The following is a 103,760-nucleotide window of genomic DNA, read 5'->3' on the forward strand; positions in this document are numbered from 1 at the left end:
TTCTCCCCTCTTTTCCGCAAATGGGGATGCCGCCCCCCGCCTCGGCCGTTTGGCGTTCCAGTTTACACAGGATGATACTCTCATCCCGGTACTCACCAGCCGATAGGGTGAACGGTTCCGCTTAGCCAGTTCCTCCAGTTTTGGGCTTGTGATTAGAGCCGGAATCATGGTTTTAAGAAATTGAAGTGTCAGCAGATGATATTTAACGGCTTCGATCTGCGTGATTTGCTCGATATCCATCGACGTAATCTTGCGGGCATAGTCTCTTTTATTTTCTTCAAGTCCTGCCATTCGGTTGAAGAGCGGCCTGAACACAAAATCCGCCGACCATAATTCCGCGCACTCTACCGGGTCCAGAAACCAGTTGGCATCATGGGCGTCGATCCGGTAGTACGCTTTATTTTCAAGTAAACTAGTGCGAAGCAAGGAGATATACATATATTGGATGTCACCCTTCATCCCCGCGCGCTGCTGCAGCAATGCCTTTTCACACACGGCTTCGAATGCGCTCAGGAGGTCGGCCTCAATCTGTTCGTTATGCTCTTCCACATACTGCTCAATCAGCGAAAGATCGCCCAGCCAGCCTTCAAGCACATGCCTCTCCAGAAAATCCTGCAGCGCCGCATCCCGGTCCATCCTCTTCATTCGATGTTCACCTTGCCGCCTTTAAGCGTGACATTGTCCATGATCTGCAATGTAGCCCCGGCTTGGATCAGATCTACGCCTTCATCGCCTTCGATGAATACCTTGCTGCCCCGGATTTCGATATCCTCTTCGGCATGCAGCATGATTTTTTTGTCACTGTTGATTTCAATGCCGCCTTCATCGGTCAGACGCATGAGAAGCTGGCCGCTGCCGATAATTTCTACGGCTCCCGGTTTGAACACGATCTGTTTGCCATACTTGGTGCTGATGCTTTTCACGGAAGGGTCACTGCGCTTGACGGGGTCGGAGGAGGTGATATCGACGGAGCTTGCAGCGAAAGCATGGTGCTCCTGTTCGTCGGGGAAATACAAGCGTACCTCATCCCCCTCTTCCGGCATGACATACCAGCCGCTGCCATCCGGAGAAGAGTAGACGGTAGAGTAAGAGAACCACATGGAGCCGGATGAGGAGGAGCCCTGATCGATTTCCAGATGGAGCTGTACTTTATCTTTGGAGATCTTCGTTACCTTGCCAAAAAGGGACACTCCCGCCAGCTGCGTGGCATAAACCGTCCGGCATTCAAATCCCTGCTTATTACGAAGGTGATAACGGCTGACAACCAGACCGCCTTCAATCACCGTTTCCGCCCGGGCCACATACAGGGTTTGCCCCTGAAAGCTGACGGGACTGCCAAGCTCCAATACTTTAGGGCTGGTCACTTCATAGCTCAGGCTGCTCTGCTCGCTGGCCTCGGGAATTCCATTGCCGGCCTTTAGTTTGTATTCATGAAGGTCTTTTCGGATGGTGTAGTTAAACTCTTCAAGCGGCCGCGCCTCTCCCAAATCCGGTAAACCAACGACAAATTTCAAGCCCTGCTGCATGGAAAAAGGAATCACCACCGCATGCAGCCTGGAAGCCGCACGTTTGACAAATGCCCAGTCGGTCTCGTTGTATTGAACCAGCAATTCGCCAATGGACCGCCCGCCGGAAGCTTCATCAATTACCTCGGCATCCGCGTAATCTGCGGCAACCTGGGAGAACAGTTCGTTGTACGCTTGCCCTGTATTTTGAAAGGAGCGGCTTTGCCGGGTTAAATCCATAAGCAGCGTTAAGCTTGCGGCCTCAACGGTCATTTCACGCACATGATTTACGGCTCTCACGGTGATGTCCGACACGGTTCCCTGAAACAAAATGACCTGGCGCTCGTCATCCCGCAGAAAAACCTGAATGCTCTCCTCTTCATCCGCCTTCTCCACATACTGATCCAGCAACCCATCCGGCACGATGCCGGTAATGGAAAAAGACACGTGCTCATTAACCTGCTTAAGCAGCTTCAGACTGGTAATTCGCTCAAATTGATACGGCCAGACCACAACATTGGCTGCGGTAAAGAAAGCATCGCTCATAAGCTGGGTTCCTCCTCTTCCTGAACGGTCCGTATGGAACGAATCACTTGCACCACAATATCCCGCCAGTCCGCGTATTGTCTGTACGGACAGTTGAAACTGCCCATCACTGTCTCGCCCTCAAGTTCAAAATAGAACAAATTGTGATAGACCGGTTCATCCAGCGCAGGGCTTTTGAAATCAAAATAACCGATGCTTTTCCCGTTCACTTCTTCAAGCTGTTCGTCATAGAAAACGTTCGCCGGCTGCATTTTTTTCAGCATGGCTTTCATACCGGAGGTCAGCCTTTGAACCCATCCGTCCTGCAGCTTTTGGTCCACCCGGTTTAACGTAAGATTTACCGTCCCGGGCTCATTGCTCAAGACGATCTCGGGACGCTGTTCGTAAGGGTATTTTATTTTCTGCATCGCAACAGGCATTTCCTCGAAAGTGACGGGAAGGTACATCTTCAGCTTGTCTTCAAAAAAAGCGCGTTCCACAAACTCGTAGCTTTCGTCTCCGATGCGAACAGGACCCGATAAGATATCCCTGGGCATTTTAGCCTGTTCCACTTGATTAAGCAGCGCTTGTATTTGTTCATCCTGAAAGCTCACATTCATTCCTCCCTTATCCGTTGGTATACGGGTTAATCTACGATCATCCGCTGCGGGCCAAGGGCCGTTCTGCGTAAGGAATTCGCCCTTCCGGAATCCGATAAAATACGAGACAGCTCATTATGGATTTGCATATTGGAATACTCCCTGTATGCTGATCCGGACCGGATTGTCCGCTTGTTCTCTTAGTTCTAGTGCTGTTGATAATACGCCCAATCTGCTCTCTAATCGATTCATACTCCGCTTGTATCTGAGCAATTAGGCCTGCCGCCGTTTATGCTGTTTCTTTCACCTGTTTTATCGTTGTTTTCTTTCTCCTTTAATTTTGGGCATGCAAACCAGCTAATGTTTGTCAAGTGATCCGTCTTGGAGAATTTAAAAATTGCTGGTATAGTTATTCTTAAGCACAGCAAAGAACCCTCCATTGGCGTGGAGAGCTGCTGGGTTAATATGGAATTATGGTTGGTAAGGCTGGCCTTTGCGAAGGATAGCGTAAATGTGATGAAGCAGCTTGTTGGCGCAAGCAATCACCGCTACCTTGTAAGGTTTGCCTTCTTTCTTTTTTTTGTCATAATAAGGTCTGAGTTTGGAACAGTTGCCTCTTCGAAGACCGCAATGTACGGTTAAATATAACGCCCTTCGCAGGCGTTTGGAGCCTCGCTTGGTAATTCGGTTGCTGGAAGCTGTGAATTTTCCTGAGCTAAATACTCCAGGATCCAGTCCCGCATAAGCTACAAGCTGTTTGGGACTTTCAAACTGCCGAATGTCTCCGAGCTCCGCCACCAGCGTAGCCGCCAGTTTCTCTCCAATCCCGGGAATGGTTCGCAGCAGTTCCACTTCCGGCATCCCGCGTGAAAGTTCCTGCATCTGCTTCTCTAACCGCTTTAATTGCTCTTGAAAAGAACGAAGCAGTGAAAGCATCCCTTCCAGAATGCAGACCTGAGATGAACTCACGTTTGTCCGGTGCCATTCACGCAAGGCCTCTTCTACACGCCAAACTTTTTCTTCCACCCACGACTGGGCATGCGACCGGCCTGCTGTTTCCTCTATCGTCTTTCGTATGCGGTCTCCCTGCTCCTGCAAACAACACTCTAGCACTCGCTGCGCCGTTTCCGAATACAGGTCATGAAAAACTCCCTCAAACGTGGGAAATACTTGATCCAGCAAGGCCCGGGCATTCAGCTTCGCCAGTACATATAAAGCAGTCACAAACTCACGCTGCCTCGTCACTGCTGAAGTTCGGTATAGCTTTCTTCCTGAATCCGGTGAGGAAGGACCTCCCCCCGGTAATACATCTCGGCCAAGTGCCAGGCATCCGCCGCATCCGTCTTGACTTTCCGCAGTTTCGTTCCTTTCGCTCTTTGGACTGTAAGGGATTCACGATACAATGACTCATTCTCTGTTGCACTAGAAAGTCAAGCCCCCGGTGGTAATGTCCCGTCTTCCAAAATGATCACGGGTGCTTTGCCAGGCCTCTCCTGTAACTGCTCCGCGCATGCTTTCAACCGGCCAAATCCTTGCGCTCCATGACGAATGACTTCTGGTTTTCCCCACGCTTCATTCCGCTTAACAAAAACTTGAACTACACTGCTTCCCTTCGAGACATCCAATCCAATAACCGGTTCCATAACTTCCCCCACTCTTCCTGAATTCGCCGGTACTCCTACGATGGTTCCAAACCCATAGCTTCGCTTGTGATACGGGGTCCATTGCCCCTACCAGCTCAAACATGGGCATTGGAGGTAGTGGGAGAACGTTTGCATGACGGGGTATTCTCCCAAAAAAGCTCTCGTTCTCCCGGCTACCGCCATCTTAAACACCTAACAAAATAGGCCAACCAGAAGTTTCTGGCTGACCTAATAATACGAAAAAAAGCTCATTCCTACTCATGAATCAAGTTGGAATAAGCATTTGAAGGTTTATCAAGTTGTTTAGTGTTTGGTTTTTTTAGTCGTATTGTAACGATCCTTCTTCTAAAAAGTAAACAAAATCTTTACTGCCTTCTACTAGGTAAAGTAAGCGATGAGCTTTCCTTCCTCTGGATAATCGCTATCCTTATCCGTACGGAAGTCACCAACTTTATAAATCCCAAAATTTTCATTTTAACCATTTATTGAACAAATCCTTAAAGCACTACAACACTTTCAAAAAAATTGCTGTACGAGTCACCCTAATTTGGTTTCTTGACAGACCTTATCCCCTCATCATAAACATAGTCATTCGCAAGATTGTTTAAACATTTTATTCTTATTACTTTTTAAAAAGTCATTAATAAACCACAATTCGCTTCCTTTGCTTCCTTATAGAGCATTATGAGTTCGTCGTAAGCCTCTATTAATTCAGGAAAAGTTATATGGTATACCAAATCGTTTGATGATGGCAGGCTATTATTAATAAGAAGTTGTTTTAAATCGATAAGTTCATTATACATACTTGAAATGTCCTCGGCGTAAACGAATCCTAGTCCCATTCCGCCAGGATCAAGTTTAAACAATTCTGACTCTAAAGGACGACCGAGAATATAATAATCAGGATGAAATTTAGTAGACATCATATTTAATGCTTCTAATAATGCATCCCATGCATATGAAAGCCCCAATTCTTTTTCAGGTGAATAGTAACAAGTCATTGCAAAATCTGCGAGTTCCTGAACTTCGCCGTTTTCTAGTTCCTTTTCCCACTCTTTATTCAACAGCTCACCTGTGTATACGGACCGAACTGTACCAATTTTTTCCACAATAAACACCATCAATGAATCTACATCATTCGTAGCACCAGAAGTAATTATAATGTTGCTTAGTTCCTTATTAAAATTATCAGTATCAAATAAATAAGCTTTATGTTCCATTCCCATAATATTATTCCTCTTCCTTTTCTTTTTGACGCAGAATTAGGAGCGATCTTTCTAATTCTGTTCGAATATCTCCCTTTACTCGTCCATTCATAATAGGTTCTAACATTGAATAGGCATATTTGGGTGGAAGAGCTTTTGCAAAAATTGCGATAACTTCTTTTGCATAAGAATCAATTTTTATTTTCAAAATTTGCGACCCTATCTCAACTAATTTTTCATTAAACTCAGTATTTAACAAACTTAGTAAGGAACTTTCTTCAGAAGCGCTCCAAAGTGCCTCTAAACCTTTAATAATAACGTCTTCGTAATCGTTTTTTTTCATTTTCTGTATCCACGCTTCACTTTTATGGACATATGCTTCCAGTGCATTAATAATAAATCGCACATCCTCAAGTGTTAATACCATGTTACTAGAATAATTATATAATAAATTCAACTTAACACTAGGATGAATATCTCCCTTGAAAAAAGCCTCTTCAGCACCACTAGGACCATGTTCAAGACGAATAATTACAGATTGAAGAATCGCCTTTTCGCTTATTGAAGCATTAAAGTCATCTTCTGAAATCATCTTTTCCTTCTCCCGAAGTATAGAGACACTTTCAATATTATTTATACTTAAAAGGCTGTGCATGGCCTTAATTCTTATTCGTTGTGTTCGATGAAAAAGAGCTTCATATAGTCGTGGAATGAACATTTTATTGTGTGAAGCCCCCATAGCGATTACTATCTCAATAGGTAATTCTTCACCATGTTGTCGAAAAGCTTCATTTAGTTGTTCATCTGAAACAGTAACCCTAACATTATTTTCATTATAAGCATTGTACTCCATAGATACCTCCAACTCATCATGGGATCTTAAAATAATCAGGATCATAAACTTCCCGCCCTGCTGAGGTTCCTGTCTTTGGATCATATCTTTCTATTATAATCTGTTTTGGTGGTTCTCCATACTTTTGTTTATATGCATCGATAAATCTGCGGATTTCTTGCTTATCTTTTGAAATTGGTCTGCCAACAGGTTTATCATCAATGATATTACCTTTTGGAGGCCCTTGAACAGCATCTGGTATAGCTCTTTGATATTTCCTTGATGGTTCGCCATTTTTATCTATTCTCTTTGGCACTTCAATAATTTTTCCATCTTTATCCTTTAAGGGTTCGTTGACGGTATCGTACTCGCCACTTTCTCGACGTTCATCTGCCTTTTGCTTATGAACTTGCTTCCCTGCTTTAGTGCTGTTAGTTTCACCAGTAACGTTATTCTTTACATTACCTTTTCCCGTCCCCGCATTCCCTTTCTTACCATCTCCCGAATGAGACCCGCCACTGCCACCACCAGAAACAGCCCCTAAATGGCTGCCGTCTCCGCCGCCCCGGCCATGCCGCTTGCCCCCGGTGTTGTTGGTCAGGATGCCCAGCAGCGTGAGCACTTCTCGCGAGGCCCAGCCTTCCTCCTGCACCTTATCTACCGCTCTCTCTTGGGCTTCGCTCTTCATGTAGTTCCTTGCGGTTTGGCCGGCCATATTCAGGGCATAGTTTAGCTTCGGATTGTTCATTTCCAGGCGCTGCATCATTTTTTGCATTTTTTGCAGCACATCGGATTGGCTTAGGTTACTGCCCAGGTTTCGCGCTCCCGTGAACACTTTCCCCAGCGTACCCGTGCTGCTCATGGACTGCGCCACTTCCTTGGCTGCCTTCGCTACGCTGACCACTTTGTCCGTGGCCTTCGCCAGCATGCTCCCCGCCTTCATCGCGTCCCGCGCTATTTTGGCTCCCGCCGCCGCCCAGCCGGCAAACGGGATCGCCGAGGCAAGGGATAACGCTGCTCCCTTATAATCGCCCCGCGCCAGCGAGATCCCTGCATTCGCCACATCCGCGATCTCACCCACGCCCGGGATACAGCCCACCACATCCAGTACGACCTGCGTCACATCCAGAAATTTGCTCCAGAATCCCTTCTTCTTCGGCTTCTCTTCTTCCGGTGCCGCTTCCGTAACGAATGGCGCTTCCGGCTGCGGCTCCAGGTCCTCGACCGTCACCGGCGCTTTCGTCAGCCCCGCAAGCTCCACTTCGTCGCCCCGGATATCCGTGCTGCCGTCCATCACCACGCTGCTGTTGCCGCTCAACAGGTAGATCCCCTCTTGCGCCGTGATCTCTATCTTTTTCTCCGATGTCCACTCCAAATCCTTCTTGGCCGACAGCACGATGCCCGTATCGCTCTGGATCGTAATTCCGCTGCTGTCCTCCAGGGAGATGAACAGGCTGCCCGCGGTCGCCGTCAGGCTCAGATCGGACGCGCCGAATTTCAGCTCCTTGCCGTAATCCGTTCCCCAATATTTCGTGCCGGGGTCCTCCAGCTTCGGGGACGGCTGCCCGCCCTTGCGCACCGATCCCCGCGCCATCACTTCCTCTTCCCGTGCGCTGGGAAAATACACCTGCACCGCGTCCCCCGCCTTCGGCATGAGGTACAGCCCGCTGCTGCCCTCAGCGCTATATACGGATTCATACGGAATCCACATGGCCTCGCTTTTCTCCTGGCTGGCGTCGATGTCCAGGTGCACACGCACCCGGTCTTTTTGCAGATCAATGACTTTGCCGTCCAGCGAGACGCCGGTGATCTGCTCATTCAGGATGAAGGGCTGGTTTCGTTGCTATATCCCCCTGACAATATATCCATCGGGGTATCTAATCACAAAGTTACGTTTGTTTTGAAAGAACCGAAAGAAAATAAACATAACAAAAACAGGTCACTCATGGTAGTATCTGACCATAATCGACCTGTTCAACATAACGCTATTGCGTTAACAGGGTATACTTTTTTTCTATTACGTCCAATTAATACCAATTTCCTCAAACGAGGTAATACTTTCACTCAACCCTTCAGGACTATCTGATCCAATCTTTTCAATTTCGTTTTTTGTCAATGTGATACTTACATCAGGATTATTGATTTTTCTGTCATATATCGACCTTAATAGATCAACTTGTTCAGTCGTCATCTCATAATAATCTCGCCAAGATTCAATTGCAGAATCACTCTCCATAAACTGCCTCTCTAATAAATATCCACCACATTGCACTATTCTCACGATATTATCAATTGAAGCAATAGTATCATTATCACCCCAAAATGCAGTAGTGATAGATGGTGAGGTCGTGCCATCTTCATCCTCTTCAAGAAGATATTCTAAAGTTTCATTCTTAGCCAACTCAAAGACATCCTTTGGTGCACCCGTAAAAAAATCTATAGCTGTAGGGATATCGGTTCGAGTAAAGTTGTCATTTCGAAATGCCCCAACAAAATAATTACCTTTGAAAGTAATAGTTCCTCTTCCTCCCGAACCATCGACAACACTATAGTTATCACCATCCCATGAATGTTCGTATGATAATTCAGGATAGTGAGCAACCATTATTGCATGTGCTACCGATGCGAGTATACAACCGCTCCATAAATTGTTTTTATTTAATTGACTATTTAATATCACAGGCTTCATTTTTTTCTCCTTTTCGGTTTAGTTGGTGGTGTTTTCTTGCTTGGTTTATCAAGGTCCGAGGGTAACTTATTTGATTTTTCTCGATTTTCTTTTCGAGATAATACTTGAGCATTACTGTAACTGTTAGTACCACCTTTATCCCTAGGAATAATATGATCGATTTGCCATTCATTCGGATCGGGTGTAACACCTTTTTTACTTTTTTGAGGTTTAGTTAAAATTTGACCTTTTTCGTCAGACTTAACAACGCTACCATTTCGTTTCATATTTTCTTCAATTATCTTTTTCTTTTGAGCAGCTGTAAAGTCCTTTCCAGGACCAACGTGCTTGGAATCTTTAAGATGTGAATAAGGGCCATTGCCTGATTGTGGAGTACTCTTCTTCTCTGCATTATGTTTTTTCGGTTTTTGAGGTCTTTCCGTCCCCGCATTCCCTTTTCTTCCATCCCCCAAATGAGACCCGCCACCGCCACCACCAGAAATAGCCCCTAAATGGCTGCCGTCTCCACCGCCTCGGCCATGCCGCTTGCCCCCGGTGTTGGTCAGGATGCCCAGCAGCGTGAGCACTTCTCGCGAGGCCCAGCCTTCCTCCTGCACCTTATCTACCGCTCTCTCTTGGGCTTCGCTCTTCATGTAGTTCCTTGCGGTTTGGCCGGCCATATTCAGGGCATAGTTTAGCTTCGGACTGTTCATTTCCAGGCGCTGCATCATTTTTTGCATTTTTTGCAGCACATCGGATTGGCTTAGGTTACTGCCCAGGTTTCGCGCTCCCGTGAACACTTTCCCCAGCGTACCCGTGCTTCTCATGGACTGCGCCACTTCCTTGGCTGCCTTCGCTACGCTGACCACTTTGTCCGTGGCCTTCGCCAGCATGCTCCCCGCCTTCATCGCGTCCCGCGCTATTTTGGCTCCCGCCGCCGCCCAGCCGGCAAACGGGATCGCCGAGGCAAGGGATAACGCTGCTCCCTTATAATCGCCCCGCGCCAGCGAGATCCCTGCATTCGCCACATCCGCGATCTCACCCACGCCCGGGATACAGCCCACCACATCCAGTACGACCTGCGTCACATCCAGAAATTTGCTCCAGAATCCCTTCTTCTTCGGCTTCTCTTCTTCCGGTGCCGCTTCCGTAACGAATGGCGCTTCCGGCTGCGGCTCCAGGTCCTCGACCGTCACCGGCGCTTTCGTCAGCCCCGCAAGCTCCACCTCGTCGCCCCGGATATCCGTACTGCCGTCCATCATCACGCTGCTGTTGCCGCTCAGAAGGTAGATCGCCTCTTGCGCCGTAATCTCTATCTTTTTCTCCGACGTCCACTCCAAATCCTTCTTGGCCGACAGCACGATGCCCGTATCGCTCTGAATGGTAATTCCGCTGCTGTCCTCCAGGGAGATGAACAGGCTACCCGCGGTCGCCGTCAAGCTCAGATCGGACGAACCGAATTTCAGCTCCTTGCCGTAATCCGTTCCCCAATATTTCGTGCCGGGGTCCTCCAGCTTCGGGGACGGCTGCCCGCTTTTGCGCACTGATCCCCGCGCCATCACTTCCTCTTCCCGTGCGCTGGGAAAATACACCTGTACCGCATCCCCCGCCTTCGGCATGAGATATAGCCCGCTGCTGCCCTCGGCGCTATATACGGATTCATACGGAATCCACACGGCCTCACTTTTCTCCTGGCTGGCGTCGATGTCCAGGTGTACCCGTACCCGGTCTTTTTGCAGATCAATGACTTTGCCGTCCAGCGAGACGCCGGTGATCTGCTCATTCAGGATGAAGGGCTGCCGGATGCCCGCTTCTAGGCGTAAGGTATACGTATGGCGTAGTGCTCCGTCCGTCAGCTGCGAAACGGCGGCGGCCACCGCCAGCTCTTTCCCCCGAAACGTCACATTATCTCCAAGCTGCAGCCACTTGGCGCTCTCCACTTCATAATAGGTGAAATCCATCACATGGGCTTCCAGTCCGGCGGCCTGCACCCGGGCATACGCGGCCAGGTCCCGACCCACGGTAAACGATGTCTCGGACGGCAGTTCTTCCATCCCCCCGTCCGGTACCCCAATCCACAGCTTCGGCGCCTCTGCCGAGGACTCTGGGATCACCACGGCGCCGACACGCGACGCCAGGCGTTTAATGAATTCCCAGTCCGTCTCGCGGTATTGCAGCACCAGCGAATCCAGCTGATCCGCCCCGGTGGCGTTGTCGATCAGGTCCGCTCCGTCATAGGCCAGCACCACCCGTTCGATCAACTCGCCTGTGCTTTGATTCCCAAGCTGGAAGGAGCGGATTTCCACTTTCCGATCCAGCAAGGAAGAGTGCGAGACCGCTTGCAGCTTCAGCTCGTAGTTCCCCCGCACGGTCTCGATTTCCATCTGCTCGACCCGCCCGTGGAACAAGGTCCGCACCTTCTCCCCGTCCGCGTTCACTTCCTGGATTTCCACGGCTTCCTCTTCTACTTTCTGCTGCGCCGCCAGATCCCGCTGCTCCTCCGGCAGGATTGCGCTTAACGACAGGGTGGCATGCTCACCGACACTCCGCCGAATCTCAAGCTGCCTGAGGCGCTGGATTTCATAAGGGGCGATCAGCTTGATCTGCCCGTATCCTTTCCAGGTATGTAAGGTTGCCATTTTGTTTTCCTCCTCTCCCGGGACGATGGCCCAGCTTACGTACGAATGCCAGTTTCTTTACTTTTTCCAGCATGTGCAGTTGCCTACCGGATTGCCCCGCTCCCCGAGCTGCCGACAGATACGCCGCCCAGGTCCTGTCCGTCGTCTTCAATCCGGATCAGGCTGCCTTCATAGATGCAGGTATTGGTGCAATGGCTTAATAGCGCCGGTTGTTCCTCGATCAGCACATCGAATTTCCCGTTTACCCATGGACCGGTAATGACAGGAACGCAGGGTGCCTTCTGGACTCCCTCAGTATCGAACTTGCCGTTCTTTACCGCTGGGTTTAGTTGGTTGGTGCAGTTGCCAAAATGGATAATATTTACGCCCGGCTTGTAATCCTCTACATTCACCTGCGGCATTTCCTTGACATAGACACCGTGGCTGAACGGGATTTTGAGCCGGGTAAGCTGGGTCCCGCAGCTGCAGCTTAGAATCGCCCCGGCCACCACATACGATTTCTGCTCCTCACCGCCGCTTCCGCCTACGCTAAATGCACCTTCTACCTGCATAACTTGCGCCTCCTTATGGTTTCATTTCATTCCTCAGGATTGTTCTACCCGTGTTAGCCGAATTCCATTGAAGTCCCGCCGCAGCAGCCCTTCCGCCAGCGCCAGATTTATGAGCCATATCCGTTCTCTGGGGCCGTTTACCTGAAAAAAAGGTTGGCCTCCCGCACGCCCGGCATCCAGCACCAGTCTGCGTAATCTGCCGTCCGGGTGCCATTCACTTTCATCCGACAGGCAGTCCACCTGCGGCGCGGCAACCAGCCAGTAGACTTCCTGATGTCTGCGCGGCAAATCCGTAAACACGCCCGGCACAAATCGCACCATCGGCGCAAAGATCTCGATCGTCCGTTTCACCCGATTAGAGACAAAGGGAACCGGATACTCGATGAAATCCACGTAATCGACTTGGGCTGCCTCTGCCACGGCAAACTGAAGGCTTAATTCTTCAAGCGAGTTGCGCTGACCCGCGCTCTGTCCGGCCGCCTGCCCAGCAGCTTGTTCCGCGCTTCGCTGCTCCGCCAGTCCGGCATCCAGCATGTCCGGCCGGATTACGGCCGTCACTCCCTGAGGCTGAACCGCATTCGGAAACCGGTCATCCTGGCTTAATCTGAAATAGCTCACCGCTCCACCTCTCTCCGCTCGGTCTTCCACGGTCCGCCCGGCAACCTAGACCTGGTCAGATCTACCGCTTCCAGTACTGCTCCGTCTAGTACCGCTCCTTCCAGTACAGCCCCGCTCAAGTCGGCTCCGGTGAAATCGGCTCCCCGCAAATCCGCTCCCGTAAGGTCGGCTCCGCTTAAGTTGGCCCCGGTAAACACAGCCCCCCGCAGATCGGCGAAGCTGAGCTTGGCCCCGGTCAAATCCGCTCCCGCAAACCTCACCCCGGCAAATCCCGGCATCACCCATTCCGCCGCCTCTTCCAGCGGACGCCCTCCCCGGACGCTAAGAAACACGCTTCCTTGCAACCGGCAGCCGCTAAAATCGGCTCCGTGCAATAAACTGTGACTAAAATCAGCCCCTTCCAGCCGGCAATTTCTCCAGTGCGTCCCGATCAGCACACAAAGCGACATCCGGACAAACGACAGGTCGCAATCCCGAAAAGCCGTGTAGCGGAAATCCAGTCCGGAATACGCTCCGGAGGATAAGTTGGCCCCTTCAATAGCCGCATAAGCGTACTCTTCTTCACTCCGCTCGCCAAGCCATTCCCGGATCTCCATGCTGCTTAAACCGCGCTTATCTTCCTTGTACACCGTTATACTGTGATCCAGATATTCTCCTGCCCGCACTTCGAAGACCGCTTCTTTGGCCAGCGCCTGAAATTCCGGCAGCTCGGCCGCCTGCGGCATCGCATAACGGATCAGCTCGGCTACATAGCTGTGAAAATGCTCGGCTTCGGATAAACGCAGCTTTTCCAGCAAAGGGCGGGGCAGTTTACCCGCATACTTCCGCGCTGCCGGCCCCCACTCTTCCACGGCTCCCTTCAGCGGATCAAACGCCCAATGGGGGGCATAGCTCGCCTGCACGGGCGTGCGGTCAAAAAACCAGCTTGCGTCTAAACCTTCCGCCAAATACATTGCCTGCCCGTCTAGCAGTCCGGTGCGCAGCATCGAATACGTAATATAACCGAGGGATCTTTTGTCTCCGGCAAGCTGATGCTCCAGAATGCTGCGGCAGAAGTCCTGGAAATGAGCCAGAAACCCGGCGGCAAGCTCTTCCCTCCGGCGATGATATTCACGGTCGAGCGCCAGCAGCGCTTGCGTATGCCACGGCTTCAGTACCGTTTCCCGAAAATGGCTCAACGCCTTTTCATCGTACATCTCTTGCAACCCTCCCTTGGCGATTTTGGCCGCACGGTTTAACGAATTCGTATTCAGCTCCGTCCCGACAATTTTGGTGTTGCCGTTCATCAGCAGGCTGCTCTCCTTGCAGGTTAGACTGATTTCATCCTTGGCGGAAATGGCCACCTTTTGGCCCGCGTCTATCGTGATGTCTTCTTTGGCGATCAGCTTGATCATCTGGCTGCTGGATATTTCAATTCCGCCGCCTTCATTCAGCCGGATGAAAATTTCCCCGTCCTTTCCGGTGATGACGATCTCTTCCGGGCCCATCATCAGTTCCTTGCCTGCGGCGGTACGGAACACTTTCATATCGGGATTGCCCAGCTTGTTCGTCTCGCCTTCTTCGGAATTTTGGCGGACCGAGCTGCTGGCGACGCCTTCTTCTTCCTTGCTGCTGGGAAAATATACCCGCACATGGTCGCCCACCTCCGGCATACAGTACCAGCCGCTGCTGCCTTCGGCCGTGTACATCGAGGAATAAGGGAAAAAATGCGCCCCGGACTTGCTTTGGGTTTCATCGATATACAAGTGGATTTGCACCGTATCCTTTTGGACTCCGATCACCGTCCCTTGAATGGACGCGCCGATAATCCGCTCGTTGTACAGCTTTCGCTGCCGGAGCCCCTGCCGGGGACAGAGAATATAGCGGTGCTTCAGTAGACCATTCTTCATCTCCGAGCGGGCGCTGCGCACATAGAGCAGATGTCCCTGGAATTCAATCGCGTTACCGATATCCAGAATCCGGTCCGTCTCCACCTCGTAAAACATGAAATCATTTTCGCCCAGCATGTTGCCGTCGTTGGCGGCATGGTAGTGATAATCGGCCATTTTTTTGCCAACTATATAATGGTAGTTATCTAATTTGCCCTTGGAAGAACTGTCGAGTACGCCGAAATAAAACTTGGGGTAGCTAAAGGTGGAAGCAGGCATGAGTGATGTGTAGAAGCGCGAGGCCAGACGCTTGAGGAATTCCCAATCGGTCTCATCATATTGCATCGTAAAATTACCGATCGACGCCCCCCTGTGGCCTCATCCATGACATCGAATCCTGGATATTCGGCCGCAATCAGGTCCAGAAGCTGGTCGTAGGTCATATTGTGGTTTTGGAAGGAACGTTTTCTTTTTTTTACATCCAGCAAATAGGTGTGAGAGACCGCCTCCACTTCCAGATAATAAACACCTCGCACCGCCTTAATGCCCACATTCAGCACGATCCCGTGAAACAGCGGAACGGCGCTGCCGTGCTCGTCCACCTGGCTGACCTCGATGGCCGTGTCGGCTTCGGTCATTTCGACATAGTTTTCTTTCTTGTCTTCCGGCACGATCCCCGTCAAGGTCAGGCGGGCGTGATTCATCTCTTTGCTGATAGTAAGTTCTTGGAGGCTGACGAGTTCATACGGGGCGATCTGCAGGTTTCCGTAGGTTAGAGATACTAATTTATTAATTTGAGCATACAAAAAAAGCTCATTCCTACGTATCGTTTAAGTTGGAATAAGCTTTTGAAAATCTATCAAATTGTTTAAACAGTCGGTTTGTGTTTAAATTGTTGGTTGTATTGTACGATCTTGTTTCCGGAGGTATAACCTAAATGTAAATATCAATTTACACAAAAATCTTGACAAACCCTACTGGGCAGCCCTCACTTTCAACCTACGAAGCCTTTAATTTTACAATTGATTATCGTAAACTAACACCAACTCTCGTTTAAAATCATCGTACATTGAAAAAGCGTCTTTTAAAATCTCTTTTAGATCACCGTAATTACGAAAGACAGGTTTCTTAACTTTTTCGTCATCCCTGCCATCCAATAATTGTTTTAACATTCCCCACGGAAGTCCTGTTTGTAAATCATTATTCTTCCATACCGCCCATATAAATTCTACAAGTCCATATTTCAACGAAATATTAAATTGAAACTTGTAAGAGGCACTGGGTAGCCCCCACCAAAAAGAAACCTTGAAAGGCATGAAGCCAATCAAGGTCAACAACCTCTAATTTATCAGGAGATTCTTTATAAATACTTAGAAAAATTTTATATGGTTACAGTAGATAGCAAACCTTATAAAACTTTAAAGGGCAACATCTTGGTATCCTACCTTAGCGACTTCTTCATCTATTAGACGTATACCAACCCCATTTTCCACGTCCCATTTACAGTCAAACGTTAGTCCGATATATCTGCCTTCAAAGCGTCTCGCAGAAGGTACATAAATCCCTACTAGCCTGATATTTTTTAGAAGTTCGCCGATGGTATCAATTAAGGGGTAATTCTCATTGTATGAAACATCATATCCAAGCTCAAAACGTTTTTGTTTGTAATAATCTAAAATTGGTTGCAAAATACTTTGTTGAAGATGCCCCCAGTTTTCTATTAAAGAATGATACGAAGCATACTGTTTTTCACTAAATTCACCATCGTCATCACCGTCTACCATTAAAGCAATATCGGCTTCTTTTCCACAAAATTCAATGGTAGTATTCCTACTCCACACATAATCATATTCAAGTTCACCGAAAACCGCATCATTAATTTTCACTTTGATAAATCTCCTTTCTAATTGTTTGCAAATCCCCCCGGCTTAAACGCTCCTGCGTTTATCTCTCCTACGCCGCCTAGATGTCCGAATTTGCTATTAATTTCTGATGGTACAAGTTGCATCGTTTTCCCATCATTTAATTCGTGCCATGTTAACTTAAAATCTTCACGAATATCTGCAATGTCTCCTGCTTTAATTTTTCCCGGGGTCAACCCAAATTGACTTGCCAACTCAGGCGAGTTATTAAGCTGTTCAGCCAATTTTATATCTGCTTGTTTAAAATTAGTAGTTCTAGCTTTAGTTCCATTACTGCCAACTCCACCTACCATGTGGTCAATTTCCAATTGTGCTTTTGCTAAAGGCGAAAAATCAGGTACTGCATTCTTATAATTTATACCATCAATACCAGATTCGTCTAATATTTTCTTCAACACAGGGTCTGGTGGTGGTTTTAAGATACATTTAGATTCGCCCCTTTGTCCTTCGAAACTAACCGTTCGATTATCAGGGGATGGTGTTTGATTATATCTAGCTTCATATGAACTGGCAAATTCAGTTTGTCTGAAGGCAGGCGGAATATCATCTCCACCCGCCCCCTCAGCTTCCGGCGGTTTCTCTGGTGGTTCTTTTGGTTTCGGAGGTTTACCATTACCCGCTCCTCCAGCCCCTCTTCCGCCACTTCCCACCAAAGGCTCATCCCCAACCTTTGCAAAAAAAGTGGCGCCTTCCGGTGTGGCCAGGACCCGATAATTCTTCGGATTTAAATAACTGGAGCCGCGGCTTATCGTACCTGCCAGTTCGCTGCCCGCATTCTTCAGCTTTTGCACCGCTTTGCCGAACCCGTTCATCACGCTGGAAAATCCATCTTTGACCCACGTTGCGGCTTTTCTGCCAGCGTTCGCCAAGGCCGAGGCCCCGTCTTTGGCCCACTGAGGCGCTTTGCTGCCGATCTTGCCGATCCCTCTGCCCATCGCTCCCAGCACTTCCGCATCCAGCAGCCCTGCTGTGGCAAATCCTATTCCGCCCCCGAGAGCGACTTCTTTCCAGTTGATCTTCTCTCCCGACAGCAGCTGGCTGCCCACGCTGCTGAACGCGCCGTCCGCTGCGCCCGCTGCCATCCGAGATAGTAGCACGCCTCCCGTTCCGAACGGCCCGAAGATCGCTCCGCACACCGCTCCGATGCTTGCTTCCCGCAATCCCGTTGTGGCATAGTCGAGCATGCTGCTCACTTCGCCCCGCCGGATATCCGAGACCGCCTTGCTTCCCACAGCCAGGCTTCCCGCCACGGCCGCGCCGACTCCCACCATGACCATCGTCGCCGTGCCCAGTGTCGCCATCGACATTAAAACGAAGATAGCAATAAAACAGATCAATCATGTTGGTATCTGTCCGTAATCGACCTGTTCGATGTAACGCTATTATGTTATTTAGGTTATAAAATTAAAGCATTAATGTGCGTACAAACAAAATGGCGAAATCTCTATACGGGTGTTACATGGGTTAAGTCTGCTTGGGCCTAGCCGACCGATCCATTCCGTACTGGGTGGGGTCCAGCCGCGATAGGAAAAAAGACCACAATACGGGCGGTATCTCGTATTGTGGCTTTGTTGGTTATATGGTACGAGGGTCTGTAAAATAGAACGTGGAACCTTTGAAATCGAGAAAAGCTGGACATACGTAAACCCGACAATACAAAAAGGCGTTGTTGATTGTGTTGTTCTATCATTAATGTTGGAGTTATAAATGAGTATACTCAAAAATCTATAGCTTATTGCCACAACTAAACCTTTAGCTTTTAAAAAATTTGAGATATTTTGTATTCTTCGGACTCCCAAAACATCTACCTTCTGATTTTCTATTGGCAATGCTGAAAAATTCTTTTGCCGTCTCAAAATCACCTAATTCAAAAGCAACTTTTCCTGAAATAAATTCCTTATCACCCGAATCTATGCGATCAAATCCAGTTAAAAATATTTTATCTGCCCATACCTTTGCTTTCTTAAGATCATTGATTATTAAACAAGTGGCCACAACATCCTTCACTAAATGATAGCTTTCTTCACAATAAATACCTTTTGGGTCGGGTATTAAATTCCAAGCTTCTTCTAACAGTAAAATAGAATCTTCATGGTTACCATTATTAAATTGTTCATTACTTTTATTCACAAGACTTTCAAACTTTTCTTTGATAGGTGATTGCAAAGTAGCCATATCTATCCTCCTCAAATCATATCTTTAATCAATTCAAAATACTTATCATCTTCATTAAAAAAGATTTTATATCCTTCTAACATGTAAGTTCTTAACAGATAGTCCTTAGCTTTATCAAGCTCCCCACACTCGAACAAACTCTCTCCAAGTCTCAGTAAAATAAATGGATTTGAAATCCCACCTGGACAGTTTAAAGCATCATAAAAATTATTTTTTGCCATTTCATAGCTATTGTTATGAAAATAAGTGTCGCCTAATGCTGTATAAATCCATGTACTTGTTTCCCAGTTATTCTTCGGTAACGGAACCAGTTCCAGAGCGGCTGTATAGCTCTCGATAGCTTTAATAATTTGTCCTTTTTCAGTTAAAGCATTTCCCTCTTTACACAGTTGTAAAATTCGTTCATATAGTTGATCATCTAGTTCCAATATTCATTCCCTCCATTATTTATCTGGTGGCAAGTAGGTTTCATTTAACTTCGCACCTGCGGATCGGTTCAAACTATAATGATCTAACACATAATTATTGGAGTCAAGCATCCATTCCCTGACCTCTGGGGACTTTGTACCATAATATCTCCCCGTACTGTTCCACCACGAGACAGCGTCAGTTAGATGAGCCATATCTGCTTGATCTAGAGGATACCACTTTCCATCACTTGCCATAAACTCCATTTCACCATCACGTGTTGCCCGAATTTTTGGTGGAACTTCATTTTTCATTCGCTCTATTACTTCTTTACCTGTTCTAGAGTTTTTTCCAGGCGTATCACCCATATATTCTAAACGCTTTGTAAGGCCATTTGGTTCAGGTAAACCCACTTCTTTGTTACTTGCATAACCCCCGTCAGGACGGTGCCATCTTCCACTCGCATCTTGATAATAACCCTCAGGAACATTACCCGTCCCCCCAGCTTCCAGAGGTTTCTCTGGCGGTTTATTTGGTTTCGGAGGTGTACCGCCACCCGACCCTTTGGTCCCTCTTCCGGCACTTCCCACCAAAGGCTCATCCCCAACCTTTGCAAACCGGAAGCCTCCCGAGGGACCGCCTACGAATGCGAACTCCTGTAACTGATAATTCTTCGGATTTAAATAACTGGAGCCGCGGCTTATCGTACCTGCCAGTTCGCTGCCTGCATTTTTCAGCTTCTGCACCGCTTTGCCGAACCCGTTCATCACGCTGGAGAATCCATCTTTGACCCACGCAGATGCTTTTCCGCCGATCTTGCCGATCCCCGTGCCGATGGCTCCCAGCACCTCCGCATCCAGCAGCCCTGCCATGGCAAATCCTATTCCGCCCGCGAGGGCAACTTCTCCCCAGTTGACCTTCTCTCCCGACATCAGCTGGCTGACCGCGCTGCTGAATGCGCCGTCCGCTCCGCCCGCGGCCATCCGTGTTAGCAGCGTTCCTCCCGTTCCGAACGGCCCGAAGATCGCTCCGCACACCGCTCCGATGCTTGCTTCCCGCAATCCCGTTGTGGCATAGTCGAGCATGCTGCTCACTTCGCCCCGCCGGATATCCGAGACCGCCTTGCTGCCCACGGCCAAGCTTCCCGCCACGGCCGCGCCGACTCCCACCATGACCATCGTCGCCGTACCCAGGGTTGCCACCGACAGCACCGCCACCGCCGTTACGGCCGCTACTACAGCCAGTCCAATCGCCACATTTTTCAGCAGCTTCCCCCAATTGAACGGCTCCGGCGGAGGCGGAGGCGGCGGTTCGGCTGCCTTCGGCTCATCATCAAATGGCGGATAGCTGGTTTGGTCGCTTCCCTTCGCCTGCACCGTCGTTCCCAGCAGATGGTATTCATTCTCTACCGATAGTCCGGCTTTCGCTCCTTTTTGGTACGCCATAATCAGGCTGGTGCTGCGGATCGTTATTTTCTTTGGCGTGAACAACGTTAGTTCTTTCCCGGCCGTCAGCGTCAGCTTCTTTGGGCTTTTCAGCTCCACTCCCGTGGCATCGCTTAGGCTCAGCTGCAGCGTTCCGCCCGGATCGCCCATTATCTGGATCATGTCCGGCGCCAGCTTCAGCTCGCTCCCGTGCTCGGTTCCGAAATAACGGTTGTTCGGGTCCCCTGTCTTGGCGCAACCTTCCCCGTTCGTCCGCACCGCGCTCACGATCATCGCCCGCGACCCTTGCGCATTCGGAAAATACAGGCTCGCCTTGGTCCCGGGCTTTGGCATGCTGTACATCGCGCTTCCCGTCACCGGTGCGAACGGGTACCAGTACGGATCGGCTTTGCCGTCGTCCTTGTCAATGTCCAGCCGCAGCTTCACTTCTTCTCCCCGAACGTCCAGCACTTCGCCTTCTAGCGACAGGCCCGCCATCCGCGCATTTCCCAGCTCCAGACTGCGGACGCCCTCCGGGCGGGACAGCGTATAGGTGAACCGCAGTACTCCTTTATCCATCCGCGCCGCCACGCCGCTGACGATCATGTCCTTGTTCAGATATCGAACCTGATCCCCAATCGCGTAACGTTCTCCTGTCTCGACTTCATACTCAAAAAAGTCAGTATCATGCAGTCCGGCTTCGACTCCCCCAGCCCGCTTGTAGGCGGTTAAGTTTTTGCGAGCGGTATACGCTGTGCCTTCGGGCAGGGTACGGGCGGTTCCCTGAGGCATACCAAAGTAGATTTTCGGCCCTGCTGCTTCCAATATATCACATACGATAACCGCCTGTAAGCGGCTGGCCAGCCGCTTGAGCAGCTCCCAGTCCGTTTCATCGTACTGCAAGATGGCGTCGCCTACGGCCCCCTGTTCACCGGCGCTAGGTAAAGCATCGCTATTCGGATAATCCTGCATGACTTTGGACACGAGTTCCGGATAGGTTTGATTCGCCTCGGGAAAGGAACGCTTCTTTTTTTCAATATCCATCTGATAAGAACTGCTAACGCCTTCAATGACCACCTGATGGACGCCCTGGATATGGGATAGCGCAACATGGCTGACCGTTCCTTTAAACAAGGGGAGATCCTGCCCGTCTTCGCTATAGAACAGGTGAATCTCATCCTCGGCGGAAGCCCCCAGGACAGCAGACGTCTGACGCGCTTCCTCACTGATGGCGTGAAGGGTCATCCGGCCATGTTCCCCCGGCTTCCACTCCAGAGTCAGATCCGTAATACGCTGTATGTAAAAAGGGGAGACGACCTTGAGCTGATGATAATGGATCATCGTCTTTGCACCTCCTCCCGGCTATTCATCTTCCTGGCCCGTCTTTTCAAAATAAATGCAGCCCTCGGGCAAATGCTGGCAGATCAGGTAAGACGCGCTGGTCAGCGCCGGCTGATCCCCAACAAGCATATCCGCTTTCGTCTGATTCCAGCAGGCCGTAATCACCGGCAGGCAAGGTTTGCCTTGAATCGTCTCCCCTTGTTCCGACACCAAATAAATCGTCTCGCCGCTCGGGTTCGATGGACTGGCGCAAATGCCGAAATGAGGCACGTTCTCCGGCTTATAATCCCCTTGGTTCATCAAAGGCTTTCCTTTGTAATAGGCGCCGTGGCTGACCGGCAGGTTAATCTTCCGCGCATGCGTTCCGTACTGGCAGCGCATGGTCGCGCCGCGTACGATGTAAGCTTCCAGACTTGACATTTCTTCATCCTCCCCTCAGGTATCCAGTTCTGCTCTTTCCAGCCGGAGGCCGGTGAAATCCCGCCTCAAGATGCTTTCGGCCACATCAAGCCGGATCACCAGCAGCGGTGTGGCGACACCGGCGACTTTGAATATTTTTTTGCCCCGTATACGCTCTTCTTGAAGAACGGCAGATCTAAGCACACTCCGGTCCAGATTAAACTCACTGCGCGGCGACAACGCCTCGATTTCTTCCAAAAAAGGCAGATAGTAGTTCTTCTGCAGCTGGAGTTCCGGGTTGATCAGGGCCGCCGGTTTAAATCGGCACTCTGGAACATACACCTTCATCAGCTTCATCAGCCGGTCGGAAAGCAGCGGAAACGGGCTTTCCATAAAATCGACAAACTGGCTCTCCTTGCCCGCCTTGACATGGAACACAAGCACCCGCGGCAGCTCTTCAGGCGGCAGCTTATTCACTTTCCACAGGTCGATGCGTCCCATCCCTTTCTGCAGCACCGGTACATCGGTATACCGCTGATCCTGCTTTAAGTAGAAATAATCCATCGCTTCTCCCCTCTTTCCGCAAATGGGGATGCCGCCCCCGCCTCGGCCGTTTGGCGTTCCAGTTTACACAGGATGATACTCTCATCCCGGTACTCACCAGCCGATAGGGTGAACGGTTCCGCCTTAGCCAGTTCCTCCAGTTTTGGGCTTGTGATTAGAGCCGGAATCATGGTTTTAAGAAATTGAAGTGTCAGCAGATGATATTTAACGGCTTCGATCTGCGTGATTTGCTCGATATCCATCGACGTAATCTTGCGGGCATAGTCTCTTTTAACTTCTTCGAGTCCTGCCATTCGGTTGAAGAGCGGCCTGAACACAAAATCCGCCGACCATAATTCCGCGCACTCTACCGGGTCCAGAAACCAGTTGGCATCATGGGCGTCGATCCGGTAGTACGCTTTATTTTCAAGTAAACTAGTGCGAAGCAAGGAGATATACATATATTGGATGTCACCCTTCATCCCCGCGCGCTGCTGCAGCAATGCCTTTTCACACACGGCTTCGAATGCGCTCAGGAGGTCGGCCTCAATCTGTTCGTTATGCTCTTCCACATACTGCTCAATCAGCGAAAGATCGCCCAGCCAGCCTTCAAGCACATGCCTCTCCAGAAAATCCTGCAGCGCCGCATCCCGGTCCATCCTCTTCATTCGATGTTCACCTTGCCGCCTTTAAGCGTGACATTGTCCATGATCTGCAATGTAGCCCCGGCTTGGATCAGATCTACGCCTTCATCGCCTTCGATGAATACCTTGCTGCCCCGGATTTCGATATCCTCTTCGGCCTTTAGCAAGATTTTTTTGTCACTGTTGATTTCAATGCCGCCTTCATCGGTCAGACGCATGAGAAGCTGGCCGCTGCCGATAATTTCTACGGCTCCCGGTTTGAACACGATCTGTTTGCCATACTTGGTGCTGATGCTTTTCACGGAAGGGTCACTGCGCTTGACGGGGTCGGAGGAGGTGATATCGACGGAGCTTGCAGCGAAAGCATGGTGCTCCTGTTCGTCGGGGAAATACAAGCGTACCTCATCCCCCTCTTCCGGCATGACATACCAGCCGCTGCCATCCGGAGAAGAGTAGACGGTAGAGTAAGGGAACCACATGGAGCCGGATGAGGAGGAGCCCTGATCGATTTCCAGATGGAGCTGTACTTTATCTTTGGAGATCTTCGTTACCTTGCCAAAAAGGGACACTCCCGCCAGCTGCGTGGCATAAACCGTCCGGCATTCAAAGCCCTGCTTATTACGAAGGTGATAACGGCTGACAACCAGACCGCCTTCAATCACCGTTTCCGCCCGGGCCACATACAGGGTTTGCCCCTGAAAGCTGACGGGACTGCCAAGCATATTCTCATCATATTAATTACCTCTGAAATAAATAGACACCCTTGCTGCTGTTAACAGCACTATGCAGCTTAGGCAAAAACAAAAAAACTCTTACCAAAGTAAGAGTGTCTGTTCTACATGAATAGTTGCTTATGTAGTTATTTTAAAACTGGAGCGGGTGATGGGAATCGAACCCACGCTATCAGCTTGGAAGGCTGAAGTTCTACCATTGAACTACACCCGCAAAGGTGAAAATCGGGATGACACGATTCGAACATGCGACCCCTGGTCCCAAACCAGGTGCTCTACCAAGCTGAGCTACATCCCGTTAATATAATGGCGCGCCCTGAGAGATTCGAACTCCCGACCTTTTGATTCGTAGTCAAACGCTCTATCCAGCTGAGCTAAAGGGCGCAAAATATGGAGCGGACGACGGGAATCGAACCCGCGACCCTCGCCTTGGCAAGGCGATGCTCTACGCTGAGCCACGTCCGCATTTAAATGGTGCGCGTGGAGGGACTTGAACCCCCACGTCAAAGACGCTAGATCCTAAGTCTAGTGCGTCTGCCAATTCCGCCACACGCGCAAGTTACTTAAAAGTGAGCCATGAAGGACTCGAACCTTCGACACCCTGATTAAAAGTCAGGTGCTCTACCAACTGAGCTAATGGCTCGCGTAAGATGGGGTCCCCGAAATGTACTCGGAATCATCATCTAAGCTTCACTTCACTTTTTGAGGTGAAGTGGCTGGGGATATAGGATTCGAACCTATGCATGACGGAGTCAAAGTCCGTTGCCTTACCGCTTGGCTAATCCCCAATAATGGATACCTATATAATGCCCATATAATCCTCAAATATTAAGAAGGATATGGTGGAGGCTGAGGGGATCGAACCCCCGACCCTCTGCTTGTAAGGCAGATGCTCTCCCAGCTGAGCTAAGCCTCCATATGTGGCAATCCACTTGAGTTAATTAAACCTGCGGGGCTCTCAACCCCAAAAACTAATGATAATGGTGACCCGTAGGGGATTCGAACCCCTGTTACCTCCGTGAAAGGGAGGTGTCTTAACCCCTTGACCAACGGGCCGAGCAGATATGGAGCTCTCAACCGGGATCGAACCGGTGACCTCATCCTTACCATGGATGCACTCTACCTACTGAGCTATGAGAGCATGGCTCCCCGAACAGGACTCGAACCTGTGACAACTCGATTAACAGTCGAGTGCTCTACCAACTGAGCTATCAGGGAATGGTTGTCCGCTTGGCAGCGTCCTACTCTCCCAGGACCCTTCGGTCCAAGTACCATCGGCGCTGGAGGGCTTAACGGTCGTGTTCGGGATGGGTACGCGTGGAACCCCTCCGCCATCGCCACCAAACGGCAGGCCTCAATCGCCTGAAAACTGGATCGAAACGAAACATTGCGTCTTACCCCTTCAGTTCCCGGGGTCCCCGAAAAGTATTCGGCATACTCTTCGAAGCCTCCGCTTCACTTTTTGGGGTGTTTTTTGGATAAGCCCTCGACCGATTAGTATTGGTCAGCTCCACACGTTGCCGTGCTTCCACCTCCAACCTATCTACCTCGTCGTCTTCAAGGGGTCTTACTAACTGGGAAATCTCATCTTGAGGGGGGCTTCACGCTTAGATGCTTTCAGCGCTTATCCCGTCCGTACGTAGCTACCCAGCCATGCTCCTGGCGGAACAACTGGTGCACCAGCGGTACGTCCATCCCGGTCCTCTCGTACTAAGGACAGCTCCTCTCAAATTTCCTACGCCCACGACAGATAGGGACCGAACTGTCTCACGACGTTCTGAACCCAGCTCGCGTACCGCTTTAATGGGCGAACAGCCCAACCCTTGGGACCTACTTCAGCCCCAGGATGCGATGAGCCGACATCGAGGTGCCAAACCTCCCCGTCGATGTGGACTCTTGGGGGAGATAAGCCTGTTATCCCCAGGGTAGCTTTTATCCGTTGAGCGATGGCCCTTCCATGCGGTACCACCGGATCACTAAGCCCGACTTTCGTCCCTGCTCGACTTGTAGGTCTCGCAGTCAAGCTCCCTTCTGCCTTTGCACTCTTCGAATGATTTCCAACCATTCTGAGGGAACCTTGGGACGCCTCCGTTACGCTTTAGGAGGCGACCGCCCCAGTCAAACTGCCCGCCTGACACGGTCCCCGTACCCGCTTAGGGTACCAGGTTAGAACCTAGATACGATCAGGGTGGTATCCCAACGGCGCCTCCACCGAAGCTGGCGCTCCGGCTTCCAAGGCTCCCACCTATCCTGTACAGATCGTACCCAAGTTCAATATCAAGCTGCAGTAAAGCTCCATGGGGTCTTTCCGTCTTGTCGCGGGTAACCTGCATCTTCACAGGTATTAAAATTTCACCGGATCTCTCGTTGAGACAGCGCCCAAGTCGTTACGCCATTCGTGCGGGTCAGAATTTACCTGACAAGGAATTTCGCTACCTTAGGACCGTTATAGTTACGGCCGCCGTTTACTGGGGCTTCGGTTCACAGCTTCGGGTTACCCCTAACCGCTCCCCTTAACCTTCCAGCACCGGGCAGGCGTCAGCCCGTATACTTCGCCTTGCGGCTTCGCACAGACCTGTGTTTTTGCTAAACAGTCGCTTGGGCCTTTTCACTGCGGCCCCCTCGGGCTATTCACCCTACCGAGGCACCCCTTCTCCCGAAGTTACGGGGTCATTTTGCCGAGTTCCTTAACGAGAGTTCTTCCGCGCGCCTTAGAATTCTCTTCTCGCCTACCTGTGTCGGTTTGCGGTACGGGCACCTTCTCCTGGCTAGAGGCTTTTCTTGGCAGTGTGAGATCATGACCTTCGCTACTACAATTTTCGCTCCCCATCACAGCCTGGCCTTGCGATGCGCGGATTTGCCTACACATCAGCCTCACTGCTTGGACGGACATCCATCAGTCCGCGTCACTACCCTCCTGCGTCCCCCCATTGCTCGATAACGGATTACGGTGGTACAGGAATATCAACCTGTTGTCCTTCGACTACGCCTGTCGGCCTCGCCTTAGGTCCCGACTGACCCTGAGCGGACGAGCCTTCCTCAGGAAACCTTGGGCTTTCGGCGGATCAGATTCTCACTGATCTTTTCGTTACTCATACCGGCATTCTCACTTGTGTACGCTCCAGCTGTCCTTACAGTCAACCTTCAATGTATACACAACGCTCCCCTACCCCTGATGCAAGCATCAAGCCATAGCTTCGGTGGTGTGTTTAGCCCCGTTACATTTTCGGCGCAGAGTCACTCGACCAGTGAGCTATTACGCACTCTTTCAATGGTGGCTGCTTCTAAGCCAACATCCTGGTTGTCTGTGCAACTCCACATCCTTTCCCACTTAACACACACTTGGGGACCTTAGCTGATGGTCTGGGCTGTTTCCCTTTTGACAATGGATCTTAGCACTCACTGTCTGACTCCCGGCGACAAGTAGATGGCATTCGGAGTTTGACTGAGCTTGGTAACCCTTGCGGGCCCCGCACCCAATCAGTGCTCTACCTCCATTACTCTCATTCACCGAGGCTAGCCCTAAAGCTATTTCGGGGAGAACCAGCTATCTCCGAGTTCGATTGGAATTTCTCCGCTACCCCCACCTCATCCCCGAACTTTTCAACGTTCGTGGGTTCGGGCCTCCAGTGCGTGTTACCGCACCTTCACCCTGGACAGGGGTAGATCACCCGGTTTCGGGTCTACGCCCACGTACTTAAGCGCCCTATTCAGACTCGCTTTCGCTGCGGCTCCGGCTCCTCGCCTTAACCTTGCACGTTAAACGTAACTCGCCGGTTCATTCTACAAAAGGCACGCCATCACCCCTAAAATGGGCTCTGACTTCTTGTAAGCACACGGTTTCAGGCACTGTTTCACTCCCCTTCCGGGGTGCTTTTCACCTTTCCCTCACGGTACTGTTTCACTATCGGTCGCCAGGGAGTATTTAGCCTTGGCAGATGGTCCTGCCGGATTCATACGGGGTTTCACGTGCCCCGCACTACTCGGGATCCGTCTTGGAGGGAATCGAATTTCAATTACAGGGCTGTTACCTTCTCTGGCGGGCCTTTCCAGACCTCTTCGTTTACCCTATTCCTTTGTAACTCCATGTAAGACGTCCCACAACCCCGAAGAGCAAGCTCTTCGGTTTAGGCTGTTCCGCGTTCGCTCGCCGCTACTGACGGAATCACTCTTGTTTTCTCTTCCTCAGGGTACTTAGATGTTTCAGTTCCCCTGGTCTGCCTCTATCCATCCTATGTATTCAGATGGAAGTGACTGTGCATTACCACAGCCGGGTTTCCCCATTCGGACACCCCCGGATCAAAGCTTGCTTACAGCTCCCCGAGGCTTTTTCGTTGTTCGCCACGTCCTTCGTCGGCTCCTGGCGCCTAGGCATCCTCCGTGTGCTCTTAATAGCTTAACCAACTAAGCACTCTTACTTCACTTGATCAATCGCTTGACACAAGTTTCAGCTAAAAGATGTTCTAAAACGCAATTTTCGTTTCGGTATCCAGTTTTCAAGGATCAAGTTTCTTGCATGTTATGGTGGAGCCAAGGAGGATCGAACTCCTGACCTCCTGCTTGCAAGGCAGGCGCTCTCCCAGCTGAGCTATGGCCCCATAAAAGGGAATTCAATTATTAAGTGGTGGGCCTTAGTGGACTCGAACCACCGACCTCACCCTTATCAGGGGTGCGCTCTAACCAGCTGAGCTAAAGGCCCTTAGTCTTGCATATACTCTTACGGAAAACCCATAAGATTGCGCTTGGCAGCGTCCTACTCTCCCAGGACCCTTCGGTCCAAGTACCATCGGCGCTGGAGGGCTTAACGGTCGTGTTCGGGATGGGTACGCGTGGAACCCCTCCGCCATCGCCACCAAACGCTTGAAAGAGGTTTACTCTCTCAAAACTGAGCAACGAGTGAGCGTTGCCGGAAGTCAAGCTTCCGTATTTGAATGTTTCTGCTACGAGAAACGATTCTCCATAGAAAGGAGGTGATCCAGCCGCACCTTCCGATACGGCTACCTTGTTACGACTTCACCCCAATCATCTACCCCACCTTCGGCGGCTGGCTCCCTTACGGGTTACCCCACCGACTTCGGGTGTTGTAAACTCTCGTGGTGTGACGGGCGGTGTGTACAAGACCCGGGAACGTATTCACCGCGGCATGCTGATCCGCGATTACTAGCAATTCCGACTTCATGCAGGCGAGTTGCAGCCTGCAATCCGAACTGAGACCGGCTTTATAAGATTGGCTCCGCCTCGCGGCTTCGCTTCCCGTTGTACCGGCCATTGTAGTACGTGTGTAGCCCAGGTCATAAGGGGCATGATGATTTGACGTCATCCCCACCTTCCTCCGGTTTGTCACCGGCAGTCACTCTAGAGTGCCCAGCTCTACCTGCTGGCAACTAAAGTCAAGGGTTGCGCTCGTTGCGGGACTTAACCCAACATCTCACGACACGAGCTGACGACAACCATGCACCACCTGTCTCCTCTGTCCCGAAGGCCTACGCTATCTCTAACGTATTCAGAGGGATGTCAAGACCTGGTAAGGTTCTTCGCGTTGCTTCGAATTAAACCACATACTCCACTGCTTGTGCGGGTCCCCGTCAATTCCTTTGAGTTTCAGTCTTGCGACCGTACTCCCCAGGCGGAGTGCTTACTGTGTTAACTTCGGCACCAAGGGTATCGAAACCCCTAACACCTAGCACTCATCGTTTACGGCGTGGACTACCAGGGTATCTAATCCTGTTTGCTCCCCACGCTTTCGCGCCTCAGCGTCAGTTACAGCCCAGAAAGTCGCCTTCGCCACTGGTGTTCCTCCACATCTCTACGCATTTCACCGCTACACGTGGAATTCCACTTTCCTCTTCTGCACTCAAGCTGTCCAGTTTCCAGTGCGACCACAGGTTGAGCCCATGGTTTAAACACCAGACTTAAACAGCCGCCTGCGCGCGCTTTACGCCCAATAATTCCGGACAACGCTTGCCCCCTACGTATTACCGCGGCTGCTGGCACGTAGTTAGCCGGGGCTTTCTTCTCAGGTACCGTCACTCCTTAAGCAGTTACTCTTAAGGACGTTCTTCCCTGGCAACAGAGCTTTACGATCCGAAAACCTTCATCACTCACGCGGCGTTGCTCCGTCAGGCTTTCGCCCATTGCGGAAGATTCCCTACTGCTGCCTCCCGTAGGAGTCTGGGCCGTGTCTCAGTCCCAGTGTGGCCGTTCACCCTCTCAGGTCGGCTACGCATCGTCGCCTTGGTGAGCCGTTACCCCACCAACTAGCTAATGCGCCGCAGGCCCATCCCTTGGTGACAGATTGCTCCGCCTTTCAGCCTCCTAGCAGGAGCTAAGAGGAATTATCCGGTATTAGCTACCGTTTCCGGTAGTTATCCCAGTCCAAGGGGCAGGTTGCCTACGTGTTACTCACCCGTCCGCCGCTAAGTTGATTAGGAGCAAGCTCCATCACAACTCCGCTCGACTTGCATGTATTAGGCACGCCGCCAGCGTTCGTCCTGAGCCAGGATCAAACTCTCCAATAAAGATGTTGCAGAGCAACATCGACCGAATATGAAATCAGTCCAACTCAGCTGAGCGGATGATTTCATATTCAGATATCGAAAAGAGCGATTCGCTCATTTGAAACATCTGACGAGAATTTCTTCTCTTCATTTTGGAACTCGCCAAGCGAATTCCTACTCACTCGTTGTTCAGTTTTCAAAGATCAATATCTCTCTCAGTGCATCGTCGCGTCTCACGCGGCGACCTTTATAATATATCATACTGTCTATCTGTTTGGCAAGTACTTTTTCGAAAAAACTTTTTCTCAATTTTTCTTGCCTGCGCCTTCTAACATAACAAAAAGGAGCGCGAGATATAATGTATCACGGCGCTTCCTCTTTAGTCAACCCTTTTTTTATTAATGAAACATCCGCTATTTATTAATGCTTGATTTGGGAAGAGCGGCCGCCCCAAGCGTATTTGGAAAGTTCCTTTTGCGGCGCGAAACGAGCATACATGCGAAAAACAGTCTTGTATCTGTTGGCAATAGCATGTCTGATATTTTGATCCAATCGTTGATCGCTTAAGTCGAGCAGCATTTCATCCAATTCTTTACGCAAGACATAGTCCAGTTCTTTGCATTCTTTATCGTTGAACAACATACCCAACATATGCTTGGCCTCCTTTATTTATTCTGATTAAACCGGAGATTCTGCTTGAACTACCGCTTACACTAGATTAACCGAAGTGTCCAAATAATAACCATAATTATATTTATTTCCTATAAAAACTGATATTTTATTTATACTGTTCATTACCCCAAATTTACGTTCTTGCGTTTTAATGGTATGCGCAATTATTCGAAATTTTATGATAAGAGCGCAAAAGTTACTGTGCTCTCAATGACCGCTGCAATAAGCAGCAATATAACGATCCAAATGGACGCCGTCAGCGTCTGGCGCATAAAGGATGGCCAATCTCCCCCGCTTCGTGTTCTTCTCACCATGCTTGCCGCCACGTTGGCGCCAAACTGAAGGCCGAAAGCACAAGCTATAATGATGGCGGGGATTTCAATAATCCCATGCGGCAGCAGCCCCTTGACAATCAGTTCAAATACATCTTTTCCCTGAAGCACAAATGTGTGCACTAAAAAACCGATGACTGCCCCGTTAATCAAGAGAAAGATGGCCGGAAGAATGCCGAACAAGGCTCCCAGAAAAATAATTAGAATACCTTTAATGCTATTGTTCAAAAAGATAAATACAAAAAAGCTCAACTGCGGATTGGACGATTCCCGTAATTTTTCGCTAATGCTGCCCAGTCCCTGTAACTGCTGCATCAGAAGCCGCTCCAGACTGCCCGTTCCAATCCATCCGACTGCAATGCCGATTATGAATAACAGACTTGAGAGCATAAGCGCCTTGCGTATTGTGTAGAGATCACGGCCAAAAGTAAATATAGAGAACATGTCTTACCTCCTAGGAGTTTCGTTGTATACCAAGTCATAACCTTTCCGTACGAGCATACATTTAGAACAAACAAGCTTTCGTATGGGAGAGGAGTCTTGAGTGAATGAATTCCTTCTATGTATTCAGCGGCAAAAAAATAAAGCGTTTCTTCTACATTTGCGCCGCTGCTCTGCTTGCTGCCGGAGTCGTTTATGTAGAACGCGGCAATATTACCGTCTTTTCCGAATCGCCCCCTTCCGCCATTTACAGTGTACCTACGGAGAAAAAGCTGATCGCCCTGACCTTTGATATCAGTTGGGGGGAGAAACGTCCGGGGCCGATTCTTAAGGTGCTGGAGGACAAGAAAGTCGACAAAGCTACGTTCTTCCTGTCTTCCCCATGGAGCAAGACGCATCAGAACATTGTGGCGAATATAAAAAATGCAGGGTATGAGATTGGCAGCCACGGCCACAAGCATGTCAATTACAGCACGCTGAGCAGCGAGGAAATTAGAAATCAGATTACGACGGCAGGTACAATTCTGAATGAATTAACCGGGAAAGAACCGAAGCTGATCCGCATGCCCAACGGCGATTTTGACAAAAGAGTCCTACAGGTGGCAAACGACCTCGGCTATAAAGTCATCCAATGGGATACCGATTCGCTGGATTGGAAAAATATCGGTGTAGAAAATATAGTGAAGCGCGTGACCACCAAAGCTCATCCCGGTGATATCGTACTGCTCCATGCCAGCGACTCCTGCAAGCAAACCCATGAGGCGCTTCCGCATATTATCGATGCGCTTCGCAGTCAAGGCTATGAATTTGTGACTGTCTCCGAGCTAATCAGCCAAGGCAGCACCGAAGGTAAGGAAGTTAGGGACTCGGCGTGGCTTAATGATCGGCTGGAGGATGCCGCTGGTCTGTAATCTTTTATTGGGCAGGGACTTCCGGCCGATTAATGACGCGGGGAGATCAGTTCGGAAATATCCGGAGTCAGGGTGTTCAGCTTGGGATAAGAGAGCTTTAGCTTCTCCAATGTCTTAACTACGATATACAATGCCAAATAGTTACGGAACCAGCGGTGATTGGCCGGAATCCAGTACCATGGCGCATTACTTTTGGAAGTCTCTTTAAAAATATCTTCGTAAGCCTCCTGATAGTCGTCCCAATATTTCCGTTCTTCGAGATCGCTCGCATCGAACTTCCAATGCTTGGTCGGGTCCTGGAGCCGCTCCTGGATTTTCTCCAGCTGTTTGTCTTTCGAGATATGAAGAAACAGCTTAATGATAATCGTGTTCTCCTCCGTCAGCATCTCTTCAAAGTGCCGGATATGGCGAAAGCGCCGTTTGGTTTCAGCTTTGTCCTGGCCTCCATGAACGCGGGGTACGAGCACCTCTTCATAGTGTGAACGGTTAAAGGCCGATATATATCCTTTGGCCGGGGTCTGTTTATGCACTCTCCACAAAAAATCATGGGCCGACTCATCCAGGGTCGGCTTTTTGAAGCTGGTCACCGTAAAGCCCTGTGGATTGATTCCCGAAAAAACATGCTTTACCGTACCGTCCTTACCGCTCGAATCCATCCCTTGAAGAACAATCAGCAGCGCATGCTTCTTTTGAGCGAAAAAAATGTCCTGCAGTTCGGCAAGGCGTTCCTTGAGAGCGCCCATTTGGGCCTCGGCCTCTTCTTTATTTGTGAAGTCTCCCGTTTCGTCAGGGTTGAGCTTGGGCAGTATTTTGCCGTCTGTGTCTTTTATCATATAGCGGTCGATGTTCATATATTCCCCTCCCTCCGAAACTCAATCGTACCGTACGTAAATAACCCCGCTTCCTGATTCCTAAGGAACGGAGTTACGGAGTTCCTCCGGACGATCCGGCGGCTGGCCGCAAAATCCGGTGAAGTCTCAAAATCTGGAATGCATTACAGGCAATCAACGGAACCACTATAAATAAGGTTGCATTATCCACGCCAATCCGCAGCACGCCGATCATTTCCACAATTGTAATACCGGTCATGAAGAAGAACGTCGGAATCCAGGCCAAAGCGTTGGTATCCCGCACTTTGAAATAAGCAACAGCAATGGCAGCAAACAAAATGGAAAGACCAAGAGTCAAATCGGATATCAGGCTCCGCTCTCCCCCGACGAACGAACGCAGAAAAAACAAATCAAACAAGGCGATAACTGCTAGAGCGAGCTGTATGTACAGCCATATTTTTCGCGGAAACACGCCAAATCCGATATAGTTCAGAATCAGGTATGCAAAAAAGCCAAGCTGAGAGTAGACGCTTACAAGCATCCCGTAGCCAAATAAAATAAGCGCATAAAGAAAGGTGTCCGTTAAGCTTTTGAATGGAACGGCGCCGCTGATTCCCTGAAGCGCCAGCCCGGCTGCGACAGCTCCTGCGGAACCGACCAGCAGCGTTGTCCAGAACAGATGAAACCATTTCTTTATATTCAGGCTGCTCACCCCCGTGACAGATTTATTTTACCAAGGTTGCCGACAAAAAACCATGACCGCCGCAAACATAAATGTGTTTTCTCTACGGCATACTACATATCAGTATCCCCAAAAAAGGAGGACGGTACCAATGAGACGGGCGGTATTACGGAATAGCGGAATTGTGCTTAGCCTAATTTTGGTCTTGACGGCCTGCGGAAGCGAGCAGAGCAGCTCTTCTTCACAGCAGTTTAGCTATAAGGAAATGAAGACAATGGTCGTCGATATATTAAAAAGTGAAGAGGGTAAAAAGGCGGTTGAGGAAGCAATGTCCACACCCAGCGGGGGCGCTGGAGGAGGAGGCGGCGGTGGCACAATGAGCATGAAGATGCTGCCGCAGACTAATGAGCAGATTCGTCTGGCGGTAAAGGATACGATTACAGCTCCCGAGTATCAGAAGGAAATTGAGAAAATTATGAAGGACCCGCGGTTTGCCGGGGATTTTGCCAAAGCTATCAATTCCCAGAACAAGCAACTACACCTTCAACTGATCAAAGACCCGACTTATCAGAAATCGGTTGCCCAAATCATGAAATCTCCCGAAATGATGAAAATGTTCCTTGATCTTACCAAAACGCCAGATTACCGGAAGCAGACGATGACCGTCATGCAGGAAACGATGCAAAATCCTCTGTTCCGGATGGAAGTGCTCTCCCTGCTCAAAACGGTCGTTCATGAAGAGCTTCAGCCAAAAGCCGAGAAAAAGGGAGGCGGCCAGGGAAGTTCAGGCGGAGCTAGCGGGGGCAGCGGGGGCGGTGGAGATAGTGGCGGTGGCGGAGATAGCGGATCTGGCGGACAATAGCCATAAAAATGAACGAAGGTGAATCTTATGTAGACAGGATAACGGACTTGAGCTCACTAAGAAGCCAGGCGCTCCTAAATAGGGCCTGGCTTCTTGGCATTTATTCACATTTGATGATCAGCCGATCTGCAATTTCGTCGAACAACCGCGCTGTATCCGTTCCTGCTTTATAGACAGATGGTGAGAAATCGGGCTCGGAGATATGGTTGTCCGGCGCTCCAAGCGGAATTTGCCCGATCAGGTTCGTGTGCAGATTTTCGGCCAGTCTTGCTCCCCCGCCACGACCAAAGATATAATCTTTTTGGCCGCAGGCCGAGCATTGATAATAGGCCATATTTTCGATAACTCCTAGAATTTCATGATTGGTCTGCAGCGCCATAGAGCCCGCTCTCGCCGCCACAAATGCCGCTGTAGCATGAGGAGTGGTCACAATAACCTCTTTACTCTGCGGCAGCATCTGGTGGACGTCAAGCGCCACATCGCCCGTTCCCGGAGGCAAGTCCAGCAGCATATAGTCAAGCTCTCCCCAGGCGACATCGCTGAAAAATTGACGCAGCATTTTGCCCAGCATCGGACCGCGCCAAATTACCGGATTATTTTCACGGATAAAAAAGCCCATCGACATCACTTTCACACCGAAGCGCTCCACAGGAATAATCGTTCCGTCTTGGGCGACAGGCCCTTCCTCGATCCCCATCATGTCCGGAACGCTGAAGCCATAAATGTCGGCATCTATCAGACCGACCTTTTTGCCTGTTCGCGCGAGAGCAGCAGCCAGATTAACCGTAACCGTCGATTTGCCGACTCCGCCCTTGCCGCTCGCTATGGCAATGAAATGGACACCTGAGTTCTCATTCAGCAGCTCAAGCCCTTCCAAACCCGCCGCGTGACCTTTGAGCTTCTGTTCCCCTTCGGTTGTGTCTCCCTGGTTCAATAGAGACCGTTCATGCTCGGTTGCGTCTCGCAAGCGGATATGGACATTCTCGGCGCCGCCTTCCCGCAGACGATCCCTCACTTCCTGTTCAAGCTCCATCCGCTTCGTTTCATCCGTCTCCAGACATACCAGCGATAAAGAGATGCGGTCTTCCTTAATCATAATATCGCGAATCAACTGCAGCTCTACCAGGCTTTTTCCGGTTTCCGGGTCGGTAATCGGCAGCAGCAATTCTTGTATTTGTTCCCTGGACAGCATTGGAAAACACTCCTGTTCTGTAGCCGGCAGTTTATTGACCGGATCTCATTTCTGTCTATTATAGCATTACCGTTTAGGGAAAGAGTAGTCCTTGGCCTGTTCGCCTGCTTCATACCGCAGAATGCCTCTGTAAATGCTTGTCGCCACTTTTCGCTGATACAGGTCATCTCCTAGCAGCACCGATTCTTGCGGATGTGACAGAAATCCCACCTCTACTAAAATAGATGGCATTCGCAGCGCCTGCAGCAGATACACGGTATTTACCGTTTTCGCGATTCGGTTCGTATTCGCAAGAACTGTCCGGAGTTCTTCCTGTACAAGACTTGCCAGAGCTTCATTGCCCGAATGATTCGGATAGTAGAAGACTTGAGCGCCGCTCCAGCGGTTTGATGGTATGCTGTTCATGTGTATGCTAATGAAAAGATCGGCTCTCTTATCCTCAATCGTTCTGACACGCCGTTTAAGGTCTTCTGTCTTGCGCTTGGCATAGCCCCTTGTGCTCGATCCGGCAAGATCATAATCGCCTTCACGCGTCATGATGACGACGGCGCCTGCCTGCTGTAGATAATCGCGTAAATAGAGCGAGACGGCCAAATTGATGTCTTTTTCAATCAAGCCTTCCCGGCTGACTGCTCCTCCGTCGGGACCGCCATGTCCCGCATCAATTGCAATGACCTTGCCGGACAGCGGCAGGCTCCAGTAGTTCCACGTTCTCGCGGTAGGCATATCATACGAAATAATGCCCAGCAGCAGGGCCATAAGGACGATGCCCCAAATTCCCTTTTTCATGCCGCTCCAAGAGATCCAGACCGAGACCTTTTTACCTTTACGGCCGGACATAAAAAAACCCCCTCGTCCCGATAGATTCTACTCATCTATATGGGACAAGAGGGTCAAATAGTACCTTTAATCCATGATCATGAGGTTGTAACTTCCTTCATGCCTTCGATTAGAATTTGGGCAACCTCCGGCCGTGAGAATTCAGGCGGCGGGCACACTCCTTCACGCAGCATAGCGCGAACTTTGGTCCCGGACAAGGCTACATGATCTTCTTTGGTATGAGGGCATGTCTTACTCGAAGCCATGTTTCCGCATTTCTTGCAGAAGAAGCTGTGCTCGAAGAACAGCGGCGTAATATCCAGTTCATCGGCTGTGAAGTTGGAGAATATCTCCTGCGCTTCATATGTGCCGTAGTAATCGCCTACGCCCGCATGGTCGCGGCCTACGATAAAATGGGTACAGCCGTAATTTTTGCGCACCATGGCATGGAAAATCGCTTCACGCGGACCCGCATAACGCATGGCTGCCGGGAAGACGCCAAGAAACGTCCGTTTCTGCGGATAATAATTTTCGAGCAGGGCCAGGTAACTCTTCATGCGGACATTTGCCGGCACATCGTCCGACTTTGTCTCGCCCACCAGCGGGTTCAGGAACAATCCGTCTACAATCTCCATCGCAGACTTTTGAATGTATTCATGGGCGCGGTGAACGGGATTTCGGGTCTGGAAGCCGACAACTGTTCTCCAGCCCTTTTCCGTAAAAATTTCGCGGGTCTTGGCCGGATCAAAATAAAACTCTCCGAATTTCTCCGGCTGCGGACGGTTCAGTACGGTAATCGACCCGCCGACATAGGTTGCATTACGGGCCAGCAGCTTGCTTACGCCCGGGTGCTCCGGATCGGTTGTCTTAAATACATTCTGCGCTTCGACCTGCTGATCGACGCTGTAAATGCTCTCGACATCCAGAAGCCCGTATATTACTCCGTCCTCTTCGCCGACCAGGGATACTCGCTTGCCGATCGCCAAAGCGGCAGCTTCCTCATCGCCTAGAGACAGCGTAATCGGAATGCTCCATACCGTTCCGTTCGCAAGACGCATATTCTTGACTACGGAAAGATAGTCCTCCTCATTCAGAAAACCGGTTAACGGTGAAAATGCGCCGACACCGATCAAATCCAAATCAGAGATCGTCCAAGTATTAATGGCAATCTTCTTGAATCCTGCCGCTTCCTGAAGCAGCCGTTCTCTCTCCTTGCCCTCAGCTATCCGATTGATCAACGTTCCGCCATGCGGAAGGATTGCAGTCATCTATTTTCTTCCCTTCTCTGTTGTTGCGATTAATATGTCTTACTTGTGCAGTCCGCACTCCGTCTTATCGGAATCTGACCAGCGTCCCGCACGCGGATCTTCGCCAGGCATAACGGCGCGTGTGCAATGCTCGCAGCCGATGCTCGGGAAGTTGCGGTCATGCAGCGGGTTATAGATTACATCGTTGCTGCGGATATAATTCCATACATCTTCGCTCGTCCAGTCCGCAATCGGGTTGAATTTTACCAGACCAAACTTGTAATCATATTCGATCTTCTTCGCATTGGCGCGAGTTGGGGCCTGGTCGCGGCGAATACCGGTAATCCATGCATCGTATTGGGACAAGATACGCGTCAGAGGTTCTACCTTACGGATATTGCAGCATTGGTTCGGTTCTGATTTCCAGAGTTCCTCGCCATACTGCTGAGCTTGCTCCTCTGGAGTGATTTGCGGGGATACCCGTACAAATTCCAAGTTATATTTCGCTTCGATCTTGTCTCTAGTTTCATAGGTTTCCTGAAAGTGAAAATCCGTATCCAGGTAGAAAATATCGGTAGATGGACTTACCTTCTGCAGCATGTCAACCAGCACAACGTCTTCGGCTCCAAAGCTGCAGGCAAAAGTTATATTTGGAAAAGTTTCCACCGCCCAGCGAATAATCTCCTCTGGTGTGGCATGCTCTAATTCTTCAGCCTTCACTTTGATTAGCTCTTCTTTTTCAAGCAAATTCATTCCGTATTCCTCCATCCCAAAATAAAACTTCATTAGCTTAAATTCCAACTAAGTTAATATGAAATAAGTATATAACTTTCCCATGGGATGTCAATGATATTTCAGCATTAAAAGATTGCAAAATAACATTTCCCTATAAATGTTAAAGAAATTTGATTCAGTTATCGAGCTGTAGGAACTTAGTATGCTAACATAAAAACCCCTGGCTGTGAGGGGCCAGAGGCTGAAATTCGTTGATGCATAAAAAATATTAACGTTTCGAGAACTGAGGCGCACGACGTGCAGCCTTGAGGCCGTATTTTTTACGTTCCTTCATACGTGGGTCACGAGTCAGGAATCCGGCTTTCTTCAAGGAAGAACGGTATTCCGGATCTGCTTTCAGCAGAGCGCGGGAAATGCCGTGACGGATTGCACCAGCTTGGCCGGAAATTCCGCCGCCGTGAGCGATAACCAGAACATCGTAGCTGCCCAGTGTTTCAGTCAGAGTCAAAGGTTGTTTTACAATCAGTTTGAGTGTTTCCAAACCAAAATATTCGTTAATGTCGCGTTTGTTAATGACAATGCGTCCTTCACCCGGTACGAGGCGAACACGTGCTACCGAATGTTTACGACGACCTGTCCCATAGTATTGTACTTGTGCCATGAAACTGTCCTCCCTTATTCTTATCCGCGAAGTTCGTAAACTTCAGGTTTTTGTGCTGCGTGTGGATGCTCGGCGCCGGCATAAACTTTCAATCTCAGCTTCATCGCGTTGCCTTGACGGGTCTTCGGAATCATGCCGTGAACGGCGGATTCAATTACACGCTCAGGTTTGCTGTTCAGCAAAGTTTCAGCTGTGGTTACTTTCAGACCACCCGGATGCAGCGAGTGACGGTAGTATTTCTTGTTTTGCAGTTTCTTGCCAGTCAGATGAATCTTCTCTGCGTTGATGACAATAACGAAATCGCCAGTATCCACGTGAGGGGTAAATTGCGGTTTGTGTTTGCCGCGGATCAAAGCGGCGGCTTCACTTGCCAGACGGCCGAGTGTTTTGCCTTCGGCATCAATGATATGCCAGTTGCGTTCTACTTCGTTCGGCTTCGCCATGTAGGTGGTACGCATGAATAGTTCCTCCTTGTTCTCGTACGAAAATCTCGTATATCTGATTTCTCATCGAAATTACATTTTTGGTTGTTAGGTAAAGCATTTTCAGGGCTTTCTTGATCGGGGCTGTGGGATAGCCATCAAGAAAACACAACTTTTATTTTACAGGATAACCACACCGAGTGCAAGAGTTTTTCGATCATTAAATTGTCTTTTTTCAACAAAATCAATGTGAATCTCATTCTGCGTCCCGGTAGCTTACATTCCAAAGCGCCAATCCCTTAGCCACCGCCGTCGAGCCGGCGGCAGCCCGGTCGCATGCCGCCAGAATGTCCGCTATGGACTCCGGCCGGCGTTTACCCTCTCCCACTTGAATCAGCGTACCCATGATGATCCGTACCATATGCTGCAAAAACCCGCTGCCGGTAATATAAGTGTGAATGACTCCCTGATCGGACGATCCTGGTCTGCACATGCTTCGGTCAATCTCCATATACGCCTCGTAAATTGTACGGACATGCGAGGTCTTCGTCGATTTCCGCGATGCGAAGGAAGTGTAGTCGTAGGTGCCGATCAGAAGCTGCAGCCCCTGCTCCATTGCCTTCACATCAAGCGCTACGGGATGATGAAACTGAAATCGCCGCTGAAAAGGATCCGGAAACCGGTTGCCATTGATCGTATATCGATAGGTCTTCCGCTTGGCTGCCCGGCGGGAATGGAAAGAGAGCGGCACTTCGTACGCTTCCGTAACCACGATATCCTTCGGCAGACGCGCGTTCAGTGCCAAACACCAACGCTCCAGCGGAATTCGTGAGGCTGTCTCGAAATTAAAAGGCTGTCCATATGCGTGAACGCCAGCATCCGTACGTCCGGAAGCGGTAATCTTCAACACTTCACCTGTCAGATGGGTAATAGCCTGTTCCAGCTTATCCTGAACTGTATTGCCTCCGGGCTGAGTCTGAAAGCCGTCATAGTTTGTACCGTCATAGGTGACTTTCATGAATAGATTGCGCATTTCGGCTCTCCTCCCAAGAAGAAACGGCTGCGCCGTCCTCACAGGAGGGGGCACCCGTTTCTCGCAGAAATATAAGGCCAGGGATAAGTGCAGAGCTTATGAACTCTTATATTTCAAAAAAAAGAAGCCCCTTCGGGAGCTCCTTCCATTGAACAAGCGGATTTCCGCGGTTTACTGCACGACTGGCGGACACCTATGCAGATATCCGGTAGATCACGCCGTCGGTAGGAGCCGGGACATGACGCCGCCTCTCCGAAAGAAGAGCCGGGCCATATTCCACTGATACAATAACGCGGATCATCCCCCTACCCTTCTCCAAAAGAGATGGATAACAGGGGCAATCGGGAAATCAAGCTTGCTGCTATTAACTAGGCACGATCTACCAGTTCAAGGTAAACCATAGGTGCCGAGTCGCCGCGACGAGGTCCGAGCTTCAGGATACGAGTGTATCCGCCTGGACGTTCCGTATAGCGCGGTGCGATTTCAGCGAACAGTTTTTGAATTGCATCCTGCTCTCCGTCGGCAGTTTCGCGGCGTACGAATGCAGCTACTTGACGACGGGCATGCAGATCGCCCTTCTTCGCTTTGGTGATCAGTTTTTCGGCGATGGTACGAACTTCTTTCGCTTTCGCTTCCGTGGTTTGGATGCGCTCGTATAAGAACAGGTCCGTTACCAAGTCGCGGAACAATGCTTTACGCGCACTGGAATCACGGCCCAACTTTTGGTATGCCATGTTTTTCCCTCCTCTACTTCGTCAATCTTACGCTTATTCTTCGGTACGCAGACCCAAACCGAGCTCTTCCAGCTTTTCCTGAACTTCTTCCAAAGATTTGCGGCCCAGGTTGCGGACCTTCATCATATCTTCTTCCGTTTTCGTGGTAAGCTCCTGCACCGTATTGATGCCGGCGCGTTTGAGACAGTTGTAGGAACGGACCGAAAGATCCAGCTCTTCGATTGTCATCTCAAGCACTTTTTCTTTTTTGTCTTCTTCTTTTTCAACCATAATTTCGGCATCCTTCGCTTCATCCGTAAGACCTACGAACAAAACAAGATGCTCATTCAAAATTTTGGCTCCAAGGCTGACGGCTTCCTCCGGTCTGATGCTGCCATCTGTCCAGATTTCCATCGTCAACTTGTCGTAGTTGGTCACTTGACCGACACGGGTGTTGTCAATTGTGTAGTTCACACGGGAAATCGGAGTGTAGATGGAATCTACCGGAATGACGCCGATCGGCTGGTCTTCGCGCTTGTTACGGTCCGCTTGGACATAGCCGCGACCCCGGCCTGCAAAAATACGCATGTGAAGTCTCGCGCCAGGTCCCAGCGTTGCAATATGAAGGTCCGGGTTAAGGATCTCAACATCGCTGTCCGCACGGATGTCACCTGCGGTTACGACGCCTTCCCCTTCAGCATCAATCTCGAACACTTTCTCTTCGTCTGAATGAATCTTCAGGGAAAGAGCTTTGAGGTTCAAAATGATTTCGGTCACGTCTTCCATTACGCCGGGAACGGTGGAGAACTCATGCAGAACGCCGTCAATTTGGACCGAGGTCACTGCGGCTCCCGGAAGGGAGGACAGCAGGATCCGGCGAAGCGAGTTCCCCAGAGTCGTGCCATATCCACGTTCCAGCGGTTCTACTACGAATTTCCCATAGGTTCCTTCATCATTAGCTTCTACGGTCTCAATCTTCGGCTTTTCGATTTCTATCACGAGTGTAACCCTCCTTCAACGTCGCTCCTATATGAAACTGTCACCCCATCAGGTGTATCATGTAGTATGCCTAAACAACCATTATTAGCAAATGTTGCCGGATTTATACCACATTTACATCGCTGATTCACTATACGCGGCGACGTTTCGGCGGACGGCATCCATTATGCGGAACCGGAGTGACGTCTTTAATGAGGTTAACTTCAAGGCCAGCGGCTTGAAGGGAACGGATGGCTGCCTCGCGGCCCGCGCCCGGTCCTTTAACCATAACTTCAACATTTTTCATGCCGTGCTCCATAGCTGCCTTAGCTGCAACTTCTGCCGCCATTTGGGCTGCGAACGGAGTCGACTTACGGGAACCTTTAAATCCTTGGCCGCCGGAGCTTGCCCAGGAAATAGCGTTGCCGTGAGGATCCGTGATGGTAACGATGGTATTGTTGAACGTGGAACGGATATGTGCCACGCCGGATTCGATATTTTTACGGTCGCGACGTTTCGTACGTACGACTTTTTTCGGTTTAGCCATTGTCTCTTATCCCCCCTTATTATTTCTTCTTGTTTGCTACCGTACGACGCGGGCCTTTCCGGGTACGGGCATTTGTCTTGGTACGTTGACCGCGAACCGGCAAGCCGCGACGGTGACGAACACCGCGATAGCAGCCAATCTCGGTAAGACGTTTAATATTCAAGGAAATTTCACGACGCAGGTCGCCTTCCACTTTGACCGATTTGTCGATCGTTTCACGTAGTTTGCTGACTTCATCTTCCGTCAAATCACGGACACGTGTATTAACATCGATCCCTGTTTCTTTAAGAATTTTCTGGGAAGTCGTTCTACCGATTCCGAAAATATAAGTCAAGGCGATCTCAACGCGTTTGTCACGTGGCAAATCCACTCCAGCTATACGAGCCATTTTACGCTACACCCCCTTCTTTAACCTTGTTTTTGTTTGTGCTTCGGATTTTCACAAATTACCATTACAGTCCCTTTGCGGCGGATGACTTTGCATTTCTCGCAAATGGGCTTTACAGAAGGTCTTACCTTCATGCTTATTACCTCCTCAAAGTTTTACACAGTAAAACTGGGTTCGAAAACGCCCGCTCAGTTTTACAGATAGTAAAACTGGCTTCAAAAGCATACGTGCATGTTCTGCATAAAGCAGATCTATTTACGGTAAGTTATACGACCTTTAGTCAAATCATAAGGCGATAACTGTACGACCACTTTGTCACCGGTCAAAATACGGATAAAGTGCATCCGCAGCTTACCGGATACGTGGGCAAGAATCTGATGACCGTTCTCCAGTTCAACCTTAAACGTTGCATTCGGCAACGGTTCAATGACGGTGCCTTCCACCTCAATGACATCTTCTTTGGCCACAGCTACTCTCCTTTCTTCATAGCGCTTATTCCGGCGGAACGCACATAATTCATCACTGCATAGCGCAGCTTTCCATTCGTTACCCGTCCGGTTTCTTTCAGACTGTTCACAACCTCGCTGCTGACGATCGGAGTGAACTCCAGATGAAGGATGTTCTTCTTCTTCGGTCCGTCAAACTTGCGTTTGTCTCCGTCCGCAATATACACAAACCTGCTGTCCACAACAGCGATGACCACGGCAATCTCTCCAGCTTCCTTGCCTTTGAGTATTTTCACTAATTGACCGACTTGCGGGCTGCTCTCGGCATTCAACGAAGATCACCTACGCATTCAGTTTCGTGAAAATTTCCATGCCTTCCGGCGTAACCGCCACTGTATGCTCAAAGTGAGCGCACAGCGAACCGTCCACCGTCACGACCGTCCAGTTATCTTCCAGCGTTCGGACATAACGTTTGCCCGCATTGACCATCGGCTCGATAGCGAGCACCATGCCTGCCTTAAGCCGCGGACCGCGGTCTGCAATGCCGTAGTTCGGAATTTGCGGTTCTTCATGCAGTTCTGCCCCAACACCATGCCCAACATACTCGCGGACTACCGAGAATCCGGCATCTTCGATATATTTTTGAATAGCGTGGGAGATTGTAAACAGGCGCACATCCGGCTTAATCAGCTCAAGGCCTGCGTACAGGGAGCCCTCCGTCACATCCAAGAGCCGCTGGGCTTCTTCGGATATGCTGCCTACCCCATAGGTCCAGGCGGAATCGCCGTGATATCCCTTGTACTGCGCTCCAATGTCCAGCGATACGATATCGCCTTCCACCAGTTTGCGTTTGCCAGGAAATCCATGCACCAACTGATCGTTGACTGAAGCGCAAATGCTGGCAGGAAAACCATTGTAGCCTTTGAATGACGGCACAGCACCTTGACTGCGAATGTATTGATCGGCGATTCTATCGAGTTCTCCTGTCGTAATCCCAGGCTCGATGGCCTGTGCCATGAGACGGTGAGTCTCGGCAACAATTCGTCCCGCTTCTCTCATAAAGGCAAGTTCCTGTTCGGACTTACATATGATCATTACACTAACCTCGCAGTAAAGATACAATTTCGGCAGAAACGACGTCGATTTCGTTTTCCCCGTTTACCTGACGCAAAAGACCTTTATTCTCGTAAAAGTGAAGCAGCGGCGCCGTCTTGTTGTCATACTCATCCAATCGCTTGCCAACACTTTCTTCATTATCATCCGGACGCTGATACAACTCGCCGCCATCGATGTCGCAGATGCCTTCCTGTTTCGGCGGGTTGAAAATCAAGTGATACGATGCACCGCATACCTTGCAAATCCGTCGTCCGGTCAGACGGGCCAGAAGCAATCCGCGATCCACGTTCAAATTAATAACATGATCCAGAGAAGTATTCATGCGGGCAAGAAGCTCATCCAGCGCTTCCGCTTGCGAAAGAGTTCTTGGAAAGCCGTCCAATAAAAAACCTTTTTCGCAATCGGACTGCTGCAGCCGCTCTTCCACAATTCCAATCGTTACATCATCTGGTACAAGCAAGCCTTGGTCGATAAAGGATTTGGCTTTTAGACCGACTGGAGTTCCCTGCTTAATCGCGAGACGAAAAGCGTCTCCCGTTGAGATATGAGGGATATCCAGTTCCTTTACGATAACCGCAGCTTGAGTTCCCTTGCCTGCTCCAGGCGGGCCCATGAAAAGGATGTTCACCTTACGTCTCTCCCCTTTAGCACTCGATCGCCACCAGGCAAGAAACAGCACAATAGGCGCCGGGAAGTCTGTAAATGAGCCGCTTCACCGGAACCTATCGCCTATTTGTTAATGAAGCCTTTGTAATGGCGTTTAATCAATTGGCTCTCGATCTGCTTCATCGTATCCAGTGCGACGCCGATAACGATAAGCAGCGCGGTGCCGCCGATCTGCACCGACCGCGGCAAACCGGACAAAGAGCCGAAGAATACCGGAAGCACAGAGATGATGGCCAGGAACAATGCGCCCGACATCGTCAGACGGGACATTACCCGGGTCAAATATTTCTCCGTAGCTTTGCCTGGACGAATACCTGGAATGTATCCGCCATTCTTCTTCATATTGTCAGCCATCTGCTGCGGATTCATCTGAACAAACGTATAGAAGAACGTAAATCCGATGATCATGATCACGTAGAGGACCATGCCGAGCGGCTTGTCATGAGAAAGATTGTTGGAGATCCACTTCGCCCAATCATGGGTCGACCAAAAGTTGGCGATGACAATCGGGAATTGAAGCAGCGATACGGCAAAGATAACGGGAATTACGCCCGCCGCATTGATTTTAAGCGGAATGTGCGTATTTTGTCCACCATACATTTTGTTTCCGACCACGCGTTTGGCATATTGTACGGGAATCTTCCGAATTCCTTGCTGTACGAAGATAACACCCGTAATAATCGCCACAATCACGATTGCAACGACCACGACTTTAAGAATATTCAGGAAAGTCTGCCCCGGCTGGATAAAGCTCGATTGCGCCGTTGCCGTAAAATATCCCGGAATGCCTGCGATGATTCCCGCAAAAATCAGGATCGAGATCCCGTTTCCGATACCCCGCTCAGTGATTTGTTCACCAAGCCACATCAGAAATGAAGTACCTGCCGTCAAAATAATGGCAACGAGCAGATAATCTGCGATCGTTGCATTCGGCATCATTTGCGTACCATACATTCGGTTGAAACCGATAGAGGTTGCAAAACCCTGAATCAGAGCCAACACTACCGTACCGTAACGGGTAATTTGCGCCAGTTGCTTTTTCCCGTGTTCGCCTTGTTTGGCCCATTCGGCAAATTTCGGCACTACATCCATCGACAAAAGCTGCACGATGATAGATGCAGTAATGTACGGGTAAATGCTGATCGCAAAAATGGAGAAGTTTTTAAGCGCTCCACCCGAAAACGTGTTGAATAGGTTCATCAAGGAATTCCCAGCCTCGTTGCCGGCCGATTGAAACACCGTTTTGTCCACACCGGGAACCGGCACGAACGAACCAATGCGGTAGATGATAAATACAAACAGGGTAAACAGAATTCTTTTGCGCAAATCTTCAACATGCCATATATTCTTAAGCGTCTTAAACATTAGATCACCTCGGTTTTACCGCCGGCAGCCTCGATTTTCTCTACCGCAGATTGAGAGAACTTGTTCGCTTGAACTGTAAGTTTTACAGTGATTTCTCCATTGCCGAGAATTTTGATGCCGCTCTTCGCGTTCTTTACAACGCCTGTTTCGAGCAGCAATTGAGGCGTAACTTCCGTTCCTTCTGCAAAGCTGTTCAGTTCCTCCAGATTCACAATCGCATACTCTTTACGAGTAGGATTGACGAATCCACGCTTAGGCAGACGACGATAGAGTGGGTTTTGGCCGCCCTCGAAGCCCGGACGAACACCACCGCCGGAACGAGAGTTTTGACCTTTATGACCACGGCCGGATGTTTTACCGTTACCGCTGGAAGTACCGCGACCTACACGGTTGCGTTCTTTACGGGATCCTGGAGCCGGAGCGAGTTCATGTAACTTCATCGTTTGCACCTCCTTATGTCTATTAATGGGTAAAAGGCGACTTAGCCTTCAATTTCAGTTACGGATACGAGATGGCTCACTTGTTTGATCATTCCGCGAATCGCAGGATTATCATTATGAACCACGGACGAGTTGATTTTACGCAGGCCTAGCGTCTTAACGGTCACACGTTGTGTTTCCGGACGTCCGATCAAGCTGCGAACGAGGGTAATTTGCAATTTAGCCATTGACGTTCCCCTCCTTAACCGCGAAGCTCTTCGATAGATTTGCCGCGAAGCTTCGCGACCTCTTCAATGCGCTTCAGACGGGACAATCCCTCCAAAGTTGCATTGACCATATTCATGGAGTTCGAAGAACCTAAAGATTTTGTCAGAATATCGCCCACGCCAGCCAGTTCCAATACCGCACGAACAGGGCCGCCAGCGATAACGCCAGTACCTTCCGATGCCGGTTTCAGCAGTACACGTCCAGCGCCGAAATGTCCGTTAACCAGGTGAGGAATCGTCGTTCCTACGAGTGGAACGTGGATCAAATTTTTCTTGGCGTCTTCGATGCCTTTGCGGATCGCATCCGGAACTTCGCCGGCTTTACCGATACCCGCACCGACCCAGCCTTTGCCGTCGCCGACAACAACCAGTGCGCTGAAGCTGAAACGGCGTCCGCCTTTTACAACTTTAGCAACGCGGTTAATGTGAACAACTCTTTCTGTCAGCTCTAAAGTGTTTGGATCTACACGCAAGTCGTTAACCTCCTTTTAAGAATGTTTCTAGAATTCAAGACCAGCTTCGCGAGCTGCATCAGCAAGCGCTTGAATCCGTCCATGATACAGGTAACCTCCGCGGTCGAATACCACTACGGTATGTCCTTTTGCTTTGGCGCGCTCGGCAACCAGTTGGCCGACTTTGCTTGCAGCCTCTACGCTGCCGCCATTGCCTACAGAATCTTTCAATTCTTTATCGAGCGTCGATGCGGATGCGATCGTTACACCCTTAACATCATCGATCAGTTGAGCATAAATGTGTTTGGAAGAACGGAACACATTCAGGCGAGGGCGTTCAGTAGTACCTTCGATTTTCTTACGTACACGCAGGTGTCTTTTGACACGAGCTTTATTTTTGTCCTCTTTTGTAATCATGACTTCCTTTTCACTCCCTTCAGTTTGCCTTAAGGCAGCTTCACGTTAAGACGCCATAGGCATCTTAAGAACAAGGCCAGCCGGCTTATTTCTTCTTACCGGCTTTACCTTCTTTACGGATAATGCGTTCGCCCTCATATTTAATCCCTTTGCCTTTATATGGCTCAGGTTCGCGTACGGAACGAATCTTCGCGGCATAGGCGCCTACGCGTTCTTTGTCGATGCCTTTAACGATGATTTTCGTGTTGGCAGGAACTTCGAACTCGATGCCCGGTTCCGGAGTGATCTCAACCGGATGGGAGTAGCCGACGTTCAGAACGATTTTATCTCCGGATTTGTTTGCACGATATCCGACCCCAACCAGTTCCAGAGATTTGGAGAATCCTTCGGTCACGCCGCTTACCATGTTGTTGACAACGGAGCGGGTCGTGCCGTGAAGAGAGCGATGCAGTTTGTTGTCCGAAGGACGAACAACAAGAATTTCGTTATTTTCAACCGTAACCTTCATATCCTTATGAAGTTCACGAGTCAAAGTACCTTTAGGACCTTTAACGGTGATGACAGTGTTGTTAACCGTCACGTCTACACCGCTAGGCACTGTGATTGGTTTGCGACCAATACGAGACATGTGTGTTGCACCTCCTTATCTTGTGACGTGATTACCAAACGTAGGCGAGAACTTCGCCGCCGGATTTTGCTTGACGAGCTTCCTTATCGGTCATAACTCCCTTGGATGTGGAGATAATCGCGATGCCCAGTCCGCCGAGTACACGAGGAACCTCGTTGCTCTTTGTGTATACGCGCAGGCCTGGCTTACTGATTCTTTTCAGACCGGTAATAACACGTTCTTGTTGCGGGCCGTATTTCAGGAAAATACGGATAAGCCCTTGTTTGTTATCTTCAACAAATTCCGCATCACGGATGAAGCCTTCGCGCTTCAGGATATCGGCGATTTGTTTTTTCAATGTCGAAGCAGGCAGCTCTACCGTTTCGTGACGCACGATGTTGGCGTTACGAATGCGAGTAAGCATATCTGCGATAGGATCAGACATAGTCATTTGGTGTAAACCTCCTTCCCGTATATAAACTTCTTACCAGCTTGCTTTTTTCACGCCAGGAATCTGGCCTTTATAAGCTAATTCACGGAAACAAATTCTGCAAATTTTGAACTTTTGCAGTACCGAATGTGGACGACCGCAACGCTCGCAGCGTGTGTATGCACGCACTTTGAATTTCGGCGCACGTTGTTGTTTAACTTTCATCGAAGTTTTTGCCACTTTAGCCTGACACCTCCTAAACAGTTTCGGAGAATTGAACGACCGAACCTTACTTCGCGAAAGGCATTCCCAGCTGAGTCAGCAGCTCGCGGGATTCCTCATCCGTCTTTGCTGTCGTTACGATTACGATATCCATACCGCGGACTTTGTCCACCTTGTCATATTCGATCTCAGGGAAAATCAATTGTTCTTTCAGACCCAGTGTGTAGTTGCCGCGGCCGTCGAAAGCTTTGGTCGATACACCGTGGAAGTCACGAACGCGCGGAAGCGTTACGTTGAACAATTTGTCCAGGAAGTAGTACATGCGTTCACCGCGAAGGGTTACCTTAACGCCGATCGGCATGTTCTCGCGCAGTTTGAAGCCGGCGATAGACTTCTTGGCTTTGGTGATAACCGGTTTTTGACCGGCGATCAGCTGCATATCGTTCACAGCGGAATCAAGCACCTTCGAGTTTTGCACGGCGTCGCCTACGCCCATGTTGATAACAACCTTCTCGATTTTCGGCACTTGCATAACCGTTTTATAATTAAACTTCTGAATCAGAGCCGGCGTAATCTCGTTCAGAAAACGTTCTTTCATTCTTGCTGCCATGAAGAGTTAACCTCCTTTCTTAAGCGCTATATTAGTCGATGATCTCTCCGGATCTTTTCGCTACACGAACCTTCTTGCCGTTGTCCAGCACTTTATAACCGATACGGGTTACTTTGCCGCTCTTCGGATCGATGTGCATAACGTTGGATACGTGGATCGCAGCTTCCTGCTCGATGATGCCGCCTTGCGGATTTAACTGGTTAGGCTTCTGGTGCTTCTTCACCATGTTCACGCCTTCTACCAGTACGCGGTTTTTGCGCGGATACGCAGCGATGACGCGGCCCTTCTTGCCTTTATCTTTTCCGCTGATCACCATAACCACATCGTCTTTTTTCACGTGCAGTTTGTTGTTATGGGATTCCAGAACTTTTTTCACTCTAGGCATTTGTTACACCTCCTATGACTAGCCTTTGTAAGCATGATTATAAACGATCTCTATCGGGACCCCCGAAAAGTACCCGGTATCAGCTTCGGAGCTTCTCGTCACTTTTTGGGGAGTTTATTAGATAACTTCCGGTGCCAAGGAAACGATCTTCATGTAGTCCTTGTCGCGAAGTTCGCGGGCAACTGGTCCGAAAATACGTGTTCCGCGCGGGCTTCTGTCGTCTTTTACAACAACTGCTGCGTTTTCGTCAAATGCGATGTAAGATCCGTCCTTACGGCGTACAGAGCGCTTCGTGCGCACAACCACCGCTTTTACTACATCACCTTTTTTGACAACGCCGCCTGGTGTTGCTTGTTTTACCGAGCAAACGATCAGATCGCCGATAGCTGCCGTCCGACGTCCAGTACCGCCCAATACGCGGATACACATCAGTTCCTTCGCACCGGAGTTGTCAGCTACATGCAAGCGTGTAAATGGTTGAATCATTAATATTTCCTCCTTTCGGGAAAACTGCCATGTGACGCATTAGATGATAACCGCTTTTTCCACCACTTCAACCAGTCTCCAGCGTTTGTCCTTGGAGAGCGGACGAGTTTCCATGATTTTTACAGTATCGCCGATTTGGGCAGTATTGTTCTCATCATGCGCTTTAAATTTCTTGGTGTATTTGATGCGTTTGTGGTACAGATCATGTTTTTTGTAAGTTTCAACGGCAACCACGATCGTTTTGTCCATTTTGTCGCTGACAACTTTACCGATTTGCACTTTGCGCGCGTTGCGTTCTTCGCTCATAATTAGCCTCCTTCCTGATACGGATCATTCCATCCGTTTCACTTAGCTGATCCCAAGTACTCTCTCATGGATAACGGTTTTAGCACGAGCTATTTCTCTACGCACATCACGAATCCGAGTCGGGTTGTCCAGTTGGCCTGTTGCCAGTTGAAAACGCAGATTAAAGAGCTCTTCTTTGAAGCCAGCAATCTTTTGTTCAATCTCGGCAGTGGTCAAGTTGCGAAGTTCATTAGCTTTCATTTGCTTCACCACCCAATTCTTCACGTTTCACAAACTTAGTCTTAACTGGCAGCTTGTGAGAGGCAAGACGCATCGCTTCACGAGCGATTTCTTCAGACACGCCTCCGAGTTCGAACATAATCTTGCCCGGTTTAACAACGGCTACCCATTTCTCAACGTTACCTTTACCGCTACCCATCCGAACCTCGAGAGGCTTTTGAGTAATCGGCTTGTCAGGGAAAATCTTGATCCAAACTTTACCGCCCCGTTTGATGTAACGGGTCATCGCGATACGAGCCGCTTCGATTTGACGGTTAGTGATCCAAGATGGCTCCAGAGCTTGCAGACCGAATTCGCCGAAGTTCAGCTCGGTGCCGCCTTTTGCCAGACCCTTCATGTGACCGCGTTGTTGTTTGCGGTGCTTAACACGTTTTGGTACCAACATGATTAGTTGCCTCCTTCCTTAGCAGCTTGTTTCTTAGCCGTAGGAAGTACCTCTCCACGATAGATCCATACTTTTACGCCGATCCGGCCGTAAGTTGTATGAGCTTCAGCCGTTCCGTAGTCGATGTCGGCACGAAGCGTATGAAGTGGAACTGTTCCTTCGCTATAGCCTTCCGTACGAGCGATCTCGGCGCCGCCAAGACGTCCGCTGACAGAAGTTTTAATCCCTTTTGCACCAGAACGCATTGTTCTTTGGATAGCCTGCTTAAGCGCACGGCGGAACGACACACGACGCTCCAGTTGTTGTGCGATGCTCTCGGCAACGAGAATAGCGTCCAGCTCAGGGTGTTTGATTTCATTGATATTAATGTGTACTTTCTTGCCGCCTGCGATTTGAGTAACCGCGCTGCGAAGCACTTCGACTTCAGCGCCGCCCTTACCAATAACCATACCTGGTTTGGCAGTATGAATTGTAACGTTCACACGGCTAGCCGCTCTTTCAATTTCAATACGGGAAACAGCGGAATCTTTCAGCTTGCCTTTGAGGTATTCCCGAATTTTGACGTCTTCCAGAAGAAGTGTTCCGAAATCTTTGCCTGCATACCATTTGGATTCCCAGTCACGAATAATCCCGATCCGAAGTCCGACTGGATTTACCTTTTGACCCACACGTTATCCCTCCTTATTTCTCAGATACCACCAAAGTAATGTGGCTGGTGCGTTTGTTAATCCGGCTGGCGCGACCCATCGCGCGCGGACGGAACCGTTTCATCGTTGGACCTTGGTTAACGAAAACTTCGCTGATAAACAAGTTGTTTACGTCCATCGAATAGTTGTGCTCGGCATTGGCGATCGCCGAGTTCAGCAGCTTTTCAACTACAGGGGAAGCGGATTTCGGAGTGTGGCGAAGGATAGCAATTGCCTCTCCCACCTGCTTGCCGCGAATCAAGTCAACAACCAGTTTCGCTTTACGAGCGGAAATCCGCACCGATCTTGCATGCGCTTTTGCTTGCATTGTTTTCCCTCCTCTCTAAGCAGAGAATCTGTTATTATCTTCTCGTCTTCTTATCGTCACCCGCGTGGCCTTTGTAAGTACGCGTTGGCGCGAACTCGCCCAACTTGTGACCTACCATATCTTCCGTTACGTATACAGGCACGTGTTTACGGCCGTCATACACGCCAAACGTATGTCCGATAAATTGAGGGAAAATGGTTGAGCGGCGGGACCAAGTCTTGATGACAACTTTTTTGCCCGAAACGTTCAAGTCTTCAACTTTTTTCAGCAGGTAGCCGTCGATAAAAGGCCCCTTCTTCAAACTGCGACTCATGTATGAATCCTCCCTTCATCAAATGTTCAAGCCGCGATTCGACGCTTCGCGGGTTCAAGCTCACCTAGAAGCGTCTTATTTCGTGCGGCGACGAATAATATATTTATCAGAAGCTTTGTTTTTCTTACGCGTTTTGTATCCGAGAGTCGGTTTGCCCCAAGGAGACAACGGCGATTTACGTCCGATCGGAGCGCGTCCTTCACCACCACCGTGAGGGTGATCATTCGGGTTCATAACAACACCGCGAACTTCAGGACGTTGACCTAGCCAACGGCTGCGGCCGGCTTTACCGATCTTGATCAGTTCGTGGTCTTCGTTGCCAACCGAACCGATTGTAGCACGGCATACGCTCAGAATTCTGCGAACTTCACCGGAAGAGAGACGCACGGAAACGTACTTGTCTTCTTTACCGAGCAACTGCGCTTCCGTACCGGCTGCGCGAACCAATTGGCCGCCCTTGCCAGGCTTCAGCTCAATGTTGTGGATAACTGTACCTACCGGAATGTTGGACAGCGGAAGCGTGTTACCGATTTTGATGTCCGCTGCAGGACCGGATTCGATCTTATCCCCAACTTTCAGACCTTTAGGAGCGATGATGTAACGTTTCTCTCCGTCTGCGTAGTGAATCAGGGCAATATTGGATGTGCGGTTCGGATCATACTCAATCGTAGCAACGCTGCCTGGTATGCCGTCTTTCGTCCGCTTGAAGTCGATGATACGGTATTTACGCTTATGTCCGCCGCCGTGGTGACGAACCGTAATTTTACCTTGGTTGTTGCGGCCCGCTTTTTTGCTCAGCGGCGCCAGCAGCGATTTCTCAGGCTGGTTTGTTGTGATTTCTTCAAACGTAGACACGGACATTCCGCGTCTAGCCGGAGAAGTCGGTTTGTACTTTTTGATTGGCACTTTGTTTCCCTCCTTGCTTTACAGGATATTATTCTACCGCTTCAAAGAACTCGAGCGGCTTGCTGTCTGGGCTGAGCTTCACGATGGCTTTCTTCCATTCCGGGGTGTAGCCGGAGTAGCGTCCATAACGCTTCAGCTTTCCAGGCACGCGCAGTGTGTTCACAGCAACGACTTTTACTTTAAAAATGGCCTCTACAGCCTGTTTGATTTCGGTCTTGTTGGCACGAATGTCCACTTCAAAAGCATATTTCAAATCGCTCATGTATTCGGATGTGCGTTCCGTAATCACCGGACGTTTGATGATATCGCGAGGATCTTTCATTACGCGAACACCTCCTCTACCTTAGAAACTGCATCTTTGGTGATGATCAGTTTGTCGTACGTCAGCACGTCAAGAACGTTAATGCCATCAGCCGCCAAGAACTTCACCCCAGGGATGTTGCGGGCGGAGAGAGCTACATTGTCGTCATAGCTAGGAGCTACGATCAGAGCTTTTTGAGCTACCTTCAGGTTGTTCAGAATGGCTACGAATTCTTTCGTCTTCGGAGCATTCAGAGTCAGGCTATCCAGTACGATGATGTTGCTCTCGATAACTTTCGAGGACAACGCGGATTTGATCGCCAGACGCCGAACCTTTCTAGGCAGTTTCCAGGAATAGCTGCGAGGAGTCGGTCCGAAGACAACGCCGCCGCCTTTCCATTGAGGAGAACGAATCGAACCTTGACGAGCACGGCCTGTGCCTTTTTGTTTCCAAGGCTTGCGTCCGCCGCCACGAACTTCGGAACGTCCTTTAACTTTGTGTGTACCACGACGCAGGGAAGCTCTTTGCAGAAGAACCGCTTCATTCAGCACGTGAGTATTCGGCTCGATACCGAAAATCGCGTCGCTCAGTTCAACTTCACCAACTTCGTTACCACTGATATTGAAAAGTGTTACTTTTGGCATTTCATGTTCCTCCTTTCTTCAAAAGTTATTTCTTAACGGTTTCTTTAACCTTTACGAAGCTGTTCTTAGGTCCAGGAATGGAGCCTTTCACCAGCAAAACATTACGTTCTACGTCCACTTTGACGACTTCAAGCTTTTGAATCGTCACCGTTTCATGACCCATATGTCCTGGCAGGCGTTTGCCTTTAGGAACACGGTTGGCTTGGATGGAACCCATCGAACCCGGTCTTCTATGGTAACGGGAGCCGTGAGCCATTGGTCCGCGGCTTTGTCCCCAGCGTTTGATAACGCCTTGGAAGCCTTTGCCTTTGGAAATTCCGGTTACGTCAACAAATTCGCCTTCTGCGAAGACGTCAGCCTTCAGTTCTTGTCCAACCTCGAGTGCCCCGAGGTCAACACCGCGAATTTCGCGAACGTAGCGCTTAGGTGTTGCATTTGCCTTCTGGGCGTGACCTTGTTCAGGCTTGTTGGTGTTTTTCTTATCGGAAAAGCCCAACTGCACTGCTTCATACCCGTCGGTATTGAGGTCTTTCTTTTGCAGTACCACACAAGGACCCGCTTCGATAACCGTAACCGCGATTACGTTACCTTCAGGAGTAAACACTTGAGTCATACCGAGTTTTTTTCCTAAGATACCTTTCATGTTGACACCTCTTTTCTTTTCCTGTTTCTAATAGAAGAATTACAATTTAATTTCGATATCTACACCGGACGGCAGATCCAAGCGCATCAAGGCATCCACAGTTTGTGGCGTTGGATTCACAATGTCGATCAGACGCTTGTGAGTACGCATTTCGAACTGTTCACGGGAATCCTTGTACTTGTGCACCGCACGGAGAATAGTAATAACTTGTTTCTCAGTTGGCAGCGGAATCGGCCCCGATACACCTGCACCGGAACGTTTTGCCGTTTCAACGATCTTCTCAGCGGATTGATCAAGAATTCTGTGGTCGTATGCTTTCAAGCGGATACGAATTTTTTGCTTTGCCATTTTAGTCCCTCCTTCTATCGCCCAATTTATTATCGGACATACTCCGTGAAAATTTTCTGACCCCAGGCTTCATGGCAAAGGAGCCGGGTGTGTCAGTAACCTCTCACATCATCGCAACGTCGCAGAACAACATTTATTATTATATAGAATCTTTTCGCCTATTGCAAGCAAAAAAACAAAACAACGCATGATTTTTTCATGCGCCGTTATGTGCAGCTTTTTTACATTATAGATTAGCTGTTGCCAACTTGAAATACTCCGCCGATGCGGCTGTCTGTGCAGTTGTCGCCCCTATTCCTTCTATAGTATGGATCAGTGTCCGGATCTCTTCTTCTACCGTTACGATCTCCCGGGTGCTGCTCTGCATCGTATCCAAAATGTCGGAGAACAGTTGGCTGGTCTCATCCGATTGCTGCTTGCCGCTTTCCGTCAGTTCCTGCACTTTTCGGATTTCTTCCACCACCTGTGTGGTCAGAATACCGGATTTGGCCGTCAATTCTCCGATGTGTACAACCGTGCTTTTTGTATCTTCTGCCAACCGGTTGACCTCTTGGGCAACGACGCTGAAGCCTCTTCCGTGCTCACCCGCTCTTGCCGCTTCTATTGTTGCGTTAAGCGATAATATTTTGGTCTGATCCGCAATTTCCTGAACCGCGCCGACAATCGTCTGAATTTGTTTTGAAAATTGGCTAAGCTCTTTTACCGATTGTTCCATTTCATTCGTTCTTTCAAAAATATGTCCAATCTGCCCGTTCAGCCTGCTCAGCAGCTCACGTCCGTCTTTTGCCTTCTCTTGAGATTCAAGGGCTGAAAAAGCGGTGCGTTGGAATGAATTATTAACTTCATTACTGCTTGTAACCAATTGCTCGATCGCTGCATTTGTATCCATACTGAGATCGACCAATTCGCCGCTGAATTCGGCAATTTTCTGTTTCAACTCATTTTTCACAATTTCATATTGCTCTTCTTTTTCTCTGATATTCTCTTTTTCGTAGGCTTCCAGAACGAGCTGCTGTTCCAGATTTAAAAGTTTGGTCAGTGTTTGTACCATTTTAAGCCGTTCCGCATCATTAAATGCTTCTTTATAGATAACGCCAATAAATACATTTTGCAGATTTTGAAAAGCGGACAAATACCACTTCGGCTCTAATCCAACCTTCTTATGGATGTTAGCGATAACCAGCCGTTTCGTTATGTAACGATTGTCCACACTGCCGTCAAAAATTTCGACGATATGTTCTCGCAGAGTTTGCTTCAGCCTGTCGATGCTGCTGTGCTTGACGATGATCCGTTCCAGCTTATCCACATCAACTACTGAGCTATAAAAATGGTCGGTAATCTCGTCAATATTCCGTACTATCGCAGGCTTCATTCTGCGCAGCAGCTCCAGGTCATCATCAGTCAAGTCTATCATTCTCATCTGCTCATTCAATTCTTCCTGACCTTGTATCGAATGGTGAGATTCTGAACCCCGAGCTTGTTCGCTGGCAAGGAGGAAGGAATGAGGTTCATAGGGAGCCACTCTCTTCTTTTGAAAAGATAAACCATGTAAAAAAGCAAACGGACATTTCCCCATACAGATCACCCCATATAATCTAATATTTCTTGTTACGGTTGAAACAGAGTTGTATTTATATCTTCGGCATTTTATGTAGTTTGCTGAAGACACGAATTAAATTATTTTAAATTTTTATTATTAATTGTGTTTAGAAAATATAAATAAAAAAACAGGAACCCTTCATTATGAAGAGTCCCTGCTTGTAAGTCCTTATCTTCCTCTTAAAGAGTAAGAGTCCGAACTTATTTTTGGATTGTAGCTACAGTACCGGCTCCAACTGTACGGCCGCCTTCACGAATGGAGAACTTTGTTCCTTCTTCGATAGCGATCGGGGCGATCAGTTGAACAGTTACTGTAATGTTGTCGCCAGGCATTACCATTTCAGTACCTTCTGGCAGGTTGATGATACCCGTTACGTCAGTTGTACGGAAGTAGAACTGAGGACGGTATCCTGTGAAAAAGGGCTTGTGACGGCCACCCTCTTCTTTAGTCAGGACATAGATTTGAGCAGTGAACTCAGTGTGCGGCTTAACGGAATTCGGTTTGGCCAACACTTGTCCGCGCTCGATTTGGTTACGGTCAACACCACGGAGCAGAGCGCCAATGTTGTCACCGGCTTGAGCGGAGTCAAGAAGTTTACGGAACATTTCAACGCCGGTAACGACGGATTTCTTCGTTTCTTCTTGGATACCAACGATTTCAACTTCGTCGCCCACTTTAACTGTTCCGCGGTCTATGCGGCCAGTTGCCACGGTACCGCGGCCAGTGATGGAGAATACGTCCTCGACAGGCATAAGGAAAGGCTTGTCAGTGTCGCGCTCTGGCAGCGGAATGTACGTGTCGATCGTTTCGAACATTTCAACGATCTTTTGAGCCCATTCGCCGTCAGGGTTTTGCAGAGCTTCACGAGCGGAACCGCGAGTGATTGGAGTGTCGTCGCCCGGGAATTCGTATTCGTTCAGCAGGTCGCGAACTTCCATTTCAACCAGTTCCAGAAGCTCTTCGTCTTCAACCATGTCGCATTTGTTCAGGAATACGACGATGTAAGGAACGCCTACTTGGCGGGACAGCAGGATGTGTTCGCGAGTTTGCGGCATTGGGCCGTCAGCTGCGGATACAACCAAGATAGCGCCGTCCATTTGCGCTGCGCCGGTGATCATGTTTTTAACATAGTCGGCGTGTCCAGGGCAGTCTACGTGTGCGTAGTGACGGTTAGGAGTTTCATATTCAACGTGAGCTGTGGAGATGGTGATACCACGTTCGCGCTCTTCCGGAGCTTTGTCGATTTGATCGAATGCTACAGCGGCACCGCCGTATTTTTTGGACAATACAGTTGTGATTGCAGCAGTCAGAGTCGTTTTACCATGGTCGACGTGACCGATAGTACCGATGTTAACGTGCGGTTTAGTACGTTCAAACTTAGCCTTTGCCATTTGAACAGTTCCTCCTTAATATTGGTTCTTATTATTGGAGCCGTCCGATCTTTAGCTGACTCTATGATGACTGAAAGGAACCAATCGGACGGCAAGTAAAACATGGATTACTCTGCGCCTTTGTTCTTAGCCACGATCTCGTCCGCAATGGATTTAGGAACTTCTTCGTAGTGGGAGAGTTCCATCGAGAATACGCCGCGGCCTTGTGTACCGGAACGCAGGGTAGTGGAATAACCGAACATTTCGGAAAGAGGTACTTTCGCACGGATAATTTGGGCTCCGGCGCGGGAATCCATACCTTCGATCCGTCCACGGCGGGAGTTCAGCATACCCATAACGTCGCCCATGTATTCCTCAGGCACTGTTACTTCCACTTTCATGATTGGCTCAAGCAGGACAGGTTTACACTTGTCTTTGGCTGCTTTAAGCGCCATCGAACCGGCAATTTTGAACGCCATTTCGTTGGAGTCGACATCATGGTAGGAACCATCAACGATGGTTGCCTTGACATCAACGAGCGGGAAGCCGGCGATAACGCCGTTCTTCATTTGCTCTTCAATACCTGCAAGCGCAGGGGCGATGTATTCTCTCGGTACGGAACCGCCGACAACCTTACTTTCGAACTGGCTGCCAGTACCTGCCTCAAGAGGCTCGAATTCAACCCATACGTGGCCGTATTGACCGCGACCGCCGGACTGACGAACGAACTTACCTTCGACGCGAGCCGGAGCTCTGAACGTTTCACGATAAGCAACCTGTGGTTTACCAACGTTGGTCTCCACCTTGAATTCACGACGCATACGGTCAATGATGATATCCAAGTGAAGCTCACCCATACCGGCAAGAATCGTTTGTCCCGTTTCTTCATCGGTATGCGCGCGCAGCGTCGGGTCTTCCTCAGTAAGCTTGCCGAGAGCAACGCCCATTTTGTCTTGGTCGGCCTTCGTCTTAGGTTCAACTGCGATCTCGATAACCGGATCCGGGAAGTTCATCGATTCGAGAATAACCGGATGCTTCTCATCACACAGTGTATCACCTGTTCCAGTGTCTTTCAAACCTACAGCAGCTGCGATGTCTCCGGAATACACAATAGAGATTTCCTGGCGGCTGTTCGCGTGCATTTGCAGGATACGTCCGATACGCTCGCGTTTGCCTTTTGTGGCATTCAGAACGTAAGAACCGGACTCCAGAATACCGGAATATACGCGGAAGAAGGTCAGCTTACCAACATAAGGGTCAGTCATGATTTTAAATGCCAACGCGGAGAACGGCTCTTCGTCCGAAGAGTGACGCTCGGCTTCCGTACCATCTTCGAGATGACCCTTGATCGATGGAACATCAATCGGAGCCGGCAGGTAATCAATAACAGCGTCCAGCATCAGCTGAACCCCTTTGTTACGATAAGAAGATCCGCAGATCACCGGGAAAATCTTAACGTCCACTACGCCTTTGCGCAGTGCAGCCTTGATTTCGTCAATGGTAATCTCTTCGCCTTCCAGGTACTTCATGGTCAGATCTTCATCGAGTTCCGCAACTTTCTCAATGAGCTCGTTGCGCAGCTCTTCGACTTGATCCAGGAATTCGGACGGGATATCCGTCACTTCAATATCACGGCCAAGATCGTCTTTGTACATATGGGCTTTTTGCTCTACCAGGTCGATGATGCCGATGAAGTCGTTCTCGGCACCGATCGGCAGCTGAATGGCAACCGCATTTGCTTGCAGACGCTCACGCATATCCTTAACTACGTTAAGGTAATCCGCTCCGATGATATCCATTTTGTTAACATAGGCGATCCGGGGAACGCCATAACGGTCAGCCTGTCTCCAAACAGTTTCAGACTGAGGCTCAACGCCCTCTTTTGCACTGAAAACGCCTACTGCCCCGTCCAATACACGAAGGGAACGTTCAACTTCAACGGTGAAGTCAACGTGTCCCGGGGTATCAATGATGTTGACCCGGTGACCTTTCCACGCAGCAGTGGTAGCGGCGGAAGTAATCGTAATTCCGCGCTCCTGCTCTTGCTCCATCCAGTCCATCGTTGCTGCACCTTCGTGAACTTCACCGATTTTGTGCGTACGGCCTGTATAGAAGAGAATCCGTTCCGTGGTGGTTGTCTTACCAGCGTCAATATGCGCCATGATCCCGATATTACGTGTATTTTTCAAGGAGAACTCTCTTGCCATGAATGGGGTCTCCCTTCAAAAATGAAGTTATTTGATTGACCTTGATCCTACCAGCGGTAGTGAGCGAATGCTTTATTCGCTTCAGCCATTTTATGCGTGTCTTCACGTTTCTTAACGGAAGCGCCTGTGTTATTGGAAGCATCGATAATCTCAGCCGCCAAACGCTCTTCCATCGTCTTCTCACCGCGGTTGCGGGAGTAGTTCACGAGCCAACGTAATCCCAGGGAAGTACGTCTCTCCGGTTTAACTTCGATCGGCACTTGGTAGTTCGCGCCGCCGACACGGCGAGCTTTAACCTCGAGAACCGGCATAATGTTCTTGATGGCTGCTTCAAACACTTCCATTGGGTCTTTCCCCGTACGTTCTTCAATCAACTTGAACGCGTTGTACAGAATGCTTTGAGCGACACCTCTTTTACCATCCAGCATTACACGGTTAATCAAACGAGTAACCAGTTTGCTGTTATACACCGGATCCGGCAGTACGTCTCTTTTGGAAACTGGACCTTTGCGTGGCATGGATATCCCCCTTTCATTAGATTGTTCTTATTCGTTCATTTATTATTTCTTAGCTTTCGGACGTTTCGCGCCGTATTTGGAGCGGGATTGCATCCGGTTGTTCACGCCTGCTGTATCCAGCGCGCCGCGAACGATGTGGTAACGAACACCCGGAAGGTCTTTAACCCGGCCTCCGCGAATCAGCACCACGCTGTGCTCTTGCAGGTTATGTCCGATACCCGGAATGTAAGCCGTCACCTCTACACGGTTCGTCAAGCGAACACGGGCATATTTACGAAGTGCGGAGTTCGGTTTCTTCGGAGTCATTGTACCTACACGAGTGCACACACCGCGTTTTTGCGGAGCGCTCAAATCCGTAGCCTCACGCTTCAGGGCGTTAAATCCTTTTTGCAGTGCAGGCGATTTCGATTTTTCGATCTTGGCTTGACGGCCTTTACGAACCAATTGATTGATAGTTGGCATTGTTGTGCCACCCCCTTCCTCTAATAATGATCTCTTATAAACCTTCTCGCTAAGCCCACAGACCCAGGCGGTTCATAAAAGAACAAATGAAAAGTCTTTGCCACCGGAGTTACTCTCACGACACAAAAACAGTTCTTCACGCTATTATTTTAAGACGGCTGCCATTGCAGCGCCCACTTCGATTCCGCAGGCCTTGCCCAACTGCTGCATCGTATCGACATAAGTCAACTTGACGCCATGCTTATTGCAAAGACTAACGATTCTTGAAGTAAGCCTGGGATCTCCGTCTTCCGCCACATAGACTTCTGCGGCCTGGCCCATCTCCACCGCTTTGACGGTTTGCTTGGTGCCGATCTTGATCTGAGCGTCCCGTAGTCCTCTATCATCAGTCATTACAAAACCCTCCAATGAACAAAGATAACAAGGATACTCACGCACCTTTAACATATTATCACTGCCGTCTTACAGTGTCAAGAAAATTTCGAAAAAAATTTCTCTGCAGACTTCCGCGCCGGACTTAACGAAAGATCGCGCCGGCGCGGATGGACTAACAGAGAATTCATGCTTTATTCAGCCGGAACAGTTTCCAAAGCTTCCTCTTCGCTTTGCTCTTCTTCCGGATTGACCAATTTGACATTGCGGTAGCGGTTCATGCCCGTTCCGGCAGGAATCAGCTTACCGATAATAACGTTCTCCTTGAGGCCGAGCAGTTGGTCGACCTTGCCTTTGATGGCCGCGTCGGTCAGCACGCGCGTCGTCTCCTGGAACGATGCCGCGGAAAGGAAGGAGTCTGTTTCCAGCGATGCCTTCGTAATACCGAGCAGCACAGGCTTCGCAACAGCCGGTTCTTTACCGGACAGAATTACTTCCTTATTCGCTGCTTCATATTCATGGATATCCGCAAAGGAGCCAGGCAGCAGGTTAGTGTCACCGGCATCAATGATGCGGATTTTACGCAGCATTTGTCTAATCATGACCTCAACGTGCTTGTCGTTGATTTCTACGCCCTGGTTCCGGTATACGCGCTGAACTTCCTGAAGGATGTAGTTCTGCACGCCGCGGATACCCTTGATGCGCAGCATTTCTTTCGGATCGATGGAACCGTCGGTCAGCTCGTCGCCGGCCTCGACCTCATCTCCTTCGCTTACTCGCAGGCGTGATCCGTAGGTAATCGAGTAGACTTTTGATTCCGCTTCACCTTGAACCTCGATTTCGCGGCGGTCCTTCGCTTCGCGAATTTCCTTCACGACGCCGTCGATTTCACTGATGGTCGCTTGCCCTTTCGGGTTACGCGCTTCAAACAGCTCTTGGATACGCGGAAGACCTTGCGTGATATCGTCGCCCGCAACGCCCCCGGTATGGAACGTACGCATAGTAAGCTGTGTTCCCGGTTCACCGATAGACTGTGCGGCAATAATGCCGACGGCTTCGCCAATCTCGACGTGCTTACCGGTAGCCAGGTTGCGTCCGTAGCACTTCTTGCAGACGCCGTGACGGGCGCGGCAGCTCAGTACGGAGCGGATTTGCAGCTTGCCTACGCCGGCTTTAACGATCTCTTCCGCTTTGTCGGAATCAATCAGATCATTGCGATGCACAATGATTGCTCCTGTTTCCGGATGACGGACGGTCTCGAAGCAGTAGCGGCCTTCAATACGGTCGTACAGATCCTCGATAACCTCTTTGCCGTCCTGGATACGGCTAACGGTAAAGCCTTTGTCGGTGCCGCAATCATCCTCGCGGACGATTACGTCCTGGGCCACGTCTACGAGACGGCGTGTCAGGTAACCGGAGTCGGCGGTACGAAGCGCCGTATCCGCCAGACCTTTCCGCGCTCCGTGAGTAGAGATAAAGTACTCGAGGACGGTCAGGCCTTCGCGGAAGTTCGCTTTGATCGGAAGTTCGAAAATGCGTCCCGACGGCGTCGCCATCAGTCCGCGCATGCCGCCAAGCTGGGTAATCTGCGATTTGTTACCCCGCGCTTTGGAATCCACCATCAGCATGATGGAATTGAAACGGTCCATCGATTTCATAAGCACGTTGGTCAGATCATCTTTCGTCTTGGACCAGATCTCAATGACGCGGTCATACCGCTCTTCATTAGTAATGAGACCGCGGCGGTATTGCTTGGCAACAACGTCGACCTTCTCTTCGGATTCCTTCAGAATGGCTTTCTTCTCTTCAGGAACGATTACGTCCGATACAGCGATCGTTACACCCGCACGGGTAGAGTAGGTAAAGCCAAGCTGCTTGATTTTATCCAGAATAACCGATGTTTTGGTTGTATGGTAAATTTCGAAACAGCGGGCGATAATCGAGCCGAGATATTCTTTGCCGACAGCGCCAGCGATCGGAACCGCATCAATCAGTTCGCGGATATTGGCGCCTTTTTCGTAAATGAAATATTTCTCCGGCGTGCCTTGCAGCAGATTGTCGCGTGTCGCTTCGTTGATGTAAGGAAAGCTTGCCGGGAAAATTTCGTTGAAAATAATTTTGCCGACGGTTGTGATCAGCATAGCGGTCTGCTGCTTCTCGGTGAAGCTGGTCTTGTTAAGCGCCTTGACCGGAATGGCTACGCGCGCATGAAGACCGGCTGTGCCGCGCTGATATGCGGAAACCGCTTCGTTCACGGTACGGAGAATCATGCCGCTGCCCTGTTCTTCCTTGTTGTCCATGGTCAGATAGAAGGAACCAAGAACCATATCCTGGGAAGGGGTAACGACCGGCTTGCCGTCTTTCGGGTTCAAAATGTTGCCGGATGCCAGCATCAGAATGCGTGCTTCCGCCTGTGCTTCCGCGGAGAGCGGAACGTGCACGGCCATTTGGTCACCGTCAAAGTCAGCGTTGTACGCTGTACATACGAGCGGATGAAGACGAATGGCATGGCCTTCCACCAGAATCGGTTCAAACGCTTGAATACCGAGACGGTGAAGCGTGGGGGCACGGTTTAGCAGAACCGGATGCTCTTTGATGACCTCTTCAAGCACATCCCAAACTTCCGGGCTTACGCGCTCGACTTTGCGTTTCGCGCTCTTAATGTTATGGGCCAGTCCTTTGTTAACCAGTTCCTTCATGACGAACGGCTTGAACAGCTCCAGTGCCATTTTCTTAGGCAGACCACATTGGTACATTTTCAGGTAAGGGCCTACGACGATAACGGAACGGCCGGAATAGTCAACCCGTTTACCGAGCAGGTTCTGACGGAAACGGCCCTGCTTACCTTTCAGCATATGGCTGAGCGATTTCAGCGGACGGTTGCCTGGGCCCGTTACCGGGCGGCCGCGGCGGCCGTTGTCGATTAGAGCGTCGACGGCTTCCTGAAGCATCCGTTTCTCGTTCTGCACGATGATATCCGGAGCGCCAAGGTCAAGCAGTCTTTTCAGACGGTTGTTGCGGTTAATTACGCGGCGGTACAGGTCGTTCAGGTCAGACGTAGCGAAACGTCCGCCGTCCAGCTGTACCATCGGACGCAGTTCCGGCGGAATAACCGGGAGAACGTCCATGATCATCCAGTCGGGCTTATTGCCGGAGTTGCGGAAAGCTTCGATCACTTCAAGGCGCTTGATCGCACGGTTGCGGCGTTGGCCTTGAGCGGTGCGCAGTTCTTCCTTAAGGAATTCCAGCTCTTTTTCGATATCAAGATCCTGAAGCAGCTTCTTGACCGCTTCCGCGCCCATGCTCGCTTGGAAGCCGTAGCCGTACTTCTCGCGGTAGCTGCGGTATTCCTTCTCGGACAGCAGCTGTTTCTTCTCCAGAGGCGTATCGCCGGGATCGGTTACGACATAAGATGCGAAGTAAATAATCTCTTCCAGCGATCTCGGAGACATATCAAGCGCGAGACCCATGCGGCTCGGAATGCCTTTAAAATACCAGATATGCGAAACCGGAGCAGCGAGCTCGATATGGCCCATACGCTCGCGGCGCACTTTGGCGCGTGTGACTTCGACGCCGCAGCGGTCGCAGACTACGCCTTTATAACGGACGCGTTTGTATTTGCCGCAATGACACTCCCAGTCTTTTTGCGGTCCGAAGATCCGTTCGCAGAAAAGACCCTCTTTTTCCGGCTTGAGTGTGCGATAGTTGATGGTTTCCGGTTTCTTAACCTCTCCGCGGGACCAAGAACGAATCTTCTCCGGGGAAGCCAGCCCGATTTTCATGAATTCAAAATTGTTTACGTCCAACAAGGAGCAACCCTCCTTAACCTGATCCTGATTTGGTGCCGCCGTTCCTCTCCCTACTCCTTGCAGCGGGAGAAGCTGCGGTCATACAACGGAAGGCCACCCCGGGAAAGGATGGCGCAGCCGCTTTATTGTTATCCTCAGCAGTTCAGCGGCGCCGCAGAGCACTTAATCACTGGGAGCCGCTTCACTGTATGGGGAAAAATTATTCCACTCCGACTTCCGCACCTTCCAGATTGAGGCTCAGCTTGTCGCTTGAAGTCTCATCCTCGTCGTCCAGTTCTTTCATTTCGATCTCCTGCTCGTCACCGCTCAGGATTTTGACGTCCATACCGAGAGACTGAAGCTCTTTGATCAATACTTTGAAGGACTCAGGAACGCCCGGCTCCGGCACATTCTCGCCTTTGACAATGGATTCATATGTCTTCACACGTCCGACAACGTCATCGGATTTAACAGTCAGAATCTCTTGCAGCGTATAGGCGGCGCCGTAAGCTTCAAGCGCCCACACTTCCATCTCGCCGAAACGCTGTCCACCGAATTGGGCTTTACCGCCGAGCGGCTGCTGCGTAACGAGCGAGTATGGTCCAGTGGAACGGGCATGGATTTTATCGTCGACCATGTGCGCCAGCTTGATCATATGCATGACGCCGACCGTAACTTCACGCTCAAAACGTTCGCCCGTCCGTCCGTCGTACAGAATGGTCTTACCGTTACGCTGCATGCCGGCTTCTTCCATCGTGTCGAACACGTCATACTCACGCGCTCCATCGAATACCGGCGTTGCGACGTGGATACCCAGACGCATGGCGGCGAATCCGAGGTGAACCTCAAGCACCTGCCCGATGTTCATCCGCGAAGGAACGCCCAGCGGGTTCAGCACAACCTGTACCGGTGTTCCGTCCGGCAGGAATGGCATATCTTCTTCAGGCAGAATACGGGCTACGACACCCTTGTTGCCGTGACGTCCGGCCATTTTGTCGCCCTCGGAGATTTTACGCTTCTGAGCGATATAGACACGAACCAACTGGTTGACGCCAGGAGGCAGCTCGTCGCCGTTCTCGCGTGTAAATACCTTGACGTCGACGATAATGCCGTCGCTTCCGTGAGGCACGCGCAGGGAAGTATCGCGCACTTCGCGGGCTTTCTCACCAAAGATCGCGTGCAGCAGGCGTTCTTCCGCCGTCAGCTCCGTCACGCCTTTTGGCGTAACCTTGCCGACGAGAATATCGCCAGCGCTGATTTCCGCACCGATCCGGATAATGCCGCGCTCATCCAAATTGCGAAGGGCTTCTTCGCCTACATTCGGAATATCGCGCGTAATCTCTTCCGGTCCGAGCTTCGTATCCCGCGCTTCGGATTCGTACTCCTCGATATGGATCGAAGTATATACATCCTCTTTCACCAGCTTCTCGCTCAGCAAGATGGCATCCTCGTAGTTGTAGCCTTCCCAAGTCATAAACGCAACGACTACGTTGCGGCCAAGGGCCAATTCGCCCATCTCCGTGGAAGGACCGTCTGCCAGGATATCACCTTTCTTGACGATATCGCCTCTCTTGGCGAGAGGACGCTGGTTAATGCAAGTACCTTGGTTCGAACGCATAAATTTGTGTAATTTATATTTAACGATGTCGCCTTTAACTTCTTTGCCGTCTACAGTCTCAACACGCCGCAGCCAGATTTCGTTGGCAGAAGAGCGCTCGATGATACCGTCATATTTAGAGACGATACATACGCCCGAATCTTTTGCCGATTTATGCTCCATTCCCGTGCCGACAAGCGGCGCTTTCGGAATGAGCAGCGGAACGGCCTGACGCTGCATGTTGGAACCCATCAGCGCGCGGTTGGAGTCATCGTTCTCAAGGAACGGAATGAGCGCCGTCGCGACGGATACAACCTGTTTTGGCGAAACGTCCATGTAATCTACTCGGTTGCTCGGCATTGTCGTGATGTTGTCGGACAGCTTGTTGTAACGGACGATAACCATCTCATCCGCAAACGTGCCTTCCTCCGTCAAATCGGCATTCGCCTGAGCGACTACGTAATTATCTTCTTCGTCTGCCGTGAGGTAATCGATTTGTTCCGTGACCTGACCCGTCTTTGGATCGACCCAACGGTACGGCGCTTCAATAAAGCCGTATTCGTTAATGCGGGCAAAAGTGGACAAGGAGTTGATCAAACCGATGTTCGGACCTTCCGGGGTCTCGATCGGACACATCCGGCCGTAGTGACTGTGATGGACGTCGCGTACCTCAAAGCCCGCGCGTTCACGTGTCAGACCACCCGGACCGAGCGCGGACAGACGGCGTTTATGCGTCAGCTCCGCAAGTGGGTTCGTCTGGTCCATAAACCGTGACAGCTGGGAGCTTCCGAAGAACTCCTTGATCGACGCGATAACCGGACGGATGTTGATCAGCGCCTGCGGCGTGATCGCATTCGCATCCTGAATCGACATTCTCTCCCGCACCACGCGTTCCATCCGGGAAAGACCGATACGGAACTGGTTCTGCAGAAGCTCGCCCACGGAACGCAGACGGCGGTTGCCCAAGTGGTCGATATCGTCGGTGTTGCCGATACCGTGCAGAAGATTAATAAAGTAGCTGATCGAGGAAATAATATCAGCCTGAGTGATATGCTTGATCGATTTGTCGATATTGCCGTTAGCGATGAGCTTAATCACTCTCCCTTCTTCAATCGGGGAGAATACCTCCACCGTTTGGAGAGGAATGTCTTCACTATCCAGAACGCCACCGCTTACGCGGTAGGTCTTGGCAGCCATATTTTTTTCGAAATACGGCAGCAGTTCGTCCAGCAGACGGCGATCTACCATCTGGCCGGTCTCGGCCAGAATTTCCCCGGTCGATTCATCCACCAAAGGTTGAGCCAGCCGCTGGTTAAAGAGACGATTCTTGATGTGCAGCTTCTTGTTGATTTTGTAGCGGCCCACATTTGCCAGGTCATAACGCTTAGGGTCGAAGAAACGCGCTACGAGCAAGCTCTTGGCGTTATCAAGCGTCGGCGGCTCGCCCGGACGAAGACGTTCGTAAATTTCGATAAGCGCCTTCTCCGTAGAGTCCGTGTTGTCCTTGTCAAGGGTGTTCCGAATATATTCATCATTGCCAAGCAGTTCCAGAATTTCAGCGTCGCTGCCGAATCCGAGAGCACGCAGCAGCACAGTAACCGGAATTTTACGGGTACGATCGATCCGGACATACATGATATCCTTCGCGTCGGTCTCCAGCTCCAGCCATGCTCCGCGGTTTGGAATAACTGTGGCCGTGTAGGTTTTTTTGCCATTCTTATCCACTTTAGTGCTAAAGTAGACGCTAGGAGAGCGAACCAACTGGCTGACAATTACCCGTTCCGCACCGTTAATAATAAACGTACCGGTCTCCGTCATCAGTGGGAAATCCCCCATGAACACTTCCTGTTCCTTGACTTCGCCGGTCTCCTTGTTGATGAGCCGCACTTTCACCCGAAGAGGCGCCGCATACGTCACATCACGCTCTTTGGCGTCGTCCACCGTATATTTCGGTTCACCCAAGCTGTAATCAATGAACTCCAGCACCAAATTACCTGTGAAATCCTGGATCGGCGAGATGTCCTGGAACATTTCACGCAGTCCTTCCTCCAAAAACCAATCGTATGATTTTTGTTGGATTTCAATCAGGTTCGGGACCTCGAGTACCTCGTTAATTCTCGCATAGCTTCGCCGAGTGCGTCGACCATACTGAACAAGATGTCCTGCCAACTTTACTCACCCCTCATGTCTACTTACTTAAAAATTGATTGCGAACCCCTGTTTGTAACCGTATAATGGAACCAAGTAACAGAGATTCATGCCCCAAATAAAGAAAAGCCCTTATCGAAATCTTTCGAAAAAAGAGCGCATCTCTTCATGGGCGGTATTACTCCATAATCAGTAGATTTGCCCAAAACGTACGTATTATACGTTAACCAGCGTGTGTTTATGCGTTACGGCCCTCATCACCCCTCTCCCTCAAAGGAAAACGGCTGCTAATAGGCGTTTCCGCGCAAACTTGCCCTCGGCATGCGCCTGCCGTTGACAATGTTGACGCTTGACATTTCAGCAAACTAAAGACATGGAGCCTATCTTAATACTGACATTTTATAATAATACCACTACCAACATCCCGTGTCAATAATGTCAGCCTATTTATTTAGTGATTTTTTCAGCTTTTAAAATTCGGTATCCCTTGTCTTTCCCAATCTCCTGTACTTCTCCGAACAGACTCTCCAGCTTGGCCGCCGCCGAAGGCGCGCCCTGCTTCTTCTGGATAACGACCCAGAGTGCTCCGTTTTCATTCAAATGCTCATAAGCTTCCTCAAAAATACGATGGACCACCGATTTCCCCGCACGAATGGGAGGATTGGTTAGAATAACATCAAAGGTCTGTCCAGCCACTGCAGCCAGCACATCGCTTTCCATGATCTTCACATTTGAAATTCCATTCAGTTTCGCATTTTCGCGGGCCAGCTCAACTGCCCGGCTGTTAATATCAAGCATCGTCACGATTCCTCCGGGAGCCAGACGCGCTGCTGCAAGACCAATCGGCCCATATCCACAGCCCACATCAAGCACCGAAGATCCGTCTGGAATTTCCATGGCTTCAATCAGCGCCCGGCTGCCATAATCCACATCTCCTTTGGAGAACACGCCGGCATCGCTTGTAAATCGAAAAGTTGTGCCCCTAAGCACTGCGCTAATAACGCGTCTGTCATGACGGGCTTCCGGCTGCTGCGAGTAATAATGCTGGGACATACCCATTCCTCCCTCTTCTGGATTGCTCAGTAACCACCTTAGATCCTTGGCATACAGCAAACCCCTTGAACAAGTTCAAGGGGCTGCAATGGATGGGAGGAATCTCTTCGCTCCCAAGGATGTTGCTTACAATTACTTCACTTCTACAGCTGCGCCTGCTTCTTCCAGCTTTGCTTTGACAGCATCTGCGTCTTCTTTGCTTACTTTTTCTTTGATCGGCTTAGGAGCGTTGTCTACCAGATCCTTAGCTTCTTTCAGACCCAGGCCAGTGATTTCGCGAACAACTTTGATTACGTTGATCTTGGAACCGCCAGCGTTTGTCAGGATTACGTCGAATTCAGTTTGCTCTGCTTCAGCAGCTACTGCTGCGCCGCCAGCAACTGCTACAGGAGCTGCTGCAGTTACGCCGAATTCTTCTTCGATTGCTTTAACCAGTTCGTTCAGTTCCAGTACACTCATGCCTTTGATTTCTTCCAAGATTGCTTCTTTACTCATGATTAAACCTCCAATTATATTGAAATTTTTAGATTGAAATTCCGGTTTGTGTTACGCGCTTTGCTCTTCCTTGTCGGCGACAGCTTTGACTGCCAGCGCGAAGTTGCGCATTGGTGCTTGAAGAACGCTAAGCAGCATGGACAGCAGTCCTTCGCGGGAAGGAAGTTCTGCCAGTGCTTTGATTTGATCCGCGCCGATTACTTTACCTTCTACAACGCCGCCTTTCAGTTTCAAAGCGTCGTTCTTTTTGGCAAAATCGTTCAAAATTTTGGCCGGTGCCACTGCATCATTCGCACTGAAGGCGATAGCTGTAGGACCTGTCAGAACTTCATCCAGTTCGGTCAGCTCAGCCGCAGCGGTTGCGCGGCGAAGCAGCGTGTTCTTAAGAACTTGGAATTCAACGCCCGCTTCGCGAAGCTGCTTGCGAAGTTCGGTTACTTGGGAAACGTTCAATCCTCGGTAGTCCGCAACAACAGTAGTTATGCTGTTTTGCAGTTTGCCGGTAACGACATCAACCGCTTCCTGTTTAGCTTCAATTACTTTAGCATTTGCCAATGATTACACCTCCTGATAATTTATACGGCGCGCTATTAACGAAAAGCTCCGCCGTTCCTACGCAGGCATTAGAAAAGCCTCCGCAGATTCACGAAGGCTTGATAAAACGATAGGTATACGGAGCACCGTTTCCTTTGTTTCTATCATAACACCTCGGTAGGAAATTAAGCCTTGCGGCACCTACTGTCTACGGCAAGCATATTCAAAGTTAAGTAGAAGACCCTAACTCATCACAACTGTTATAGATTATCAAAGATTGTCCCGAGAGTCAATCCCGAATTATCTATAAGAAGCCGTGCTTACACGAGCGCTTGGTCCCATTGTCGAAGATACGGCGATGCCTTTAAGGTATACCCCTTTGGCTGCAGCCGGTTTCGCACGGTTCAACGCATCGATAAGTGCTTTAAGGTTCTCGTTCAGTTGAGCAGCATCAAAAGACACTTTGCCGATTGGCGCATGAATTTGACCCGCTTTGTCCAGACGGTACTCGATTTTACCGGCTTTAATTTCTTGAACAGCCTTGGCAACATCGAATGTAACGGTGCCGGCTTTAGGGTTAGGCATAAGGCCTTTACCACCGAGCAGACGGCCCAGTTTACCGACTTCACTCATCATATCAGGTGTAGCTACGCAGACGTCGAATTCGAACCAGCCTTGTTGGATTTTGTTGATCATATCTTGATCGCCAACAAAATCGGCGCCAGCCGCTTCCGCTTCCTTCGCTTTGTCACCTTTCGCAAATACAAGCACGCGCTGGGTTTTGCCTGTGCCATGAGGCAGGACAACAACGCCGCGGACGGCTTGGTCTTGTTTACGAGGGTCTACGCCCAGACGGACAGCCGCTTCAACGGTTTCGTCGAATTTGGCAGTTGCCGCCTTCTTCACAAGCTCAACGGCTTCTGCAGGCTCGTAAGTCGCTTCGCTGTCAATCAGCTTGACAGCTTCCAGGTATTTCTTACCATGTTTAGCCATGAAAATGTTCCTCCTTTGTGGTATTAGCGGAATATCCTCCCACATAATGCGGTCTCCAGGAGACCGGTCTGCACGAAGTCGAATTAGTCTTCGATCGTGATGCCCATGCTGCGGGCAGTTCCCTCAACCATACGCATAGCCGCTTCCACGGATGCAGCGTTCAGGTCGGGCATTTTTTGCTCAGCGATTTCACGCACTGCGGCGCGGTTCAGCTTGGCAACTTTTTTCTTGTTCGGTTCGCCGGAGCCTTTTTCTACTTTCGCAGCGATGCGGAGCAGAACAGCAGCCGGAGGAGTTTTGGTGATGAACGTAAAGGAACGATCCTCGAATACCGTGATTTCAACCGGGATAATCAGACCGGCTTGGTCGGCGGTACGGGCGTTGAATTCCTTACAGAATGCCATGATGTTGACACCTGCTTGACCAAGCGCCGGACCTACCGGAGGCGCAGGGTTCGCTTTCCCTGCAGGAATCTGCAGTTTCACCATTTTGATAACTTTTTTAGCCATGAGTGACACCTCCTTGACCTAAGTACTGGACTCGAACGGCAAGCCGTCCGTTCACAAGAAACCCTTGTGTTATATTTTCTCCACTTGAGTGAAATCCAACTCCAGCGGGGTTTCTCTTCCAAACATGTTGACATGAACCTTGATCTTGCTCTTGTCAGCCAAAATTTCTTCCACGGAGCCCACAAAATTCGCAAAAGGACCAACCATAATGCGTACGGATTCCTTTATTTCGAAATCGATCTTCGGTTTCGGCTCAACCATGCCCATATGCTTCAGAATTTGTTCAACCTCTTCCGGAAGCAATGCAGTTGGCTTGGAACCCGAACCCGTCGAACCTACGAATCCCGTAACGCCCGGCGTGTTGCGAACAACATACCAGGAATCATCCGTCTGAATCATTTCGACCAAAACATAACCGGGGTAAACTTTACGCATGACGGCCTTCTTCTTGCCATCCTTGTTTACCACTTCTTCTTCCATAGGAACAAGAACGCGGAATATTTTGTCTTCCATGCCCATGGACTCAACGCGCTTTTCCAAATTGGCTTTGACCTTGTTCTCATACCCGGAGTAGGTATGAACGACGTACCATCTTTTTTCCATATCAAGCCACCTGGGACCTCTCTAAATAATCGCTTCGATCACAGCGGAAATACCGATGTCCAGAACCCAGAAATAAAGCGCGACAACTACGATTGTACCTAGAACGATCAATGTATAGTTGGTTAGTTCTTTACGATTGGGCCATCGAACCTTCTTAAGTTCAGTCCAGCTCTCAGTGAAAAAGGAAAACAAAGACTTGAAACTGCGTTTCACGCCGACTACACCTCCAACAAACTATCTAGTTTCGCGATGAGGAGTTTGCGCATTGCAAAACTTGCAAAACTTCTTCAACTCCATGCGGTCGGGATGATTACGCTTGTTTTTGGTCGTCGCGTAGTTTCTTTGTTTGCAACTTGTACAAGCCAAAGTGATAATTACCCGCATGCTGTGCACCTCCCGAAACGTTCTCTCGATTCGCAGAACCGAAAGACGCAAAAATTGATCCCATGAAAAAAACGGCTGTCCGTTCTTTTCGTGGATGGCATCTCTTTTTCAAAATATAATCAAAGCTCCAGCCTAAAGCCTCAACTTTGTTTATATCCAAAAAAAGCCGCGAATTTGGGCCTACCTAAAACACTTTATCATAACGCCAAGCCCAATGTCAACGAATTTCTGAAACAACTTGTCCAAGCGTGTCCGCATTCCTTATTCTCCAGCTTTCACTTGCATCCGCCGGTCTGATATCTAGTATTATATATTTCCGCCATAGTTAAACCATCCGACAGTTCTCCAATTAAAAAAAGACTCGTATACGAGCCTTTCCGGTTCATATTATATCACTAATTGTCACGCACTTCCAGATATCTTTCAAGTTTCCGCTTTACCCGCTGCAGAGCGTTATCAATCGACTTCACATGCCGCTTCAGATCCTCGGCGATTTCCTGATAAGACCGTCCATCAAGATAGAGCATCAGCACTTTACGCTCCAAATCGCTGAGAATTTCAGCCATCTTGTCCTCAAGTCCGATGAATTCTTCCTGATTAATGATCAGTTCCTCGGGGTCGAGCACCTGCGAGCCGCAAATAACGTCCATCAGAGTGCGATCCGAATCCTCATCATAAATCGGCTTGTCCAAAGAAACGTAAGAATTCAGCGGAATATGCTTCTGGCGTGTGGCCGTCTTGATAGCTGTAATGATCTGCCGGGTAATGCACAGCTCGGCAAAAGCCTTGAAAGAGGACAACTTGTCACCCTTGAAATCACGAATCGCCTTGTACAGGCCGATCATGCCTTCCTGCACAATATCCTCGCGATCCGCTCCGATCAGAAAATAGGACCGGGCCTTAGCGCGCACAAAATTGCGGTATTTGTTGATCAGATGTTCCAACGCGCCACCGTCACCGCTTCGAAAAGCTTCGACGATGTCTTCGTCGCTTATGAATTCATACTCGGAAAGCATTAGTTCCTTGAGGTCGACACTCACCAAGAATCCCCCCGGCTGCAACGCAGGACGCATCGTTACTTCGTGAAATATACGAACAGTATATATTACGTTACCTTACACCGTCAATAACGTTTTAACCAAGTATCAATCATCAATAACATAAAATTACAGTTTTCTGGAACTTCCCTAACATGTCCGGATATTTATTGTCTTCGCCAATCTTCCAGCCGGCTGCGTACTTCGGGCGGGAGCTTATCCTCAAGGGTATGCCGGGAGGAACGGGTATTTCGCGGTTCGATTGTCTTTTTGACCTCCCGCTGCATCTCCTCCACCTCCAGCCGGAGCTCCCTGGCCGAAACTCGCAGCGCTCCCTGTGCAAAAATGACATGCTGCTCGGTTGAATCGCTGGTGGCCACATAAATCTGCCGGCGGCGGTGGCTGTACTCCCCGACGAGCCGCTCGATACACTCATCCGCCGTTTCTTTTTCCTTCGTGAAATAGACTTGAACCTTGCCCTGGATAAAAGAACGGCCGAGGCCCGGCACCCGATAGGCGTCAAACACGGCGATAACGCGCCGCCCCGAATAGGCCTGATAATCGGCGAGCAAATCGAGCAGCCGGTCACGCGCTTCCTGCATGCCGGTCTGGGAAAGCGCAGCGAGCTCCGGCCAGCCGCCGATCATATTATATCCGTCCACCAGCAACACATCGCGCAGGTCTTTCATCGCTATTCCGGTCTGCGACGGCGCCGCAGCACCTCGTACATAATAACGCCCGCGGCTACAGAAGCATTGAGTGAGTTGATTCTACCAACCATCGGAAGCTTCAGCAGCATATCGCATTTTTCGCGGATCAGCCTGCCCATGCCCTTGCTCTCGTTCCCGATCACTACCGCAACCGGACCGGTAAAGATATCGGAGCCGAACAAATCCTGATCTGTATCGACATCCGTTCCGACAACCCAGATTCCAAGCTCCTTCAGTCGGTCGATTGTCTGCCCCAGATTCGTTACCCGCGCAACAGGCACATATTCCACCGCACCGGCGGATGTCCTCGATACCGTGGCTGTTATTTGCGCAGAACGCCGTTTGGGCACAATTACACCATGAACCCCGGTGCAATCGGCGCTGCGGAGGATTGAACCCAGGTTATGCGGATCTTCTATTTCGTCCAGAAGCAGCAGGAACGGAGGCTCCCCCTTGGCTTCAGCGGCGGCCAACAGATCCTCGACTTCCGCGTAGGCGTAAGGAGCGGCCTGGGCAACCACTCCCTGATGCTGCAATCCGGGAGCAAGCTGATCCAGCTTGCGCTTATCTACATGCTGGATAATGACGCCCGCCTGACGGGCTTCGGCCACGATGGGAGCCGTCAGCGCTTTTTGCGCGTTCTCCGCGATCCATATTTTATTAAGTGTCCGGCCTGCGCGCAGCGCTTCAAGCACCGAATGCTTGCCGGCCAATATTTCTTCGGTCTTATCGTAATCTTCAACCATAATGGTATCCTCCCGGTTCTAACTTTCCATTTGCTGAATGCCCCTGTGTATCAATTCCTGCAACCTTGCCTGCTGCCCGGTGTAATACAGATAGCCGATCAGGCATTCGAAGGCCGTGGCGTAGCGATACTCCAGCACATCGGCATTTTTCGGTATGGTGCCCGACTTGGCGTTGCGTCCCTGCCGAATTATGTCCTTCTCCTCATCCGTAAGCTCCGGTTCCAGCAAGCTTAGAATCTTGCTCTGCGCTTTGGCCGACACGAACCCGGTCGCAGCGCGGTGAAGATGATTCGGGCGCAGGTTGGGACGCGAAATGAGATACTGCCGTATCGCCACCTCATAAATCGCGTCTCCAATGTACGCAAGCACTATAGGTGAAATCAGCTTAACCGGCTTGGAAGGCGAATAAGGAAACCAGCCTTCACTCATTTGCGCTTCCACCGCATTCCCTGCGGAGTATCTTCAAGCACAATACCCATGCCGTTCAAAATATCGCGAATTTCATCGGCCCGGCTCCAGTTCTTCGCTTTCCGCGCTTCCACGCGCTCCTCGATCAGGCGCTCTATTTCGTCGTCGGTGCCCTCTTCTTCCGTTTCGGGAACAAGCCGAAGCACGGCGTTCATCTCTTCAAAAGCCTTCAGCAGCGCAGCCAGATCAGCCGCCGGCAGATTATTGTCCGCCATCGCCGCATTGGCCGCGTTCACCCATTCAAACACAGCCGTAATTGCATCCGGCGTATTGAAATCGTCCTGCATTTTTTCATGGTACTGCTTCAAAATGGCCTCGAGCTTAGCCGCGAGCTCTGCACTCGGCTCCCCTGCGGCGTCGCCTTCTGCCAAATCCAGGCGGTACTTGACGTTTCCTGCGGCGCTTGCTATCCGTTCAACGCTTTTCTCTGCCGACTGCAGCGACTCTTCGCCGAAGTTCAGCGGGTTCCGGTAATGCGTCGAGAGCATGAAGTAGCGGATCGCCCCCGCTTTGTAGCGGCTGCGGAAGTCTTTGACGAGCAGACCGTTGCCGAGTGATTTCGACATTTTTTCGTCGCCGATATTGAGAAAGCCGTTATGCATCCAGTAATTTGCCAGCGGCTTGCCGGTCAGCGCCTCGCTCTGCGCGCATTCGCATTCATGATGCGGAAAGGTCAAATCCTGCCCGCCGCCGTGGATATCGATGGTGTCTCCCAGGAATTCGCGGGCCATGGCCGAGCACTCAATATGCCAACCGGGGCGTCCATTTCCCCATGGGCTGTGCCAGAAGATCTCGCCCGGCTTCGCCGCTTTCCACAGCACGAAGTCTTCAGGATTCTCCTTGCGCGAATCGACTTCGACGCGAATGCCGAACTGAAGCTCTTCCAGGTTCTGGCGGGACAGCTTGCCGTAGCTCTCGAATTTGGCGGTGCGGTAGAAGACATCCCCGCCGCTTTCGTAAGCATAGCCTTTATCCACCAATTCTTTGATGAATTCGATAATCAAATCCATACTCTGCGTCACGCGCGGATTACGGGTAGCCGGTCTAGCCCCAAGACCTTCAATATCCTCAAGGAACGCCGCAATGAACTTCTCGGCCACTTCGGGCACAGTCATGTTCATCTCTTCGGCCTTGCGGATCAGCTTGTCGTCCACATCCGTAAAGTTGACCACATAATCGACCTCGTTGCCGAGCTGCTCAAGATAGCTGCGAACGATATCGAACACAATGACCGGCCTTGCATTTCCGATATGGATGTATCCGTAAACGGTCGGACCGCATACATACATTTTAACTTTGCCCGGGACAAGTGGAATGAATTCCTCCTTGCTCCGTGATAACGTATTGTAAATACTGAGCGCCATACTGCTCAATCCTTTCTCGCTCGGCCTTGTCAGGGCCGTCGCCAGTTGCCTGGTTAAATTTCGTAATCTCCGAAATACTGCTCGCTTTCCAGCCTGCGCTGCTCCGCCTTTTGCCCGTCTTCCCCGCCGATCTGCTGGCGCAGTTCTTCGATCTCTTTTTGCAGAAAACGCAAGGAATCGATAACCGGATCGGGCAGCTTCGTATGATCCAATCTGTCTCTTACCCGCTCTCCGTTGCGCTTCACGATGCGGCCGGGATTACCCACAACCGTACTGTTGTCCGGCACTTCCCGCAGCACGACCGAGTTCGAGCCGACGTTGCAGTTATCTCCAATCCGGAATGAGCCGAGCACTTTGGCACCGGAGCCAATAACCACATTATTGCCAACGGTTGGATGGCGCTTCCCTTTCTCTTTACCTGTTCCTCCCAGTGTGACCCCCTGGTAGATGATAACATCGTCGCCAATTTCACAGGTTTCTCCAATAACCACGCCCATACCATGATCGATGAACAATCTTTTGCCTATACGCGCGCCGGGATGAATCTCGATTCCTGTCATAAACCTGCTGAATTGCGACACCATGCGCGCCACCGTAAACCATTCGCGTCTGTATAAGCGATGGGCAATCCGGTGAGCCCAGATCGAATGCAGACCGGCATAAGTAAAGAAGACCTCGAACCGGCTGCGGGCTGCAGGATCATTGTCAAGCACCACCTGAATGTCCGCTTTGATATGCTCAAACATCGCGGTTCCCCCTCCATGCTTCCTCGCCTCCTGTTGTCAGGCAGAGCGAAGAAGATAATCCGCTTTTTTCTTGATCTCTATAAGCGGCCGCTGCAGTCTCTATATTTCAACAAAAAACGCCCCTGCAGCATAAAGCTGCAGAGACGTCGTCGCGCGGTCCCACTCTGCTTGGACAATGACTCCCGCCTAAAAAACGGCAGGCTCTTTGTCCCCCTTGGCATCCGTAACGGTGATGTCTCCGGCGCGGCCTAACGGTGCCTAATACGAGCAACCGCTCAACCGCACAGCTCACAGGCGCATTTTCCACGGTGTGCCATGAATAACTTCCAGCCTGAAAAGGCAGACCTTTTCGCGGTTATTCTCTCTGTAAATGGCTGTTATACGCGTACTTCTCCTGATCGCAGCTTTTTCGATTATTTTCTACTCTTTATCTTAGCGAAAAGCGCAAGGACTGACAAGAGGATTTGCCTATTCCCCAAGACTTTTAGGCTCCTTTTATCTGGGCCTTGAGACGGTCGATGACACGGCTGCGCCCGATGAGGGCAATAGTCGCATTAAGGTCGCGCCCGTGCGTCTGCCCGGTTACAGCGACACGGATCGGCATAAACAGCGCTTTGCCCTTGTTCCCCGTCTCCTTCTGCACTTCCTTAATTAATGCCCCGATCGCCGCAGGTGTAAACTCTCCAGCCGCTTCAATCTTCGTCAAAAAGGCAGAGAGCACTACCGGAACTTGGCTTTCCGAAAGGATTGACGCCGCTTCCGCATCCAGTTCCAGATGGGTACGGAAGAAAATTCCCGACAGATCGACAATATCCGAAGCCGCCACCATCTGCTCCTGATAAAGAGCGACAAGGCTTTCCGCCCAAGCGCGCTGCTCATCGCTGAGCTCCGCAGGCAGTCTTCCGGCCTTTTGCAAATGAGGGATCGCCAGATCGGCAATCCGCTGCGGATCGGCATGCTTGATATAGTGGTTGTTCAAATGCGCCAGCTTGTTGGTGTCGAATACAGCCGGACTCTTGGACAGGCGGTCGGCATTAAAGATAGAGATCAGCTCTTCTTTGCTGAAAATCTCTTCCTCCCCTTCCGGCGACCAGCCCAGCAGCGCAATAAAGTTGAACAGCGCTTCCGGCAGGTACCCCAGATCCTCGTACTGCGAGATGAACTGGATAATCGATTCATTGCGCTTGCTAAGCTTCTTATGGTCTTCGCCGACAATCAGGGTCATATGGCCGAACAATGGCGCTTCCCATCCAAGGGCTTCATATATCATAAGCTGGCGGGGAGTGTTGGAGATATGGTCTTCCCCGCGCAGCACATGGGTAATCTTCATTAAATGGTCATCAACGGCCACTGCGAAGTTATACGTTGGAATTCCGTCTCTTTTCACAATGACAAAATCGCCCATTTCCGTTGTCTGGAAGGAGATTGGACCCTTGACGATGTCATTAAAGGAATAGGTCCGGTCTTCCGGAACACGGAACCGGATGCTTGCGACGCGGCCTTCCCGTTCATAAGCGGCGCGCTGCTCATCGGTCAGGTTGCGGTGCTTCCCGGAATAACGCGGTGTCTCTCCCCGGGCAAGCTGCTCCTCGCGCTCCGCTTCCAGTTCTTCCTCGGTGCAGTAGCAGCGGTAAGCGAGCCCGCGGTCAATAAGATCCTGCCAGTATACACGGTACAGATCAAGCCGCTCCGTCTGGCGGTATGGGCCGTATTCGCCGCCGACGTCTATGCTCTCGTCCCAATCCATTCCCAGCCATTTCAAATATTTCAGCTGGCTTTCTTCGCCACCGACGATGTTGCGCTTCACGTCCGTATCTTCGATCCGGATAATGAATTTGCCGCCTTGGTTCCGGGCGTACAAATAATTGAATAGAGCCGTTCTGGCATTGCCGATATGTAAATGTCCCGTAGGGCTTGGCGCGTACCGCACCCGGACTTGATCTCCCATTTTAGTTCCTCCGCTCTTTCATTTCGTTGATTCGCTCTACTTGCAGTCATCTCATGATGATAGCATATTTTGGAGCAGGCAGACAATAGATTGAGCCGCAATACCCTCGCCCCGTCCGGTGAAGCCAAGCTGCTCCGTTGTGGTCGCCTTTACGTTGACCTGAGACGGCTGCGCCTCCAGCGCCCGGGCGATAATCTCCGTCATTTGCGGAATATACGGCGCCATCTTCGGCTTCTGGGCGATAATGGTGGAATCGATATTTCCCAGACGGTAGCCGCGCTCCTTGGCCAGCTCCCAGACATGCTCCAGCAGTTTCAGGCTGTCCGCATCCTTGAAGGCGGGGTCCGTGTCGGGAAAATGCCGGCCGATGTCGCCGAGGCCCAAGGCGCCTAGAATGGCGTCGCTGATCGCATGCAGCAGCACATCGGCGTCCGAATGCCCCAGCAGCCCCTTCTCATACGGAATCGTTACTCCTCCTATGATGCACGGCCGTCCTTCGACCAGCTGATGCACGTCAAATCCTTGTCCTACAGCGATCATGCTTGTCCCTCTCTCCTCATAGTTACTGTAAATTCCGCATACTCCAAATCATCGGGCGTTGTAATTTTAATATTGCTGTAGCTTCCTTCCACTACGGCAACCGGTATCCCGGCCCGCTCGGCCAGGCTGGAATCATCGGTGCCGACAAAACCTTCCTTGTCCGCCGCTTCATAAGCCGCGCGAAGCTGTGACAGACGAAAAGTCTGCGGGGTCTGGATCGCCCACAGACTGCGCCGGTCCGGCGTGGAGAGCACTCTCCCCCGCTCGTCTACCTGCTTGATCGTATCCTTGACCGGAACGGCAAGGACGGACGCGCCGGTCCGCCCCGCTTCTTCATAGCAGGCGTCTATATCAGAGGGACGCACAAACGGCCGGACTCCGTCATGGACCATTACCCATTCCGTACTTAGCCGTTCCAGTCCCCGGTATACGGAATGCTGCCGCTCGGCACCGCCGGCTACGATGTCTTTTATTTTGCTCAGCCCGTACTCCTCGCTCCATTTCCGGCAGCGTTCCATATCCTCCGCTCCGGTAACGAGCACGATCTCCGAGATCCGTTCGTGCCGCTGGAACACTTCCAGCGTATGCACGACGATCGGCTTGCCCTGCAGCAGCAGATACTGCTTGCTTTCTTCCGTTCCCATTCGTGTTCCTCTGCCTGCCGCCACAACGACGACGCCGACACTGTTTGCCATTCTTGTAAGCTCCTGTCTTTATCCCGAATCCCCCGCATCGTGCATCCCCAATACATTATAGCGACAACACTTATCTGGCGGGTAATTTCACGTATACCCCCATCATAGCGTGTTTGTCCGGCTTTTCCAAGCCTGGCGGCGTTTACGGAAGGCTTTCTCCTATATAGAGAAAGACGGGACAAACGCCAGAAGAAGTATCGCTTCCCCAGTGGGTCCGTCCGAGGAAGGGGAAGCGTATGAAGAACAGTATGCAGCGCCTTACGAACAGAAAGAGGGCGCTTAAACGGTTCCCCGTTTAAGCGCCCTGGTGCTACTGTGCTTTTTCCAGAAGCTTCGGCTTCGCAAAAATCATCCGCCCCGCCGACGTCTGCAGCACGCTGGTCACAAGCACTTCCATCGTGCTGCCGATAAATTCGCGGCCGCCCTCCACGACAATCATGGTACCGTCATCCAGATAGGCGACCCCTTGTCCGTGCTCCTTGCCGTCCTTGATTACCTGAACGATGATCTCCTCGCCCGGCAGCACCACCGGCTTCACCGCATTGGCCAGGTCATTGATATTCAGCACAGAGACGCCTTGCAGCTCGCATACCTTGTTTAAATTGAAATCATTGGTTACGACTTTGCCATGCAGCACCTTCGCCAGCTTCACCAGCTTGCTGTCCACCTCGGAGATTTCCTCGAAATCCCCCTCGTATATCAGCACCTTAACGTCCAGCTCTTTTTGTATTTTATTGAGAATGTCCAGACCCCGGCGGCCCCTGTTGCGCTTGAGCAGATCGGATGAGTCGGCAATATGCTGCAGCTCCTCCAGCACAAATTCAGGGATGACAATGGTTCCCTCAATGAATCCCGTCTTGCAAATATCCGCAATCCGTCCGTCGATGATGACGCTGGTATCGAGAATTTTATGCTCCTCCGGACCTGGGGCTTCCGGCTCCGTAGCTTGGCCGAACCTTCCAGTTGCCCAGAGCGCCGCCAGCTCCCTCTTCTTCTCAAGACCTATTCGCAGCCCCAAATATCCCAAGCCAGCCGTAACAGGCACCTGAAGGAGCTCGCCTGCTTTGCCCAGCCATGTTATGCAAGGATAGAGCAGCAGCGCCAGCAGCAATCCCCCCAAAATTCCCGCCGTTCCGGCAGCCAATTCATCCATCGGCTTCTGAGAACAGTACCGTACCGCCTTCCGCAGTCTTTCCTCCGCCCAATCTGCGCATAACGCCACCGCGAACAAAAAAATAATGGCACCCAGCACCGCAAACAAAAGACTTCCTTCAATCGGCAGGGTGTTTCCCAGCCTGTTCATGCCTTCCGGAAAATCCCGCTCTGCGGCATGATACAGCGAGTAGCCCGAAAAGCCTCCGCATAGTGCGGCAAATAATAAAATCCATTTTTTCCACATCGTTTACGCACCTCCTTAATCTCACACCTATCCCCCAGTATGTTCCAATTTTCGGAAAGGTAATCGTGGAAGACCCATTTTTTTATGAAAAATGGACATAGAGCCGCTGCCCTCGATTTGTACCTTAGACCCGTTGAAAAAGAGCTTTTGCGTATCATATAATGAACTCAATTAAGAAACGGAGGGAATGGCTAATGAGCGCACCGAGTTTACAGGCTTTTCAAGACCAAGTCTCCGAGTTGCTGCTAAGACACCGTAGTCTTCTGGATGTGCTGTCCAAGAACGGTCAAAGCAGCGCATCAGTCAACCGCGCCGTCGTCAAGGCGATAACGGAGTGCGGCTGTATCGAGCTTCATGCCACCAAGCAAGTGTTTGAATCCGGTGTAAGTCTGGAAGAGGCGAAGGAAAACGCTGGCACTCATGTTAAGGGAGAGTTGTGCGAGAACTGTCGTGAGGTCATTGGCTCCGAGCTTGGCCGGGAGCTGTTCTACATGTCGGCGCTGTGTAATTTGCTTGGGATCAATATGGACGAGGTCGTCGTGAAGGAATCACAAAAATGCGCAACCCTTGGACTGTTCAATTTGTCGTAGATGCCGGATCTGCCATCCAATCTTCCGTATGGTATGCGATCCACCGTAACATAATAAATAAGAGCCGGTTACCACACCCTTCAAGCGTGGAACCGGCTCTTTAATTATTAGGATCGGAGACTTACCCGTTCTTGGAGTGATAAGCCTCGTCATCCGAACGTCTTCTGTTGCGGCGGCGGCGTCTGGCCGCCAGTCTGTCAATATTCTGCTTGAAGCCGTACAAGGCGTATAAGGCCAGCAGAACAAAGATCATTTTAGAAATCTGGTCCGGAAATACAACAGCAACTGCTACAGCAATGATAACGACGACCGGTGCGCCGATGACCGCTTTTCTGGGCAGCCCGACTTTTTTAAAATTCGGATACTTCACCGTGCTGACCATCAGGTAGGACAGAAGCAGCGCAGCGATAACCATGAAAACCGGGGGCACATCCTTATGGAACAGGGACAGCGTCGAAAGTACGCCTCCGGCTGCCGGGATCGGCAGGCCAATGAAATAACCGGGAATACCCGGGTGGACATTGAAGCGGGCCAAACGAAGCGCACCGAACATTGGAAAAATAGCGGTAACCGACCAAGCCAACGCATTATGCAAATCGTGCAGACTTGCCACGTACATTATAAGAGCGGGTGCGACACCAAAGGAAACAACATCCGACAGCGAGTCCAGCTCTTTGCCAAATTCGCTTTCCGCGCCAAGAGCCCGGGCTACACGGCCGTCCAGGCAATCGGCAAGCATCGCGATAATGACCATAATTGCCGCCATACCGATTTTACCGTTGAGCGCCATCATGATGCCGAACATTCCGAGCAATAAATTTCCCAGCGTGAACAGACTCGGAATTGATTTTTGTATCATTTCGTCACCCCCTATATTATTCGGTAGGTCTTAACGTTTCTAACAATACGTGTGATTGTATGTTATTTACATTTGCCTGTCAATAAGAACTTGTTTTTGCAGCCGTTTTAATCCGTCCTGAATTCCCCGCGCCCGCGCCTCTCCGATTCCATCTACCTCATCCAGTTCCGCTATGCTCGCCATCATGAGATTGGGCAGTATTTCGAAACGTTCCACCAGATTACGGATAATGACATTCGGCAGCCGGGGAATTTTGTTAAGCAGCCGGTAGCCACGCGGTGTGACCGACTCTTCGGAAGAGACAGAGGTAGACGAGAAGCCGAGAAGCCGGGCGATATGATTGTCGTCCATCAGCTCATCGTCGCTCGCTCGCTTCAGTCCGGCGATAATTTCGCGGATTTTGTCTTCTTCCTCTTCCCTTGCATAGTCTCTGTACAGAAGCCACGCCTCTTCCTCGGTATTTCCGACCAGTTCTTCCATCTGCATGCTGATCAGGCGTCCTTCGTTGCCCAGCTCGGTGATATAGCGCTTGATCTCCATCTTGATACGGAGCACCATCTCCACACGCTGAATGACACCAACTACTTCAGGCACGGTAACGATGCCTTCGTACTCGGAGGCCGAGAGGTTCGTCAGCGACTGGGTGAGGACGGCTTTATACTTCTCCAAGGTCTGAATCGCTTGGTTGGCTTTGGTCAGAATGACGCCGATATCTTTAAGCGCATACCGGATGGAGCCCTGATAGAGCGTGATGATGTTGCGCCGCTGGGAAATGGATACGACCAGCTTGCCTGTCTGTTTCGCAACCCGTTCAGCCGTCCGGTGGCGGATTCCCGTCTCGATCGAGGTAATCGAGGGGTCGGGAATCAATTGAGTGTTGGCATATAGTATGCGTTTTAGATCTTCACTCAGAATAATCGCGCCGTCCATCTTGGCCAGCTCATACAAATAATTGGGTGAAAAATCACAGTTGATGGAAAATCCCCCATCCACTACCTCCATCACCTCGGGACTGTAGCCGACGACAATCAGCGCGCCTGTCTTGGCCCGCAGCACATTTTCCAGCCCTTCCCGAAAGGATGTGCCCGGTGCGGCTAGCCTGAGCAGATCGTTCATATTTTCCAGTTGATAATCTTTCATTCCTCTGCCCCCTAATTTAATGCGACCGCTAATGCGTCTGCTACGGTACTTACCCCGATAATCTGTATATCCTGCGGATGCTTCCAGCCTTTCAGGCTCTTCTCGGGCATAATAACCCGGCGGAACCCCAGCTTGGCGGCTTCCTTGACGCGCGTCTCCGCGCGCGCGACGCCTCTGACTTCCCCCGTAAGCCCCACCTCGCCGAAGAATACGTCGTACGGCTGGGTCGGGATATCCCGGAAGCTCGAAGCAATACTGACCGCGACTGCCAGATCAATGGCCGGCTCATCCAGCTTAACCCCGCCCGCAACGTTAAGATAGGCATCCTGATTCTGCAGGAACATGCCCATCCGCTTCTCCAGCACAGCGATAATGAGCGCCATCCTTTGGTTATCCAGTCCGGTTGACATCCTCCTCGGCGAGGGGAAATGCGTGGCGGCGACAAGCGCCTGCAGTTCCACCAGCACCGGGCGCGTACCCTCCATGCTGGCTACAACTGTGGAACCCGCTACGCCAAGGGGCCGCTCGGAAAGGAACAGCTCAGACGGATTGCCAACCTCGGACAGGCCGATTTCGCCCATTTCAAAAATGCCGATTTCATTCGTCGAACCGAAACGGTTCTTGACGGCCCGCAGCAGCCGGTACGTATGATGGCGCTCGCCTTCGAAATACAGCACGCAGTCCACCATATGCTCCAGCATCCGGGGTCCCGCGATTGCGCCTTCCTTCGTAACATGCCCGACCAGTACGGTCGCAATGCCGCGAATCTTGGCGATCCGCATAAATCTTGTCGTACATTCGCGAACCTGCGACACGCTCCCCGGCGCGCTTGTCACTTCCGGCAGAAACACCGTCTGTATGGAGTCAATGACCAGAAAATTAGGCTGAATCGCCTCAATCGCTTCCTCAATCGCCTCCATATTGGTCTCACAGAGCACATACAGCTCGGATGACAGGGCTCCGAGCCGGTCCGCCCGCAGCCTCGTCTGACGAACCGATTCTTCTCCTGAAATGTACAGCACGCGCAATCCCTGCGTGGTCAGCGCATGTGAGGTCTGCAGCAGCAGCGTCGATTTCCCTATGCCCGGGTCGCCTCCCACAAGCACTAGAGATCCCGGCACAATCCCGCCCCCAAGCACCCGGTTTAGTTCTCCGATGCCGGTCAATATGCGCGGTTCCTGATCGCTTTCTATATTTATGATGGACTGCGGCTTTTCTTTACTATGAAAAACGGGAGTGCTCATTCCCTGAGTTTTGACTACGCTTTCCGTTTCCTCCACCATGCTATTCCAAGCCTGACATCCCGGGCATTTCCCGAGCCATTTCGGAGACTCGTACCCGCATTCAGTGCAGTAAAATTTTGTTTTTGTCTTTGCCATAATTTCTCCTTCGAACCGTTTAACCATGCCGCCGCTTCTTCAAATCGCGGATTTTTCCCTGTCAATCAAAGTTTACCATTTAAGGGCGGTGAACGAAAGAGCATTCGGGAAATGGGTACAGCATATATATCCATATATGCCAAAAAAGAGAGCCTGCTTCCGAACAAGGAAGCGGCTCTCCTTCTGTAATTATCCATGCCTATTCATTAGGCTTGTATCTTATTCTCCGTCCTTCTCCAGCGATACCGTCTCTTTCTTGCGCACTGTCAGTTCGCCGTTCTCTTCGTCAATCTTGAGCAAATCGCCCTTGGTAATATTGCCTTTCAGCATCTCTTCGGACAGACGGTCCTCGATATGCTTCTGGATTGCGCGGCGCAGCGGACGCGCTCCGAAGGCCGGATCAAATCCTTCTTTCGCCAGGAAAGCTTTCGCATTGTCCGTCAGTTCGAAATCGACGGCGTATTCACGCAGCCGCTTGCGCAGCTCTTCGGACATCAGCGTAACGATCTCGGCGATGTGCTTCTCTTCCAGCGAGTGGAATACGATGATTTCGTCGATCCGGTTCAGGAACTCCGGACGGAAGCTCTTCTTCAGCTCATCCATGACTTTGCCCTTCATGCTCGAGTACTCGGCGCCGGCATCCTGTACCGCCGTAAATCCGAGCGTGGAGTTGCGTTTGATCGCTTGAGCGCCAACGTTCGAGGTCAGAATGATCAGCGTATTGCGGAAATCGACAACGCGGCCTTTGGAATCGGTCAAGCGGCCGTCTTCCAGCACCTGCAGCAGAATGTTGAACACTTCAGGGTGCGCCTTCTCAATTTCATCGAGCAGAACTACCGAGTACGGCTTGCGGCGTACTTTCTCGGTAAGCTGTCCGCCTTCTTCGTAGCCTACATATCCCGGAGGCGCCCCTACAAGGCGGGAAGTGGAGTGTTTCTCCATGTACTCCGACATATCAATACGGATAACGGCATTCTCGTCTCCAAACATTGCTTCGGCAAGAGCACGCGCAAGTTCCGTCTTACCAACCCCAGTCGGGCCGAGGAAGATAAAGGAGCCCATCGGACGCTTCGGATCTTTCAGACCCGCGCGAGCCCGGCGGATGGCCCGGCTGACCGCTTTGACGGCTTCATCCTGGCCGATAACCCGATCATGCAGCAGGGCTTCCATATTAAGCAGGCGTTCCGTCTCTTCTTCTTTCAGCTTATTAACCGGAATTCCGGTCCAGCTGGCCACCACTTGAGCGATATCCTCAGGGGTAACCTCGGAATCGGTACGGCCTTGTTTTTCTTTCCATTGATTCTTCGTCGTATCAAGCTCTTCGCGGATTTTTTGCTCCGTATCACGAAGGGCAGCCGCTTTTTCGAACTCCTGGCTTTGCACAGCGGCGTCTTTCTCCTTGCGGATATCGTCCAGCCGGGTTTCCAGCTCTTTCAAATTCGGCGGAATCGTATAAGAGTTCAGCCTTACTTTGGAGCCCGCTTCATCAATAAGATCGATCGCCTTGTCCGGCAGGAAGCGGTCGGTGATATAGCGGTCGGACAGCTTCACGGCTTGAACGATCGCCTCATCCGTAATTTTTACGCGGTGATGCGCTTCATAGCGGTCACGCAGGCCGTAAAGGATTTGAACGGCTTCGTCCGGAGTAGGCTGATCTACCGTGATCGGTTGGAAGCGACGCTCCAGAGCCGCATCCTTCTCGATGTACTTGCGGTACTCATCCAGCGTTGTCGCGCCGATGCATTGCAGCTCGCCGCGGGCCAGCGCAGGTTTCAGAATGTTGGAGGCGTCAATGGCGCCCTCAGCCCCGCCTGCGCCGATCAGCGTATGCAATTCGTCGATGAAGAGCACAATGTTGCCCGCCTGACGAATTTCATCCATGATCTTTTTGAGACGATCTTCGAATTCACCGCGATATTTGGTGCCGGCAACGACCGAGCCCATATCCAGCGTCATTACACGCTTGTCACGCAGTGTTTCGGGAATCTCGTTATTGATAATCTTTTGTGCCAAGCCTTCGGCGATTGCCGTTTTACCTACCCCAGGCTCACCGATCAGCACCGGATTGTTCTTCGTCCGGCGGCTCAGCACCTGAATGACGCGTTCAATTTCTTTGCTTCGCCCGATAACCGGGTCAAGATGTCCATCTTTGGCATAAGCCGTCAGGTCGCGGGCCAATCCGTCAAGCGTCGGTGTGCTGACATTGGATGGGCCGCCGCTGTGGCTCGAAGTGGACTCGCTGCTACCCAGCAGCTGCAGAACCTGTTGACGGGCCTTGTTCAGGCTGATGCCCAGGTTGTTCAGTACGCGGGCAGCTACGCCTTCACCCTCGCGGATGAGTCCAAGGAGGATGTGCTCGGTGCCAACGTAGGTGTGGCCCAGCTTACGGGCTTCGTCCATCGACAGCTCGATGACCTTCTTGGCTCGCGGGGTGTACGCGATGTTCGTCGGCTGCTCTTGTCCTCTGCCGATCAGCGTCTCTACCTCGTCCTGAATTTTTTCCAGACCGAGACCAAGGGCAATCAAAGCTTTGGCGGCAATGCCGTCGCCTTCGCGAATAAGTCCGAGCAAAATATGTTCTGTGCCGATATTATTGTGTCCCAGCCGAACGGCCTCTTCCTGTGCCAACGCAAGTACTTTTTGCGCGCGTTCTGTAAATCTGCCAAACATCATAATCCTGCACCTCCAAATATAATCAAATATCTATAATTAATGTGTAATCCCCAACGTATCCCGGAGCAGCTTCGCCCGGTACATATCGCATTCCGCCGAGCTCAGCTCCTCGCCAAACATTTTCTGCAGAAACCCAGGCTGCGTCTTGACATTCAGCTCATTGAGCACCGAGATGGATGGAGCTTTCAGGATTCCCAAATCTACGCCAAGCCGCACATCCGACAGACGCTGGGAAGCTTCCTTCAATTCCATTACGGCCGCGTAGGACAAAATCCCGTACGACCTCATGATGCGGTCTGTAATCCGCAAAGCGGAATCATCCAGCAGCCGCTGGCGCGCATTGCGTTCATGCTCGATAATCTGGATAGCTACACCATGCAAGTTGTCTATAATCTCAGCTTCGGTCTGCCCCAGTGTAATCTGATTGGAAATCTGAAAGATATTCCCGGCAGCTTCACTGCCTTCCCCGTAAATCCCTCTTGCCGTAAGCCCCACCTGGTTGACAGCCGAGAGAATACGGCTGATCTGATGGGTCATGACAAGCGCCGGAAGATGCATCATAACCGAAGCGCGAAGTCCTGTGCCGACATTGGTCGGGCAACTGGTTAAATAGCCTCTTTTGACGTCAAAAGCGTAATCGACGGATTCCTCGAAGATATCATCTATCGCGGTTGCCCTCTCCCAGGCCTCGCGAACCTGAAAACCGGGAAACAGGCATTGAATACGAAGATGGTCTTCTTCATTTAACATGATGCTGACCGACTCGTCTTCATTCAGCAGCACCGCCCCGCTGCGGGAGTCATTCACAAGATTGGGACTGATCAGATGCTTCTCGACCAGTACCTTCTTATCCAACTCTTCCAGCTCGTCAAGCTTCACAAGCTCAAACGTGCCGTATCCCGCCTCCTGATTCTGGTCAACAACCGGAGCCAGTACATTCAAGATTTCATCAGCCTGATTCTTTGTAGCCAGAAGAGGAAAAGGGTGATGCTGTATATTGCGGGCGATCCGCACACGCGTGCTGATTACAATCTCGGAGTGGCTGCCGCCGCTGCGCATCCATTCACTTAGCGCTTGTTCGGTAAACCGGAGATCTGGCATCGTGCATTCCCCCTATATATCTTAAGACTTTACTCTTGTGCAATTTCTTTTTCAAGTTTTCGAATCTGATCCCTCAGTTCAGCGGCGCTTTCGAACTCTTCCTCCACTATTGCTTGCTGAAGCTGTTCCTTCAATTCATCAATTTGCCGCTTGAACTGGATTTGCGCACCGATGCGTTTGGGGATTTTCCCCACATGGCTCGTGCTGCCGTGCACTCTTTTGAAGAGCGGATCAAGACCCTTGTCAAAATACTTATAGCAGGAGCTGCAGCCAAAGCGTCCGAGCTTGCTGAACTGCCCGTAGGTCATGCCGCATTCCTCGCAGCGAACTTCGTGAGGCTTTGGTTCGGCAGTGGATTTCCCCTTGCTCGCCCCCTCCAAATCCAATAAACCCGAAAGCAGGCTGTGAATGGAGAAACCGCCCGACGTACCCGGTATTAATTCACCCTTTTCCCTAGCACAGTTCTCGCAAATATGAAATTCCGTCTTCTCTCCATTCACAATCTTTGTGAAATGAAGCGTTGCCGGTCTGACACCACACTCTTGGCAAAGCATATAACGAAATCCTCCCTTTAAGCGCCGAATTATTTGCTGAGCAGTGAGATCAGCATCGCCTTCATCATTTTGGAACGAATTTCGTCCCGATGGGGGAGCTTAACCGCAATGCATTCACGCGAAATGGCGGCGCGCATAAGGCAGGCTTCTCGTCTGGTCAAAAACCCGGCCTCCTCGAGCTGATAAATAAGCCCCTCAGCTGTACTCTGGTCGATGCCCGAGCCAATTTTCTGGTTAAGATGCGTATGCAGCGCCGAGTGCTGCGGAAGCTCAATGCGCTGAATGCGGATATATCCGCCTCCGCCGCGCTTGCTCTCCACCAAATAGCCCTTTTCAAGCGTAAAGCGTGTGCTGATTACATAATTGATCTGGGAGGGTACGCAGGAAAAAGAGTCCGCCAGATCGTTGCGTTGAATTTCCACTGTGCCTTCGGGACTTTCATGCAAAATATTCTTCAGATATTGTTCGATGATATCGGAGATATTACGCATCACTCATCCTCCAGATTCAGAGCTTGCAGATGCAGCCGATGGCACCGTTCCTCTCCGGCCTCAACCTTTAAAGGAACTTTAACCAAAGTGCAAAGAGCCGAATCCCGTATAAAGCCGGCTGACAAGCCCGGATTTAGATTCTGTTCAAGCCCTACTAGTGTGGCCTAAACTGTACACCGCATACTTGAAAAAGCGAACGGGAACGAATAAGTAATCACCTGCTGTTTGCTCTGTTGACTTTGACTTTCTTTGACTTTTTTTATTATTATAGCACATTCTTCCGAAATGCCAAGTCCTTGTTCAAAAAAAATCAAACAATGCCGTCCGGGCGTACGGAATACGTCCCTCACCCATTTCTCTATCGATACATTACCCATATGAAGTCGCTCTTGATACAGGTTCATCGGCTTTTTGTAACTGAGCAGCACCAGGTTGCCTGTGAATCATGATCAGCATAACAAGTCCGCAGCCTAAAGCATTTTTTATGAAAAAAACGGCTATCGTCCTCTTTTCAGGGCGGCAGCCGCTTTCTTCCGGTATATCTTTTCAAGCTGCTGCAAATTTGCTACGAGATATGGTTGCGCGCAAGATAGATCCTCGCTTCAAAGGGGCGCAGCCGCAGCGCTGTAAGCGGTTCTTCCGCAGCGGGATAATTGGCCAGCAGCAGGCTCGGCTGCGAGGTTGGTTCACCCAGATCAACCATCTGCTCCCGCTCGGAGAAGTTGGTAACGACAATCAGCGCCTCATCATTCAGCGTTCGCCTATATGCGAATACATCAGAATGCTCCTCAAGCAGTGGACTATAATCGCCGTAGACGATCACATCATACCGTTTGCGCAGCCGGATTAGCTCACGGTAGTAATGCAGAACGGAATCAGGATCGGCGAGAGCCTTCTCCACGTTTACTTCCTTATAGTTAGGATTCACATCAATCCACGGCTGCACGGTTCCAAACCCAGCGTACACGCTGTCATCCCACTGCATGGGGGTACGGGCATTGTCCCGGCTTTTCAGATAAATATCCCGCATCACCTCTTCATGAGAGCGCCCTTTGGTTTCGCATTCAATTCTGTAGTAGTTAAGGGTCTCCACATCCCGGTAATCCTTAATCCTGTCAAACCGGATATTGGTCATGCCGATCTCCTCGCCTTGATATATGTAAGGAGAGCCTTGGAGCATATGAATGCAGGTAGCGAACATTTTGGCGCTTTCTACGCGGTAGCGGGTGTCATTGCCCCAACGCGAAACAACGCGCGGCTGATCATGATTGTTCAGATAAAGTCCGATCCAACCCTTGCCCTGAAGCTTGAGCTGCCAGCGTGTAATAATTTGCTTAAAGGCCTGCAGAGAGAACGGAATGGTCTCCCAGCGACCGCCCGGGCCGTTATCAACATCCATATGCTCAAAATAGATTATGCTGTCCAGCTCTTTGCGGGCGGAATCCGTATAGAGCAGTCCCTCCTCCGCCGATACCCCGGCCATTTCCGCAACGGTAAACATGGGGTAGTTGGAGAAAACCTCATTGTTCATCTCCTGAAAAATATCGTGAATCCCTTCGCCATTGGCAATTAAATGCCCGCACGGGGCCAGGCAATGATCCGGTTCGGCCGGCTCCGCATCCTGCCATTCACCAGGCTTGACCAGAAGGTTAACCGCATCAAGGCGAAAAGCATCCACACCCTTGTCCAGCCAAAAACGCATCATGCTGTACATTTCCTTCCTTAGCGCAGCATGCGACCAGTTCAGATCCGGCTGCTTGGCGGAGAATAAATGAAGATAGTAGGCGCGGGCCTCCTCATCGTATTTCCAGGCCGACCCGCCAAAGAACGATTCCCAGTTGTTCGGCTCACGATCGCCATCACGCCAGTAGTAATAATCACGGTACGGATTGCTCCCCGGCGCTTTGGAAGCCTGAAACCACGCGTGTTCGTCGGAGGTGTGGTTAAGGATAATATCCATCATGATTTTCATGCCCCGGCGGTGAATTTCGCTGCTTAGGCTCGTCCAGTCATCCATACTCCCGAATTCATCCATAATCTCGTAATAATTGCTCACATCATAACCGTAATCATCATTCGGAGATTTATATACAGGTCCCAGCCAAATCACATCGACCCCAAGCTCTTTCAGATAATCCAACTTTTCTTCAATCCCTTTAAGATCGCCGATTCCATCGCCGTCGCTGTCTCTGAAGCTTCTCGGATATACCTGATAAATAACGGCTTCCTTCCACCATGTCCTTGTCACTGGCAGCCACTCCTTTTCGATACTAAAAAATGTAATACATGCTGCAAAGCAAGTACTTTTCTTTACATTTTTACATGAAAATAAGTCATGTCATTGAATCAATAATAGTTAGCAAAAGGAAGAGTGTCAACTAAAAAGACAGGGATCACAAGTCATTCTCGAATTAAGATCAGGATTTCCCGCCCTAATTCATCTCTATAATTAAAGTGAGTAGACTAATTATTAAATTTTTATTGAAAAAACAAATCACAAAAATGATTGACATATAAAAAGATCCTCTTGTATATTGAACATTGTAAGGAACGGCAACGTGACATGTCATAAAGCCTTACATATTCCAGTTGAAGATGGGGTCAGGTCTTAGCTTGGTAAATTTAGTCGCTTCTATCGTGTCTGTCTGCCTTAACATTTTATATTCAAGAGGAGAGGTATGTGTATGAAAAGACGAACCGGACTGATTTCCCTTCTGATGGTGGGTATGCTCGCCTTAACCGCTTGCGGCAGTTCTTCGCCTGCGGCTAGTCCCTCATCGCCTGCGGTAAGCGAATCCCCTCAGCCGAGCTCCGATACAGCGATGGACGAGCTGCAGCCGGAACCGGGGGCCGAGCTGGTCTACTGGGACAAGAAAGACGCTTTTTCCGAATATGCGGTGAAGGAATTTGAGAAAAAATACAATGTTAAAGTAAAGCTTGAAGAAGTGATGTTCTGGGAGACGGTCGGCCGTCTCATTACGGATGGTCCGGCGGGAACCGGCGCCGATGTGTTTGTCGCTGGTGCCGATCAGCTTGGTCCCAATGTGAATTCGGGCCTGTTCCTGCCGAATGATTATTTTGGTGAGGAAACAGCTAAAATTTCGGTTGAATCCGCCCTGGATGCGGTAACGGTCGATGGCATTCTTTACGGTTATCCGCGTAATATCGAGTCGTTCATGATGTATGTCAACAAGGACATCGTGAAGGATGCGAAGCTGGATACATGGGACGATCTGAAGGCCTTTGCCAAGAAGTATAATGATATCCCGAACAATAAATACGGCCTGTTCTACGAAACCAACAATTTGCTCTACAATTATTCGTTTATGGCAGGCTACGGCGCTTACATCTTTGGCAATCACGGGACCGACAAGAACGATATCGGCTTAAACAACGAGGGCGCGGTTAAAGGGATGGAATTCTACCGCTCGCTGAAGGAAATACTGCCGGTTCCGAGCTCCGATCTTACCGAAGATGTCAAAGTATCACTGTTCGAGCAAGGCAAGGTGGGCATCATTCTGGACGGAATCTGGAATCTTGGCCGATACAAGAGCCTGCCGTTCGAGGTTGGAATCATTGAAATGCCCAAAATGCCGGGCGGCATCGATCCTAAGCCTTACGCAAGTGTGCCTGCCTATTTCGTAAGCGCCTATTCGAAGTATCCGAATGCGTCCAAGCTGTTCGCCCACTTTATGACCACGAAGGAAATGCAGGTTAAGAACTATGAGATGAGAGGCGTGCTGCCTGCATATGCCGGCATTGAGAACGATGAGAAGCTGAAGTCGGATGACATCATTCAGGTCTTTGCCAAGCACGTAGCGAAAGCGGAGATGCTGCCGGTCATTCCGGAGGTGCAGTATTTCTTCCAAAATATAACGCCTGTGCTTGAACAAATTTGGAATGGAGCCGACATTAAATCCACACTGGACAAAGCTGTGGCGGATATGAAGGCAAATATTGCCGCAGCCAAATAGCGAGGCTGACTATAAACGGCCGTTCCGCCGCTAGCGGAGCGGCTTTTCTATAAGGAGTGAATAGCGCAGTGGAGAAACAATCCATAATAGAATTCCGAAGACCCTTTCTGTCCGGCCGCCGGACAAGCGCTGTCTTGTCAATTCTCGTTATGGGAGCAGGCCAGCTTAACAACCGTCAGTACGGTAAAGGAATCGTGCTGATGCTGCTGCATTTTGCGGGTTTGTATGCGGCGATTGCCAAGCTGCCCCATGCGGTATGGGCGCTGGTTACGCTTGGAGAGACACCGGCCCGTCTCGAAAAGGTCGGCAAGTTGTATCAGCAGGTCATGGGGGATCATTCCATCTATTTGCTGGTTGAGGGGCTGATTATGATTTTTCTAATGTTCCTTCTTCTGGCTGTTTATGTGCAAAATATCAGGGATGCTTATCACTGCGCCAGACTGCGGGAAGAGGGGGGGCCGCTGCATACATTCAGGCAGACACTGCATTTTTTGCTTGAGTACCGCTTTCCGCAGATTGCCATTGCCATTCCGGTGCTGGGTGTCGTGTTTTTTACGGTAATGCCGATTGTGTTCATGATTCTGCTCGCTTTCACTGATTTCACACGCAGCCATATGCCCCCCGCCCAATTGATTAATTGGCACGGCCTGGAGACGTTTCGCGATATTTTCCGGCTTCGCGTCTGGAGCAAGACCTTCTACGGAGTAACGCTGTGGACTCTGCTCTGGGCCGTGGCATCGACCCTCACCTGCTTTGCGGCCGGATTTATTATTGCGCTGGCGGTGCAGCAGAAAGATATTAAGTTCAAAAAGTTCTGGCGGACGATCTTTATTCTTCCTTACGCCATTCCATTGTTCGTCTCTACGCTCATCCTGCGCAACGTATTTAACGGCCAATTTGGACCGGTGAACGACTATCTAGAACTCATGGGGTTTGGGCGTGTTCCCTGGCTGTCGGACCCGGAATGGGCAAAGCTCACGCTTGTCCTTGTCAACATGCTCCTCGGCTTCCCTGTAATCATGCTGATGATTATCGGCGTACTGTCCACCATACCGGGGGACATGTACGAAGCGGCCGATATCGACGGGGCGGACGGACTGCAAAAGCTGCGGCTGATCACTTTTCCTACCGTGATGTACACCATGATGCCGATACTAATTATGCAATTCGTGGCCAATATCAACAATTTTAATGTGATTTATCTGCTGACCGGAGGCAATCCCGTCAATGGGAATTATCAATTCGCGGGGCATACGGATATCCTGATTACCTGGCTGTACAAGCTGTCCATGGAGCAGGGGCAGTATAATTTTGCTTCGGTTATCGGAATTTTCATTTTCGTACTCTTGTCGGGCTTTGCCATCTGGAGCATCCGCCGGACGAAGTCGTTTAAAGAGGAGAGGCTATAATGACGAATCGCTCCTTACGGAAAGCGGTGCGCCTAACGTCAAGTTACGTACTGCTGTCACTCGCTGCACTGTTTTGTATTTACCCCGCCCTCTGGGTATTGTTGTCCTCGTTCCGTCCGGGGGATATGCTCTTTAGCGAAACACTGCTTCCGACATCATTCACGCTCCTTCATTACAAGCAGTTGTTTGAGAACTATCCGTTCGCTGAGTGGTATGTAAATACGTTTAAAATCGCAATTATCAGCACCGTGATCTCCACTGTGCTAGTGATGATGACCGGTTATGTGTTCTCGATGTTCCGGTTCACCGGCCGAAAAAGCCTGATGAGCATGCTGCTTACGCTCGGTTTGTTTCCCGGCTTCATGAGCATGATCGCCGTCTATATTTTGCTGAACCAAATGAATCTGCTCAATACGCATGCGGCGGTTATTATCGTATCTGCTGCGGCAGCGCCGCTGTTCTTTCTGTTCTCCAAAAGCTATTTCGACACAATTCCGCGCAGTCTGGTCGAAGCGGCGCGAATCGACGGGGCCGGTCATCTGAACACCTTCTTCCGTATGATTCTGCCTTTGTCCAAGCCTCTGGTGGTGTATGTCGTGCTGATGAATTTTACCGGCCCGTTCACGGACTTCATCTTCGCCAGACTTGTGCTGAGGACTCCGGAGAAAAAGACGCTGGCCGTCGGGCTGTACGATATTGTTACGGACCGGACGAAGCTTCAATTTACGATGTTTGCTGCCGGCTGTGTGCTGATTGCCGTTCCGATTACAGCGCTGTTCCTTCTGCTGCAGCGCTATCTGGTAGCCGGATTAACTTCCGGCGCAGAGAAGGGCTAATGAACAACGCCAGCGTAGAGGAAGGCTGTCTGTTCGGACGGGGCTGTATCGGGTATAATCGAAATAAGAGTGTATAGTTCACTGCAACGTACGGTTCCGAGCGGTCCGATAGGTCGGCCTCCGGGAAAGAAAGAAACGGAGGGTTACAGTATTGGCGACAATTCAGGATATAGCAGATTATGTGGGGATCTCCATTGCAACCGTGTCCAGGGCGCTAAATAAGCCGGCGCTGGTTAATCCGGAAACACGCGAGCGCGTGATGCAGGCGGCAAAGAAGCTTAACTATTTCGACACGGCCAAGTTCAAGCAGACTAATGTGAAGAACGCAAAAATTTCCCTGGGCATTATTATTCCATATATTACATCGTTCTTCTTCGGCGAACTATTCAGTGGAATCAGCCGGGTCGCGCAGGAGAACAATATCGATCTGATTCTGTACGAGCTTAAGAGCGGCAAAATGAATGAGGAGGGGCTGAGCGAGGCGTTCTCCTTCGTGCAGCAGCATCTGGTTGACGGGATTATTCTGACAAGCTTTCACATGCCGGCCGAGTATGATAAGTTGATTGATACGCTGCAGATTCCCGTTGTCTTGCTGCTGGATTCTCACGAGAACTCCAAACTGCCGGCCTATAAGGTCGATGACATTCGCGCTTCGTTCGACGCCGTCGCTTATCTCGTGTCGCGCGGACACCGGCGAATCGGCATGATATCCGCGATGCTTACACAGCAGCATGACCGCGGCGAACAGCTCCGGCTCAAGGGCTACAAACAGGCGGTCGACTTCTATGGCCTGCCCTTTTCCGAGTCATTTGTCGCTTACGGGGACATGCGTTTTGACGACGGGTATAAGGCGATGAAGGAACTTCTAGCCGAGCGGGAGCAAACCGGGCTGACCGCCGTATTTGCAGCTTCCGACGAGATGGCGATCGGAGCGATGCGCTGCATCTACGATGCGGGGCTCAAAGTCCCAGAGGATATCTCGGTCATGGGCTTTGACAATTTGTCAGTAAGCGGAATCACGACGCCCAAACTGACAACGATTGAACAGCCCTTTGGCGAGATTGGCGCAGAGGGCGTCAAGCACATGATCAGGTACTTTGCCGAAGGAGGAAAGTTCCCCGAGAAAGGGCAATTCTACCTCGCCTACAAAATTATTGAACGAGAGTCCGTAGCCGCAATTTCGCTTGATTAACCGTATGTGAACAGGCCGTTACCTAAAAAGGGCGGCCTGTTCGCGGTTTCCGGAATCGCTCTCCTATCCTCTAGTTTAATATGTCGCGATATACAAAAAACCACTGCTGATACTTCAGCAGTGGTTCATGTGCTTGGCAACGTCCTACTCTCCCAGGACCCTTCGGTCCAAGTACCATCGGCGCTGGAGGGCTTAACGGTCGTGTTCGGGATGGGTACGCGTGGAACCCCTCCGCCATCGCCACCAAACAGGCAGGCTTGATCGCCTGAAAACTGGATCGAAACGAATCTTGCGTTAATTTGGATAAGCCCTCGACCGATTAGTATTGGTCAGCTCCACACGTTGCCGTGCTTCCACCTCCAACCTATCTACCTCGTCGTCTTCAAGGGGTCTTACATACTGGGAAATCTCATCTTGAGGGGGGCTTCACGCTTAGATGCTTTCAGCGCTTATCCCGTCCGTACGTAGCTACCCAGCCATGCTCCTGGCGGAACAACTGGTGCACCAGCGGTACGTCCATCCCGGTCCTCTCGTACTAAGGACAGCTCCTCTCAAATTTCCTACGCCCACGACAGATAGGGACCGAACTGTCTCACGACGTTCTGAACCCAGCTCGCGTACCGCTTTAATGGGCGAACAGCCCAACCCTTGGGACCTACTTCAGCCCCAGGATGCGATGAGCCGACATCGAGGTGCCAAACCTCCCCGTCGATGTGGACTCTTGGGGGAGATAAGCCTGTTATCCCCAGGGTAGCTTTTATCCGTTGAGCGATGGCCCTTCCATGCGGTACCACCGGATCACTAAGCCCGACTTTCGTCCCTGCTCGACTTGTAGGTCTCGCAGTCAAGCTCCCTTCTGCCTTTGCACTCTTCGAATGATTTCCAACCATTCTGAGGGAACCTTGGGACGCCTCCGTTACTCTTTAGGAGGCGACCGCCCCAGTCAAACTGCCCGCCTGACACGGTCCCCGTACCCGTTTAGGGTACCAGGTTAGAACCTAGATACGATCAGGGTGGTATCCCAACGGCGCCTCCACCGAAGCTGGCGCTCCGGCTTCCAAGGCTCCCACCTATCCTGTACAGATCGTACCCAAGTTCAATATCAAGCTGCAGTAAAGCTCCATGGGGTCTTTCCGTCTTGTCGCGGGTAACCTGCATCTTCACAGGTATTAAAATTTCACCGGATCTCTCGTTGAGACAGCGCCCAAGTCGTTACGCCATTCGTGCGGGTCAGAATTTACCTGACAAGGAATTTCGCTACCTTAGGACCGTTATAGTTACGGCCGCCGTTTACTGGGGCTTCGGTTCACAGCTTCGGGTTACCCCTAACCGCTCCCCTTAACCTTCCAGCACCGGGCAGGCGTCAGCCCGTATACTTCGCCTTGCGGCTTCGCACAGACCTGTGTTTTTGCTAAACAGTCGCTTGGGCCTTTTCACTGCGGCCCCCCTCGGGCTATTCACCCTACCGAGGCACCCCTTCTCCCGAAGTTACGGGGTCATTTTGCCGAGTTCCTTAACGAGAGTTCTTCCGCGCGCCTTAGAATTCTCTTCTCGCCTACCTGTGTCGGTTTGCGGTACGGGCACCTTCTCCTGGCTAGAGGCTTTTCTTGGCAGTGTGAGATCATGACCTTCGCTACTATAGTTTTCGCTCCCCATCACAGCCTGGCCTTACGATGCGCGGATTTGCCTACGCATCAGCCTCACTGCTTGGACGGACATCCATCAGTCCGCGTCACTACCCTCCTGCGTCCCCCCATTGCTCATAACGGATTATGGTGGTACAGGAATATCAACCTGTTGTCCTTCGACTACGCCTGTCGGCCTCGCCTTAGGTCCCGACTGACCCTGAGCGGACGAGCCTTCCTCAGGAAACCTTGGGCTTTCGGCGGATCAGATTCTCACTGATCTTTTCGTTACTCATACCGGCATTCTCACTTGTATGCAGTCCAGCTGTCCTTGCAGTCAACCTTCAACCCGCATACAACGCTCCCCTACCCCTGATGCAAGCATCAAGCCATAGCTTCGGT

At 50.5% G+C, this 103,760-nt stretch carries 103 protein-coding genes, 13 tRNA genes, 5 rRNA genes, 2 pseudogenes and 2 other annotated features; of the genes and pseudogenes, 7 read left to right on the top strand and 116 right to left on the bottom strand.

All coding sequences use genetic code 11. The features are described from left to right. Positions 1-641: 641 nt before the first annotated feature. The 41 genes and pseudogenes from VK70_RS25555 to VK70_RS25755 form a co-directional block, all read right to left on the bottom strand. Positions 642-2,051 (bottom strand): contractile injection system protein, VgrG/Pvc8 family, encoded by a 1,410-nt coding sequence (locus VK70_RS25555; protein WP_046723978.1) that lies wholly within the window; start codon positions 2,049-2,051, stop codon positions 642-644. After that, positions 2,048-2,644: a hypothetical protein gene (locus VK70_RS25560; protein WP_046723980.1), complete on the bottom strand. Its 597-nt coding sequence runs from the start codon at positions 2,642-2,644 to the stop codon at positions 2,048-2,050. Before VK70_RS25560 ends, VK70_RS25555 begins: the two co-directional genes overlap by 4 nt. 456 nt (positions 2,645-3,100) lie before the next feature. After that, positions 3,101-4,272: pseudogene (locus VK70_RS29660) on the bottom strand (IS110 family RNA-guided transposase). A 629-nt stretch (positions 4,273-4,901) separates the two neighbouring features. Continuing rightward, positions 4,902-5,498 (bottom strand): hypothetical protein, encoded by a 597-nt coding sequence (locus tag VK70_RS26845; RefSeq protein ID WP_025699913.1) that lies wholly within the window; start codon positions 5,496-5,498, stop codon positions 4,902-4,904. Positions 5,499-5,502: 4 nt separating this feature from the next. Then, positions 5,503-6,375 (bottom strand): hypothetical protein, encoded by an 873-nt coding sequence (locus VK70_RS25575; RefSeq protein WP_144415313.1) that lies wholly within the window; start codon positions 6,373-6,375, stop codon positions 5,503-5,505. Continuing rightward, entirely contained in the window at positions 6,347-8,134 is a 1,788-nt protein-coding gene (locus VK70_RS26850; RefSeq protein ID WP_411431714.1) for a phage baseplate assembly protein V, read from the bottom strand. Before VK70_RS26850 ends, VK70_RS25575 begins: the two co-directional genes overlap by 29 nt. Positions 8,135-8,326: 192 nt before the next feature. Then, a complete protein-coding gene (locus VK70_RS25585) occupies positions 8,327-8,998 on the bottom strand; it encodes a hypothetical protein (protein WP_036642176.1) in 672 nt (223 codons plus the stop codon). Next, complete coding sequence (locus tag VK70_RS25590; RefSeq protein WP_052756046.1) at positions 8,995-11,616, bottom strand: contractile injection system protein, VgrG/Pvc8 family; 2,622 nt, start codon at positions 11,614-11,616, stop codon at positions 8,995-8,997. The genes VK70_RS25585 and VK70_RS25590 overlap by 4 nt, the downstream gene beginning before the upstream one ends. 83 nt (positions 11,617-11,699) lie before the next feature. Then, positions 11,700-12,167 (bottom strand): DUF4280 domain-containing protein, encoded by a 468-nt coding sequence (locus VK70_RS25595; RefSeq protein WP_025694112.1) that lies wholly within the window; start codon positions 12,165-12,167, stop codon positions 11,700-11,702. Positions 12,168-12,200: 33 nt separating this feature from the next. Next, a complete protein-coding gene (locus tag VK70_RS25600) occupies positions 12,201-12,785 on the bottom strand; it encodes a hypothetical protein (protein ID WP_025694111.1) in 585 nt (194 codons plus the stop codon). Beyond that, positions 12,782-13,981, bottom strand: coding sequence for a pentapeptide repeat-containing protein (locus VK70_RS29395; protein ID WP_046724583.1), 1,200 nt, complete (start codon positions 13,979-13,981; stop codon positions 12,782-12,784). The genes VK70_RS25600 and VK70_RS29395 overlap by 4 nt, the downstream gene beginning before the upstream one ends. 45 nt (positions 13,982-14,026) lie before the next feature. Then, positions 14,027-15,447, bottom strand: a pseudogene (locus VK70_RS25610) (contractile injection system protein, VgrG/Pvc8 family); the annotation flags it as partial. Positions 15,448-15,669: 222 nt separating this feature from the next. Further along, a complete protein-coding gene (locus tag VK70_RS25615) occupies positions 15,670-15,981 on the bottom strand; it encodes a hypothetical protein (RefSeq protein WP_025694110.1) in 312 nt (103 codons plus the stop codon). Positions 15,982-16,071: 90 nt separating this feature from the next. Then, on the bottom strand, positions 16,072-16,539 hold the full coding sequence (locus tag VK70_RS25620; protein WP_025694109.1) for a DUF6985 domain-containing protein: 468 nt from the start codon (positions 16,537-16,539) through the stop codon (positions 16,072-16,074). A 17-nt stretch (positions 16,540-16,556) separates the two neighbouring features. Further along, the gene (locus VK70_RS25625; protein WP_046724586.1) at positions 16,557-17,117 is read right to left on the bottom strand and encodes an HNH endonuclease; all 561 of its coding nucleotides are present in this window, start codon (positions 17,115-17,117) and stop codon (positions 16,557-16,559) included. 1,210 nt (positions 17,118-18,327) lie between these two features. After that, complete coding sequence (locus tag VK70_RS25630; RefSeq protein ID WP_025695803.1) at positions 18,328-18,750, bottom strand: hypothetical protein; 423 nt, start codon at positions 18,748-18,750, stop codon at positions 18,328-18,330. A gap of 11 nt (positions 18,751-18,761) precedes the next feature. Further along, positions 18,762-19,178 (bottom strand): hypothetical protein, encoded by a 417-nt coding sequence (locus VK70_RS25635; RefSeq protein ID WP_025695802.1) that lies wholly within the window; start codon positions 19,176-19,178, stop codon positions 18,762-18,764. Between the two features lie 15 nt (positions 19,179-19,193). Beyond that, positions 19,194-21,923, bottom strand: coding sequence for a GH-E family nuclease (locus VK70_RS29185; protein WP_052756047.1), 2,730 nt, complete (start codon positions 21,921-21,923; stop codon positions 19,194-19,196). A 21-nt stretch (positions 21,924-21,944) separates the two neighbouring features. Beyond that, positions 21,945-22,343 carry a DUF4280 domain-containing protein gene (locus VK70_RS25645; protein WP_046723982.1) on the bottom strand — a complete coding sequence of 133 codons (399 nt, stop codon included), beginning with the start codon at positions 22,341-22,343 and terminating at the stop codon, positions 21,945-21,947. Between the two features lie 15 nt (positions 22,344-22,358). Beyond that, entirely contained in the window at positions 22,359-22,886 is a 528-nt protein-coding gene (locus VK70_RS25650) for a hypothetical protein (RefSeq protein ID WP_046723984.1), read from the bottom strand. Beyond that, positions 22,868-23,533 carry a hypothetical protein gene (locus tag VK70_RS25655; protein WP_025700209.1) on the bottom strand — a complete coding sequence of 222 codons (666 nt, stop codon included), beginning with the start codon at positions 23,531-23,533 and terminating at the stop codon, positions 22,868-22,870. Before VK70_RS25655 ends, VK70_RS25650 begins: the two co-directional genes overlap by 19 nt. Beyond that, positions 23,530-24,231, bottom strand: a complete 702-nt coding sequence (locus tag VK70_RS25660) for a hypothetical protein (RefSeq protein WP_324607972.1) — start codon at positions 24,229-24,231, stop codon at positions 23,530-23,532. Before VK70_RS25660 ends, VK70_RS25655 begins: the two co-directional genes overlap by 4 nt. Positions 24,232-24,380: 149 nt before the next feature. Further along, positions 24,381-24,454, bottom strand: a tRNA-Gly gene (locus tag VK70_RS25665). Positions 24,455-24,465: 11 nt separating this feature from the next. Beyond that, positions 24,466-24,538: transfer RNA gene (locus VK70_RS25670), tRNA-Pro, on the bottom strand. Between the two features lie 9 nt (positions 24,539-24,547). Beyond that, positions 24,548-24,625 (bottom strand) — tRNA-Arg (locus tag VK70_RS25675). Positions 24,626-24,631: 6 nt separating this feature from the next. Further along, a tRNA-Gly gene (locus VK70_RS25680) sits at positions 24,632-24,705 on the bottom strand. Between the two features lie 7 nt (positions 24,706-24,712). After that, a tRNA-Leu gene (locus tag VK70_RS25685) sits at positions 24,713-24,796 on the bottom strand. Between the two features lie 14 nt (positions 24,797-24,810). After that, positions 24,811-24,883 (bottom strand) — tRNA-Lys (locus tag VK70_RS25690). A gap of 70 nt (positions 24,884-24,953) precedes the next feature. Next, a tRNA-Gln gene (locus VK70_RS25695) sits at positions 24,954-25,028 on the bottom strand. Between the two features lie 52 nt (positions 25,029-25,080). Then, positions 25,081-25,156: transfer RNA gene (locus VK70_RS25700), tRNA-Val, on the bottom strand. Between the two features lie 65 nt (positions 25,157-25,221). Then, positions 25,222-25,296 (bottom strand) — tRNA-Glu (locus VK70_RS25705). A gap of 9 nt (positions 25,297-25,305) precedes the next feature. Next, positions 25,306-25,381 (bottom strand) — tRNA-Thr (locus tag VK70_RS25710). A gap of 1 nt (position 25,382) precedes the next feature. Beyond that, positions 25,383-25,458: transfer RNA gene (locus VK70_RS25715), tRNA-Asn, on the bottom strand. Between the two features lie 10 nt (positions 25,459-25,468). Then, positions 25,469-25,585 (bottom strand): 5S ribosomal RNA (gene rrf, locus VK70_RS25720). A gap of 129 nt (positions 25,586-25,714) precedes the next feature. After that, a 23S ribosomal RNA gene (locus VK70_RS25725) occupies positions 25,715-28,642 on the bottom strand. Positions 28,643-28,762: 120 nt separating this feature from the next. After that, positions 28,763-28,838: transfer RNA gene (locus VK70_RS25730), tRNA-Ala, on the bottom strand. 24 nt (positions 28,839-28,862) lie between these two features. Beyond that, positions 28,863-28,939, bottom strand: a tRNA-Ile gene (locus VK70_RS25735). Between the two features lie 41 nt (positions 28,940-28,980). Continuing rightward, a 5S ribosomal RNA gene (gene rrf, locus VK70_RS25740) occupies positions 28,981-29,097 on the bottom strand. A 106-nt stretch (positions 29,098-29,203) separates the two neighbouring features. Beyond that, positions 29,204-30,758 (bottom strand): 16S ribosomal RNA (locus VK70_RS25745). Together the 16S, 23S and 5S rRNA genes with 13 tRNA genes alongside form the textbook arrangement of a ribosomal RNA operon. Positions 30,759-31,157: 399 nt before the next feature. After that, a complete protein-coding gene (locus tag VK70_RS25750; RefSeq protein WP_025700254.1) occupies positions 31,158-31,388 on the bottom strand; it encodes a hypothetical protein in 231 nt (76 codons plus the stop codon). A gap of 197 nt (positions 31,389-31,585) precedes the next feature. Beyond that, positions 31,586-32,185, bottom strand: a complete 600-nt coding sequence (locus VK70_RS25755) for a stage II sporulation protein M (protein ID WP_025700256.1) — start codon at positions 32,183-32,185, stop codon at positions 31,586-31,588. Positions 32,186-32,289: 104 nt separating this feature from the next. Between VK70_RS25755 and pdaB the strand changes: the two genes are divergently transcribed. Beyond that, on the top strand, positions 32,290-33,093 hold the full coding sequence (gene pdaB / locus VK70_RS25760) for a polysaccharide deacetylase family sporulation protein PdaB (protein WP_025700258.1): 804 nt from the start codon (positions 32,290-32,292) through the stop codon (positions 33,091-33,093). Positions 33,094-33,122: 29 nt separating this feature from the next. Here pdaB and VK70_RS25765 read toward each other — a convergent pair whose 3' ends face one another. Continuing rightward, positions 33,123-33,944, bottom strand: coding sequence for a PPK2 family polyphosphate kinase (locus tag VK70_RS25765; protein ID WP_025700259.1), 822 nt, complete (start codon positions 33,942-33,944; stop codon positions 33,123-33,125). Between the two features lie 73 nt (positions 33,945-34,017). Beyond that, complete coding sequence (locus VK70_RS25770) at positions 34,018-34,635, bottom strand: KinB-signaling pathway activation protein (protein ID WP_324607973.1); 618 nt, start codon at positions 34,633-34,635, stop codon at positions 34,018-34,020. A 121-nt stretch (positions 34,636-34,756) separates the two neighbouring features. Between VK70_RS25770 and gerD the strand changes: the two genes are divergently transcribed. Continuing rightward, complete coding sequence (gene gerD, locus VK70_RS25775) at positions 34,757-35,467, top strand: spore germination lipoprotein GerD (RefSeq protein ID WP_025700263.1); 711 nt, start codon at positions 34,757-34,759, stop codon at positions 35,465-35,467. 100 nt (positions 35,468-35,567) lie between these two features. Here the strand turns inward: gerD and VK70_RS25780 are convergent, their stop codons facing one another. From VK70_RS25780 to VK70_RS26085, 64 genes are all read right to left on the bottom strand, one after another. Further along, positions 35,568-36,659, bottom strand: coding sequence for an Mrp/NBP35 family ATP-binding protein (locus VK70_RS25780; protein WP_025700265.1), 1,092 nt, complete (start codon positions 36,657-36,659; stop codon positions 35,568-35,570). Positions 36,660-36,725: 66 nt separating this feature from the next. Continuing rightward, on the bottom strand, positions 36,726-37,499 hold the full coding sequence (cwlD, locus tag VK70_RS25785) for an N-acetylmuramoyl-L-alanine amidase CwlD (protein WP_025700267.1): 774 nt from the start codon (positions 37,497-37,499) through the stop codon (positions 36,726-36,728). Positions 37,500-37,576: 77 nt separating this feature from the next. Beyond that, the gene (sat, locus tag VK70_RS25790) at positions 37,577-38,746 is read right to left on the bottom strand and encodes a sulfate adenylyltransferase (protein ID WP_025700269.1); all 1,170 of its coding nucleotides are present in this window, start codon (positions 38,744-38,746) and stop codon (positions 37,577-37,579) included. A 39-nt stretch (positions 38,747-38,785) separates the two neighbouring features. Beyond that, on the bottom strand, positions 38,786-39,478 hold the full coding sequence (locus VK70_RS25795; protein WP_025700271.1) for a phosphoadenylyl-sulfate reductase: 693 nt from the start codon (positions 39,476-39,478) through the stop codon (positions 38,786-38,788). 250 nt (positions 39,479-39,728) lie between these two features. Then, the gene (gene rpsI / locus VK70_RS25800; RefSeq protein WP_025693047.1) at positions 39,729-40,121 is read right to left on the bottom strand and encodes a 30S ribosomal protein S9; all 393 of its coding nucleotides are present in this window, start codon (positions 40,119-40,121) and stop codon (positions 39,729-39,731) included. Positions 40,122-40,141: 20 nt separating this feature from the next. Continuing rightward, positions 40,142-40,579, bottom strand: a complete 438-nt coding sequence (gene rplM / locus VK70_RS25805) for a 50S ribosomal protein L13 (protein ID WP_025693046.1) — start codon at positions 40,577-40,579, stop codon at positions 40,142-40,144. Between the two features lie 220 nt (positions 40,580-40,799). Continuing rightward, positions 40,800-41,576, bottom strand: a complete 777-nt coding sequence (gene truA, locus VK70_RS25810) for a tRNA pseudouridine(38-40) synthase TruA (protein ID WP_025700273.1) — start codon at positions 41,574-41,576, stop codon at positions 40,800-40,802. 368 nt (positions 41,577-41,944) lie between these two features. After that, complete coding sequence (rplQ, locus tag VK70_RS25815) at positions 41,945-42,310, bottom strand: 50S ribosomal protein L17 (RefSeq protein WP_025693044.1); 366 nt, start codon at positions 42,308-42,310, stop codon at positions 41,945-41,947. Positions 42,311-42,343: 33 nt separating this feature from the next. Beyond that, a complete protein-coding gene (locus VK70_RS25820; RefSeq protein WP_025693043.1) occupies positions 42,344-43,288 on the bottom strand; it encodes a DNA-directed RNA polymerase subunit alpha in 945 nt (314 codons plus the stop codon). 130 nt (positions 43,289-43,418) lie between these two features. After that, positions 43,419-43,814: a 30S ribosomal protein S11 gene (gene rpsK, locus VK70_RS25825; protein ID WP_025693042.1), complete on the bottom strand. Its 396-nt coding sequence runs from the start codon at positions 43,812-43,814 to the stop codon at positions 43,419-43,421. Between the two features lie 19 nt (positions 43,815-43,833). Beyond that, positions 43,834-44,202, bottom strand: a complete 369-nt coding sequence (rpsM, locus tag VK70_RS25830; protein ID WP_025693041.1) for a 30S ribosomal protein S13 — start codon at positions 44,200-44,202, stop codon at positions 43,834-43,836. Positions 44,203-44,222: 20 nt separating this feature from the next. Then, entirely contained in the window at positions 44,223-44,336 is a 114-nt protein-coding gene (gene rpmJ, locus VK70_RS25835) for a 50S ribosomal protein L36 (RefSeq protein ID WP_003322638.1), read from the bottom strand. Positions 44,337-44,453: 117 nt separating this feature from the next. Beyond that, positions 44,454-44,669 carry a translation initiation factor IF-1 gene (infA, locus tag VK70_RS25840; protein ID WP_006212898.1) on the bottom strand — a complete coding sequence of 72 codons (216 nt, stop codon included), beginning with the start codon at positions 44,667-44,669 and terminating at the stop codon, positions 44,454-44,456. Positions 44,670-44,671: 2 nt separating this feature from the next. Then, positions 44,672-44,980 carry a KOW domain-containing RNA-binding protein gene (locus VK70_RS25845; protein ID WP_025700275.1) on the bottom strand — a complete coding sequence of 103 codons (309 nt, stop codon included), beginning with the start codon at positions 44,978-44,980 and terminating at the stop codon, positions 44,672-44,674. A 10-nt stretch (positions 44,981-44,990) separates the two neighbouring features. Continuing rightward, a complete protein-coding gene (map, locus tag VK70_RS25850; RefSeq protein ID WP_025700276.1) occupies positions 44,991-45,743 on the bottom strand; it encodes a type I methionyl aminopeptidase in 753 nt (250 codons plus the stop codon). 4 nt (positions 45,744-45,747) lie between these two features. Further along, positions 45,748-46,392 (bottom strand): adenylate kinase, encoded by a 645-nt coding sequence (locus tag VK70_RS25855; RefSeq protein WP_025700278.1) that lies wholly within the window; start codon positions 46,390-46,392, stop codon positions 45,748-45,750. A gap of 101 nt (positions 46,393-46,493) precedes the next feature. Further along, positions 46,494-47,795, bottom strand: coding sequence for a preprotein translocase subunit SecY (gene secY / locus VK70_RS25860; RefSeq protein WP_025700280.1), 1,302 nt, complete (start codon positions 47,793-47,795; stop codon positions 46,494-46,496). Further along, entirely contained in the window at positions 47,795-48,235 is a 441-nt protein-coding gene (rplO, locus tag VK70_RS25865) for a 50S ribosomal protein L15 (RefSeq protein WP_025693036.1), read from the bottom strand. The genes secY and rplO overlap by 1 nt, the downstream gene beginning before the upstream one ends. Positions 48,236-48,276: 41 nt before the next feature. Beyond that, positions 48,277-48,462 carry a 50S ribosomal protein L30 gene (rpmD, locus tag VK70_RS25870; RefSeq protein WP_025693035.1) on the bottom strand — a complete coding sequence of 62 codons (186 nt, stop codon included), beginning with the start codon at positions 48,460-48,462 and terminating at the stop codon, positions 48,277-48,279. A gap of 14 nt (positions 48,463-48,476) precedes the next feature. Continuing rightward, a complete protein-coding gene (gene rpsE, locus VK70_RS25875) occupies positions 48,477-48,974 on the bottom strand; it encodes a 30S ribosomal protein S5 (protein WP_025694123.1) in 498 nt (165 codons plus the stop codon). A 27-nt stretch (positions 48,975-49,001) separates the two neighbouring features. Next, positions 49,002-49,370, bottom strand: a complete 369-nt coding sequence (gene rplR / locus VK70_RS25880; RefSeq protein ID WP_025694124.1) for a 50S ribosomal protein L18 — start codon at positions 49,368-49,370, stop codon at positions 49,002-49,004. 85 nt (positions 49,371-49,455) lie between these two features. After that, positions 49,456-49,998 (bottom strand): 50S ribosomal protein L6, encoded by a 543-nt coding sequence (gene rplF / locus VK70_RS25885; RefSeq protein ID WP_025336662.1) that lies wholly within the window; start codon positions 49,996-49,998, stop codon positions 49,456-49,458. A 31-nt stretch (positions 49,999-50,029) separates the two neighbouring features. Beyond that, entirely contained in the window at positions 50,030-50,428 is a 399-nt protein-coding gene (gene rpsH / locus VK70_RS25890) for a 30S ribosomal protein S8 (RefSeq protein WP_025694125.1), read from the bottom strand. Positions 50,429-50,461: 33 nt separating this feature from the next. Further along, positions 50,462-50,647, bottom strand: coding sequence for a type Z 30S ribosomal protein S14 (locus tag VK70_RS27610; RefSeq protein WP_010348808.1), 186 nt, complete (start codon positions 50,645-50,647; stop codon positions 50,462-50,464). A 49-nt stretch (positions 50,648-50,696) separates the two neighbouring features. Continuing rightward, entirely contained in the window at positions 50,697-51,239 is a 543-nt protein-coding gene (gene rplE / locus VK70_RS25895) for a 50S ribosomal protein L5 (RefSeq protein ID WP_025694126.1), read from the bottom strand. A gap of 31 nt (positions 51,240-51,270) precedes the next feature. Beyond that, positions 51,271-51,624 carry a 50S ribosomal protein L24 gene (gene rplX, locus VK70_RS25900; protein WP_081754722.1) on the bottom strand — a complete coding sequence of 118 codons (354 nt, stop codon included), beginning with the start codon at positions 51,622-51,624 and terminating at the stop codon, positions 51,271-51,273. Between the two features lie 117 nt (positions 51,625-51,741). Then, positions 51,742-52,110, bottom strand: coding sequence for a 50S ribosomal protein L14 (gene rplN, locus VK70_RS25905; protein WP_019908234.1), 369 nt, complete (start codon positions 52,108-52,110; stop codon positions 51,742-51,744). A gap of 39 nt (positions 52,111-52,149) precedes the next feature. Continuing rightward, complete coding sequence (gene rpsQ, locus VK70_RS25910) at positions 52,150-52,416, bottom strand: 30S ribosomal protein S17 (RefSeq protein ID WP_025336666.1); 267 nt, start codon at positions 52,414-52,416, stop codon at positions 52,150-52,152. 42 nt (positions 52,417-52,458) lie between these two features. Further along, complete coding sequence (gene rpmC, locus VK70_RS25915; protein WP_025693031.1) at positions 52,459-52,656, bottom strand: 50S ribosomal protein L29; 198 nt, start codon at positions 52,654-52,656, stop codon at positions 52,459-52,461. Next, positions 52,646-53,080, bottom strand: a complete 435-nt coding sequence (rplP, locus tag VK70_RS25920; RefSeq protein ID WP_025693030.1) for a 50S ribosomal protein L16 — start codon at positions 53,078-53,080, stop codon at positions 52,646-52,648. Before rplP ends, rpmC begins: the two co-directional genes overlap by 11 nt. A 2-nt stretch (positions 53,081-53,082) precedes the next feature. After that, entirely contained in the window at positions 53,083-53,748 is a 666-nt protein-coding gene (gene rpsC, locus VK70_RS25925) for a 30S ribosomal protein S3 (protein WP_025694127.1), read from the bottom strand. Positions 53,749-53,761: 13 nt separating this feature from the next. Continuing rightward, complete coding sequence (rplV, locus tag VK70_RS25930) at positions 53,762-54,094, bottom strand: 50S ribosomal protein L22 (RefSeq protein ID WP_025693028.1); 333 nt, start codon at positions 54,092-54,094, stop codon at positions 53,762-53,764. A 34-nt stretch (positions 54,095-54,128) separates the two neighbouring features. Then, on the bottom strand, positions 54,129-54,407 hold the full coding sequence (rpsS, locus tag VK70_RS25935; protein WP_025336671.1) for a 30S ribosomal protein S19: 279 nt from the start codon (positions 54,405-54,407) through the stop codon (positions 54,129-54,131). A gap of 75 nt (positions 54,408-54,482) precedes the next feature. Beyond that, on the bottom strand, positions 54,483-55,313 hold the full coding sequence (gene rplB / locus VK70_RS25940; RefSeq protein WP_025693027.1) for a 50S ribosomal protein L2: 831 nt from the start codon (positions 55,311-55,313) through the stop codon (positions 54,483-54,485). A gap of 28 nt (positions 55,314-55,341) precedes the next feature. Further along, on the bottom strand, positions 55,342-55,635 hold the full coding sequence (gene rplW, locus VK70_RS25945) for a 50S ribosomal protein L23 (RefSeq protein ID WP_025694128.1): 294 nt from the start codon (positions 55,633-55,635) through the stop codon (positions 55,342-55,344). Further along, positions 55,635-56,258, bottom strand: coding sequence for a 50S ribosomal protein L4 (gene rplD, locus VK70_RS25950; protein ID WP_025694129.1), 624 nt, complete (start codon positions 56,256-56,258; stop codon positions 55,635-55,637). The genes rplW and rplD overlap by 1 nt, the downstream gene beginning before the upstream one ends. A 25-nt stretch (positions 56,259-56,283) precedes the next feature. Beyond that, positions 56,284-56,901, bottom strand: coding sequence for a 50S ribosomal protein L3 (rplC, locus tag VK70_RS25955; RefSeq protein WP_025693025.1), 618 nt, complete (start codon positions 56,899-56,901; stop codon positions 56,284-56,286). A gap of 39 nt (positions 56,902-56,940) precedes the next feature. Then, positions 56,941-57,249 (bottom strand): 30S ribosomal protein S10, encoded by a 309-nt coding sequence (rpsJ, locus tag VK70_RS25960; RefSeq protein ID WP_006676490.1) that lies wholly within the window; start codon positions 57,247-57,249, stop codon positions 56,941-56,943. Positions 57,250-57,475: 226 nt separating this feature from the next. Then, entirely contained in the window at positions 57,476-58,825 is a 1,350-nt protein-coding gene (locus tag VK70_RS28135) for a globin-coupled sensor protein (RefSeq protein ID WP_025694130.1), read from the bottom strand. Between the two features lie 224 nt (positions 58,826-59,049). Continuing rightward, positions 59,050-60,240, bottom strand: a complete 1,191-nt coding sequence (tuf, locus tag VK70_RS25970; RefSeq protein ID WP_025694131.1) for an elongation factor Tu — start codon at positions 60,238-60,240, stop codon at positions 59,050-59,052. A gap of 107 nt (positions 60,241-60,347) precedes the next feature. Further along, entirely contained in the window at positions 60,348-62,426 is a 2,079-nt protein-coding gene (gene fusA / locus VK70_RS25975; protein WP_046723994.1) for an elongation factor G, read from the bottom strand. A gap of 47 nt (positions 62,427-62,473) precedes the next feature. Next, a complete protein-coding gene (gene rpsG, locus VK70_RS25980; RefSeq protein WP_025336679.1) occupies positions 62,474-62,944 on the bottom strand; it encodes a 30S ribosomal protein S7 in 471 nt (156 codons plus the stop codon). Between the two features lie 42 nt (positions 62,945-62,986). Continuing rightward, a complete protein-coding gene (gene rpsL, locus VK70_RS25985; RefSeq protein WP_025693021.1) occupies positions 62,987-63,406 on the bottom strand; it encodes a 30S ribosomal protein S12 in 420 nt (139 codons plus the stop codon). A gap of 144 nt (positions 63,407-63,550) precedes the next feature. Beyond that, positions 63,551-63,799, bottom strand: coding sequence for a ribosomal L7Ae/L30e/S12e/Gadd45 family protein (locus VK70_RS25990; RefSeq protein WP_025697592.1), 249 nt, complete (start codon positions 63,797-63,799; stop codon positions 63,551-63,553). Between the two features lie 173 nt (positions 63,800-63,972). Continuing rightward, on the bottom strand, positions 63,973-67,587 hold the full coding sequence (gene rpoC, locus VK70_RS25995; RefSeq protein WP_025699873.1) for a DNA-directed RNA polymerase subunit beta': 3,615 nt from the start codon (positions 67,585-67,587) through the stop codon (positions 63,973-63,975). 199 nt (positions 67,588-67,786) lie between these two features. After that, a complete protein-coding gene (gene rpoB, locus VK70_RS26000; protein WP_046723996.1) occupies positions 67,787-71,332 on the bottom strand; it encodes a DNA-directed RNA polymerase subunit beta in 3,546 nt (1,181 codons plus the stop codon). Between the two features lie 426 nt (positions 71,333-71,758). Further along, complete coding sequence (locus VK70_RS26005) at positions 71,759-72,364, bottom strand: class I SAM-dependent methyltransferase (protein ID WP_025699372.1); 606 nt, start codon at positions 72,362-72,364, stop codon at positions 71,759-71,761. A 132-nt stretch (positions 72,365-72,496) separates the two neighbouring features. Further along, a complete protein-coding gene (rplL, locus tag VK70_RS26010) occupies positions 72,497-72,859 on the bottom strand; it encodes a 50S ribosomal protein L7/L12 (protein WP_025699370.1) in 363 nt (120 codons plus the stop codon). A gap of 51 nt (positions 72,860-72,910) precedes the next feature. Further along, positions 72,911-73,414, bottom strand: coding sequence for a 50S ribosomal protein L10 (gene rplJ / locus VK70_RS26015; RefSeq protein ID WP_025691671.1), 504 nt, complete (start codon positions 73,412-73,414; stop codon positions 72,911-72,913). A gap of 61 nt (positions 73,415-73,475) precedes the next feature. Then, positions 73,476-73,625 (bottom strand) — a sequence feature (ribosomal protein L10 leader region). A 68-nt stretch (positions 73,626-73,693) separates the two neighbouring features. Continuing rightward, positions 73,694-74,386: a 50S ribosomal protein L1 gene (rplA, locus tag VK70_RS26020; RefSeq protein WP_025699367.1), complete on the bottom strand. Its 693-nt coding sequence runs from the start codon at positions 74,384-74,386 to the stop codon at positions 73,694-73,696. 83 nt (positions 74,387-74,469) lie between these two features. Next, the gene (rplK, locus tag VK70_RS26025) at positions 74,470-74,895 is read right to left on the bottom strand and encodes a 50S ribosomal protein L11 (RefSeq protein WP_025691673.1); all 426 of its coding nucleotides are present in this window, start codon (positions 74,893-74,895) and stop codon (positions 74,470-74,472) included. Positions 74,896-74,964: 69 nt separating this feature from the next. Next, positions 74,965-75,498 carry a transcription termination/antitermination protein NusG gene (gene nusG, locus VK70_RS26030; protein WP_025336689.1) on the bottom strand — a complete coding sequence of 178 codons (534 nt, stop codon included), beginning with the start codon at positions 75,496-75,498 and terminating at the stop codon, positions 74,965-74,967. 21 nt (positions 75,499-75,519) lie between these two features. Continuing rightward, positions 75,520-75,711, bottom strand: coding sequence for a preprotein translocase subunit SecE (gene secE / locus VK70_RS26035; protein WP_025699365.1), 192 nt, complete (start codon positions 75,709-75,711; stop codon positions 75,520-75,522). A gap of 21 nt (positions 75,712-75,732) precedes the next feature. Continuing rightward, positions 75,733-75,882 (bottom strand): 50S ribosomal protein L33, encoded by a 150-nt coding sequence (gene rpmG, locus VK70_RS27615; protein ID WP_081755001.1) that lies wholly within the window; start codon positions 75,880-75,882, stop codon positions 75,733-75,735. A 395-nt stretch (positions 75,883-76,277) separates the two neighbouring features. Continuing rightward, positions 76,278-76,922: an RNA polymerase sporulation sigma factor SigH gene (sigH, locus tag VK70_RS26040; RefSeq protein ID WP_025699363.1), complete on the bottom strand. Its 645-nt coding sequence runs from the start codon at positions 76,920-76,922 to the stop codon at positions 76,278-76,280. 164 nt (positions 76,923-77,086) lie between these two features. Next, positions 77,087-77,608, bottom strand: coding sequence for an NYN domain-containing protein (locus VK70_RS26045; protein WP_046723997.1), 522 nt, complete (start codon positions 77,606-77,608; stop codon positions 77,087-77,089). A gap of 2 nt (positions 77,609-77,610) precedes the next feature. After that, complete coding sequence (rlmB, locus tag VK70_RS26050; RefSeq protein ID WP_025691677.1) at positions 77,611-78,375, bottom strand: 23S rRNA (guanosine(2251)-2'-O)-methyltransferase RlmB; 765 nt, start codon at positions 78,373-78,375, stop codon at positions 77,611-77,613. 18 nt (positions 78,376-78,393) lie between these two features. Then, on the bottom strand, positions 78,394-78,804 hold the full coding sequence (locus VK70_RS26055) for a Mini-ribonuclease 3 (RefSeq protein WP_025691678.1): 411 nt from the start codon (positions 78,802-78,804) through the stop codon (positions 78,394-78,396). After that, on the bottom strand, positions 78,801-80,207 hold the full coding sequence (cysS, locus tag VK70_RS26060; protein WP_025695491.1) for a cysteine--tRNA ligase: 1,407 nt from the start codon (positions 80,205-80,207) through the stop codon (positions 78,801-78,803). Before cysS ends, VK70_RS26055 begins: the two co-directional genes overlap by 4 nt. A 53-nt stretch (positions 80,208-80,260) precedes the next feature. Next, the gene (gene cysE, locus VK70_RS26065) at positions 80,261-80,953 is read right to left on the bottom strand and encodes a serine O-acetyltransferase (protein ID WP_025695490.1); all 693 of its coding nucleotides are present in this window, start codon (positions 80,951-80,953) and stop codon (positions 80,261-80,263) included. Between the two features lie 484 nt (positions 80,954-81,437). Beyond that, complete coding sequence (gene gltX / locus VK70_RS26070) at positions 81,438-82,901, bottom strand: glutamate--tRNA ligase (RefSeq protein WP_025695489.1); 1,464 nt, start codon at positions 82,899-82,901, stop codon at positions 81,438-81,440. Between the two features lie 51 nt (positions 82,902-82,952). Continuing rightward, positions 82,953-83,441: a 2-C-methyl-D-erythritol 2,4-cyclodiphosphate synthase gene (ispF, locus tag VK70_RS26075; protein WP_025695488.1), complete on the bottom strand. Its 489-nt coding sequence runs from the start codon at positions 83,439-83,441 to the stop codon at positions 82,953-82,955. Then, positions 83,438-84,136 (bottom strand): 2-C-methyl-D-erythritol 4-phosphate cytidylyltransferase, encoded by a 699-nt coding sequence (ispD, locus tag VK70_RS26080; RefSeq protein WP_025695487.1) that lies wholly within the window; start codon positions 84,134-84,136, stop codon positions 83,438-83,440. The genes ispF and ispD overlap by 4 nt, the downstream gene beginning before the upstream one ends. Positions 84,137-84,446: 310 nt before the next feature. Beyond that, positions 84,447-85,535: a PIN/TRAM domain-containing protein gene (locus VK70_RS26085; protein WP_025695486.1), complete on the bottom strand. Its 1,089-nt coding sequence runs from the start codon at positions 85,533-85,535 to the stop codon at positions 84,447-84,449. 194 nt (positions 85,536-85,729) lie between these two features. Between VK70_RS26085 and VK70_RS26090 the strand changes: the two genes are divergently transcribed. Next, positions 85,730-86,125: a nucleoside triphosphate pyrophosphohydrolase family protein gene (locus VK70_RS26090; protein ID WP_025695485.1), complete on the top strand. Its 396-nt coding sequence runs from the start codon at positions 85,730-85,732 to the stop codon at positions 86,123-86,125. Positions 86,126-86,246: 121 nt separating this feature from the next. Here the strand turns inward: VK70_RS26090 and pssA are convergent, their stop codons facing one another. The 8 genes from pssA to VK70_RS26130 form a co-directional block, all read right to left on the bottom strand. Further along, the gene (pssA, locus tag VK70_RS26095) at positions 86,247-86,984 is read right to left on the bottom strand and encodes a CDP-diacylglycerol--serine O-phosphatidyltransferase (RefSeq protein ID WP_046723998.1); all 738 of its coding nucleotides are present in this window, start codon (positions 86,982-86,984) and stop codon (positions 86,247-86,249) included. A gap of 66 nt (positions 86,985-87,050) precedes the next feature. Further along, positions 87,051-88,124, bottom strand: a complete 1,074-nt coding sequence (disA, locus tag VK70_RS26100; protein ID WP_025693615.1) for a DNA integrity scanning diadenylate cyclase DisA — start codon at positions 88,122-88,124, stop codon at positions 87,051-87,053. Positions 88,125-88,135: 11 nt separating this feature from the next. Continuing rightward, entirely contained in the window at positions 88,136-89,503 is a 1,368-nt protein-coding gene (radA, locus tag VK70_RS26105; protein ID WP_025693614.1) for a DNA repair protein RadA, read from the bottom strand. A gap of 219 nt (positions 89,504-89,722) precedes the next feature. Beyond that, positions 89,723-92,176, bottom strand: coding sequence for an ATP-dependent protease ATP-binding subunit ClpC (gene clpC, locus VK70_RS26110; protein WP_046724000.1), 2,454 nt, complete (start codon positions 92,174-92,176; stop codon positions 89,723-89,725). 36 nt (positions 92,177-92,212) lie between these two features. Further along, positions 92,213-93,277: a protein-arginine kinase McsB gene (locus VK70_RS26115; RefSeq protein WP_025695864.1), complete on the bottom strand. Its 1,065-nt coding sequence runs from the start codon at positions 93,275-93,277 to the stop codon at positions 92,213-92,215. A 29-nt stretch (positions 93,278-93,306) separates the two neighbouring features. After that, positions 93,307-93,831 carry a protein-arginine kinase activator protein McsA gene (locus VK70_RS26120; protein ID WP_025695865.1) on the bottom strand — a complete coding sequence of 175 codons (525 nt, stop codon included), beginning with the start codon at positions 93,829-93,831 and terminating at the stop codon, positions 93,307-93,309. 29 nt (positions 93,832-93,860) lie between these two features. Then, complete coding sequence (locus tag VK70_RS26125) at positions 93,861-94,322, bottom strand: CtsR family transcriptional regulator (protein ID WP_025695866.1); 462 nt, start codon at positions 94,320-94,322, stop codon at positions 93,861-93,863. A gap of 565 nt (positions 94,323-94,887) precedes the next feature. Beyond that, positions 94,888-96,570 carry an alpha-glucosidase gene (locus VK70_RS26130; RefSeq protein WP_025695867.1) on the bottom strand — a complete coding sequence of 561 codons (1,683 nt, stop codon included), beginning with the start codon at positions 96,568-96,570 and terminating at the stop codon, positions 94,888-94,890. Positions 96,571-97,006: 436 nt separating this feature from the next. On the opposite strand from VK70_RS26130, the gene VK70_RS26135 reads away from it, so the two are divergent. The 4 genes from VK70_RS26135 to VK70_RS26150 all read left to right on the top strand — a co-directional run bounded on the left by VK70_RS26135 (position 97,007) and on the right by VK70_RS26150 (position 101,733). Continuing rightward, the gene (locus tag VK70_RS26135) at positions 97,007-98,296 is read left to right on the top strand and encodes a sugar ABC transporter substrate-binding protein (RefSeq protein ID WP_051505085.1); all 1,290 of its coding nucleotides are present in this window, start codon (positions 97,007-97,009) and stop codon (positions 98,294-98,296) included. 68 nt (positions 98,297-98,364) lie between these two features. Then, positions 98,365-99,705, top strand: coding sequence for a carbohydrate ABC transporter permease (locus VK70_RS26140; protein WP_233277742.1), 1,341 nt, complete (start codon positions 98,365-98,367; stop codon positions 99,703-99,705). After that, the gene (locus tag VK70_RS26145; protein ID WP_025695870.1) at positions 99,705-100,541 is read left to right on the top strand and encodes a sugar ABC transporter permease; all 837 of its coding nucleotides are present in this window, start codon (positions 99,705-99,707) and stop codon (positions 100,539-100,541) included. Before VK70_RS26140 ends, VK70_RS26145 begins: the two co-directional genes overlap by 1 nt. A 151-nt stretch (positions 100,542-100,692) precedes the next feature. Continuing rightward, the gene (locus tag VK70_RS26150; RefSeq protein ID WP_025695871.1) at positions 100,693-101,733 is read left to right on the top strand and encodes a LacI family DNA-binding transcriptional regulator; all 1,041 of its coding nucleotides are present in this window, start codon (positions 100,693-100,695) and stop codon (positions 101,731-101,733) included. A gap of 131 nt (positions 101,734-101,864) precedes the next feature. Here the strand turns inward: VK70_RS26150 and rrf (VK70_RS26155) are convergent. Next, positions 101,865-101,981, bottom strand: a 5S ribosomal RNA gene (gene rrf, locus VK70_RS26155). Positions 101,982-102,032: 51 nt separating this feature from the next. Next, positions 102,033-103,760 (bottom strand) — a sequence feature (23S ribosomal RNA rRNA prediction is too short).

The organism is Paenibacillus durus ATCC 35681 (genome assembly GCF_000993825.1).
Taxonomy (GTDB): domain Bacteria; phylum Bacillota; class Bacilli; order Paenibacillales; family Paenibacillaceae; genus Paenibacillus_AQ; species Paenibacillus_AQ durus_B.

Coding starts and splice junctions, on each gene's coding strand:
- rpsG (WP_025336679.1), bottom strand. CDS start 62,944: ATGCCACGCAAAGGTCCAGTTTCCAAAAGAGACGTACTGCCGGATCCG.
- VK70_RS25780 (WP_025700265.1), bottom strand. CDS start 36,659: ATGCTGTCCAGGGAACAAATACAAGAATTGCTGCTGCCGATTACCGAC.
- gltX (WP_025695489.1), bottom strand. CDS start 82,901: ATGGGAGATCAAGTCCGGGTGCGGTACGCGCCAAGCCCTACGGGACAT.
- VK70_RS25660 (WP_324607972.1), bottom strand. CDS start 24,231: ATGCTTGGCAGTCCCGTCAGCTTTCAGGGGCAAACCCTGTATGTGGCC.
- VK70_RS26005 (WP_025699372.1), bottom strand. CDS start 72,364: ATGTCCCAGCATTATTACTCGCAGCAGCCGGAAGCCCGTCATGACAGA.
- cysS (WP_025695491.1), bottom strand. CDS start 80,207: ATGGCGCTCAGTATTTACAATACGTTATCACGGAGCAAGGAGGAATTC.
- rplK (WP_025691673.1), bottom strand. CDS start 74,895: ATGGCTAAAAAAGTTATCAAAATGGTGAAACTGCAGATTCCTGCAGGG.
- VK70_RS26090 (WP_025695485.1), top strand. CDS start 85,730: ATGAGCGCACCGAGTTTACAGGCTTTTCAAGACCAAGTCTCCGAGTTG.
- VK70_RS25655 (WP_025700209.1), bottom strand. CDS start 23,533: ATGAAGAGGATGGACCGGGATGCGGCGCTGCAGGATTTTCTGGAGAGG.
- VK70_RS25595 (WP_025694112.1), bottom strand. CDS start 12,167: ATGCAGGTAGAAGGTGCATTTAGCGTAGGCGGAAGCGGCGGTGAGGAG.
- ispF (WP_025695488.1), bottom strand. CDS start 83,441: ATGATCGCTGTAGGACAAGGATTTGACGTGCATCAGCTGGTCGAAGGA.
- VK70_RS25590 (WP_052756046.1), bottom strand. CDS start 11,616: ATGGCAACCTTACATACCTGGAAAGGATACGGGCAGATCAAGCTGATC.
- VK70_RS25555 (WP_046723978.1), bottom strand. CDS start 2,051: ATGAGCGATGCTTTCTTTACCGCAGCCAATGTTGTGGTCTGGCCGTAT.
- rplO (WP_025693036.1), bottom strand. CDS start 48,235: ATGAAGTTACATGAACTCGCTCCGGCTCCAGGATCCCGTAAAGAACGC.
- rplX (WP_081754722.1), bottom strand. CDS start 51,624: ATGCCTAGAGTGAAAAAAGTTCTGGAATCCCATAACAACAAACTGCAC.
- cwlD (WP_025700267.1), bottom strand. CDS start 37,499: ATGTCCGGCCGTAAAGGTAAAAAGGTCTCGGTCTGGATCTCTTGGAGC.
- VK70_RS26135 (WP_051505085.1), top strand. CDS start 97,007: ATGAAAAGACGAACCGGACTGATTTCCCTTCTGATGGTGGGTATGCTC.
- rplP (WP_025693030.1), bottom strand. CDS start 53,080: ATGTTGGTACCAAAACGTGTTAAGCACCGCAAACAACAACGCGGTCAC.
- VK70_RS28135 (WP_025694130.1), bottom strand. CDS start 58,825: ATGGGGAAATGTCCGTTTGCTTTTTTACATGGTTTATCTTTTCAAAAG.
- rpsK (WP_025693042.1), bottom strand. CDS start 43,814: ATGGCTAAACCGAAAAAAGTCGTACGTACGAAACGTCGCGACCGTAAA.
- VK70_RS25755 (WP_025700256.1), bottom strand. CDS start 32,185: ATGTTCTCTATATTTACTTTTGGCCGTGATCTCTACACAATACGCAAG.
- rplN (WP_019908234.1), bottom strand. CDS start 52,110: ATGATTCAACCATTTACACGCTTGCATGTAGCTGACAACTCCGGTGCG.
- rplW (WP_025694128.1), bottom strand. CDS start 55,635: ATGAAAGATCCTCGCGATATCATCAAACGTCCGGTGATTACGGAACGC.
- rplF (WP_025336662.1), bottom strand. CDS start 49,998: ATGTCTCGTATTGGTCGCAAACCAATCACAGTGCCTAGCGGTGTAGAC.
- rplL (WP_025699370.1), bottom strand. CDS start 72,859: ATGAGTAAAGAAGCAATCTTGGAAGAAATCAAAGGCATGAGTGTACTG.
- VK70_RS25575 (WP_144415313.1), bottom strand. CDS start 6,375: ATGATCCTGATTATTTTAAGATCCCATGATGAGTTGGAGGTATCTATG.
- rpsM (WP_025693041.1), bottom strand. CDS start 44,202: ATGGCTCGTATAGCTGGAGTGGATTTGCCACGTGACAAACGCGTTGAG.
- rpsI (WP_025693047.1), bottom strand. CDS start 40,121: ATGGCACAAGTACAATACTATGGGACAGGTCGTCGTAAACATTCGGTA.
- rpsS (WP_025336671.1), bottom strand. CDS start 54,407: ATGAGTCGCAGTTTGAAGAAGGGGCCTTTTATCGACGGCTACCTGCTG.
- rpsH (WP_025694125.1), bottom strand. CDS start 50,428: ATGACTATGTCTGATCCTATCGCAGATATGCTTACTCGCATTCGTAAC.
- rpmC (WP_025693031.1), bottom strand. CDS start 52,656: ATGAAAGCTAATGAACTTCGCAACTTGACCACTGCCGAGATTGAACAA.
- truA (WP_025700273.1), bottom strand. CDS start 41,576: ATGCGCAATCTATTCATGAAAGTCACCTATGACGGTACAAACTATGAC.
- clpC (WP_046724000.1), bottom strand. CDS start 92,176: ATGATGTTTGGCAGATTTACAGAACGCGCGCAAAAAGTACTTGCGTTG.
- rplD (WP_025694129.1), bottom strand. CDS start 56,258: ATGCCAAAAGTAACACTTTTCAATATCAGTGGTAACGAAGTTGGTGAA.
- VK70_RS26055 (WP_025691678.1), bottom strand. CDS start 78,804: ATGAGTGAAGGCTGGTTTCCTTATTCGCCTTCCAAGCCGGTTAAGCTG.
- rpmG (WP_081755001.1), bottom strand. CDS start 75,882: ATGCGGGTAATTATCACTTTGGCTTGTACAAGTTGCAAACAAAGAAAC.
- gerD (WP_025700263.1), top strand. CDS start 34,757: ATGAGACGGGCGGTATTACGGAATAGCGGAATTGTGCTTAGCCTAATT.
- VK70_RS26125 (WP_025695866.1), bottom strand. CDS start 94,322: ATGCGTAATATCTCCGATATCATCGAACAATATCTGAAGAATATTTTG.
- VK70_RS26045 (WP_046723997.1), bottom strand. CDS start 77,608: ATGAAAGACCTGCGCGATGTGTTGCTGGTGGACGGATATAATATGATC.
- sat (WP_025700269.1), bottom strand. CDS start 38,746: ATGACTGCAATCCTTCCGCATGGCGGAACGTTGATCAATCGGATAGCT.
- VK70_RS26845 (WP_025699913.1), bottom strand. CDS start 5,498: ATGGGAATGGAACATAAAGCTTATTTATTTGATACTGATAATTTTAAT.
- rplQ (WP_025693044.1), bottom strand. CDS start 42,310: ATGGCATACCAAAAGTTGGGCCGTGATTCCAGTGCGCGTAAAGCATTG.
- VK70_RS25750 (WP_025700254.1), bottom strand. CDS start 31,388: ATGTTGGGTATGTTGTTCAACGATAAAGAATGCAAAGAACTGGACTAT.
- fusA (WP_046723994.1), bottom strand. CDS start 62,426: ATGGCAAGAGAGTTCTCCTTGAAAAATACACGTAATATCGGGATCATG.
- rplV (WP_025693028.1), bottom strand. CDS start 54,094: ATGCAAGCAAAAGCGCATGCAAGATCGGTGCGGATTTCCGCTCGTAAA.
- pdaB (WP_025700258.1), top strand. CDS start 32,290: ATGAATTCCTTCTATGTATTCAGCGGCAAAAAAATAAAGCGTTTCTTC.
- rplR (WP_025694124.1), bottom strand. CDS start 49,370: ATGATTACAAAAGAGGACAAAAATAAAGCTCGTGTCAAAAGACACCTG.
- disA (WP_025693615.1), bottom strand. CDS start 88,124: ATGAAAGATTATCAACTGGAAAATATGAACGATCTGCTCAGGCTAGCC.
- pssA (WP_046723998.1), bottom strand. CDS start 86,984: ATGATACAAAAATCAATTCCGAGTCTGTTCACGCTGGGAAATTTATTG.
- tuf (WP_025694131.1), bottom strand. CDS start 60,240: ATGGCAAAGGCTAAGTTTGAACGTACTAAACCGCACGTTAACATCGGT.
- rplA (WP_025699367.1), bottom strand. CDS start 74,386: ATGGCTAAACATGGTAAGAAATACCTGGAAGCTGTCAAGCTGATTGAC.
- VK70_RS26115 (WP_025695864.1), bottom strand. CDS start 93,277: ATGCCAGATCTCCGGTTTACCGAACAAGCGCTAAGTGAATGGATGCGC.
- rpsQ (WP_025336666.1), bottom strand. CDS start 52,416: ATGAGCGAAGAACGCAACGCGCGCAAAGTGCAAATCGGTAAAGTTGTC.
- VK70_RS25585 (WP_036642176.1), bottom strand. CDS start 8,998: ATGAAGCCTGTGATATTAAATAGTCAATTAAATAAAAACAATTTATGG.
- VK70_RS26085 (WP_025695486.1), bottom strand. CDS start 85,535: ATGTGGAAAAAATGGATTTTATTATTTGCCGCACTATGCGGAGGCTTT.
- VK70_RS25650 (WP_046723984.1), bottom strand. CDS start 22,886: ATGGATTATTTCTACTTAAAGCAGGATCAGCGGTATACCGATGTACCG.
- rplC (WP_025693025.1), bottom strand. CDS start 56,901: ATGAAAGGTATCTTAGGAAAAAAACTCGGTATGACTCAAGTGTTTACT.
- rlmB (WP_025691677.1), bottom strand. CDS start 78,375: ATGGTTGAAGATTACGATAAGACCGAAGAAATATTGGCCGGCAAGCAT.
- rpsJ (WP_006676490.1), bottom strand. CDS start 57,249: ATGGCAAAGCAAAAAATTCGTATCCGCTTGAAAGCATACGACCACAGA.
- rplM (WP_025693046.1), bottom strand. CDS start 40,579: ATGCGTACCACCTACATGGCGAAGCCGAACGAAGTAGAACGCAACTGG.
- radA (WP_025693614.1), bottom strand. CDS start 89,503: ATGGCAAAGACAAAAACAAAATTTTACTGCACTGAATGCGGGTACGAG.
- VK70_RS29185 (WP_052756047.1), bottom strand. CDS start 21,923: ATGATCCATTATCATCAGCTCAAGGTCGTCTCCCCTTTTTACATACAG.
- VK70_RS25795 (WP_025700271.1), bottom strand. CDS start 39,478: ATGAATTTGCTTGAAAAAGAAGAGCTAATCAAAGTGAAGGCTGAAGAA.
- rplE (WP_025694126.1), bottom strand. CDS start 51,239: ATGGCAGCAAGAATGAAAGAACGTTTTCTGAACGAGATTACGCCGGCT.
- VK70_RS26120 (WP_025695865.1), bottom strand. CDS start 93,831: ATGCTTTGCCAAGAGTGTGGTGTCAGACCGGCAACGCTTCATTTCACA.
- VK70_RS25630 (WP_025695803.1), bottom strand. CDS start 18,750: ATGGCTACTTTGCAATCACCTATCAAAGAAAAGTTTGAAAGTCTTGTG.
- VK70_RS25990 (WP_025697592.1), bottom strand. CDS start 63,799: ATGACTGATGATAGAGGACTACGGGACGCTCAGATCAAGATCGGCACC.
- VK70_RS26145 (WP_025695870.1), top strand. CDS start 99,705: ATGACGAATCGCTCCTTACGGAAAGCGGTGCGCCTAACGTCAAGTTAC.
- VK70_RS25645 (WP_046723982.1), bottom strand. CDS start 22,343: ATGTCAAGTCTGGAAGCTTACATCGTACGCGGCGCGACCATGCGCTGC.
- ispD (WP_025695487.1), bottom strand. CDS start 84,136: ATGGCAAACAGTGTCGGCGTCGTCGTTGTGGCGGCAGGCAGAGGAACA.
- nusG (WP_025336689.1), bottom strand. CDS start 75,498: ATGGAAAAAAGATGGTACGTCGTTCATACCTACTCCGGGTATGAGAAC.
- rpsL (WP_025693021.1), bottom strand. CDS start 63,406: ATGCCAACTATCAATCAATTGGTTCGTAAAGGCCGTCAAGCCAAGATC.
- cysE (WP_025695490.1), bottom strand. CDS start 80,953: ATGTTTGAGCATATCAAAGCGGACATTCAGGTGGTGCTTGACAATGAT.
- map (WP_025700276.1), bottom strand. CDS start 45,743: ATGATCATATGTAAGTCCGAACAGGAACTTGCCTTTATGAGAGAAGCG.
- secY (WP_025700280.1), bottom strand. CDS start 47,795: ATGTTTAAGACGCTTAAGAATATATGGCATGTTGAAGATTTGCGCAAA.
- rpmJ (WP_003322638.1), bottom strand. CDS start 44,336: ATGAAGGTAAGACCTTCTGTAAAGCCCATTTGCGAGAAATGCAAAGTC.
- VK70_RS25765 (WP_025700259.1), bottom strand. CDS start 33,944: ATGAACATCGACCGCTATATGATAAAAGACACAGACGGCAAAATACTG.
- VK70_RS29395 (WP_046724583.1), bottom strand. CDS start 13,981: ATGTACGATGAAAAGGCGTTGAGCCATTTTCGGGAAACGGTACTGAAG.
- rpmD (WP_025693035.1), bottom strand. CDS start 48,462: ATGGCTAAATTGCAAATTACCCTCGTTCGCAGCTTGATCGGACGTCCG.